This is a genomic window from Megasphaera micronuciformis F0359, from assembly GCF_000165735.1.
GTDB classification, from domain to species: domain Bacteria; phylum Bacillota; class Negativicutes; order Veillonellales; family Megasphaeraceae; genus Megasphaera; species Megasphaera micronuciformis.
Map to the genome: position 1 here is coordinate 1 of NZ_GL538184.1, position 115,343 is coordinate 115,343.

The window sequence follows — 115,343 nt, forward strand, 5'->3', positions numbered from 1 at the left end:
TTTCTTTGTCACATATGTCCTGTTCTCTTACACTGATATGAATTTGTCAAGTATTATTTTTCAACTTTCGCAAGCGTATATTTCTTTTTACCCTTGCGAACAATAATATACGAACCTTCCGAATTTTTGTGAGGTCGAACGATTTCTTCCAAATCGGTTACCTTGATGCCGTTAATCGTAATGGCACCGTTTTGAACGTCTTCTCGAGCTTGGCGCTTGGACGGGCAAATTTTCGTGTCGACCAGCCAATCGACGACGGCCTTTTCTTCAGGTCCTACCGTTACGGTAGGCATCTTGCCGAAAGCTTGTTCCAATTCACGTTTCGTCAAGTCGGCAATACTGCCTCGATACAAGGCTTCCGTAATATTTTCCGCTTCCTTCAAAGCTTCTGTTCCATGTACGAATATCGTTACCTCTTCAGCCAGACGACGCTGTGCCAGTCTCTTTTCGGGTGCTTCTTGTACGGTTTTTTCCAGTTCTTCAATTTCTTCTTCTCCTAAGAAGGTGAAGTATTTCAAATACCGCACGACGTCCGCATCATCCTGGTTGAGCCAGAATTGGTAGAACTCGAAGGGTGACGTTTTTTCCGGATCGAGCCAAATAGCTCCCCCTGCCGTCTTACCGAATTTCGTGCCGTCCGACTTCAACATAAGCGGAATGGTCAACCCGTATGCTTCCTGTTCCGACCCTTCCAGTTTATGAATCATGTCGATACCGGCCGTAATATTTCCCCACTGATCGGCACCGCCGATTTGTATCTGCACATCCCGTTCTTTTAAGAGATGATGGAAGTCTACAGACTGTAAAATCTGGTAAGAAAATTCCGTAAAGGAAATCCCCGCTTCCAAGCGACTGGCCACCACATCCTTAGCCAACATAACATTGACGCTGAACAATTTGCCGTAATCGCGCAAGAAGCCGAGAAGATCCAGCTTAGAGAGCCAATCATAGTTGTTGACAATGGTAATATTGGAGTCTTCTCCGAAAAGATGCACGAACTGTGTTTTTAATTTCTTCGCATTTTCACCGATTTGTTCAACCGTTTGTAACTGTCTTTCCGTTTTTCGTCCGCTGGGATCACCGATAACACCCGTACCGCCGCCGATAAGGATATACGGATGATGGCCAGCCAGTTGAAATCGTTTTAACATCATAAAAGGAATCAAATGTCCGATATGCATGCTGTCACCCGTCGGGTCAACGCCGCAATACAAGGAGACGCTCTTTTCTTGCGTCAACTTGCGTAATCCCGCTTCGTCGGTCATTTGATTAACCGCGCCGCGCCAAGATAATTCATCAATAATATTCATGGCTCTCGCTCCTTTATATAATATGGATTTATTATAGCAGTAACCCTTGCGATTCTCAACGTATTTTACTTGGCTTCTTCGTTGCAAAAAAGAAAGCGACTCCTACGAGTCGCTTCTCATTTATGAAAATCGTGTTAAATCAGCAATAGCCGACTTGGCCGATAACCAGGTATGCGGCGGATTGAAGCCGGCTTTTTCAAGTTCCAATTGGCAGGCGAATACGGCAGGAACAGCACTCTTACATACATCTTGCTCATACATGTACTTTAACCCCGTTTTTAATTCCCCGTCACATAAGACCTTGCCCTTTTCCATCAAGACCAGGCGTGTCGCATAGGGAACGACAGCTTCAAGCGAATGCTCGATAACAATAATCGTATGACCGTGGGCACGGTTCAATTCATGAACTAGTTCATAGAATTCATGGGTGCCTTCCGGGTCAAGGGCCGATGTCGGCTCATCGAAGACCAAAATTTCCGGATTGGTTGCCAAGACACCGGCAATGACCAAGCGCTGCCGCTGCCCGCCCGAAAGGTCCGACAAACGACGTTCACGAAATTCCGCGAGGCCTACTTTTTCCAATGCTTCATCAACAGCCACGGCAATCTCTTCAGCACCCATCCCCATATTTTCCAGAGAAAAGGCGATTTCTTCTTCAACCGTCATAGCAACAAGCTGGCTGTCGTAATCATCCAACATAGTACCCACATGCTTGGACAAGTCGGCAATAGTCGACTGCGTTACAGCTTTTCCTTTAACGTAGACCATCCCCTTCATGACACCGCCGAAGTAGTGCGGAATCGCACCGCTCATAGCCATGCACAAAGAACTTTTGCCGCTGCCGCTTTCCCCCGTAACAACCAGAAAATCACCTTTATGTACCTGTAAGTTTACATCATCCAAAACGGGATTTTTCTTTCCGTTGTACGTATAAGAAAGATGTTCCATGGAGATCAGTGCGTCCGAAGAGGGAATCAATTCATAGTCCGAATGGTCGGAAATATGCTCTTCCTCATCTTGCGAATCAATGAAACCTCGCGACGACAACAGGCGGTGAGCCGGAAAATACATAAGCGGTGTAATCACACCGTTAAGCAAACCGATGATGGCGACTAAGGGAAGCATCCCTTTGAGATATACTTCTAAGGGCAAGTTCATGACGAACTTTAAAATCGTTACAAACGCTCCACCGCTCATGCACGTAGCCAAAAAACCGCTGAGCAAAGGCAAGAGAGAATATCGGCCGAAACGTAAGGATGCAAAATTTTTGACCATAAAAGCACAAGTCAAGGCCCCCAACGGTTCACTGACCAGGTTCCCGTAAGGAAATCCCGATTTTGAGGTCAAAACATTGATCAGTGCCGCCACCAAGCCGATACCCAAAGCCTGTCGATATGACGGTTTGGTAAGGCAGATAGCCACACAGTAGGTAGCGATAGTCCAGTTGGGAGTAACTCCCGCCACGCTGGGAGATACGAGGTGAAGAATAGTCCCTATGGCCAATAACAAAGTAGATACGGTTATCCAGCGGAATTGTCCGCCTTGGCGATGGTGAAATTCCAATTCGCCTATATTTTCGATTGTTTTCACGACAATTCCTCCTTTATCCGACTACGTTCATCAATAAGGTGTAATCGGTCATGCGACCGTATACAACTAAAATACTTACCATAAGCATTAAAACAACTATTATATAGTCTGCCGTTCGAAGCGTTACGTTGGCAATAAAACTGTGTTCATTACTGCCGAAAGCTCTCAATTCAAGACTCAAAGCCATTGTTTCGGAACGACCCAAAGATTTAAGAATAAGCGGTTGAACGACGGTCATATAGTTTTTAAGCCGTTTTACAATATTCCCCGAAACGGAAAGACCGCGACAAGATTGAGCCTCGCGTACAGACTTACTTTCAGCAATGAAGTCGGGCACAAACCGCAAGGCGGCAGTGAACATAAAGGCATATTCATAAGGTATATGCACCTGTTTTACTAAGGCAGCCGTTAAGTCCTGAAGACGGGTCGTTGTTAATAAAATGATGAAAACCGTCGTCATGGACAACATGCGAAATCCCGTTACATACGCCGATTCAAGCGAACCGCCGCCAAGGAGTTGAACCAATCCTAAAAAGACGGCAAACACACACAGGCTCAGTAACCCCTTCAAATTTCTCTTAAACTCTCCGCACGTTGCCAGCAGAACGACTTCTACAATCACCAGTCCTATAAGAGGAGCCGGTGTATTAAATACGAGAGCCCAAAAGGAAAAGGCGACCGTTCCTATAAGTTTTGTCAAAGGTACTAATCGATTTAACATGTCCGTGCTCCTTTCACGCGTGCCAACAAGGCTTCTCTGAAAGCCTCCATGGTCGGGCAGTAAGGCAATCCCGGTACGGCCATCGCCATTTCCACCGAATCGGGACGACTAAGCCCCAACTCATACAAGTCATCTCTTCGAGTAAAGAGTTCTTCCGGCGTACCGTCAAAGGCTTTCGTACGGTTACCGATAATAATGACACGTTTGCAATATTCAGCCAAAAGTTCCATATCATGAGTGATTAATAAAACGGTAATTCCCTGACGGTTCAAGTCCGACAGAAGCTCCATGAGTCGGCGCTTTTCTTTGTTATCCTGACCGCTTGTAGGCTCATCCAAAATAATATACTGCGTGTTCATGGCCAAGGCTGATGCAATGGCCACTCTCTGTTTTTCACTGCGGTTCAGGTTAGGCGGATATTCCGCTGCTTTTTCCGTAAGACCCGTTTCGGCTAAAGCCTTTACGACAGCCGCTTCCACTTCATCTTTGCTACGCCCCGCCTGTTCCGGTCCGTAAGCCACTTCTTCCGCTACGGTAGGCCGAAACATTTGTCGCTCAGGCCTTTGAAATACATACCCGATATAGCGGCTTCTTTCTGACGGTTCCGTTGCGGTTACGTCACGGTCATCTATCAAGATCTGCCCTTTAGAAGGCTTTTCCAAGCCCATCATCAAACGCGTTACCGTCGTTTTACCGCAACCGTTCCGACCGCCTAAGCCGATGAACTCCCCTTCGCGTATTATTAAATTCATATTCTCCAACACGGGAACACCGTTTCCGTATGCAAATCCCACATCTTTCAATTCCAGCATCTTTTTCCCTCCAAACAACAAAAAACCTTCCATCCCTTATAAAGGGACGAAAGGTTACATATTCTTCCGCGGTACCACCCAAATTGGCATTGCGCCCGACTCATCATGTACAGCTTATGCGATACACGTTTCTTTATTAACGGTGGAAATACACCGGCACTCCCTACTGGTTTCCGTTCAGGGCGCATCTCCCGAATCCATTCCGTTTGTCGACACGTACCGGGCTCTCACCGCCGCCGGCTCTCTGAAACTGTCAGCTCAAACGTACTCGTTTCGTTCATAGACTCTTTAATATATGATAAGTAATATACAGGCTTTTTTCTCAAAAGTCAACTATTTTAATGGCCCGTATTTCCCAATAAATTTAAAACAAGCACTCCTGCAAGGATCAATATAATACCTATAATATTATATACATTCATCGTCTCCCCGAAAACGTTGACGGCAATAATGGCCGTTGCTACCAAACCAACACCCGACCAAGTCGCATAGGTTACATTTAACGGCAACGTATTCATAATAGTTGCCAAAACATAAAAAGCAATACCGTAGCAAATAAAGACGCCTACTGTAGGAAAAAGTCGTGAATATCCGTCGGACATCTTCATGAAAGAGGTACCCAAAAGTTCAAAGACAATAGAAATACCGAGCAGAAGATAACTTTGCATACCGCTTATCCTTTCGCATTCAATGCCGCTTCATTCAATTTCAACCCGCACGCTTTTTCCAAAGCCCGTAAATTATCCGTCGAAACGCCCTGACGTTTTCCACCCATGGCGGCAACGGTACAACAAATTTGTGCCGATTTTTCCAAAACTTCCATGAGGCCGAAGGTATCGTCGAAATCGTCACCGCACGTAAAGGTACCGTGCTGAGCCCAGACGACGGCCCGATAGTTTTTCATCTTTTCCAAGGTCGCTTCTGCGGCTTCCCGGCTGCCGGGCAATACCCAGGGAACAATACCGATTCCTTCCGGAAAAACGATAGGATTTTCTATATCCGCTTCCCATAAATGGCGCGTAAACACGGCATCATCCAAGGGGATCGTAAAGGTACTGGCAATTAAATAAGGCGGATGGGCATGATAAATGACCCTATTCTTTTCTTCATCCGCCGTCTTTTTCAAGGCGCTTACAGCCAAATGAGTGGGCAACTCGCTCGTCGGTCTCCCCTGTCCTTCCAACCCCCAGACAATACGATAGGCAGCCCCGTCTGTCGATATTTCAATAATCCCTGCACAGCGACGCGGCTCTTTTACAACGTGTCGCATCCACTTGCCGCTTCCCGTGACGAGGTAATATTCGCCACCCACATGCGGTTCCGCTTTCACCAAGGCTTGCCAAGGCTCCGTTTTATGAAATAAGGCCTCACAGGCTTTCACTTCTTTCGTCGTCAACCGGTACGTAAGGTTACCGCCGTTACGCTCGTGCCAACCGCGTCGATCCGCCGCTTCGGCAAGATCTGAAAAATCTCTGAAAAAGGGCATTTCTTCTATATACATCCGTCTGTCCTCCTGTTCTATCCGTAGGATACCATAACCCGGAAAGTTTCGTCCATAATCCCTCTTGACAAGAAGTATACCTTTCCGATAGACTATGGAACAAGATAATTTTATATGTGCTTATCCAGAGTGGCGGAGGGACTGGCCCGATGAAACCCGGCAACCGTTAACACGGTGCTAATTCCTGCGGATATTTTCCGAGAGATAAGGGACGACAATTTCCCCCTTTCCTCACGGAAAGGGGATTTTTACAGGTAAGCACCCATTTATGAAGGAGGATATGTTATGTATTCATTAAAAAAACTTTCCGTTCTTGCCGCAGTAACCTTAGTAGCGGCGGCAGCCTTCGTGTCCGGTTGTGGCAGTAATGCACCTGCAGGCGGCACGGAGACAACTAAAAACACGGTGGTTACCGTAGCGGCTACACCCGTTCCTCACAGTGAGATTCTCAACGAAATCAAGCCCTTATTAGCCAAAGAAGGTATTGATTTAAAAATCATCGAATTTACGGACTATGTAAAGCCGAACCTGGCCTTGGCCGATAAGGAAGTAGACGCAACCTTCCATCAGCATCTGCCCTTCTTGGAAAAATTCAATGCCGAACACAATACAAACCTCGTTTCCGCCGGCAATGTACACATTGAACCTATGGGCGTGTATTCACATAAAATAAAAGCTTTAAGCGATCTCCCCCTTAAGGCTAAGGTGGCTATTCCCAACGATCCCTCTAACGGCGGACGCGCTCTTTTAATTTTACAGGCTGCCGGACTCATTAAATTGAAAGACGGAGGCACCGTTTCCAGTACGGTTCAGGATATTACGGACAACCCGAAACAATTACAGTTCAGTGAGCTGGATGCGGCTCAGGTACCTCGTGCCATCGACGATGTAGATATTGCTGTAATCAACACGAACTTCGCCCTCGAAGCGGGGCTCAATCCTTTGAAGGATTCTCTTTTCCTGGAAGCTAAGGATTCCCCGTATGCCAACATCCTTGCCATCCGTGCAGGCGACGAATCTCGTCCGGAAATTCAAAAGCTTTTGAAGGCCCTCCAATCACCTGAAGTAAAGAAATTCATTGAAGACAAATACAAGGGTGCTATTTTACCCAGTTTCTAACAGGCACACAAAAAACGGTGCAACTCGACAATGAGTTGCACCGTTTTTATATTACTGATTGGCTTGTTCCAGGTCTTTCTTTACAGCTTCTACGAACTGATCGTAGTTAATGGTAGCTCCTGAAATGGCGTCAACCTGACCAAGTTTTTGCTTCTGCAGCAATTGATCCGCATACTTTCGTTGCGATTCATAAGCAACCTTCGCTTTCTTCGCATTTGTAGGATCCTTATCATTACCGTAGTTTTCGTCCTTCACAGTCGTACCGTCCTTATCAATACCCTTGTATTCGACGGCCGTAATCTTATGGTCCTTAATAGTAAGAGTAATGACCGCCTTACCGTGTACCTTATCGACGGAACTTTCCGCTGTATACGTACCGTCTTTGGTCTTTGACAAATCGCAGCATGATGCGTTTTGCGACTTGTTATTTTCCGCCGGCTGTTGAGCCTCTTCACTACCGCAACCTGTCAGAAGCTGCGTTGCCGCATAGGCGGCACAAAGAAAGATGGCATATTTTTTTACACTCATTGACTTCTCCTTATTCTTTCGTAACCATATGGCCGTGTTCAATAACAACACAGCGTTGAGCCTGAGCGCCTACATCTGCCGAGTGGGTTACCGTAATAATCGTATGGCCTTCGTCATGCAATTCACGGAAAATCTTCATGACCAAATTCTGATTGGCTTCATCCAAGTTCCCTGTCGGTTCATCGGCCAAAAGGATGACAGGATAATTAATCAAAGCGCGGGCAATGCATACACGTTGCTGTTCACCGCCGGATAACTGGCTGGGTAGATGGTTGGCCCGATCCTGCAGACCCACGCGTTCCATCATGGCCATAGCTTCATCCCGGTCCGGCATGGAATGGTAATACTGTGCGACCATAACATTTTCTACAGCTGTTAAATAAGGTATTAAGTGGAATTGCTGGAATACCATACCGATTTTGCTACGTCGCATTTCCGTAAGCTGTGCATCGGAAATATTGTGCAAATCGATTCCGTCAAGGATAACGGAACCGCTTGTCGCATGGTCCATGCAACCGATGATATTCATCAACGTTGTTTTACCGGATCCGGACGGCCCCATAATGGCGACCCATTCGCCCTTTTCAACGGACATATTAATATGTTGTAATGCCATGACCTTACCGTTGTAGGCCATGGACACATCTTTTAATTCCAATAAACTCATGAGGTTCCTCCCTTATTCGCCGCGAAGGACAATGGCCGGATCGACGCTTGTCGCAATTCGGACGGGCACCAGGCTGGCCGCACCGGTAACCAAGATAGATAAGATAATGGATATAAGTGCCACGGACGGCGAGAAGTCGATAGCCCGATTAAAGACATTCATACTGACCCCTTGGGCAAATACATACCCGAAGCCGCTTCCCAGGACACCGCCTATACCGCCGAGAAAACACCCTTCACCGAAGAACTCGATGACTATGTTCTTATTACTTGCTCCCAACGCCTTTTTCAGGCCGATTTCTTTACGGCGTTCCGTAACAACGGCCATCATCGTTGTCGTTACACAAATCATAGTCAGCATGAGAACGACAATCGTAACGAGAAGGACGAGGACCTGAAGTTTACCCAATACATTTCCTTCAGAGCGGGTAATCTGCTGTACAGGTTGAGCCTGAATGTTGGCATCCCCCTTATCGAGATCTGCAACAATTCCGTTCAGCTTATCTCCGTCAGCTACAATACTGACCTGTGCCAAACTTACTTGATTCGGCTTTTCGGAAAGGTCTTGCATTTCTTTCAAATCAATGAAAGCAAACTGTTCTTCCTTACTGCCCGTTGCTACGATACCGGCTACCTTAAAGTTTCTCATAGCCTTGCCCTCACCGGCACTGACCGTCACATTTTGACCGATAAGCTTATCCGGGTCGCGAGAAATCTTCTTGGCCAATTCCGCGCCGAGGAGGATTTCCCGCTCTCCCTTTTGAGGCCACTGCCCACGGACCTGCCAATAGGTATTGACCTTCTTAGCCGCCTCGAAATCGGTACCGCTCGTCGTTACAGGTTGCTTATTCACTTCAATCGTATCATACAAAAAGGGGGTTACCCCTACGACTTCATTGCCTGAAAGCAATTGATTTACTGTGGACAGTTCCCCTTCATTAAAGGTACCCTTATCGCCGTTGGGAAGAATCAAAAGGTTGGCCCCGTATGCACGGAATTCACGCCCCATCTGCTGAGGCACTTCTTCATACACCGTAATCATGCCCGAAATAATTGTCGCACCGACGGCAACAGCCAAGAGAGCTACGAGCATACGCGTGTGTCTGCGCAGCAGGGCATGTATAACCATTGTAAAAAACATTTTATATTTTTTTATCATACAAATCACCTGCCATGAAGTACACTTGCGGGTTGCAAGGAAAGTAAGGTACGAATCGCCGGCACGCTGCCCAATAAGATAACGGCAACCATTAGGGCTCCGACAATAGGTACTACAATAATATTATTGGCAATAGCCGAACCGAATACGGTATAACCGATTACCTGTGCAAATCCCATGCCGATAAAATACCCTACGATACCGCCCAAAATCCCGGCTATTAAAGTTTCCGTCAAAATCATAAGAATGACTTCGTAATTTTTAGCTCCCAAAGCCTTCATTAACCCGATTTCCCGGCTCCGTTCCATAACATTGGCGCTGACCAGATTGGAAACACCTAAAGCGGCGCTGATCAGGCTGAGAACCGTAATAAGGAGCATAAGAAGCTGAGTTTTATCGAGAATTTTACCTTCCGACTCGGCAATCTGCCGAACAGGTCGAGCGCTTGAATTGTTGACTACTTCCTCAATCTGAAAAGCAATGGAACTTACATAGGCCGTACAATACCAGATTTCCCGTTCTGCCTGAGACAAACGTTCCGGGTTGGCAGCCGCTTTTCGAGCCAAATCGTTTTCAGGTGTCGTAATGGCACTGACTTCGATTTCACTGACCTTTCCTTTCAGATTCAAGGCCTGCTGCACAACGGGAAGACTTGCCAGAATAGCATTGTCTTCGTTGCCGCCGCCTGAAACGATCCCGGCAATAACAAACTGCCCTTGTGTCCCGTCGGCACGACGATACGAAAGGGTATCCCCGGTCTTAACTTGTAGCGACTCAGCCAGCTTCTGGCCGACGAGAACCTGGTCCGTATTATCCTTCGGCCAATCTCCGTCAATTTGCCACCACGATTTCATTTCTTCTACGCCCGTATCGAAAGCGTCGCCGGTCGGCAAAGTCATGTGATAATTAAACCACGTACCTGTCAGGTTCACATTTTGTCCGTTCACACTTACCGTACCGTTCAGCATGGGTGTGAAGGCGACAATATTATTGGTCCAGAAAATCGTTTTGATTTTCCCCAAATCTTCTTCATTCAAATACTCTTTATGCCCGCTGTCGCTGCCAACGCCGTATACATCGTTAAGAAGCGAAGCGTTTTTCGGAGCAACCGTAATGTTGGCACCGAAGGCCTTTAATTCCTGATTGACCTTGTCGCCTACGTCAAACATAACATTGAGCATAGCCGCCGCCAAAGATACACCGAGAGCGACGGTCAAAGCAATCAGGAAAAACCGTCCTCGTTGTCTTATAAGGGCTCCTTTTACCATGGTCCAGAACATACCTTCACCCCCTTCTTAACGGAATACCTTGCGGTTCGCTTCCAACTCGTTGGCATCGATAACAAGCTTACCGCCTTCAATCGTATATTTAACGGGTATGGGATTGCAACCGCCCTTAACTCCTATAGTCGCCTTATTCATGACAACGTCGCAGAGCTTGCACACTACTTGCCCGTCTTTTTCATAATACCCTGTAGGTCCGCAGACTTCGCAGGCATCCAAGCCTACTCCGTACGCCGATCCGCCCTTTAATATAACGATAAACCGTACGCCTTCACCACCGGACCCTCTGTAGGTATAGCGATGTAAATGGCCGTCGGCAAATTCGTTCAAATCAATGGCAATCCTACCGTTTTGTGCCTGTACCTGCACAGCCGGAACAATTTGTTCCTTATGGTTAGCATAAGACCAACCGAAAGACGACAGGCAGGTCATGATTATTAAAAGTACGACCGTCCCTACACCCCATCGGCGCTTTGATTTGGCATTGGCAACAATCCGCCTGTATTCCGCCGGATTACTCCCTTCGGGGCGTTGCGGTTTAGGTTGCGAAAACAGCGTAAGGGGCACAAAGAGAACGGCCGCATAAATAACAAATACCAACACGTCCTGATTGTTAATAATAGGTGCCATTACCTTTATCAGCGATCCGCTGGGTAAAAATTGTCTTGCCATGGCAACGCGAATAGCATATAAAATCTGTTCAATAAATAAAGCTATAATCTGTACAAAAAAGACGAAAAGAAGTCGCTTATAATTCAAGGCCGCTGCTGCTTCATACGTAACGGCGGCGCTTAAAAGTCCAAAGAGAATACCCGTTAAAAAGCCCAGGTTTTCAATAAGGAAATTGAGCGTCATGTATTTCCCTGTCGCACCGATAAAGATTTGATACGGCATGAGCCAAAGTTCCATTCCGTGAAAAAGAATAAACATAATGGCCAATACGAAAGCACTCATAGTCACGACTTTATTGACCTTTTTCGATAAGTCCCGTTTAAAGAACAGCATGACAAGTAAAACGACTTCGGCAACAATGGCTATTACAATAGTAAGTGCTTCAAAGCCTTCTCTCGTAATAGCATCCCGCGTACCGACTTTGACGACCACAAAGAAAAGAGACAGCCAAAACCCCCAATAGAGGGCTCTTTTCAGTGTATTCTTGTATTCCGGAAGATCCAGCCGTAAAAAAACGGCTAAAAGAATCCCTAAAGGGATTGCCAAAGTAACGCCCTGTACCATGGCCGGAATAAATTGCAAGAGAAATGCCTGTAACATGTTGTACTCCTTTACATAAGAAGAACGTCCTACCGTCCGGTCGCAATAAGGCTATTACGGTCCGGCCGGCAGGACGCTGCTTCTTCAGGTTATGCGTTCAAATATACTTACCAGTTACGAGGAACGTAGTTGAACGTCCAGTGGAGAACAACCGGTTCGTTCCAGAAACGACCTTCAACACCGGTTTCCTTATCTACGTGCAAACCGTAGTTCATACGATACGGGCTGTCGATTGTAAATTCGCAATCATAGGTGCCGGCACCGAGCATCTTCAAATTAGCACCATAGTGAGGACCGTCGTCAGCATTCATAGGCATAAATACGCCTTCCATCGTTTCGCCCGTTTCCTGCTTCGTAAACTTGTAGTGAACTGTCAGGTAGGGAATCCATTCGCCTACGCCGAAGCCCGTATTATTACCTTCCGTTGCATGAATATCCGTTTCCATATGGAGATCTGCTTTATCAGGGCTGAGCATAACACCTGCCGGTTCCATCTGTACCGGTTGGAAGTATACTAACGCCACGTTAAAGTGTTGGTCTTTTACTTCTTGTTCTTCGCCGATGGGGTACTCTTCAAAAGCATACGTGGACTGACCGCCGAATGCTGCGAAAGAACCGGCCATTGCGGCAACTGCCAATGCAACTTTCAATTTTTTGAACTTGGAATTAAACATGAGAATACACTCCTTTTATGAATTTTGAGCAGCTTCATCGTGATTGCGATTTTTTCTGCTTCTATAATAAACCATACCGATAGCCAAGAGGATCATAAAACCTTGGGCTCCCAGCGTTTCCGCAGTGGGGTAAATGCCGAGATAGTCGATGGTGGGAATCACGGATGATTCCAAAACCGTCTGGCTGACGACACCGGCCTCCTGCAGTTCCGCAATACCGCCACCGGCAAAGCTTACTGCCAAGATATACATTAAGGCACTGGTAAAGATGAAGAAAGGGCGCAAGGGAATACGTAAAATCCCGTGCTGCATAAGGAAGAACAAAATGGCAAGGACCACACATCCTGCACCGAACCCGGCCCAAATAAGATGCGTATCGCTGGACGAATTATTAAACAAGGCCTGATAGAACAGGATAACTTCCGCGCCTTCGCGATATACTGCCAAGAAAGCCGCCATGCCGAGAGCTCGTGCCCGCCCGGTCGTCATGGTCGTATTAATCATATTTTCAATATATTCTTTCCATGCGTTCTTATCCGATTTCGCTCCGAGCCATGCACTGGTAAAGAACAAAACGACAACGGCAACCAGGGCCGTAACGCCTTCAATCATTTCGCGGCTTGCACCGACTCCCGCTTCTTGAGAAATCAAGGTGCTGAAAAGGTAAGCCGTAATAAAGCTGGCAACGATAGCTGCCAATGAATAGTTATAAACCGTCTTCAAGTACTTGTCATTTCCCGATTTGCGTAAATAAGCAATGATAGCCAGCAGCACCAACATCGCTTCAATACCTTCACGAAGCAAAATCAGGAAAGCCGGACCGAAGGTTGCCCAACCGCCGCCGGAAGCACCCTTCCCTTCCAATTTGGAAACGTCATCCATAACCATCTTATTCAATTTATCCGCTTCTTCTCGGACCTGAGCACTGTTGTTCGGCTGGCTCATAACCTTTTTCAGTTTGCTGAATTGGTATTCCGTTAATGCTGCGTCTTTTGCCGCTACGCTGGCTCTGATAGCCGGTTCCAAGCCGTCTTTTTCATAAATGCCGTAATAAGCATCATTCACAGCCGCCTTAGCGCCTTCCGCATTTCCCGAGTCATAGGTTTTTACAGCATTGTCAATAGACTGAGTTACATGTTGACCGACTTGCTCCCACTTGGGTGCCGCCTGTGAATCGGGAGAGCTTCCGAAAAACAGAAGAACCGCTGCCGCCGCAACCAGCCATTTGCGTATATTCATCAATTTGTCACTCCTTTAGCGTATTCATATTTTCATATTTCGTAACCAACCTGCTTATTCTTTTTCCAACTTGGGAGGTGAATTGAAGGGAATGGAAATGTTCTTGTATGAAGCAATGGGATTTCCGTTTTCGTCCGTTGCCGGCTTGAATAGCCATTTTTTAGCATATTCCACAGCCAGGGAGTTAATGCGATTCATTTCAGGATTATTACGATCTCTGACGGGTGTCATCAGCTTACCTCGGGGCACTTTCCCGTCCGTATTGATATAGGCTTGAACGGTAATATAGCCTTTAAACTTGACAATACCGCGAGGAGGGTATTCCGTATGTTCCGTAATAGGAGGGTTGCCTCGTTTCTGGCCGCCCCCGCCACCGTTGCCTTTTTTGCCCCCGCCGGTCGATTTCGTTACACTCGGCTGTCCGTTTTGTGCCGACTTGGTGACTAAAGCATTGTACGGATCCGTAGCCGTCACGGGACTGGTAACCGTCTCCGGAACGGGCGTCACCGGTTCTTGTGTCGGCTGCGGGGTCTCCTCTTTTTGTTCATCTTTTGGTTCGTCTTTTTGTTCATCCTGCTGTGCATCCTGATTTGAACCGTCTCCGCCGTCACCATCCGTACCGTCTCCCGCCGAATATTCGACAGTAGGCTCCGACGGCTGTGCATCGGCACTGCCTTCAATCCAAGGAACTAAAAATCCGAAAACACCGATTATAACGACATGTATTGCAAAGGCTATTAAGACCGCCGGTTTCCATTTAGATTTAAATCTCATTGTCTCGCCTTCCCGTTATTTATCAACTGATATAGATATATGTTGTACACCTGCCGCTTTCAATGAATCAAGGGCATACGCAATATTTTCATACGGAGCTTTGCGGTCGCCGCGTACGACAAAAACCGCATCGGGATCCTCAACCACTTTCTTTTTAATCTTTTCGTCAAAATCCGACGACGGTTTTGTCTCCTGTTCATATAGAATATCGCCGCTTGACGTAATAGTAATCATCACAGTATGCGGTTTTACATCATTTTCCGCAGCCTGTCCTGCAGGCAAGTTGACGCGAATAGCATTGGCTTGAATCATAGAAATGCTGCTGATCATAAAAAACACAAGAAGAAACAGCATAATATCAATCATAGGAATGATAATAACCGCCGGCTGAGTCAGGATTCTTCGATCACGTCTCATACCTTTTCTCCGTTCTTACCGCATTCGGCTAAAATAACCGACGTAACTTTATCCAAGGCCGTCAGTATTTCATCGAGCTTCTGAGCCAGCACGGTATGGATAACCAAAGCCATAATGGCCACACACAAACCCGTGGCCGTAGCAATTAATGCCTCGCCGATACCGCCTGTAATAGCAGTCGGTTCACCGGCTTGCATGCTGAACACGTTAAACGATGAAATCATGCCCGAAATAGTTCCCAACAATCCGAGCAACGGTGACAGGGTAACAATCATACCCAAATAGTTTAAATGAGCCCGTAAATGGCCGGATATATCATTGTATGCCGTGTCAAGTGCCAAAGTTACGTCGCCGCCGCGCATAGCTTCTTTTATGCCCTGCGTAGCTACATAAGCTACGGCCGAGTCATCGTGTTCACAATCTTCCAATACGTACTGCACGCCGTTATTTCGTAGGGCCAAGGGTAGCCAGGCTAAGAAATGCTCCGTTCCCTTATTTAACCGTCTGTAAAACGCTATTCGTTCCGCCGCAATCGTTACGACTCCGAGTGAACAAAGGACGAGAATATACATAACCGCGCCGCCCTTTTCAAACAGTTCCAAGCCGTTCAACTTTCATCCCTCCGGTATATTACAAACTGGACAGCCACATATCATAACTACATAGCTAAATTTCATTCCTTATGATATAGGTTATCATTATCCTTAAATTCGTGTTAAGTATATCAAAACGATATATACCTGTCAAATTCATTAAGAATTGTGGCAGATAAATTTATGCCTTGTATTAGCCATTGTACCAAAATTTTTAAACTGAAAATATTTATTTTAATTTTTTTCAATCTCACTCCCACGAGGTTGAATGACAAAAACTCACAGTAATTTTGATATTGTTAACCAAATGTAATGTTGTTTTTTCTTATTATGCCGTTTGACAGTCTATTCACCCTACTTTTATAATAATATTGCATATTGCAAGGTCGACTATATCATTACTATGAGGGATGAATATGATAAAAAAAGAAAAAGTCGCCTTTAAAGACGACCATCGCAGGATTTACACCCTATTTCTCATCCTCTTAGCGGGAACACTCTGTTTCGCCTGTTCCGCTTTCTATGTAAATCTCCCCAAAATCCCCGTGCTTAAAATCATTGATGCCTTTACGGGTCCGACGGGGGTGAGACGATGAGATCATGCGGGCGAGTTGTAGCTACACTCTTACTGATACTCTTCATATTGCATAGTATCTTGGGTGCCACTTCACTCACGGGCTTAAGTAACATCGGGTTATATCCTCTCTTGTTAACCTTTCAAATCATCCTGGCCGTACACATTGTAATCGGGGCGATTTATACTTACCGTTCTTTACACGGCGGTCAAATTAATTATTGGCATCTGAACAAAAACCTATGGATTCGCAGGTTGAGCGGCCTTCTCGTACTTATTGCCGCCTTGTGCCACGCTTATCTTTTCGATCACTTGGCCTTTTTGGGCATGCAAACACGAACGGCATTATATACTGCAACCAACTTAATCTTGTTGGTGTCCCTCTTTGTTCACATTAAATATAATGCCGCCGCTTACATCATTGCCCACGGGGCCCGCCATTATAATAGGCGCGTCGTCGATTTTCTCGTATTCTTATGTGTCTTCTTTTTTTACTTCGCTTTTGCAAATATTTATTTTTACCTTAACTAATTTAAGACAGGACGTTGAATACTATTGCAAAACCTTATTATCGGTGCCGGCATCGCCGGCATGAGTGCCGCCTTACACTTGGCACGTAAACAAATACCTGTAATTCTTCTTTCTCCCGTACCGTCCGTACAAAGTCAATCGGTAATGGCTGAAGGCGGTATCAATGCAGCCTTGGGAAAAGATGACAGCAGCGAGTTGCATTTCCGCGATACTTGGGAAAGCGGCGGTCGTTTAGCAAATAAGGAAGCCGTGCGTCATATGACGCGGCGTGCCCCGGAAGTTATTGCCGACTTGCAATCACTGGCAACCGCTTTTACGCTGGACGAATCCGGCAAACCGGCGTTGCGCCCTTTCGGAGGGCAAAGTGTAAACCGCACGGTCCACGCCGATGCAACGACGGGTAAACAAATCGTAACAGCTCTGATTTACGAACTTCGCAAATATGAAGAATCCGGTCTGGTCAAAAGACTGCCGGACCTTTATTTTTTCGACTTGGCAGTTAAAGACGGAGCTGTTTATGGAGCCTATGCCTATAGTCGGCATCGAAAAAAAGCTTTCTTTATTCCTGCCGAACGCATTGTCATAGCTGCCGGCGGGCTGAACGGTTTATTTGGCAATACAACCGGTTCCGTCGTCAATACGGGTGACGTGACGGCACGCCTTTTTACACACGGTGTCACACTGGCCAACGGCGAGTTGGTCCAGTATCACCCCACCACCTTCCGACGGCCCGGAAAAAACATGCTTATTTCCGAGGCTTTACGCGGATCGGGTGGAAGGTTGTTCACGGAAAAAGACGGACAGAGACGCTACTTTATGGAAGAAAAATTCGGGCCTAAGGGAAACCTCATGCCCCGCGACGTTGTATCTCGCGAAGAATATCATGTCATCCGTAAATGGGGAACCCCGATTTACCTGGATACGACGGTTATCCCTAAAGAGTTGTTCCGAACTTCCTTAACCGGGTTTGTAGACGACTGCCGTGAATACTTCCACGTTGATCCCGAAACAACCCCTATTCCCGTACTTTACGGCATCCACTACTTTATGGGCGGCGTTTATGTAGATCCCCATCACCGCACAAACCTTCGAGGCCTGTACAGCGCCGGTGAAAATGCTTGCCAATACCACGGAGCTAACCGCCTTGGCGGCAATTCTCTCTTAGGAGCCTTCTTCGGCGGTCTGGTCGTAGCCGAGTCGATTATAGCCGACAGCGGCGCAGAAACCTCAGAAAATTTTCAAGTCGAAGACATTGATATAACGCCTTTCTTAGCACCCTATGCGGAAAAAGAATCTCAACCGGGAGCTCACGCCGAAACGGTAACGGAATTTCAAAAAATTATGCAACAAACGCTGGCCATTTCCCGTGATGAAGAAACGCTGACAGCAGGTCTTGCCGAACTTGAAGCTTTGGAAAAGCGCTGGCACAAAGTCTACGATCCCTTTGCGGCTTTTGATGAAAATATTTTATTGGAACACCGATTCGTTTTAGCCAAAGCGATGATCTTAGCTGCAAGGGAACGAAAAGAAAGCCGCGGTGCACATAATCGTAGCGACTACCCGGAACGTAACGAAGCTTACGAAAAAACACATTTATACGAATTTACGGACGGACAAATCCGTCTATCTTGGAAGAAGGAGAACGAATGATAACCGTACATATTACTCGTGGTGAGGCGGTGCATGGCGCTTCACACATAGATGTCTTTACCTATGACGGCGATATGACGATTACCGTTGCCGATTATTTAACGCTCCTCAACCGTGATAAAGCCTTGCGCACCGACGTAAACGGCAAGCTCCGGCCTCCCGTAATCTGGGACTGTGGTTGTCTCGAGGGTAAGTGCGGAGCTTGTGCCATGGTCATTAACGGCGTCCCCCGTTTGGCTTGCCGTTCATTCCTGGATAAGGTAGGTCGACGCGGTTCCATCACTATAAGGCCGCTCAGCAAATTCCCTTTAATCTGCGATTTGTCCGTAAGTAAAGATAAGATGTTCGAAACCTTAAAAAAGCGACAAATTTGGACAGAGAAAGCTGTTATCAGTGAAGACACGGAAACTCGCAATCTTATTTATAAATCCGGACAATGCCTGGAATGCGGTTGTTGCCTAGAAGTGTGTCCCAATTTCAAAGGCATCTTTGACGGGCGCGGCGATAATGCTTTTCCCGGTCCGATTTACGCAGTCGAAACCTATCGTGCCGACAGAACAAGCGATGATGACTATCACCGTCATAAGTTACACATTCTCTATAACGACTTATTCTACGAAAACTGCGACAATTCCATGGGTTGTAAAGCCGTCTGCCCTGCTAAAATTCCTCACGACGAACTACAAGCTCGTCTTAACAGTAAAAAACGGGTATAAACAAAAAAGCCGGAAGACTATATACAGTCTTCCGGCTTTTTTGTTTAGGATTGTATCTTCATGCTTGTAAAGCGGTGTTCTAGTGATAATCTTGCAAAGCCGCTACGTGATGGTAGCCGTCACCTTTGCCTTTGTTGGCAAAGACGCGCAACACTTCGCGAGCCGTATCGAGAGACGTCAAGCAAGGCACGGCCAGTTCGACAGCCATACGCCGCAAATTAAATCCGTCTCGTTCCGGCCGTTTGCCGAAGGTCAACGTATTAACGACCAGGTCGATTTTTCCGTTGCGTATCATAGTCGCAATATTTTGCCCGTCTTCATGAATTTTTTTAACGATATCTACATTCATACCGTGGTCCGTAAAGTATTTCCCGGTACCTTCAGTCGCTATAATGTGATATCCCAAGCTACGGAAGCCTTCAGCCAAATGCATGGCTTCTTCCTTATCCCTGTCGGCTACGGTCAACAAGATTGTACCGCCTGCGGGAATTCTCATCTTAGCACCGTTAACAGCCTTGTACAAAGCTTCCGAATAGGTCTTTCCGATACCCATAACTTCGCCTGTCGACTTCATTTCCGGCCCCAAAGCGATTTCCGCCAGCCCGATCTTACTGAACGAGAATACAGGAGCCTTTGCCGCTACATAGTCTTTAACCGGCAAGAGACCGCTACCGTATCCCAAGTCCTTCAAAGTAGCTCCCAAGGCGACACGCGTAGCAATTTCAACCATAGGTACGCGAGTTACCTTGCTAAGGAAGGGTACCGTCCGGCTCGAACGCGGATTGACTTCAATAATATACAATTTACCGCGAGCCAACACGAACTGGATATTGACGCTTCCTTTTACTTGAAGTTCCAACGTAATCCTTGTCGTATAATCAACAATCTGATCAATCATATCCCGATCCAATTGTTGCGGCGGATAAACGGCAATGGAATCACCTGAATGAACTCCGGCCCGTTCTACCTGTTCCATAATGCCGGGAATGAATACATCCGTTCCGTCCGAAACGGCATCTACTTCCAATTCACGACCTACCATGTATTCGTCAATGAGAATCGGGTGGTCGGGTGAGGCAATAACGGCTTCACGCAAATACCGCTCCAATTCACTTTCCGTATACACAATTTCCATAGCACGACCACCTAAGACATAGGACGGGCGTACTATTAAGGGAAATTCCAATTCGGAGGCAACCTTCATAGCTTCCGTGTCGCTCGTTGCGATACGTCCTGCCGGACGAGGTATATCCAGCTTCGTCAAAAGATCGTCGAATTTTTCACGGTCTTCGGCTCTATCCATTCCGGCCACGGATGTACCCAATACATTAACTCCGCGAGCCGCCAAGGGGGCTGCCAAGTTAATGGCCGTCTGTCCGCCGAACTGGCAAATAACACCGACAGGCTTTTCCTTATCAATGACAGCCATGACATCTTCTACCGTCAACGGTTCAAAATACAGACTGTCCGAAGTATCAAAGTCCGTACTTACCGTTTCAGGATTGTTATTAATAATAATGCTGTTCATACCGGCCTTGCGTAAAGCCCATGCCGAGTGAACGGAGCAATAGTCAAATTCCACCCCTTGCCCGATCCGAATAGGGCCGGAGCCGATGACGATAACACTCTTATCTCCTAAGGGTTTTACTTCGTCTTCTACGGCATAAGACGAATAATAGTACGGCGTTTCCGCTTCAAATTCGGCTGAGCACGTATCAACCATCTTAAAAGTCGGCAAGATGCCCGAGGCCGTACGATAAGCACGTACTTCATCTTCCGTCTTCCCTACGAGACCGGCAATGACACCGTCGGGGATACTGTATTTCTTAGCAAGGCGGACATTTTCATCCGTCAGTCCTTCACGGCCGAGTCTATTTTCCAAGTCGACAATATTCTTCAACTTGCGTAAGAACCACAAATCGTATCCTGTAATAAAGTGAATCTTTTCTTCGCTGATACCCATGCGTAAAGCCTGGGTAACTACGAAAATACGTTCATCATCCTGTCGCTGTAACAGTTCAACAATATCGATGAGCGACTTTGTTTCCAGGGACTTCAGTCGCAGGTAATCAACACCGATTTCCAAAGACCGTACCGCCTTCAATATAGCGCCTTCAAAGGTTCGATCAATAGCCATGACTTCGCCGGTTGCCTTCATTTGTGTCCCCAGGGTACGGTCGGCAAGAGCAAATTTTTCAAAAGGCCAGCGCGGGAACTTAATAACACAATAATCCAATGTCGGTTCAAAGCAGGCCATGGTTTTACCCGTAACGGCATTGGGAATTTCATCCAACGTAAGCCCCGTAGCCACCTTAGCCGCTACTTTCGCAATGGGATATCCGGTAGCTTTGGAAGCCAGTGCGGATGAACGGCTGACACGCGGGTTTACTTCAATTACATAATACCGATTGCTGTTCGGGTCGAGGGCATACTGTACATTACAACCGCCTTCGATTTTCAAACGGCGAATAATATCGACCGATGCGGTACGCAAGAGTTGATACTGCAAGTCATTCAATGTCTGACTGGGCGCTACAACAATAGAATCCCCTGTATGCACGCCCACGGGGTCGATATTTTCCATGTTACAAATAATGACGCAGTTATCCGCCTTGTCGCGCATAACTTCGTACTCAACTTCTTTCCAGCCGGCTACAGAGCGCTCAACGAGAATTTGATGAATAGGGCTGAGTTTGATGCCGCGCGTAGCAATCATGAACAATTCATCTTCATCGTGAGCAATACCGCCGCCCGTACCGCCCAGGGTATAGGCCGGTCGCACGATAACGGGATACCCGATGGAGTTGGCAAAATCGACGGATTCCTGAACATTTTCAAAAATATCGCTTTCCGGAACAGGTTGATTGATATCCTTCATTGCCTTTTTGAATAATTCGCGATCTTCCGCTTCTTCAATGGCACTAAGCTTTGTCCCCAACAGTTTGACACCGTATTTTTCAAGCACACCGTTTTCAGCCAGTTCAATAGCCATATTAAGGCCTACCTGCCCGCCTAGGGTTGCTAAAAGACCGTCGGGACGTTCTTTTTCAATAACCTCCGCCACGTAGTCAAGCGTAATCGGTTCAATATACACTCTGTCGGCAATATCTTCATCCGTCATAATCGTCGCCGGATTACTGTTAATCAAGACAACTTCCAAGCCTTCTTCTTTCAAAGCTCGGCAGGCCTGAGTTCCTGCATAGTCGAATTCAGCCGCCTGCCCGATGATAATCGGCCCCGAGCCGATTACGAGAACCTTCTTTAATGCTTCAGCCATCTTATTTGCCCTCCATCATCTTGACGAATTGTTTAAACAAGTACAGGTTATCCGTCGGTCCCGGTGAGGCTTCGGGATGATATTGTACACAAAACATCTGTTTTTCCGGAATCGCGAATCCTTCCAGCGTATTATCGTGCAAGTTACGGTGCGTAATAATTGCTTCAGGAGGTAATGTTTTTTCATCAATAATATAGCCGTGGTTCTGCGATGTAATGTAGACCCTACCGCTTTGCTGGTCTTTCACCGGGTGATTGGAGCCTCTGTGACCGAAAGCCAGTTTTTTAGCCTTACCGCCTAAAGCCAATCCCAGCAGCTGAAGTCCCATGCAAATACCGAAAATAGGCTTTTTACCGATGAGTTTCTTTACTTCCACCACCATTTCCGGCACATCTTCCGGATCTCCCGGCCCGTTGGAAAGGAAGATCCCGTCAGGATTCAGAGCCAGTATTTCTTCCGCCGACGTATGGCACGGCAACACGGTAATAGAGCAATCATTTTTGATGAGTTCCCGTAAAATATTTTCCTTCGCGCCGTAGTCCATAACGGCCACGTGGTATTTTCCTTTACCGCGCTTCTTTACTTTACGCGTCGACACTTGCTCAATAACATCTTTATCGAGTTCCGTCGACATCAGTTCTTTAATTTCTTCTTCGCTCATCGTTTCCGGTACGATAACGCCCTTCATAACACCATGGTTACGAATAACACGAGTAACGGCTCGCGTATCTACATCATAAATGCAGGGGATGTGATGAGTCATAATAAAGGTAGCTAACGGGCCTTCATTCTGCCAATTACTCGGAGAGTCGCATAATTCGCTGAGTACAAAGCCCTTTGCATAAGGGCGATCGGCCTGTTCTATTTCATGGAAAAGTCCGTAATTACCGATAAGCGGATATGTCATAGTAATAATCTGTCCGGCATAAGACGGATCCGTAAATGTTTCCTGATACCCCGTCATACCCGTATTAAATACAACTTCACCTACGGCCGGTTCTGCCGTAAGCATCTTACCGTAAAACCGTTCACCGCTTTCTAATATGAGGATTCCTTTCATCACTCTTATACCTCCCCGTCTTTCATGACTATCTTGCCGTCAACAATCGTTGCAACGGCCTTTCCCTTGAGAATCATGTCTTCAAAAGGCGTAGATTTACCTTTTGAATAAAACTTATCGGAGTCGACGGTCCATTCTTTATTTAAGTCCATAATAGTCAAGTCCGCCGTTTTTCCGACCGTCACATTACCGGCATCTACGCCGAGTAAGGCGGCAGGGCTCGAAGTCATAGTTCGGATCAGAGTCATTAAGTCGACAGTCCCCGTATGATACAAGTAGGTAAGTACTGTACCGAGTGAAGTTTCCAACCCGACAAAACCGCTCGGAGCCAAGGAAAATTCACAGTCTTTTTCTTCAATTGTGTGCGGAGCATGATCTGTCACAATGGCATCAATAGTTCCGTCCACGAGTCCTTCAACCACGGCCTTCCTATGTTCTTCCGACCGCAAGGGCGGATTCACTTTAAACCGCGGATCATAAGATCTCAAGGCTTCATCCGTCAAAATCATATGTTGAGGTGTCGCCTCGGCCGTAACCTTCAGACCCTTTGCCTTGGCTTGTCGTACCATTTGGACAGCATTTTTCGTGCTGATATGAGCAATATGAACAGCCGTACCCGTTGCTTCCGCTAAAAGAATATCTCTGGCTACGGCAATGTCTTCAGCCACGGCCGGACGGCCCTTAAGTCCCAATTCATGAGAAACAACCCCTTCATGCATATGCCCGCCTTCGATGAGATCCGCATCTTCGCAATGATCGATGACAATTTTACCGAACATGCCTGCGTATTCCATAGCTTTTCGCATAAAATCGCAATTTTGTACATAACGGCCGTCATCGGAAAAAGCGACAACACCCGCCTTAGCCATACCGCCCATAGATGATAATTCCTTGCCTTCCAATCCTTTGGATAAAGACCCGATAATATCGACTTTGACGACCCCTTCAGCAGCAATTTTATACTTCAAACCGTCGACGATAATAGCACTGTCAATGACGGGCTTTGTATTCGGCATAGTAGCGACACGTGTAAAACCGCCGGCCGCAGCCGCCTTAGTGCCGCTTTCAATCGTTTCTTTCGCCGACTGTCCGGGCTGCCGCAAATGCACATGCATATCAATCAAGCCGGGTGTAACCACCAATCCCGTCGCATCCAAAATGTCTGCATCCTGAATGTCCACATCCGGACCTATGGCCGTTATCTTCGTACCGTCTATGCGAATGTCGCAAATTTTATCTTCTCCCGTTGCCGGATTGATTAACCGACCGTTCTTAACGACTAATGCCACTTTCATCGCCTCCTATAATGGTCAGGTACAAGACCGCCATACGTACGCACACACCGTTTTTAACCTGTTCTTGAATAGACGACTGTTCCCAGTAGCATACGTCGGGTTCGATTTCCAGCCCCCGATTCATCGGTCCGGGATGAAGAACCAACACGTCTTTTTTCGCCTGCTCCAAACGCTTCCGATTAATGCCGTAAAGGGATGTATATTCACCCGTACCGGGGAAGAAGCCCACGCCTTGGCGTTCCTTTTGAATACGCAATACGTTAACTACATCCGCCCCTTCTAAAGCCTCGTCCAAATTATAATGGATGCTTATACCCATGCTGGCCAATTCGGGTTGCAGTAAGGTGCGCGGACCGACAAGGTGAACATCAGCTCCCAAAGTTTTTAAACCGTAAATCCCCGAGCGTGCTACACGACTATGATCTATATCACCGACAATGACTACTTTAAGGCCCTTAATACCGCCCTTTACCTCATTAATCGTGTACATATCAAGAAGGGCCTGAGTCGGGTGTTCATGGGCTCCGTCACCGGCATTGACAATAACCGGATCAACGTAAGAGTCGGCCAATCGCGGCGACCCTTCCATCTTATGACGCATAACAATGGCATCTACGCCCATAGCCGTTACGGTCAACAAGGTATCACGGAAACTTTCACCCTTTACAATGGAGCTGCCGCTGGGTGTGAAGTTGATAACATCGGCGTCCAAATACTTCGCCGCCATTTCAAAGGATCCGCGCGTACGCGTACTCGGTTCCCAGAACATGTTCACTACCGATTTGCCGTGCAGCAGAGGCAACTTCTTATCTCCGCTGTTTACAATAGCCTTCATCTTACGGGCAGAGCGCAAAATCAGTTCAATATTTTCCTTCGTTACTCCCTGTAATCCGAGTAAACTCTTTCCTTTCAAGTCGGCCACGAGCTCCTCCTTTGTGTAAAAAAAAGACCCTTGCCGGAGGCAAAGGTCATATTATGCGCACAACAAAAACACATCCCTTTTTAGCCTCTCCGGACTATATTAAAGGTGCTAATCTATTTTCAGCGAATACGTCGGCCTCACGGGACCGCCTCATATCCTCTATTATTTTATATATGTAAGCGATCAAAGTCAAGAAAAACATATGACACAAAAGAGTGGAAAGTGCCGTTCTCCGACTGTGCCGAACAGCCTAACACTCTCTTATACACTTCTTTGTCCTATTCAACAGATATGGTCATCCCGTTACCTTCTTTTGCGCAACAATTAAAAACACAGTTGCAATAATTAATACCAGACCTACGATTTCGGCAAAGGTAAAGACCGTTCCCAAAAGAAGGGCCGAACAAAGAGCCGAGGACACGGGTTCAACCGTAGCGATTAACGTCGTATTGAGCGGCCCGATATCCCGCACACCTTGTAAGAACAGCACGTACGTTAAGACAGTGCCGAACAAAACGATTCCGAAAAAAGCCAGCCAGCCGGCAAGATCCAAATGAGGCATAGCTTCCCAAGGACGGTAAAGTAAAGACAAGAAAATTCCGCCTGTCAACATACCTATGGCATTAACGACTACACTCCCCCACTTGCGCACGGGTTTAATAGATAAAAGGGTGTAGACGACGCAACTGACCGCATCGAGAAGACCCCAAATTAAGGCTCGCGGAGACAAAACAAGTTCCGTTATACGTCCGTGTGTAGCTATAAGAACCACACCGATAAAAGCTAAGATGACGGAGAGAACCTCCCGACTGTACGGCAAGCGGCGCCTTTGCAGGCAGACCAATACGGCCATCATGACGACACATAAGGTCTGCAATACCGTAGCTGTTCCCGCATTGGAATAGGAGATACTGAAAAAATACGATAACTGATTCAGCATGAGTCCGAAAATTCCGTATACGAAAATAGTTATTAACTCTTTAGGGTGTCGAACAACTATACCCAAAGAACGAGTTTGCCTTAAAGAAAGTATGAGAAATACAATTCCCGCACAAGTCATGCGCACACCGGTCAGCCAAAAAGGCGAGGCATCATATACAGACAGCAGAAACTGCCCCGCTACGCCTGAAAGTCCCCAAATGACTCCTCCCAGAGCTGCACACCAATAACCGCGAGTAGTATTAGTCAAGGTCTTCACTGTATCCCCCCCCTTCTTAAAAAAATGCAGTAACCGCATTGCGATTACTGCATTGCTATAATAAAGCCTCGGCTCTCCGATCAAAACAAAGATGTCGCCTTATCGGCTATTTCAGGTAGCCCTGTCGGCACCGGCTGAATGAGCCAGAAAATCAAGATAACCAAGACCGTCATACCCAAGGCCAAGTAAGAAAACTTACCGCTCTTACCGTAGTCATAAACACCCAAGAAACGAATGGTCAGTGCCGCTCCGATAGTAAGAAACAAAGACCCGGCCGAAAAATACGAGTATACACCGTAGCCCGCAAGCAGTGTTATGACGGCGGCACTGTACATGACAATAGGATAAACCTGCGATAATGCCGATTCTTTTTGCCGCTTCATGGCTCCGAACCAATCATCGGCAATAATACCTGTCAACCCGGAAATAAACGCGGAACCGTACATGAGATAATCCCATATTCCCGTATAGGCTCTGCGATTGGATGATGCGGCCATAATAATGACAAAAACCAAGGACACCGCTCCTGCCAGGATATAGTAATATTTTTCCGGAAACCATTGTACAAGCAAGAGACCTATAATCATGAGTGCCGACGCCCCGAATGTCATAAACACGATATGTCGTGCAGACGGGCGTTTCTTAACATCCATCGCTTTATAAACCTTTGCAAACGATTCGGCCAAAAACAAAGCGATAAAAATAATGATACCTACAAAGGGATTGAAGGTCGCTAACGCCAGCGTAACAATAACGGGAATGAGCATCTTGGCACCCGGAAAAAAGGTCAGGTCTTTAATCCCCAAAATATGCTGCTGCGTATACACCGTAAAGTACGTGAACGGGTTGAATACGAGCATGGACATGACCGCTTCCACCGGCGTAGCTCCGATATAAAGCAAGGCAAAAAGGACGGTCATGCTAAGGTTCATACCTGTAAACCGTGCCACGACAGCGGCCACAATGCCGGCATCAAAATACGGTAATAAGGTCCAAATATTATCCAACATCAACTGGTCTTCCCTTCTATTTTAAGTGATGGCTGCCCCGTTCCGTCATCGGAACTCCTTCTTTACATAAAGGACACGTTTCCGGTTCATACGTAGGAACTTCCAAGTTTAACAAAGCCTGCACATCTTCTTTGGGCACACCGAATTCGGCCTTACCGCCGCTACGATCCACCAAAAGACCCACACCGACAATCTCTCCTCCTGCCGCCTTGACTACATCGACAACTTCCTGAACAGAGCCGCCGGTAGTCACAATATCCTCGACAATCAGGACGCGTTCGCCCGGTTTGATGCAAAAACCGCGACGTAGGGTCATCTTTCCCTTTTCCCGCTCCGTAAAAATAGCTCGAGTCCCCAGAGCTTTCCCCACTTCATGTGCTAACAAAATACCGCCCGTCATAGGCCCCATAACAGTCTGAACACCTTTGTTTTTAAAACGTTCAGCCAATTCTTTACACAGTTTTTCCGTATATTCGGGATGCTGCAAAACGTTAAACTTTTCTACATATAAAGGGCTGTGTAATCCCGAAGTAAGTAAAAAATGCCCTTCCAACACGGCCTTGGTTTCCACTAAAAGTTGTCTTACCTGTTCTTGAGTTAACATCTTATACCTCCCTGATTTCTTCCGCTATGGCACGAGCCGCTTCTTGCGGATCGGCAGCCTTGGTAATAGGACGTCCTACGACTAGATGAGTAGCCCCGTTTTGGACGGCTTCTTTCGGAGTCGTTATACGCTTTTGATCATCCGATTGTGCAAACGAAGGCCGAATGCCCGGTGTTACAATCAAAAAATCCGATCCGTTAAGACGGCGAATCTCAGCCGCTTCATGCGGTGAGGAAACGGTACCGTCCATACCGGCTGCCTTTGCCGCCCCCGCCATGGTCAATACCGATTGACTAATACTGTTAGTATGTCCCAACTTCTTCCATTCATCGGCGTCAATGCTCGTAAGTACCGTAACTGCCAACAGCTTCGGACGTATTACGGACAACCGCCGGGCTTCATCCGCCGCCGCTACCGCCGCCGCCTTCAACATGGCACTGCCACCGCTGCCGTGCAGAGTCATCAAATCGGCTCCCAACCCGGTCAAAGCCCGAACGGCTTGTGCCGCCGTATTGGGAATATCATGAATTTTTAAATCCAAAAAGACTTGCTTTCCTTCAGCTTTAAGCCAACGCACCGTATCGGGCCCGGCACTGTAAAAAAGCTCCATTCCCACCTTATAAAATGAAACGCTGTCTCCCAATTTGTACACCAGTCGTTTCATATCATCGAGCGTATGAACATCCAGGGCTGCAATAATGCGATTATCCGCCATCCGAACCATCCCTTCACACAAAAAGACATATCATACATAATCTTATAAATTATGGCACGGTGTCAAACGTCTGTCAAACATATACCGCTTAAACATGCACCTTGCAGGACCACTCTGTCACTTGCAATTTAATAACCCCGACACTCTTTAAGGCCTCTTCGGGTATTGACCAGCCTGCTTTTCCCGTCACTTGTTGCATGAGAAGTCCCAAGGCATCGTACTTCTCTCGAGTGTCCCCTACGACAGACACATTTCCCTTCCCCATAAGTGAGGCAAAGGCATATGAGTGTCCGCATGCTTTTTCGGCAGGCAACAGTTTATGTCGTGTGTCCATTTCAAAGGATGCTCGTAAAGAACGATTCACAAGGTCTATTTTCTTCCCCTGTGCCGCACCGTGAAAATAAAAGACACCGAAATCGCCTTCTTCTACGAAAGCAAAATTAAGCGGTACCGAATAAGCCAATCCGTCATCATCTATAAGTCCCAAACGACAACAATCGGCTGCGGCAATAATATTTATAATTTCTTCTCTTCTCGTTTCTTCCCTGTCCCTGCGCCTCATAAAATCCCCCTGAAGTATTGCCCATTCCTATATTTTTACTATAGCACAGGTTATGTGAAATATAAAACGCCCTGTCTGCATACATTTGCAAACAGGGCCTTATTGCCGACTTACTTAATGTGAATTATGTTTTTCTTTTCTTCCGGTTCATCTTTTTCTTTAGGCAAAGATACTTTCAGGACACCGTCTTCAAAAGATGCTTCCGTAGACTTTCTATCAATATGCGGGATCAACAACCGCCGCGAGAAGGTCTGTGCGGTCCGTTCTCTATATACATATTTTTTAGCTTCATCCGACTGTTGTTCATCTTTATGAGATGCCGTGACTACAAGAATCGGGTCATCATAGGTCAATTCAATGTCATCTTTAGTCATACCCGGCAAATCAACCGTCAATTCATATCTGTCACCCTTATCTTCCAAGTCTATCTTCGGCATACTGAGCGGTGATGCTGTACGTGTTACATCTGTAAAGAAAGTATTCCATACATCTTCAGGAAATAAAAAATTATCATTATTTACAATAGGAAATAAACTTCTCATAGCAATCCCTTCTTTGTTCTTTTGACTTTTTATTGTGTAGTAAATCTTTTTCTTCCTACAATCACACTATACCCTTTATTAGCACTCATGTCAATAGAGTGCTAATAGTTTTTTTCATTTATTCCTATTATATTTTTTATGCTATAATAAAAAACATTATGAAACGGCAAGAAAGGACCTGTACATGGCGGCAATTAAAATACAAAACTTAGAAAAAACTTTCGGCATACGCACTATCTTCAAAAACGTATCCTTCGAGTTAAAGCGCGGTGAACGACTGGCTCTTATCGGGGCAAACGGAGCTGGGAAAACGACGCTCATAAAATGTCTCATTGGCGAAGAAGATTACACGGACGGAGCCGTTATCGTTCCCTACGGTGAAACTATCGGTTATTTAAAACAAGATGTGACCTCTACAGATGAGGCAACCTTAGGAGAAACGATAGACATGGCTTGGTCCGACTTACATGATACGGAAACGAGCCTGCGAGAAACGGAAAAAGCTATGCAGATGAGTCCGAATGATGAAGAGCTGCAAATGCGTTATGCCCGTTTGCAAGAACGTTTCGAAATGCTCGGCGGTTTTTCATACGAAGCGACAACCAGAAAAATCATAGCCGGGCTGGGCTTTGGGCAAGATGACTTGAATCGCCCTTTTCAAAGTTTTTCAGGGGGACAAAAAACGCGTATCAACTTAGCCAAAGCCTTGGTACGTCATCCTTCGTATCTCATTTTGGACGAACCGACCAATCACTTGGACACTGACATGTTGGAATGGCTCGAGACTTATCTACTTTCTTATGACGGTGCTATTCTCATCGTTTCTCATGATCGATATTTCCTGGATAGAGTGGCAACAAGCGTATTAGAACTTGAAAACGGAACGACCACGCTATACAAAGGAAATTATTCCCGTTACATGTCTCAACGCAATGAAAGACGCAAATCTTTACAACGTGCCTATGACAGACAACAGGAGAAAATCAAAGAAACGGAAGCCTACATCCGTAAGTACAAAGCAGGCATTAAATCGAAGCAGGCACGCGGTCGGCAATCACAACTCAACCGTTTAGAACGAATCGACAAGCTATACGAAGGCGATACGTTGCACTTTGATTTTGCCCCTGCTGAAGAGTGCGGCCAAAAAGTTCTCGTCGTCGATGATATATGCGGCGGCTTTACGGACAAGGAATTATTCAGTCATCTTTCCTTTCTAATACGTCGCGGTGAATCGGCAGCTCTTATCGGCCCCAACGGGACAGGTAAAACCACCCTGTTAAAAATGATCATAGGAGAAAAGGAGCCGGCCCAAGGTCATATTACCTTAGGAAGTCGTGTGCATATCGGTTATTTCGCTCAAGAACATACGGAGCTCCACAGTCACTTGACAGTATTGGAAGAGCTGATGGCGGACTATACGATGAACGAAGAACAGGCACGCTCTCTTTTGGGACGTTTTCTCTTCCGCGGCGATGATGTTTTTACATCCGTAGACTCTCTGAGTGGCGGGGAACAGGCTCGTCTGGCTTTGTTAAAACTCTTACTCTCGGGACCGAACTTTCTCATTCTCGATGAACCGACCAATCACCTCGATATTCCGACTCGCGAGATTTTGGAAGATGCCTTACTCGACTTCGGCGGCACGTATCTCATCGTTTCTCACGATCGATACTTCTTAGATAAAATTACAACTCGAACGCTGTCACTGGAAAACAAACAAGTTAAGGATTTTGCAGGAAATTACTCATACTACAAGGAGAAAGAAGCCGAGCTGCTGGCACTTCAGGCAGAAAAACAATATTTCAAAAACTCCGTTCGGGAAGATAAAAAAGCATCTACGACCGTTACGGTTACCGTTCCCGCTACTGACCGGGCACGCAAAACACAACCGATCAATCTTAAGCAGTTGGAAGAAATTGAAATGAAAATCGCCGAATTGGAAGCGACACTGAAAATGTATGAAGTGCAAATGAATACGGCTTCCCCCGAGGCACTGACGGACTTAAACAAGGCTTATTCCGAAACAGAAAAAGCCTTGCAAACGGCCTACGAAAAGTGGGAAAAGTTAGTTCAATAGCCCTTGCCATATCATACGTTTCATGATATAGTGTACATGTTGTGAAACACATGGGGGTGTAGCTCAGCTGGGAGAGCACCTGCCTTGCAAGCAGGGGGTCAGGAGTTCGATTCTCCTCATCTCCACCATATAAAAAAAGAGTTCGACAATCAGTCGAACTCTTTTTTTATTATCTGCTCTTGTTTACAACTTCTATGACCTTGTTTCGCCTTCTTTTTAGCTTGTTCCAAGGCCCGCACGTCGCCGGCATACTTAGACAGAACAACAAACGTACAAATTGCAATAAACCATACTGCATAGGTATCAAAAAAATGAACAAAAGCTGCGGCGATCAAGGCTCCGGCAACAAAGCTGCTGACCATGATGCTGTAGTTTACGGCTTGCCGCTTCATCTTGTCATGCTTATAATCATGTCGCCAATGATGATACCAGGATATCAGCATGCGTTGATAGTTCCCTGATGTCATAAATAAAGAATACGGTTCCGACTCAATCTGAATGCCTCTGAAGGATATCATAACAATACCTGCCGTATACGCCAACAAGGCTACCCAAACAATGGCATGACATGATATGACGGGAAGAATTAAAGTGACAACCAAAAAAGGACAAATATTCCAAGCTCGCCAGTAAGGTGTCTTTTCCCAGCGTTCCACAATCATACCGGTCCAAAAGCCGAGGGTAAAAAAGAGAACCGACAGACAACGAATGGCCACTCCTTCCATATTTCCATATTGAATATCCGAAATAAGAAAGATTATATTACCCGTTTGTAAAGCCACAAGAGTCCCGAACTTAAGCTGGCAATATACGTCAAGAGCCCCGCCGATAATTCCGAATAAGACGGCTATAATCCTCCTGTGATGAGGCAAAAAAATAACGTTATTCATAGAAAGTCCCTTCCGAGTTTATTGGGTGCAGTCCGTACTTTCGGACAGTCTATAAATCCCATACTTCAATGCCTGTTTGCGGATCCTGCTTTCTTCCAATAACAAAGCCTTCCGTCACGTCCATGACGATTTCGCCGGTGTAACAAATACGGGCCCATTCCAAATGACCGCCGAAATTCTTTACTTCACCGTCATCGTCCAGATAGGCAAACATGGCATGTGCATGCGTATGTAGGCTACCGTCCTTCATGGTTGTTACATTCCCGATAAGAGAGGTCATTTCAAACATGCTCTCTTTTTTATGGTCAAGAAAATCATGTTTTTCTTCAATATACGTGCCTACCGTAATCTTATCACAGGCACCGATCCCGTTAAACACGGCTGATTGGATGCCTTCTTTCATGCAAACGGACGTAAGCGAAGCAATTACTTCGTCATCCTTATCCAGCCTTATATAAATACGCTGTCCCGCTTTTTTGTAATCCATGGTTCTACTTCCTATCTGATAAAATTCGTATATATTTTCTGCGGCGTTTGCGGCACTTCAACACCGGCTTTCTTACCTGCTTCCACACAGCGGAGCGCCCACACCATATTGGTTCCCAGGACCTGCATGATTTGAAGACCTTCCGCATCCTGTCTTACTTCATCAGGCGTATTTCCGTGCACCATATTCCAATAGTTGGAGGAAACGATAAGACTTTCATGATAAGCTAAATACTTGTACAAAACATCGAGAGTAGCACTGGTGCCGGCTCTACGTGCCGACGCTATGGCTGATGCCGGCTTGTGACGCAAATAGTTACCGCCTACAGCCGACAACATGTCCATGAAAGTCACCATTTCTCCCGAAGGCGATGCCCAGTAAACCGGTGACCCTATAATAACTCCGTCCGCTTCTTTCAGTTTTTCCGCCGCTTCCGCTACGACAGCCTTATCCGGCACGGCATGCACAATTTCCGTTTCAATTCCTTCTTTATTCAACACGCCCGCCACTTCTTGCAAAGCCGTATAGGTACATCCGTTTTTACGACGACTGCCGTTTAATAATAACACTCTCATATATATATCCTCCCCTGCATATAATTTATACAATTATGTTTGATTATAGCCCTGCCAAGCCTTATTGGCAATGAAAAAGCGGAAGAGTTCAACTCTTCCGCTTTTATGTCTATTGCTCCAAGGCCTTTACAAAATCCCGGCCAAATTGTACACACAGCTTTCGTGATTCTTAGTCAGGGATCCACATGACCTTATTCATAATCCTTTGGGCCATAGAGTTCCCTCCTTACAAAAACATACCGCCTTGTTACACCGTCATTATATTCTTTTCTACAGATCTTGCTTTTATACCAAGAGCCTTGTCGACGTATCGCTTATCGACAAGGCTCTTTCTTACCACTCTTTATATGTATGTTCAAAAATATATCCTTGACGATAGGCTGCCAAGAGGCATTTCAAATCTTCTATCATTTGCAGGATTTTCTTACCCGTATCCGTGTCCCCGATCATAACTCGTTTCGGTTCCAATTCTACTTGAACCGATTCGGATAAAATATCCGAATTGGACGACAGTACCGATTCTACATCTCGGAAAGGATAGTGGGCCTTTAGTCGCAACCCGTGGGAATTAAAAATCAGTGTATAGCCGGCAATACCTGTAGACCCCTGATACGCCTTACAAAAACCGCCGTCTATACAAATCCCCTTACCGCCGGCGCGTACAGGGTTTTCCCCTTTTTTCACCTTAACCGGCGTATGACCGTTGATAATATGTCCTTGCGGCGAGTCGATGCCGAACTCATGTAAAATACGAACACAATCCGTTTCAATACGATTTAACGTATAGTAAGGGTTTTGCGGTTCCTTCCACGTCGACTCATCGGAAATGTAACTTCGTTCCAACGTCTTTACAATACGTCCCGACATAGGAGAATCGTAACCGCACCATAAATACCACATAAAGTCCAAACTATCCCGGTCGCGCTTTTCAAAAGCTCTCCGCGCCATTAAGTCGGCTTTATCCATAAATTCTCGACCCTTATACCCCTTGCCGTCTACAAATACTTCCGTAAAACTGCCGTCTTCATTCATCGGAATGCCTCCATGAAAGAGGAGGTTCCCGTTATATGTACGGTAAACAGACCCGTGGCTGTAGAAAAAACGCATGTGTCGCTGCAATCGCTCACTGTTCAGAAATTCTCGCTTAATTTCATTCAAAAGACGCTCTTCACCTTCACTGAGCCGATACGGGTCCTTGCGATCGACAGTGGGAAAATCCGTCGTCGTTAATTCATATGTGCCTGAGGGTAAGGTTACCTTACCGCCGTCAAAGTCGAAATCTTTAAAAATGAGGCGGTCGTTCATACCATACTCGGGATGGCGCATAATCGTCTGCCCTTCCAACTTGCACAGCATGACATTAATAGCTTTTACCATCGGGTCCAATCCGTCTTCGGCCGTATAGTTTTCCAAGGCAAAAAGAGCCAAAGAACGCAAACTGATTCCGTAACCGTTTTCCAAAATTTCCAAGTTATGATAGCGTACGTTATTTCTTAATACGTTGATAATGCACGCTTCATCACCGGCAGCGGCCCCCATCCACAAGATATCGTGATTCCCCCATTGAATATCGAGAGAATGGTGCCCCATCAGCTCATCCATAATTCTGTCGGCATGAGGCCCGCGGTCATAAATATCCCCTATAATATGCAGGTGATCCACAGCCAGACGTTTTATTAAATCCGTTAAAGCATAGACAAAATCTCGTGAGCTTCCGGTCTCTAATATGGAATCAATAATTTTAGAATGATAGACGTGACGATTCTTATCTTCATCCGGTTGAGCATGCAAGAGCTCGTCAATAACAAAGCGGAAACTTTCGGGCATGGCCTTACGCACCTTGGAACGCGTGTATTTAGATGACAATAACTTCGCCAACCGCAACAAATGATGCAAGGTCGTACGCGCCCATTTGTCATTCACAAGGCCGGCTTCCGTCATGGCATCCAACTTTTCTTTCGGATAGTAAATAAGGGTCAATAAATCGTCCTGCTCTTCTTTGGGCAAAGAATTCTTAAAAATCATCTCTACCTTTTCTCGAATAACGCCGGAACAATTGTTAAGAATATGCAAAAACGCTTCATACTCACCGTGCAGATCACTCATGAAGTGCTCCGTCCCCTTAGGCAGGTTGACGATGGCCTGCAGGTTAATAATTTCCGTAAACGTAGCCGCCTGGTTCGGATAGTCTTTCGATAAAAGTTCCAAATACCGTAAATATTCAGGTGAATAACTGCCCTCTCGCTTCATAGACAACACACCTTCCCTGTATTTCGCACATTAACATTTATAATGCCTGACAATATGAATTATACCTTGTTATTATACCATAGATTACCTGTTTTCCCCCATGAAAAAGGAGCCTTCCGCCCATATCGTGCAGGAGACTCCTAAAGGAATAACCCTATTTTATTTTCCCATATGCTTCATGACTTCCTGCATTTCTTCAGGACTCATAGATTGCATGGCTTCCGTCATCATCTTCATGGCTTCAGGTGTCGGCCCGGCTCCCGATGACTTGGCTTTTTTCATGGCGGCAATAATCTTTTCTACCTTTTCACTGACAGCTTTCGTTTCCGCACCGTCTTGTGCCGCCACTCCTTGAAGTGACATGCTTTCAACTCCTTTAACCAAATACTGAATGCATTCGACTGTTGTCTGGGCCAAATTCACTTGCCAAAACTCTCCGGCTGTCGTCAGCTTATAAATCACTCCGTTATTTTCTACAAGTCCCTGCTTTTCCCATAAATCATAGAGCCACTTTAAGTCGGATAAGCGAGGATCTTCTCCGACCAGCAGGTCTACATTAAAGTAGCCTTGTTCAATTTGTGCTAATGTTTTATTTACCAAAGGCTGAATATCCGATTCTTTTACTAAAGCCATAAAGGGTTTCTTTTTTTCCTCTACAGCCGTTGCATACGTGTCGAGAGTTCTATAGAGCATGGTCGAATAACCGTCCACACGACCGCCGGCCCCGCTACCGAAAGGAAACATGGTAACTCCCGTCTTAGCCAATGTATTATACAAACTCCGTTCCCTGTTGGTCTTAGCCCAATGGGCGGCACTGAGCCGACGACAATTGTGTTTCATCAAATATTCTCGCCCAAACTCGAACATGCGAGCCTGTTCTTTCGTCGTAGCCGCCGGGTCCAAAGCGCCTGCCTGAATACGCTTAGCCAAATCGCTGTTATCGTATACATTGAGCTGATATAAGTCAGCCCCGTCAGCAGCTGACGTCATAAGACATTCCAAGTCATCACGCCATACGTCCATGGACTGAGACGGCAACCCGTAAATCAAGTCGATAATGACAACGCACTGATTGTAAGCCTGAAGTTCTTCCAGTCGTCGCAAAACAGTGTCTTTATCATCCAGACGTCCCACTTGACGTCGAACTTTCGTATTAAAAGACTGGACGCCTAAGGACATGCGATTCACACCTTCAGCCATCCACACATCCATCTTTTCAGGAACCAAATCATGAATTCGACCTTCTAACGTTAATTCATAATCATTGGCTAAAGGCAAGCAGGTACGAATAGCCCGTAAAAGACGTTCTGCATTTTGTGTCGACAGTGAAGTCGGTGTCCCGCCGCCGATAAAAACGGAATGAATTAACCCGTTTTTTAATCGCGGCTCATGGCATTCTCTTTCCAAATCCTTTATCAAAGAGTCCACGTATGCATCTTCAACAGCCTGATCCGTTCCATTTTGGAAAAAAGCACAATACAGGCACTTGGTCTTGCAAAAAGGTATATGAATATATGCCGTCTGTGTCGGTTTACCCGTAGGCTTTTTACTCATTAATCCCTGCCAAATTTTCTGAGCCTCGCGAGGATTTACGGGCGTTCCGTCAATACCGGCATGGACAACCCGCTTGCGCGGAAATCCCTCTGTTAAAGGATCCGCTCCGATTCTTCCGAATTGAAATTCCCGCTGTTCTGAAGGCAGACTCTCATACAGTTCTTTCAGCCCCATACTATGCCTCACTCACTTTTTTCGTTACGCGTACTGCAAAAGCACGTGCCGCCGCCAAGTCCGCTTCATCCGGATGCTTAGCCGCTTCAGCATGGCGAGCTTCGCTTTCAGGATTTTTTCCGTGCGGCGAGTCTGCCGGAAACCGCTTGTACATCATTTCAATTAACTTCGGATCCACGGCTCCTTGACAAATAAAGGAGTCGACTACTTCCGTATGTGCCGGCACAAGTTCCGTAGCGGAAACCAAGCACTTATGGGCATGTTCCGATGCCGGATTGGCTCCGAGAGTTGCAAAAACAGCCACCTTCTTTGCCGTTAAAGTTTCCAAAACCTTCTTTGCTTCTTCGTCAGCCGTTCCCTTATCAACCCAAAAGCCTGCAAAAACACAGTCATAGGAACTTAAGTCTGTAGGTGCTTCAGCCGCTGCAACGCACGGCGTGCCTTCCGGCAAGGCGGAAACAATCGCTTCGGCAACCTTTTTTGTATTACCTGTCCGAGACGAGTATACTACCATGTATTTCATACATTCATCCTCCTGAAAAATCACCTTGTAAAAACGTCAAAACAACATAAAACCCGGATTCATCATACCAAAAGCACTCCGACTCTTCTACTCCGTTCAGTCCGTCAATAATCCGTTCGGACATTAACTTTTATCTACTCGGAAAACTACATTTTCCTATGGTGAAAACGGCAAGGATGGAAGTCCTTGCCGTTAAAAATTCTAATAACTTCTGCGAAATTCGCCGGGAAGCTGTCCCGTTATTTTATGAAAGGCTACGGCAAACTTACTGCTGTTTTCGTAGCCCACACAGTTGGCAATTTCCATAATACTGTCATCCGTTTGCAGTAACATCTGCTTGGCCTTTACCATACGGTACTCTTTAATATATTGCGACACGGTACAACCGTATACGCCTTTAAAACATTTTTTCAGCGTTGTCGGTGCAATTCCGTGTTCCTTAGCCAGTTGCTCTATGGTAAACTTTTTCATCATATTTTCCGTAATTTTCTTACGAATAGCTTTCACAAGGTTTACCTGTTGCAACGTAAAGGATTCTCTTTTTTCTGCAGGCACCTTTTTTATAGTGCTTAAAAGAAGCAATATTTCCAAAACTTTAATGCGAAAATACTGGTCTTTAATAGACTCGGGAACATGATAAAGTTCATAAAATAAATGCTTCAGGCTCGCATCTTCTCTCATAATCATGCCGAAATCGCGCCGGTCACAAAGACGCTGGCTCATGGCTTCCAAGTCGATAACCCCTACACCCAACTGGCGATCCATCGTTTCCTGAGCCTTAGGTAAATTAAGCAACAACGTGACTCCGTGATAATGAGCCAAAGGAAACACCGACGTATGACAATAAGCACTGCAGCGCCTCCAACCGACGGACATATCCCCTTCTCCCATGTACAAGTATTCTCCGTTTTTGAAGTTACATTCAATACGTCCCGTCTCGCAATGATTAATAGCAAATACATCGGGCATAGGCTTGGCTTCACACGAAAGTTCCGGCCGGTGAATATCCATGTACATAATCATAATGCCGGGATATACACTGTACCCGGTCATCATGGCCTGCCCTTTACTATCTTTAATTTCGTACACACTCCCGTTCTGTACCGTTCCCGAGGCGTACATTTCATGAGCGTTTTTCATATGTATGTCCTTTCCGCATACAGCTAACTTATTTCTGTTAAATTGCGTTTCTTTCATATCTCAATGTTACGATATTTTGATAATACATGTCAATATCGCCTATGTCTTGTTAAATTGCGACATGTATAAGTCATAATACTCGCCACGGACTTTCATCAATTCTTCGTGCGAGCCGCTCTCACAAATACGACCGCCGGACAAGACAATAATTCGATCCGCATGACGAACTGTCGCCAACCTGTGAGCAATGGTTAACGTCGTCCGCTTTCGAGACAGCTCAGCCAGAGACTGCAAGACTTGTTTTTCCGTTTCATTGTCCATGGCTGCCGTCGCTTCATCTAAAATAAGGACAGGGGGATTTTTCAAAAATACGCGAGATAAGGATAAGCGTTGTTTTTGACCTCCTGAAAGCATGACTCCCCGTTCACCGATATAGCTGTCATAGCCGCGAGGCAACCTACTGATAAACTCATGGGCTCTGGCATCCTTCGCAGCCGCCTCAATATCGGCTTGCGTACTGTCCGTACGACCGAGACGAATATTTTCACTTACAGAGTCGGAAAAAAGATACATATCCTGTTGCACAATACCTATGCATTCATGCAAAGACTCCAATGTATATTCGCGAATATCTCGCCCGTCTAAGGTAATCTTGCCGCCCGTTACATCGTAAAACCGTAAAAGCAGGGATGCTACGCTGCTTTTTCCCGCTCCTGTAGGTCCTACGAGAGCCACTTGTTCGCCGGCTTTAACGGTCAGATTGAAATCTTTCAATACATGAGTCCCGTCAGGGTACGCAAAATCAACATGTTCAAAGACTACGTCCCCTTTAATGCGTCTTGAATCGGCTACAACGGATCCGCCCCGAACCTTAGGCTCAACCCGTATCAATTCCTGATAACGGCGAAATCCCGCCATACTGCGCTGATACTGTTCGGTCAAGGATGTAAGCTGCATAATGGGACGAAGAAACAGCATGAGATACATCAAAAAGGCGACCAAATCACTCATAGTCATGAGATCATTCATCATAAGGACGGCACCGACGACAATAATAGTCAAATTTATGGCATTGGAAAAAAAGGTGACGGTTCCCGCCATATACGCTTGATAGCGAAAAGTCCGCATTTGCGAATTCGCCAAGTCGGCCGTTACATCCGAAAACCGTTGATACGCACGATTTTCCCCGTTAAAAGCTTTGACAGCCCGTACTGCGGCAAGTATTTCCGTGGCCACACTGCCGACGACGCCCATGTGTTGACGCGTCTCGGCAAAAGCGGACTTCATTTTCCTGTTAAGGAAAATGGTATCTCCCGTTTTTAAAGCTACAAGCAGTAACACGAAAACGGCCAGTAAAGGATTAATATAAAAGAGGAAAAAGGCACTGCCCCCCATAGTGATTAAGCAGACTACTGCAAGATGCGGCATTTCGAAAATAATATTCCCTACTTCACCGATATCTCCCGTCACTCGGGATACAAGATGACCCGTTTTCTCCTTATCGAAAAAGGCAAAGTCCAAGTTTTCCAAATGTCGGAACAAGGAGTTGCGCAAATCCCGTTCCACACGTACCCCCATTGTACGGCCCACGCAATATACGCAATACGTAATCCCCAAACACAAAAGGTAGAGGCCCAAGAGCCCGGCACCCTCGTATAGGAGACTCTGCATATCACGGGCCGGCAAGACAACACCCAATATATGTCGAACAATCATGGGAAAGGTTACTTCCATTCCGGCCGTCAACAAAGCCCCTGCAATGACAAAGGCCAACGATTTTTTATAGGGCTTATAAAATTGAAATAAATCCATTTCATAGTCTCCGTAAAGAAGCGGCAAACATTCCCGCAAGAGAAGGTTTGCCGCTCAGACTGTGTCTTACCACTTCCATTCGGCACCGACACGCCACATACGTCCGTCAATATAAATAGCATCGATTTTCTTATTGAAAATATTGTCGACGCCGCCATATACGGAAAAGGCTTCGTTCAACTTTTTATTGAACGAGAAGTTCACCGTATTATAGGTGTACATCTTGCCGTCGTAGTGATAGTCGGATGCGAATTGATCCCATAAAACGGCACTGAATCCGTGAATCTTATCCTTATCGTCATAAATGAGTTGGAAAGTCGTCGTATTCTTAGCCCGATTATCTAACTGCGTGTGTTTCTTCTTATCAATGGCATCTAACCAGTTATGCGTAATCTTAGTAATCCAACGCTTGCCGATACGACGGCCCACTTCAGCTTCTATACCGTTAATCTGCGCATCATCGACGTTCACATAACGATAGTCTCTCGGTCCTGTAGGGCCTGTAAATCGTTCCGTCGTAATCAAATTGGTTACTTTATTGTTAAAGTAAGTCACCTTGCCGAACCAAGCACCCTTGTCCGCTTCTACGGAGAAGTCGAAGCTCTTCGACTTTTCCGGATCCAATTCGGGATTGCCGTAAATATTAACCGTCATAGGTCCCATGGCACGGTGCATGCGCATGTATAACTCCGTAATAGTCGGAGCCTTATAGCCTAAGCCGTAATTAGCTTTAAAGCGCCAGAAGTTATTAAAGTTATAGGTAAGGCCCACCTTCGGTGTCACTTCCGAACCGAATTGACTGCTGTGTTCAAAACGTAAGGACGGAATAATATAGAGCTTATCGTTAACCTGCCACTGGTCTTGTACATAGGCAGCATAAGAATCGACCTTATGTGACTTCATAATCTTGTTCATACCCGACAGCGAGTCACCTAACCGGGTGCCGGCATACTTCACTCGACGGAATTCACCGCCATAAGTCAGATTATGCGAGTCGCCGATATAGGTCGTATTCTGTGCCTCTGTTACCCACGTGCTGTATTTAGCTCTATCCATATCTTCTTTCGGATATTGTAAGTCGTAGTTAGCCGGTGTGCCGGCAGGGGTCATAATCGGGCCGCTGGGTAAAATGCGTTCATTCAATAAATGGGAATACTTTTCCAAATCATTATAATAAGTTCTAAACTTATAGTCGTTTTTCTTCGTCTTTCCCGAATATTCTACGCTAAAACCTCGCGATTCATTGTCATACCATTCTTTTTTGTTTTTATTCGTCAAGCGCCAAGCAACGGGAGGCATAGAACCCGTAAAAATCCGCGATTTCGTATCGGGAAAATCGGAACGGAAGTTTTCCTTACCGTAATCTATATCAAAACGAAGCTTGTTTTTATTAGCATTTTCAAAATCATATTGAGATGCCAAGTGAATAAGCTTTCTCATGCCGTACATAGACCGCGTGTATCCGTCCGTAATGGAGCTGACAGCATGCGTCATCGGGTTGATCGCTTCCGAGTGTCCGAAGCGGTTGAAGGGGCGGCGACGTTCCAAGCGGGCATCAATACTCGTTGACCACCGGCCGTGTTTACCGAAGTCGAAATTACCGTATTCCGACGTGCTGAGAGTTCCCGTCGATACGCCGAAGGTACCTCCCGCCTTTTTAGGCACGCGCGTAATAACATTAATAACGCCGCCCATGGCATCAGACCCGTACAGAGAGCTGGACGGCCCGCGAACAATTTCAATACGGTCAATATCACTGACATTGAGTCTTTGCAATGCATAGACGTTCGTCGTATTGGATGCGTCTTCACCGGCAATACGCTTGCCGTCAACAAGAATCAGGGTGTGATTTGTACTCATACCGCGGAGCTGCACAGAGTTTCCCGTCATACCCGCTTTCGATAAATTCAAGTTATCGGCCAAAGCCAGTGCGGACAATACATCATCAGCACCCATGCGCTGAATATCTTTAGCCGTAATGACTTCCGCCGACTGAGGTTCCGTTTTTAAAAGTTCTTGCGTTCGCGATGCCGTAACGAGGATTTCCCCGCTATATACTCCGTGTCCCTTTGTATCTTCCGTTGTCGCACCGGTCGTGTCGGCGGCAATTGCCGTACCGGCAACCGTAGCTGCCAAAGCTGCTAAAACAAGTAATCGAATCGGTTGTTTCATCGTAATCCTCCTGTTATGATTTAGTTTTATCTTTACGCAAATAGGGGAAACACATGGGATAATACCGCCCGTTTTCTTCTACTTCCGTAATGGTCACGTTTACATCGTATAGGGTTTCTAAAATCTCCTTACAAAATACATCTCTCACCGGTCCGTCAGCTACAATCTCTCCATCTTTCACGGCAATGAGACGATGACTGAAGCGGGCCGCATGATTTAAATCATGCATAACCATAATAACCGTAATATCCGTCTTCTCATGAAGTTGTACGACAAGATCCATTAACTCAAGCTGATAATGGACATCCAAAAAAGTTGTCGGTTCATCAAGGAGCAGAATTTTCGGTTCCTGAGCCAAGGCCATGGCCAACCAGGCTCTCTGCCTCTCACCGCCCGACAAGGCACCGGTTCTCTTATATTGCATGCTCGTAAGGCCCGTAACCTTTAATGCATGCTCAACGGCCGCCTCGTCATCCTGTGATAATTGGGAAAAAGCCGATTGGTAAGGGATACGACCGCATGCCGCTAATTCCCGCACGGTCATATCTCCCGGGGCTTGTGCCGACTGCGGCAGGACGGAAATATGTTTTGCCACGGCTTCCGACTTTAACTCTTTCAAGTCTTTACCGTTTAAATACACAGCCCCACCCGTCGGCTTCAGCAACCGACCCAAGGCTTTCAACAAGGTCGACTTACCGGAACCGTTCGGTCCGATAATAGAAACGATTTCGGGTTTTAAAAAGGCGGCACTCATATTCGAAGCAATGACGGTTTTGCCGTATTGTAAATGTCCGTTGCGAATTTCCAATGTATCACTCACGAGCGCATCCTCCTTTTCAATAAATATAAGAAGAAGGGTGCTCCCAAAAAGGACAAGAAAATACCCACAGGCACTTCAACAGGACTGAATACAGTTCTCGCCGCCATATCGGCCAAAACCACCAGCACGGCACCGAAAACAGCCGACGCCGGCAAGAGGTATTCAAAGTCCGAGCCGACAATAAGACGCATAATATGAGGAATAATAAGGCCCACAAAGCCCAACAGTCCGGCTACGCTGACCGCCGAAGCGGCCAACAAGGCCGACAGTGCCAAGAGGAAAAAACGCACGCGTTCTACATTGAGTCCCAATGAAGCAGCCACATCGTCACCTAACTGCAAGGCATTTAATTTCCGATAACTGCACATGGTCGCTACAATACCGACAGCACTGTACGGCAAAATCATGACAACATGTCGCCAACTGTTGCCGGCAAAGCCGCCTGCCATCCAGTTGACAGTTCCCTGAATGCGATCAGAGAAAAACACGGACAGAGCTGCCGAACCGCCGCCGAAAAAGGCGGCAATTGCCACACCCGCCAAAATAAGTCTTAAAGGATGAATGCCGTGTTCCCAGGCCAGCAAAAAGACTACTATAGAGGCCACAACGGCACCGCCGAAGGCGGCAAAAGGAACGAAGTACGTAAGTTCCGGTGAAATAAGCATGAGTGCCATGGCAGCCAGCCCGGCCCCGGCCGTAACTCCGATAATTCCCGGGTCGGCCAAAGGGTTGCGTAAAATGCCTTGTAATATACACCCTGCCAAGGCCAGATTCGTTCCCGTAAGAGCCGCACAAATAACACGAGGCATACGAATGTAATAAATAATCCGATAGTTTTCCGATTGTGTTACTCCCTGTATAACCTCAAATACTTCCCGTAGCGTAATAGGAACGGCACCGGCAGCTATACCGATAAACAAAGATCCAATCAAAGCTACCGTGCCGGCAAGCAGAGTTAAATAACGCCGCTTTTCTTTACTGCCGTCTATGGTTGCGGTATTTCGGCTCATTGCGTGCCTCCGTTTTCATACAGGTCCGTATACAAAACGGAAAGCGCCTTGGCAATACGGGTCCCCGGGTTAACGGAGAACAAGTCTCCCGACAAATAATATACGTGCCCCGTCTTAACAGCCGTCACGCCTTGCCAGAGAGAGTTTTCCGCTAAATCTTTTTTAAAGCTTTCAACCAGAGTCGGGTCGGGCATCATGCTTATAAAAAGAATATCCTGAGGATCTTGTTTCACAATGTATTCCATACTTAAAGGCACAAAACTGTCTTCTACCGGAGAGGTTCCGTCGGCAATATTCACGGCACCCAGCTGAGTCAACAAATCACCGCTGAAAGATTTGCTCGTAGCCATGCTGAAACTTCCGGGAGTGCCGAATACAATAAGTGTCCGAGGCGGCGTCTTTCCCTTAGTTTTGTCCACCACAGCCTTGTATTCTCCTTCTATTTTTTCTTTTTCAGCTGCCGCCGTATCTTCATGCCCGGTCAATTCGCCGAAAAAGGTCAACGTGTTCAATACATCTTCGTATGAATTTAAGTTATTAATGTATAAAGGTATTCCCGCTTTTTGCAATGTATCTCGAATACCTGTTTGAAAAGGAACGTTGACTCCAATTACTAAATCGGGCTTTAAGGAGAGAATCTTTTCTATATTCGGGTTGTGAATCATTCCCACTTCAGGAATGTCGGCAATCTTCTCCTTTAAATCGGGGGCAAAGGACGACGACGACGGTTTCCCCACAGCCGTACCGCCGGCTGCATAATACATATCTAAATTAGATGCATTTAAAAAGACTACCCGTTTCGGATGAACGGGAATGGATACTTCAGTACCCGTGCCGTCCGTGACAGTCCGCACTGTCTGGGTTTCCGTTCCGCTTTGCCGCATTCCCATCCATCCGACAAGGCCGACAAGACAAATAGCCAATATAGCCAGTATGATCTTAACCGTTCTGCCCATAAAACCACCTCTTATATTTTCTTTTAATTTACGTATAACTTTCCTACATAATCTTACAAAAATTGATACCGTATGTCAATTAGTTATACAAAAACTATTGAGTTGTCATGCCAATAAAAAATACCGATTATCTTAGAAAGACAATCGGTATTTTTACCGGATCCGGAAGGTTCTGCCTTTTCGGGCCCATTTCTTTATTCATCTTTTTCTATTATTATTCTTCTCTTTCGTGACGATCAATTTCCGTCTTTACTTTTTCAAGCAACGCTTCAGGTTCGAAGCCGCCTCTTTGAGCCACCATATCCAGGGTAGCAATCCGCCCCATGGCGGCAAAGACAACAGGATTTTTCAGTTTAGAGTAAGTGGGAGACAAGGCGATGAACCATTCTTTTAAATACGGATACTTATCAAAGAGACCCGCCATAGTTATAGACGTCGTCAATTCGGCACCCTTGTCGGGAGCACTTGCAGCAACTTCTTTCCCGGCCTGAGAGTTTTGTATAATCTCATTTCTCCGTTCTTCCGCCGCTACGCTTTCTCCGTCTTTCGTGAAAGGAGTCACATCTTGCATAGTTTCCAAAACACCCCGGAACTTTCCTTTTTCGTCATGAACGCCGATATACTCAATGTGAACGATTCGGTCCTTCTTTTTTAAGGTAAATTGTACCTTATCTTTTTCACCGCTTCGTAAGGATTCGACGACACGATTAACAATAGGTCGCACTTCACGCGGATGGCAGTTCTGTAGCACTCGTCCAATAATCCCTGCAGACCGATCGAAAATGCGTTCTTTCGTATCCGTATAGAATTTAACAATATCATTTTCATCTGTAAAGGTTAAATCCATAGGCATATGCCGGTAAATTAAATTAATTTGTTCCAATGTCAATTTGCCGTTAGCTACCTCTAAAATATCTTCCGCCGACGATTTAACGCCGTATTTTTGTAAGAGATCATTAAGTTCACCCACAAAACCCGCATTAGTCGGTAACGCTGCTTCTTTTTCAGGCAGAAATCCGGACGGAGCTTCAATATTGGCAAAGCCGACTTCTTCCTCACCCAATCGCATTTGCCTGAATTCATCTTCCGTCAAAAGCTTTAAGGCCGTAGGGTAAAGGATGGACTTTTCTTTTAACATAATATCTTCAATTTTATCAATTACTTCAGGCTGAAGTTCCAAGAACAGTTTATCCTGATCCGTATCGAGGAGTCGTTTTCCTCTCGTCACGGCATTACGAACCGCATCGTCAAAACTCCACATAATAGCTGTCGGTCTGTCAAACCCCTTGGCTTCCAATGCGGGAAAGAGCTGATTGTGTTTACGGGCAAAATGGCGTTGATACAATAATAATCCGTCATAGACTTCCAACCACTCATTTTTAATAAACTTATCTTTTTTCAATAAGGCCTTCATACGCGAAACCAGCCCTTCCATAGCCTTATTTTCCTCTAGAAAAGTTCTGATAGGATGGCCTTCGGGCAACTCTTCGCATTCTCTGCCTTTTAAAATTCCGTCAAAGAGTTTCAGCAGTTCATCCATGCGATCCTGCATTTCCCCGTCTTCAATTCCGTCTTCCTTTAATTGCTGCTCACCGTAAGCAAATTCTTCGGGCGTTACGGAATCAAACCTGGAAGTCAATTCCTTGCGGGCCTCGTCAAACGACATGTGCCCCGTTATATAGGCCCGTTTAATACGCACCAGTTCTTTACATTTTTCAATATCTACTTTAAATACATCTGCCTGTACCATATTCAATTCTCCTTGTATATAAATATTTTATACTGAAACAATTTATCATTCTCACAGTCCAAGTATATGAATATTCACAAGGTCCGTCCATTGTAATTACAACATTATATTCGGGACTCTTGTATACGGGCAAACTCGTCAGCTACAGCACGGCGACTCTTTTCATCAGTTGCCAGCTTCAAAATAATACGGCCCATAATTTCGGCACCGCAAGAAAGAACCGGTTCTATTTTTTTATCCTGAACCATGGCTGCAATTTCCCGGGAGTGACCCGGATAATAAGTATCGCCCGCCGCTAAATATAATTGCAGAGCGGGACATTGATGACTCACATTGCCTACATCGGAGCTGCCGTTAGATCCGTCAGGCATCATATACTCAATTCCCATATCTGTTAAAACAGATGCCGAGACCTCCGTTGCCGCCTTATTCCATACCATATCATCAAAATCCAAGCCCACGGGAGTCACTTCATATGTCGTTTCCGTTGCCAGGGCCGCCCCTTTAATACAATTCATAAATTTTTCCACGACTTCATTTAGATAAGGGCGTGACGTATAGCGTAGAGTGCATTCCAACTCCGCTCGGTCCGGGACAACGTTTGAAGCCGTCCCGCCGTCCACAATGTACGTGCCTATACGCGTCTCAGGCCGTACATGCTGGCGCAACATATCTACGGCATGAAGAGCCAACATAGCCCCGTTCAGTGCATTCCTTCCCTTCCAAGGGTCGTGTGCTCCGTGCGCCGTTTGGCCGTGAAAAACGACACGATAGCAACTTAAGGCCAATACTTCCGAATTCGGTTCCGTCCGGTCGGACGATATATGAATCATAAGGGCTAAATCATAATCCTTAAATACGCCTTCTTTAACCATAACAGCCTTGCCGCCGCGCAACTCTTCGTCCGGCGTCCCGATTAAATCGATTTGTACGGGCAGGTCTTTGACTTTGGACAAGGCTGCCGCTGCTAAGAAACTCATTGCCCCGTTAGCCGAATGCCCGCAGCCGTGACCTATATCCGGCAAGGCATCATATTCTGCCAGAAGAGCCACTTTCAACACCGCTTTTTCAGGTCTTGTTACAACAGCTCGAAAAGCCGTCTTCTGTTTTGTGAAGTTCTCTTCTACAGGCCAACCCATTTGCCGGCACAGTTCTACATAACGGGCACAAGCCCTGTATTCACAGCCGGAGAGTTCCGGGTCGGCTGCTACGGCGTAGTTAAGGTCATAGGCAAGTTTCGCATTTTCTTCAATATATTTTTTTAACTCATCGTACCGATTCATTATTTCATCCCTCGCCTTATTTTTTCATATATATCATCCCTGCGATCCGTCTGTACGGGTATGCGTTTACGCACGTCCCCGGATAAATTCGTATCTACGCAAGCCGATAAGATTTGTCGCTTTGAGCCGGCTTCCGTCTCTATATATCCCAAAGGGTTAACAACTAAGGAATGTCCGCCGCCGATTTTACCCTGTACGTCATCGGTCGCATTTACACCGACTACCCAGCATTGGCACTGAACGGCTGCAGCACAACATAAAAGCCGCCATTGATCTACTCGAGGTAAAGGCCAGGAAGCAGGTACAAAAAGGATATCTGCCCCTTGAGCTGTCAACGTTACCCAGTCAATAAAGCGCAAGTCATAGCAAATAACCGCCCCGGCCTGTATACCGTCCAGCGCAAACTTACAAAGTTCTGATCCGGCCTCAAACCGTTCATCTTCTTTAGCCGGAGAAAACAGATGCACCTTATCGTAGGCAACCAACTCCTCGCCCTTACGATTAAATGCATATAGGCGATTATACAGGCCTGCGCCTTCTCGTACGGCTACGGAGCCTCCTACTATATTTACCTCGTATTGAGAAGAAAGTTTTGCCAGTAATGCTTTCGTTTGCTTACCGTCCTCATCAGCACCGGTTTCCAATGATTCCGGATAAAATCCGGTATTCCACATTTCGGGAAAAACAAGGACATCCGTATGACCGCTACTTACAGCCTCACTTGTCGCCTCTTCAATTCTTTTATAATTTGTTTCACAGTCACATTTGGCAGCCGTACACTGCACAATTTTGATGTTCATAAATACTCCTTCTTTTTCGAGTGAATATACTCGTATTATAAGATAGGATTTTTGGGCATGCAACGGTAGCAAGGATAAGTAGGCTGTGCTATAGTAAAATTGAATATTAAAGGAGAAAAATCCATGAGTAAAACTAAAAAGACCAATGCCATGCGCATATTGGATAAGAATCACATTCTTTACGACATAAAAACTTACGAATACACGGAAGAAGACTTATCGGGAATCCATGCAGCCGCCGAGGTAGGGATGCCGCCGGATAAAGTTTTTAAAACTCTCGTCGGCCGGGGAAATGTAACGGGCCCCGTCGTCTTTTGTATTCCTGTCCACAAGGAACTTGACTTAAAAAAAGCCGCTCATGTAAGCGGCAATAAAAACGTTCATCTCATTCACGTGAAGGAGCTTTCGGATCTTACAGGCTATATTCGCGGCGGCTGTTCACCTATAGGTATGAAAAAACTTTTCCCTACGTATATTGATGAAACCGCTCTTTCTATTGATATTTTCAGTATCAGTGCCGGCCAAAGAGGACTTCAGATTCTTGCGACTCCTAAAGATATTATAAAGCTCATCGACGCACGTACAGCCGATTTAACGATGTCCGATATCATTCTAACTGACGGGAGAGTGCGGTCATGACGAGTAAAGAACGCCTGGCGGCTCTTACGGACTGTACGGCCTGCCACCTCTGCCGTGAAGGCAATCGCGGCCCCACGCAATGGTCCGGCCCTGAAGATTCTCCACTCATGTTTGTCGGCGAAGGCCCCGGCGGTGTGGAAGACGAGTACGGCGTGCCGCTCGTAGGCCCGTCGGGAAAGTTATTGGATAAAGCACTCTGGAGTGTCGGCCTTACAAGAGACCGTATTTACGTAACCAACATCGTAAAATGTCGTCCTCACAACAACCGTACCCCGACCCTAGATGAAGGTCGTTTTTGCGCGGATCTTCATTTACGTGCGGAAATTGAAGCCGTCAAGCCGGCCGTCATCGTCTGCCTCGGCAAGGTTGCCTTTCAGTACTTTTACGGTAGTGCAGGCAGTATTATGAGGAATCGCGGCAAATGGCTTGATTATGAGAAAATTCCCGTCATGCCCACCTATCATCCTGCTTTTTTACTGCGCCAAACAGGTAAAGAGCTGGTCGAATCGAAGTGGCAGGTTTATTACGACTTAAAATCCGCTGTCGAAAAGGCACAGAAAGTACGACCGGGATATGTATTGAAAAGTGAGTTCATCCCCGATTTATTACAAACTTATAATTATTTGAAAAAAGAACGACATATGTAATAGAGGCTCGACACGATATCGTGTCGAGCCTCTTTGTTTTGGAGCGGATGAAGGGGATCGAACCCTCGTACCGAGCTTGGGAAGCTCGTATTCTACCACTGAATTACATCCGCACGAAACATGTTCAGTATAGCAATAAACCGGTCATTTGTAAAGAACGAAGGATTTTCATCACTGTTACAAAAGAAAAATTCGGTCGGAGCCGCTAAAAAACTCCGACCGAATTCCAAACCTAAAGCATACCGTACTTTTTATCCCTTATAATCGGCAGCGTATCTTGCCATAGCACCGCCCAGGTCACCGATGAAGTAACCGAAATGCTGCTGGCACGCCCAGTTAACAGCAACACTGTCGGCCATTTGTTCCGTCGACGGCGTAGAATGCATAGTGAGTTCATTCCACTGTTTCGTCGATTTATCGTAAATATACGCTTTGCTCTTATTCGTATCGACGCGGTACTTCACTTTTTGGCCTTCGCCCGTTAAGATATCCGATTCCATGATGGTTTCGTGTTTCCGTGCCGTAAAAGTCCAAACGCCGTCTTTATCCGTATCTGTGGATATAGACTTCATATCCAAATAAGTTTCATAATCGCCTTGTGCGTAAATCGGTCTATATTGTTCGTTGTAGACCAAAGAGCTGTTGAAATACGTCGTACGACGATTTTCCGCCCCTTCTTTATAGCCGAACCACTGAGCTTTATTATCCCAGAAAAGCTTATACCAGTGGTACTGATCACTCAGATTATTAAAATGATATACGCCCAAGTCACCGTAATGCAAGGTAATCCCTTCATGTACGGCTTCACCGGCTACGGGCGAATAATAGTTCCGAGCATCCGTATATGTCTGCCAAGATTTTGTGCGTTCGTCATAGCCCATAAGGTAGGCAAATTCCGAATCCTTCGACTGAACGATATAGAAGTTACGACCGTCATCGTTATTTACAATTTGATGTATTTCCATTGTATAGTAACGACCGAGAGACGGTACTTCTTTCGTATAAATAACCTTACTATGTTGTTTAACAATAATCTGAGCTACGCCGTTTTCGCGAGCGTAAGAAATATGAAATTTGTTGCCGTGATCTTTAAACGAATCATCATAGTTGTTTCGTTCCGGCCCGAAGACAACGGAATGAACCGGCGAAAACGAAGCTAACGCCGAAAAAGATGTACACAAGGTGACGGCGAGAGCACTGACAAGTAAGCGAACAGATTTTTTTGCATTCATAAACGACACTCCTTTATTCTGGTTGAGTTCTCGAAAAATTGATAACTCTTTTACATAAAAATTATCACATTTTGTTAAACCGGTCAATTGAAGATGATTTTTGTGTTTTCTTTGTTAATAAAGTGTTACTTTTCCTTAAAGTAATTCGCAGTATTCACTGCAATCCACGCTCTCATCATCCCTAAAAAGACGGTCGTCTCCGCAATACTGCGAAGACGACCGTCTTTTTACATCAATCGGAACTAGAATTTATACGTAGCCTGTACACGAGTATAGTTTCCCAACGTAAAGGTTTCCGACCCGTACAAAGTATCTCTTCGATTTATCCCCTTAGCATCAAAAGTGTAAAAAGCTTCCAACAGGAAGTTCTTAGTCGGTACGTAAGCCGTCCCGAGCGTAAAGCTGCGAATGCCGTCCAAGTATCTGTCCGGCACACCGGTTGCTCCCGTTCCTCCGAAGAAGGAACCGTGTTCAAAATACTTATAATCCGCAAAGGCGCTCCAACTTCCGGGTACCTTCATATCCGCTTTGCCCACGTCAAACCGAAGTGTCCAGAAATGAGGTGTACCGCCGTCGTGACGACCCGTAATTTCAAAGTCGGACGTTCCCGCCGTATGCTCATAAGCCGTATGCCCGTTCAAGTATCTCCCCAAGTCGGACCGGTTCTGACCGTAGTCAACAGATACGGCAGCCTTCTTACCCAGACGATAAGTGGCACCTAAGCCTATAATATTAGCCGGATTAGTAAAAGTCCGTTCCTTAGTCGCACGCCCTTCGGCATAATGAGCCTTATACGAATTTCCGCCGACAGACCGCAAGTACCAAGCCGTCAGTCCAAGTTTGTCGCCTACTACCTGCTTAGCCTGTACAAATACGGCTCGATCAATAGGCGGTACATAATCTCGCTGTAACACAATGCCTTGAGAAGGAATAATGGTTCCCGTGTACTTGCCCAGTTCTTCACGCGGCAAAGTGCTGTAACCGTCCGTCTGTCTCAGTACATTCGCAATTTCATTAAAACAATCGGCTAACAAGCTGGGGTAGTAATCACTACCTTTAACCGAAACGGTGCCTCTTGTACCCGATTCAGGCAATTCCACGCTGTTCAGCTTATAGATTTTTTCTTTTAGTCCGTCCAACTGAGTCGTATCGACAGTTACTGTATACGGCTGATTTGTAAAAGTAAGATCTCCCAAGTCTTTGGCACGTTTTTCATAGGCTTCCTTGATTTGATCCGCATGTGCATCATACCACTTATCAATATAAACCTTGCCGTTTTCATCAAAGAGCGACGGATCGGCCAAAGAAATTTCAAAAAGCGGGTCCTTTGTATTCAGTCCTGTTACACCGGGTGCAATATTTTGGTTAAATGAGTTATCTTCGTCATACCACTGACCGTCATCTTCATCATACGTTCTTGTATGATATGAATAAGTCGCCTGTATTTCAGGCATACGCAAGGAGACAGTCTTTTTTGCTATGGCGGATCCGTACGCTTTTATAGCAATATCCCGCATTCTGCGTACAACTTCAAACTGCCGTTCTCTAAGCGGCGCCGTCTGCACCTCATACTGAGCCTGAGCAGCTGTAACTGCCGCTTGCAACTGTGCCAACTGTTGCCGTAAGGGGGCAAGAACACTTTCCGGTTCACCGTCCAGGTACTGCTTCGACCAAATATCGCTTTCCAAATTCTCCGCCGCCGTTTTTGCGTCATCTACAGCCCGTGCCAGGGCAGCTTCCTGATCTCTTAGTGCTTTTAATTGCTGATAGAAGTTGACCGTATTCGGAGCATTATCTACTACCAATTCCTTGCGCCCGCCATCCGAGTCAAGCGTCGTTCCTACAAATTCATCTACCGTAGGAGGTCTTAAGAAACCCGTATAAACAGCATGGGTATAAGCTGAATCACTAACACCCGTAGAATGACTGAAATCACCGAAGCCGACTTTAACTTGAGACTTCGCTCCCGTCCATACAGCCCGGCCTCCGTCAAACTCTTTGCCGAACCAATAAGAGGTGACCCCGAAACTTTCATGTAATCGACCTAAGCTGAAGTCCCATTTGCCGCGACGGTTTGTCAAATCGGCTTCTTCAAGACGCTGATGAGAAAACCCTTGTGAGCCTTCCGTAACATGCCCCGTATCTACTCCGACTTGTCCCGAAGCACTGCCCACGAGGCGTATATTCGTGTTCTTGTCTACACGAACATTAACACCCAAACGTACTCTGTTTTCAAATCCATGCTCCTTTTCATCTCTTAAATTGCGCGCCGCATCGATATCAATGGAGCTGGTCGCCGTCACACGAGCTGTCGGTCTCTGAGAGCCCAAATGACTGTCCCAACGGGCTCTGTAATCACCGAAAACTTCCACTCCTTTTTCAGCCGCGTCATCAAAAGGCCGTGACAGGAAATCTTCCCAACTCAAAGGTTCTACGATTGTATCATTCGGTATAGCTCCGTTCTTGGATTCCGCATCCGATCCGATTTTGAAGTTCGCTCCGAAGCGATAGACACGTGCCGAAAAAGCTCGATCATCGTCACGATGATTGAAAAGGTTGTTAATCCCGAAGTACACAACTGAATCTTTGTTGATTTTCTTCTGAATCATTAAGTTCCACATGCCGAAAGTTTTACGCTGATACATATCGGCCGTGCGTGTAGTGTTAAAGTTATAATGAATGACGGACTTGTCCGGATTCGTCGGATCGATATAGGATACCATGTAGTTACCGCCACCCTTAAGGGAGTTACTGTCCAACATGTTAATATAATAATCTCCCCATAGGCTGCCGCTCCAACCGCTCTTTTCATCATTGTAATCTATACCTATATCGATCTTATGTTGCGGTTTATCCAAAAGCTGACGCGGCATATCCTTATCGCTCTTATTTACGGCATGCAGGTACGTATAGCCGAAACGAGCCTTCCAATGTTTGGACAAGGTTTGTTTTAATTCCCATTCAAGGCCTGTAATTTCCGCTTTCCCGATATTTCGGAAGCTGTAAATCAGGTCGGGAGCATGCGAAAACTTTGAAGCTCCATAAGGGGTACTTTCATCATATTGAGGGTAAAAATCCATTAAATACCCCGTATTGTAAATGGACATATAGTCTTTTATACGGTTGTGGAATAAGGTCACCTTCGAATAGGTGTTCTTACTTTCCCCTTCCAACGAAAGATCGAAGTTTACCGCTTTTTCAGGCTGTAAACGCGGATTTCCCACCCAATACCATCCGAGACGAGCTTCACCGCCTCCAATGGTGGCATTGACAATATTAGGTCCGTACATTTCCCAGTTATAATACAGCTCTCCCATGCCCGGTTCGGTATAGCTCGTCCCTATATTGGCCTTAAACCGACGATGCGTATTACCCTTTACGTTATGGGTCATACCCAGATTAAAGGTCATATTGGACCCGAACAGTTCACTGTGATCCAATCTCAAGGCCGGCATAAGGATTGTATCTTTATTAAGTTGCCACATATCCTGCAAATAAAAATGTTGCTTTTTAATTTTTGCCTGACCCATGGTCACCTGATTGATACGTTTATTATATTCTTCCTTAAAATAAGCTCCGTTAAGTTTTAACTTTGTCGAGTCAAAGGACGGAACGGCCCCGTAATAAAAACTGGGCAAGTAAGCATCATACAGCGCCGGATAATAGTTGCCGTGCTCATCTCGTCGACCTTCTTTATTGTTGTGATAGTCTTCAATAAACTCCCTATTATTTTCTAATAAGGTTCTGGCAAATTGCTTATACCGTTCGTAGGCCTCCGGATTTCGTTTTTGTAAAGTTTTTTCCGTCACCGGGCCGTCGACGAGCCCCATGACCGCCGCCGGATCCTGTCCCGAATCGGGATCTAAATACTGCAGATATTCTTCATACGTAAACTGCGGCAAGGTAGCCGGATCGTTTTTATCTCCGTTATACCATTCCTTTTCCTTATCCCACTGCTCAACTCCGGCACTGTTTTTAGCAAAGGAGTGCCGATACACGGTAGATGACGGGATACCTCGTTTAACAGCCAAGCTCTTATCGTAGTCCCATGGATCTATGTTACGCACATACGTATGCGGAGCATTTTTCAGTCGACTGCCTTCCCCTTCTTCATTGGCATAACCGGCGCCGTACGACAAAAGATGCTTATCATTTATCTGTGTATCTGCCGACACGTCGAAACTCCATTGCCGATGATCCACATTGTCCACATAGTTCAGAGTATTTTTGCCTTCATACGTACTGTTGCCGTAGTCACTCGTCAGGGTAATGTCATTTTCTTTGACGCGGGCATATGTAAGTTCCGCCTGCCAATTGCTCTTACCCGACTTAGCTTTGTACGTCAGGTTCATATTGTTTCGATCCAAGTCGCGTTTGTAATGAACTTGCGGCTCTACGTAAGAGTTGCTTCTCTTAACATACCGCTCCAGATTTTCCTTATACCGGTCTGCGCGAACGGATACGGATCGATTCTTATCAATGTCATAGATGCCGAAAACACCGACATTGGAATTAGTCCCGTAAAAGCGCAACGAATTTTTCAAAAAACCGTGGTCTTCATCAGATGCCAAAAAGCTGTTCTTTCTGGCACGGCTGGCATAGACGGGCATAATGTCCTGTTTACTGCCGTATACGTCAAATCGGAACTTACCCACCTGTCCCGAATCGGCCCGTAAAAAATAGTTGGAATACGGTGAAATATCACCGTCTCCTTTTTCTCGCCTTCCTTCCAAATTAAAACGAAGCCCCGACTTTTTACTCGGTTTATTCGTAATGACATTAATGACACCGCCGATAGCATCAGCCCCATACTTGGCACTGGCTGCACCTTGAACGATTTCGATATGGTCCACGTTTTCCGTTCCCAGTCGTTGTAATTCGTCCCCGGCACCGGAGTACTTGGCCAAGTCCCCCATAACGGGTTTCCCGTCTACAAGAATCAGTGTATGTCGAGGCTCGGCCCCGCGAATAGAGACGCCCACACGCCCCATAGAGTCGACCGTACGGGTGACCCCCGTCTCATTAAAGACAATATCTTCAACGGATTTTGCCTGTTTCTTCTCAATTTCCGCCTTTGTAATTATAGTCTTTTGTTGAGACTCAAACTTAGCTTCTTCTTCAGCTCGCGTAGCTTGAACAATAATATCTCTCGTAGTAACTCGTTCTGCGGCACTCACCTCATACCCGGGCACCGCCAGCCATGAAACCAAGGCACACAGCAGTAACGTATACCGTCTCGTGTACCTTAAAGGATACCTCATAATTACCTCCCCGGTCGGACATGATGTCCTTCCATGCTCTTTGGTATTTTGAATATCGTTATCTTTATGATACTAGGGTATGGATACGCCTTCTACTCCGTTCAGTTCATAAATAATCCGTTTCGACAAAAATTTTTACATCGTACCGTTCATTCCGGCCAAGCTCTCTTTCTAAGATTCCCATAATATTCTCACAAAAAAAGCCGGCACCGAAGTGCCGACTTTTCAAAAACACTAGAATTTATACGTTGCCTGTATACGAGTGTAATTGCCGAGTCGGAAGTTTTCCGGCCCGTACAATGTATCTCGTTTGCCCGTTCCTTTGGCATCAAAGGTGTAGAAAGCTTCAATAAGTAAATCTTTACGAGGCACATATCCGGCACCGAAAGTAAAGCTGCGAATACCGTCCATGTAACGATCCGGTACTCCTTCCGTTCCGTTACCGCCGAAGAAGGAGCCGTGTTCAAAATACTTGTAATCCGCGAAGGCATTCCAACTTCCGGGCACCTTGGTATCGGCCTTGCCCATATCGAAACGAACAGTCCAGAAATGAGGGGTTCCGCCTGCCTGATATCCGGTGATATTGAATACCGGCGAAGCATAAGCATGTTCGTATGTCGTATGACCGTTCAGGAATCGCCCGAACTTGGTTCGATTCTGCCCGTAATCGAAGGAAAGAGATACGTCTTTGCCGATTTGCCAAGCTGCGCCTATGCCGAAAACATTGGCCAATGTCGAAAATTCATGCTTTTCATTGACCGTTCCCGTCGCCCTGTCAGTCTTATACGAATCGCCGAAGGAGCGTAAGTACCAAGCTGATACACCGACAGTCGGCGTAATTTCATGTTTATACTGTATGAAAGCCGCTCGCTTCAACGCCGGGACATCATCTTTTACGAGTACGCCCGTAAAGGCGGGGATGATTTCGCCGATTGTATTCTTAAAGGCTTCACGCGGCAACTGACTGCCGCCGTCCGTTTCTTGAATTCGTTTCGCTACGGCGCTGAAATATTCATTAATGACATAGGGCATGCCCTGACTTGCAAAGAGGCTATCCGTCGACGACGGTGATACGAAATCGTTTCTGTAAATTTGTTCCTTCAATGCATCCATATCGACGGTTACATCTTCCGCCTCAATACCGTCTTCAAACGAAAGAGCCGCAAACCCTTCTTCTACGTAGTTACTTTCAATTTCACTCTTATGAGCATCCCACCAGCTGTCGAAGAAGGATCGTCCTTGTAAGGGACTGCCGTCATTATAAGGAATGTAAAATTTCTTAGCACCCGAATAATACATAGACGGCGCATAAGTTAAGGTCTTCGTATGTTCGTCACCGTTATCGTCCGTATACGTAACCGTCACGCCGTCGGGCTGACGAATTTCAAACTTTGCTTCCGACAATACGGCTTCATCTAAATAATTACCGTACGTCGCCTTAGCAATATCGTACATATGGCGCATAATGCCCAACAATTCTTCCGTCGACGCTCCGGACGCCTTGGCACGTTCCAATTGTTGATAGAAATTAATCGTATCGGGAGCATTTGCAACCTGTTTTTCACCGTTAAAACTGATACCCACGTCATTAGAAATAAGGCCGATGAATTCATCAATCGTCGGTACCCGCATATAGTTTTCTCTTACGACATGAGTATACGGGGAATCACTGATGCCCGTACTGTTCTTAAAACTGCCGAAGCCTAATCGCAACTGAGATTTTCCATCCGTTCTGACAGCGCGAGCTCCGTCGTATTCCTTGCCGAACCAGTACCCGGTTACACCCATCCGTTCATTCAGACGACCCAGTGAATAGTCCCATTTTGCGGCATGTCGGGTGACATCAAAGGTATCGAGGCGAGCATGATTGAAGCCTTTGCTTTCAGACATATCGTACGACGTATCCACACCCGTCATACCGGATGCGCTGGCAACGGCTTTGACGTTGGTCTTATCATCGATTCTCGCATCCACTCCGACACGAATACGTTGTTCAAAACCGTGTTCATCGTTATCACGCAAATTCTTTTCGGCACTGCCGACACGAGAGTCAAAAGTTGTTCTGGCTGCCGGCCGTTCCGATCCGTCATGGGCATTCCACCGAGCTCTGTAATCACCTATGAAATCGACACCCTTTTCACGCGTCGTATCAAAGGGAGCCTGTATAAAGTTCGATAACTTCACAGATTCACTTGTGACCGCTTTCTTTCCGTCAGTTTCTACAGCTGTTGCACTGTTTCCAGCCGCATGATCCGCCTTGCCCGTATCCGTCCCGGCCCGGTCTTCACCGTCGGCCTTGTAGTGCTGACCGAATTTCAAATTTACTCCGAAACGATACACACGGTCCTGTAAAGCTCTGTCATCATCGCGATGAGCAAAAATATTATCAATGCCGAAGTACATCATGGCATCATTTCTGAACTTCTTTTGAACCATTAAATTCCAAATGCCGTAAGTCTTCTTTTGATACGTCTGTTTTCCCCGTTCGGCAAAGTGGTAGTTAATAACCGAGTGCTGACTGTCGGGAGCAATATAAGACTCCATGTAGTTGCCGTTATTGGCAATAGAGTTGCTGTCCAGCATATTGATATAGTAGTCGGCCCAAAGACTTCCGCTCCAACCGCTTTTTTCATTTTCATAATTGATGCCGACATCGATTTTGTGAACAGGTTTATCCAAGAGCTGCCGCGGCATGTTGGGGTCTGTCTTATTGATTGCATGGAGCCACGTATATCCCAATTTAGCATTCCAGTGCTTATTAAATCGCTGCTTTACTTCAAATTCCAACCCCGTTATTTCAGCCTTGCCGATATTCTTAAAGCTGTAAATCATATCGGGAGCATAGAGGAATTTGGAAGCCCCCCATAAGGATTCAGTTGTAAGTTCCGGGTGGAAATCCATTAAGGCGCCTGTAAAGTAAATGGACATATAGTCCTTTATACGGTTATGAAAGAGATTGAAACGCGTATTCGTCTTGGCATTTTCCGTTTCATATCCGATGTCGAAGTTAAGAGACTTTTCCGGCTTTAAATCAGGGTTGCCGATAAAGTACCAACCCAACCGAGCCGTATCGGAGCCCACCGGACTGCTGCTGTACATTTCCCAATTATAGTACAGTTCACCCATGCCCGGTTCCGTGTAACCCGTACCGATATTGGCCTTAAAACGACGGTGTACATTGCCGCCTACATTTTTTGTAAGCCCCAGGTTAGCCGTTAAGTGGGCCCCGAAGAGGTCGCTCTTATCAAGACGCAAAGACGGAGTAACAATGGTATCTTTGTCCACCTGCCACATATCCTGTAAGACCAGGTACTGTTTATTAATGGATGCCTTACCTACATAGACCATGTTGTTGCGATCCTTAAAGGCTTCTTTAAACCGCTTGCCGTTAAATGTAACGCCCTGGATATTGGCTTGAGAATTGTAATAGCTTTCAATAGCCAACATATTATGGTAAAAGGGAGGATAAGGGGCAAACTTAGATGCATTTTCCGCCAGAATTTTGGCGGCAAAAGCATCGGCCTTTGCCTTGACGGCCGCCGGTAAGTTATCATAAGAAACCAGTGAAGCACCGTTAGGGAAGTATTGTTTATAGTCCGTATACGTAAAATCGGCTTTTTGACTTGTCGGGTCATTGCGATCATAGTTATACCATTCTGCCGCATTGTTCCAGTAGGGAATACCGTTTTCGTCACGCAATATTTCATAAGCATGGACGTTAGAAGCTACTTCCCCGCTTTGCCCCGAAACGAGAGGACTTTCTTTGGAGATGACGAAGAGGCTCTTATCATAATCCCACGGATCAATCCGCTTCAAGGTTACATGTGGAGCGCTCTTCAAGCGACTTCCCGATCCGTCTTCTTTCGAAAAGCCGAAGCCGTAGGAAAGAAGATGCTTATCGTTGACCTGTGTCGACGCATTGGCCGATATGCTCAATTGTCGATGATCCACGTCATCTACATACTCAAGCTGGTTCTTCCCTTCATAGGACGACTTGCCGTAATAGCTGCTGACCGTAACGTCATCTTCTCTCGTGCGCGAGTAATTGGCGTCAACGGACCAATTGGTTTTGCCACCGTTATTTCCCGTCCATGTAAAACCGTACGTATCTCTATCCATATTCCGCTTAAAATGTTGCTGCGGTTCCATCATGCTGTCACTGTGTTTCATATAACGGTCGAGGTTTTCATTGTATCTGTCGGCACGAAAATCGAGAGAGTTTTTGTCATCGAATTTATACGTCCCCGTAAAACCTGTATCGGAAGCCGTTCCGTAAAAGCGGAGGGAATTCTTCTCGAAGTTGGTAACCTTGGTCTGCATAGCCGAGCTGGATCGTCCTCGTGCAGCATAAACCGGCATAATATCTCGTTTACTTCCGTAAAGGCCGAGTCGTAATTTACCCATTTCTCCCGAGTCGGCACGGAAGAAGACATTTTGGTACGGGAATATGTCACCCTCTCCGCGAACTCGCCGACCTTCGGCATTAATCTGAATCGTCGGCTTCTTTTTCGCCTTTTTGGTCACTACATTGATGACCCCGCCGATGGCATCGGCACCGTATTTAGCACTGGCAGCCCCTTGAATGACTTCAATGTGGTCTACATTTTCAGTCCCCAGCCGTGTCACTTCATCACTGGCCCCGTAATACTTGGCCAAGTCACCCATAACCCGTTGCCCGTCTACCAGGATGAGCGTATGTCGAGGTTCGGCACCGCGAATGGAAACACCCACACGCCCCATAGCGTCAACCGTTCGCGAAACTCCCGTTTCTTGGAAGATGACATCTTCAACAGACTTTGCCTGCTTTTTTTCAATTTCTTTGCTTGTTATAATCGACGTCTGCTGGCTTTCATACTTAGCTTCTTCTTCCGCTCTTGTAGCCTGTACGATAATATCTCGAGTAACAACACGACCGTTTCCGTCTGCATATACGGGCATAGCCAACCATGCTGCAATCGCCAAAGATAACATCATATATGATTGTATGCGGCGGGTGCGCCCGGTTACCTTTTTCATATACTGCAATCCTCTTTTCTTTATATTTATGTCATGATAATTTTTCTTAATTTTATCATCTAAACTCTTGACGATTCTACTCCGTTCGTACCAAAAATAATCCGAACAGACATCGATTATATTAATATTTCTGTAACATTATCGTATTATCTATGCTAGACCCTAATGATACAGTACGTTTACGGCCTTCAAACAAAAAGTCCTTGCCGATTTATTGTCGGCAAGGGCTTTTTGTCCTTGTGGACAGGCTGCGGAAGGTGTAGTATCACGCAGTCGTCTATAAGTATATGCCGATTGGGGACTCGGCTTGCACCTTTAGATTACAGAATAATGATTTTCATTTCAACTCCATTTGGACAAATTAAGCTCCGTTAAGGTATTTATTTCAATATTTTTTTCATATCGCCGACATATATTTGTTTTACGGGAAGACCTTCCTTTATGAAAGGTCCCCACAGGAAGGTCAATTGTTCGGGGCGGAGTTCTATGAGATGTAAGACAACGGGCATCTTTTCAATTGTCTGTGCCGAAATGCCCTTAAGGTCACATACTTTCTCGTAAACTTCCTGTCCCGGCAACAAAATCCCGACTCGTCCGGTGGCCTGTACACCGGCTAAGGTAGGCAATCCCTTAAAAGGATCATTGACGGCAAATGATGCCCTCTTATTTTTCCACATATATGAAAATTTGTGCCCGCCTTCACTGAAACAATAAAAGGCACCGTCATATATGACATATTCAATAGGTGTCGCACGCATCTTATTCTCTTCTCCCGTAGCCAAGACTCCCGTATCATGAGTCCGCAAAAATTGGCCGACGACTTCGCAAAACCGTTCTTCGCGAGGCGGCATTTTAGTCGCATCTGCCTCATCAGCCAAGCGCTCCCCTACGGCTACAGCATCATCTGTAAGCGACTCTTTTTTTAACAGCATAACTCGTTCATCCGCACGGATTTCAACGTTTGTTCCCTCATCTGCTTCCGTTTGCACCGGACATAAGACAATATTTTTTCCTGCAAATCGATTCCTGATTTTGGCCGTTTCCTTAAAATTGTCTTTATCCGCTACCACAATAAGTCGTCCGTATGCCTTATCATTTATTTCGTCCTTCAATCCGGCGTAGGCACTCATTGATACTATAGAGCCGATTATTACTGCCGGACCGTGATTCTTTTCTCTATCATATACTATCAGCGTATTCATAATATCCTCCTTATCAAAAAGGGATGTAACCTCATGTTACATCCCTTTTTATTATTCTCCGTCCGTAATTTCAAATCGCACGGTCGTCTGTGTTTCTACCGTTTCTCCTGTCGGGTTGGGGTAATGACCGACGGCTCTTGCTGCCGCTGCCGCCGCCGAGCCAAACTGACCGTCGCTCGCACCGAGAACCACTACATCCGTTACGGTACCGTCCGGTAAAATAGTGGCACCGATAGTCGCCGTTCCTTCAATATTCCGTTTCATAAGCATAGGCGGATAGGATTTGTTCGCTTCTACAGCCGCCCTAAATCCCTCGTAGTCGAAAGGTGCTCGCGGAGCTTCTCCCGTTCCGCTTCCGCTACCCGTACCTTCACCGTATCCGTTGCCGTTACCGTTTCCCGAGCCGGTGCCGCCGCCATTACCGCCGCCGCTGCCGCCGCCCGTTCCGGGCCCGTTACCGCTGACGCCGCCACCGGTCGTACTGGAACTCATATCGCGATCGCCTTCTGACGACGCAGCGGGGACGTTAACACTGTCTTCTCCCGCATTTTCAACCGGCTGGGCAAACACGGACTGCGACTGAACGACCTGGTTAACACGTTTCGCCATATCCGCTTCACTCAACTTGTCGGGAAAAAGATTTCCGCCTCCACCGCCGCCGGAATGACCGCCTTCACTGTCAGGTGACCAGTCGGACTGTAGGTCGACTACATAAAACTGCTCTTCCTCCCGATCCATAATGATTTTAGGTACGATAAAGAGCGCTACGACGAGAACAAGGAGGAGATTGACGACAATTGACAAGGCAAAGGATTTTGCTCTTATATAGTCTCTCATATACCTCTATCCCTTCTGTTCCGCCGCTACCGCCAACCGTCGTACACCTGCCGTTTTCAACATGTCCATGACGGCTACAACTTGTCCGTGAGCGGTACGTTTGTCTGCCTGTAAAATTACGGCTGCATTCGAGTTTTCCGCCATTCTTTGGGTCATGATCTGCGATGCTTCATCAATAGTCACAGGCTTATTATCCATCGTAATATGCCCTTCTTCATCAAGCGTAATAATAACCGGCATTTGCGTCGGAGTCTGTGCATTCGATGCCTGCGGCAGTTGAACGGCCAAAGCCTTCTGTGCCACCGTCTGCATGCTGTTCATCATAAAGAATACCAGCAAAAAGAAGATAATATCAATCATCGGGATAATCATGAACTGCGGAGTTCTTTTGGACTTGTAGTTCTTAAACATCAGTTACGCCCCCAACTTTTCTTTTTCCCCATGACGACTGTAATGCATAAGCGTTCCGTATCGGAAACAATCGTATCCAATTGATGTGTAAAGAAAGTATAGACAGCAAAGGCAATAATAGCTACACAAAGGCCCGTTGCCGTTGCCACGAGAGCTTCGCCGACACCGCCGGTAATAGCGGAAGCACCCATACCTCCGTCAAGTACACTGAAAGTCGTAATCATACCGGTTACCGTCCCCAACAAACCCAGAAGCGGTGCTACTGTAACAATGGCGCTGAGGTAATCGAGATACCGTTGAAACGCTGCCGATTCCAGAGCCATTTGTTCCGAAAAAGCGGATTTCATGGATTCTTCTGTCGAGGCGTCTTGAAGGCCTGCCGCAATAATTCGAGAAATAGCGGTCTGAGAGTGTTCGCAAACTTCTTCAGCCACCTTCCAGTCACCGCTTTTGGCAGCCCCTTCAATATGTGAGAAGAAAGATTGAGACTTTTTCCGATTTCGCTTGTAATAAATACCGCGTTCAATAGCAATGGCTATTGTAATGACCGACAATATAAAAAGCGGAATCATTACGGGTCCGCCGCTTTCCAATAACTGTATTGCCGCATAAATCTTATCCATCTTTTACTACACTCCTTGTCCGTCCTGTATCTATACGGGACTTTGAATAATTTTGATAGTCAACATCAATGATATGTGATTATCTTATCAAAGAAAGTCTTCCTTTTCTACTCCGTTCGGACAGTAAATAATCCGTTCAGTCAGCAAATTGCGAATGACTCGTATTATATTCTAACACACTTTGCATATTCAAATACTCTCTAAAAGAGATTGAGAAATTCCTGTAACAAAAAGAAAGAGGCGTCCGTACTTCCTATGCCTCTTTCTTTCAACTATTTCTATTTTTAAAGGCTACTCAAAAACAGCCCGTCTATCTATACGGATACACATATACAACCGTCTTGGCGGCCTGTCTGATTTCTTCTACCTTTAGTACAGGCCTCTTCATGCCGTGATAATCGCCTACTTCAAGTTTCCCTTTAACGGCAATCCACCGATATTCACCGTATTCTTGCCCGTCCGAAAGTATACAGGGCAGTCCGAAGGGAGACATGTCATTGACACAGCAAATCATTAAATATCTAGATATGGTAAAATCCGGTCGCTTTAAACTGTCGTCATAAAAAGATACAAATCCCGTAATATACACTTCATAGCCTGCATACTTGTCAACGTACTTTGTCAGTTTAAATATTGTGGTATACCAATTATTCGAACCGATAACCACTTGGCGTTTATTATCGTCAATACCGTCGCCTTGTATATGTTCAAAATCAATGCCGAAAGGCGTGACTTCACCGCCTTCATTTTGTTCCAGTCGATCGGCAGGAGATTCAGGCAAGATACCGAATACAGCCGGTCCGGCGAGCAAGACGGCAATCATGCCGAGTGTAGCCGCTGCCGCATAGGAACGAGTACGCGTAAAGGTCGCTCTCAAAATACGACTGAAGCCCCAAAACAAGAACACGGTAGCCGTCGCCACTACAAAAGGGACCAGTACGGGATTCATGTATGATTCGCTGCGTTTGGTCACTATTAAGGATATCAACAAAGCCGCTACAACCATCAATGCCGTTCCTTCACTGCAAGCGGCACGACGAGAAAACAAAGTCTTCATCATTATACCCCCTTAGTCACAAGAACATACATGGCTGCTGTAAATGCCGTGACAATAAAAATCGTCGTTATGAGGCGATACACAAAGGAGGATGAAAAATAAGCTCGCATCAGTAAGTAATTTTTTAAATCCGCCATAGGCCCGAAAATAAGGAACCCTATAATCCCCGCCGTCGGCACAAAGGCGGAAAAGTTTCTGGCAATAACCGCATCAGCAGTCGAGCAAACAGACATGAAAAAAGCCGCCGCCATCATGCAAGGAATGACGAGGAGTCCCAAATCACCGACAGTCGCTGAAAAGGTCCCGCCATATACCTGAAAAACGGCTGAAATGAAAGCCCCGGCACATACGTAAGGAATCACTCTGAAAAAGTCGCCTCTACCGTGATCCGTATAGCGCAAGAAACGCTTTTCCTTTTCTCTTTCACCGAAGCGCCGACATGCCGCCGTCGGCACGGTTCCGACAGGCATCGTTTCTTCAGGCTTATAAGCAAAAAAGGTAACGCTTATAACAAAGACCGTCGCCATCCCCCCCAAGGTTCGCCACCAAAAAACAGCTTCGTTACCGGCGAAGGCGACATATGTTGAAACGAGAACAACCGGGTTAATTAAAGGACCGGCCAACATGAAGGTGAGTGCCGTTGATACCGGAACCTTGCGAACCATGAGGCCTCGAAAAACAGGGACGGCCCCGCAATCGCAAAGAGGAAAGCAAAAGGCGGCTACTAAAGCCGTAAGAACCCCTGTAAAGTGACTACGGCAAAGCAGCTTTTCAATCCACCTGGCAGGCACAAAGAGTTGCAATGCCGAAGAAAGGAGAACTCCGGCCGTTAAAAAAGGCAAGGCTTGCAACAAGGTGGCTGTCCAAAAAGTAAGCACTTTACGTGCTGAATTATAATACGGGTCCGTATTAAGCAATAAGTACGCATAGATTGAAGCAAAGGCTATTAATGTCGCAACAGTCAGAATTCCGCCGTACCCTCCCCGACTCTTTAAAATACGTTGTCGTGTTTCGTCTTTATTAAGTGTATCCCCGGAATAAACACGGCAGCCGGAGTGAATCTTTTTCAAAAATGCTGCCGTTTTTTCATATTCCGCTGTTGACGAAGCATATATAACAACTTTTTCGGCTTCGGACATCTGTCCGTACACGGCCGTTTCCGGCGACGTCAAAAGATAGCGACAATTCTGCGGTGTCGTCGTAAAAATAATACACTCTTGTCGAAACAAGCTTTTCAAACGCTTATCTTGGAGTAATCGAACGAGCTGTTCAATAGGAACGGTTCCGTTCCATTCAAGCCAAACCGCCTCGGGTCTTACACGTTCACAAAACGCGGCTATTTCATAGGCCATCCCTTTCAGAGTAGTTCCTTTATGCGGATAAATATATAAGGTATCATCGGCACAAGACGCGGTCCTTCCCTTCTCCGCCGATATATGTGCGACTTTACCCTTATATCCCTTCATCAATTCATGAATGCACCGCGTCTTCCCCGTTCCCAGAAAACCGCAGACAATATACAACTTAACCGGTCTCATTAATAGCTCCACAAAGGACGAAGGTCCTCTTCAGACAAAGAAGTCCCAATAAAAGTCATAACCGTATCCGCTTCAACCGTCCCGCTAATATCGATATGCTGCCCCGAATATTGAACCGTTGCATATCCGGAAGGAACTTTGACGATGCCCTTCACGCGCAATATATTCGGCTCCGCTTCCAATGACCGCTTGAGTGTTTCTTCCCATTCCGCCTCAGTGCGACAAGTATCTACTCTTACGGTCAGAGTTTGAAACGGGGCTTCTTCATGTTCATGCCCGTGGCAATGCTCTTCATGTTCGTGACAATGGTGATCATGTCCATCAGGCCCGCATCCGCAAGTACATAAGTGTCCATGCGTCTTTATTCCCGAAGCTAAGGACGCAAAAGACGCAAAATCAAAGTTTTCGGGAATTTCAAAAAGGATTTGTGCTTTTTCGTTTTCCTGTTGCAATAACTGTCGAAGCTCTCTTTCATCCTCTTTATCATCCGTACGGTTGACCACAATGACCTGTCCTTCACGCAATTGATCGACAAAAAACTCTCCGAAGTTTTCAGCATACATGACGGCCATGGACCCGTCAACGACGGTAACTGTTACTAGCGGTCCGATATTTCCGGCAAATTCCGCCGACTCGCACAAGGCTTTTATGTCCGACAGTTTTGCGACTCCGGACGGTTCGATAACGATTAATTCCGCACTGCCGTCCTTTAATACGGTTCGCAATGATTCTTTGAAGTTTCCCACTAAGGTGCAACAAATACAACCTGACGGTAATTCCTCAAGGCGTACGCCTTGTCTCTTTAAAACAGCCGCATCAAAGCTGACCTCACCGAAATCATTTTCAATAACCGCTACTTTGCTTACATCCGTACGATTCAACAGACTTTGAATAAGCGTTGTCTTGCCGCTTCCCAAAAATCCCGAAATAATATACACAGGTATCACATTACCGCCTCCAACGATATATTCTCACATGCCTATTTTATCACTGAACACCTCTAATCCCAAACAAGATACGATATGCATAATTGTTCATTTTTTCCTGTAATGTGCGCCTTGAATATAGGCGCGAATACTCTCATTTTTCATAACAAGTTTCCGGAGAGAAATGCCGATGAATGCAACAAATAAACCGCTCCTATCACCATATAGGCGACCGCTAGAATAAGTAGAGTCGATGAAACATGCAGCCGGATACTCATACAGATACCGGTTACAGCTGCCGGAATCAGAAAAGCAGGCAAAAGATTTCTGTACTCGAATATGCCCCGAACCGCTGCGGCCGTTACCGTCGCGACCGGACGTCAACCGACAAGCGGTAAAATAACCGACTTAATAAGGATAATAACCTCTGTTTCTTTTTTCGAGCGATAGCGACTGCGAAACAGTTTTCCGATAAGCGGTAAATCGCCCAATATCGGAACTTTACGGAGGTTCTCCGTTTCCTCTTTGCCTATGAGCCCGCCGATTACAATGCGCTCTCCCGCCTTGATATGTACCTGCGTATCCACTTGTCGTGTAGCCACCCGATAAGCCCTTAAATCTCGAACATACACGGGCATGCCTACCTCTCCGTGAATATTAGCCGTAACCGTACCGTCAGTATGTATATAAGGCGTATATTGTAATAAAATACCCGCTTCTTTATATTCTGTCGTCGCATAGCGTTCGCCGCCCGTTACACGTTCCGTCACAACAGGGATTCGATCGCCGATGAAAATCCTGGCCTCTGTTCCGTTTGTCGCCATTATATGAGGTTTAGCCAAAATAGAAGCTTTTCCGTCGGAAACAAAGGCATGAAGACGTGCCTCTATATAGGGCAATCGCGGTTTCCCCACACCGCCTCCGCCTTCCGACCAGGACCAATCAATCCCCAACTCTTTGACGGCTTCTTTATTAAGAGACAAAATTTCCGCTTCCACGTCCACCTGTTGAGGTGCGCGGTCCACTGCCTGTACAAGCTGCTTAGCTGCCGTCACATCGCTATGCCTGCCGGTCATAACTATCGCATTGGAGCCGCCGACGGCCATCACACTGCCTTGATGTAAGGCGACACCGGCAACTTCCGCCGCATCGGCTGCTTTCATATAAGACAGAGGAAAGGCCTCGGAAACGGTTTTCTGCCCTTCCCCCTCCCCTTCAATTAAAATTATCCCGTTTTTTTCTTCAAGGCACAAGCCCGCTTCGTGAATGACCGACTGTAGAGCTTCTTGAGCTGATACATTATGCAGATATACGGTAATATTCCCTTTTACGGATTCGTCAATCAAAATGTTCATTCCCGCACTTCGCCCCAAGCCTTCAAGAATCGTACGAAGGGGTACATCATGAGCATTTATTTGAATATTACCGGCACAGTATCCCTTGCCGGATCCGAAAATAAGGCAAGAAAGAGCCACGGCAATCAGTACCTTTTTCCTCATTATCCCACTCCTATCCGTTAATTTTCCATTGCCTTCCCTCTTTTTCCAAGATGACGGATATAGCAGATATATAAACAATACGAAATCCGTCAAACTCCTCATCTACAGCACAAACACGAGTATCTGCCGTTGATGACAGAATAACCAAATAAGCGCCTTCATTGACAAAACGCCCTTTGACAAGCGGTAAGACGGGTTGCTTTTTCAGCTCTTCTTTCGCCTTCCCGGTCATACCGGCCGGCTCCTTTTTCTGCTCACTCTCATGAGCCGTCCCTGTAACAAAAAGGTCCGGCAAAGGCTTGCGGCGTGCGGTTCCGGCTGTGCTGAATACCAGTGTTCCTTCCGTTTGCTTTCCTTCTTCTTTCTTCGGTGCGGAACACAAAGGAGGAGAAGATGCTTCTTCAAGCTTCTCCTCCTCCTTTATAGGCACGGACGACCTGTCATCATAAAAAATACCGATGCCGCCGACAACGAGAAGAATAATCCCGTACGGAAGAAACTTGTTTTTTACGTGAATCGACAGATTCCGAACTTTATCCATTATTGGTTTGTCTATATGAACCATAACCCGGAAATCACCTCTTTTTGAGATTTTTCAAGGTATTTCGCAAATGGCGCTTGTAAATTTCCACACCCGGCTGGTCAAATGCATCCACATCGGCCAACTCTCCTTCATAAGCAACGGACAAGCACAACATATACATCAATTCTCCTAAATGAAAGGCTGAAAGTTCAGGTAACTCAAAAACCGCATGAGGCCTATCATCCTCGCCTAAAGCCGTCGCGTTAGCAGCACAAGCGGCTGTCATAATATCACTCAATGCTAACCCGCCCAGATCTTCAAGTCCCGCCGTTTCAGCATACCTTTCAGGGATGACCGCATCTTTTTGCCATTTTTTCAAGACTACAAACTGTACAATCTTGTCATGCGGTCCGTCTTGATGTTCCTGCGTTTGAGCATGCATATCCGTCGTCCCTACCGAAGCGACAGGCGTACGACCGTAAAAAACATTCTGTCCGTGACGGTTTCTGCGTTTTCCCAATGATTCGGCAGACAACTGTACATACCATTCCGACAAGGATTTCAATGCATCTGCATAAGGCATGAATACTTCAATCGTCCTACCGTGATGAACCGCTGCCAGATACTTTAATACGGCATTCAGTAACGCCGGATTTTTCATAATGTCAGATGTACGACACGCTTCATCCATAGCCGCCGCTCCGGCCAAAAATTCACGAATAGGAAAGCCTATGATAGCACCTGCTAATAAGGCCGTTTCGGAAAAAACGCTAAAGCGTCCCCCGATACCGTCAGGCACATAAAACATAGGCCACTTCATTTGCCGAGCCGTTTTATGCAAAAGTGTTTCCCCATCTCCTTCAGTCGGCGATGTAATCACTGCCGTCTCGGTACAAATACCGAGTTTTCGCAGAGCTCCTTCCATTGTCACATAGCCTGCCATGGGTTCTATCGTCGTTCCCGATTTGGAAATGACAATGTGTACTACTGTGTAATCGGACTTTCGTTTCTTTTCACGCATAAAGAAAGCTTTGAGGTCGCAAAGGGACCGTCCGTCCGCATTATTGCCGGCAAAGAATATCTTCGGGTAACCGCTACGTTCCTCGGATGTTAACAAATTCCACACAGCACCGCAATGAACATCAAACAATACCTTACCGCCCAAATACGATCCGCCCACGCCGTAGAATATAACAGCATCCACTCGCTGCCGCAAAGATTGTGCATAGGCTTCAATAAACCGAATTCGTTCAGGCGTATTAATCTTGTCTTCACCTATGAAGGGTAGCTGAAAAAAGCGGACACGTTCCTGTCCGCCGTCTTTGGATAAATGCCCTGCAGCCTTTCCCGTACGACGCATTTCGCAAACGGCTTCATGGCCCTTTTCCCATTCAGGCTTGAACGCCTCTACTTCTTCACTTGTAACATAATTCTCTCCGTACAGTCCCGAAAAATCGAAAACAAATCCGGTCGGTAAGGTAATCTTTGCCATGTAAGAACTCCTCTCCTCAGTATTCTTATTGTATGCCAAAGTTAAGTTTTTTTGCAATACAAAGCCTATTCTTTTTCATTGGGTATAACTTTGCAAAGCCCTTATTTACGCGAAAAAAGCGATGTCTTACTTTTTTAAGACATCGCTTTTTTCATGATTTTTTAATTCGGATGCATCTTTATGATTACAGTTCTTCCGATTCCTTAATAAGTCCTGCCTTTTTCTTACGCAAATACATTACATAAAACGGCAAGATTACAATACATCCGCCAAGTCCCCAAGTCAATTGGGCCGCTGTTGCCTGGAGCAGCATCCACAAAGAAACGACAACAGCAATAAGGGGAATGGTTATACCGAAGGGTATTTTATAGGGCCGTTCTTTATGGGCCCATTTTTTCCTGAATACGATGACAGCAATACAAGTCGGTAAATATTGTGTAAACCGTGATACGGCACTGATAGCTGCCAGCATAGTAAAGCTGCCGCTCCAAGCCAAGAGTAAACTGAGCACGGCTGTCGTAATAGCCGCCACATAAGGAATATTCTTCTTATCCCTTTTTGACAATACGGCCGGCAACATACCGTCTTCAGATAAGGCCGTAGCAATACGCGGCGCCATGAAAGCCTGTGCAAAATTAATACCGCCCATAGACAAAAGAGTGCCGGCCAGAACGAAGTACATACCTACAGGACCGATAGCTTTATAAAAAGCATCCTGCACCGGAGCTTGCGACGAAGCCAGTTCAGGCCCCATAACGCCGATACATACACCTAAAATCAATAGATACAGCACGGTAACACTGACCATGACCGTAATAATAGCCCTAGGCAAGTTTTTTTTCGGGTTGTCCATGTCTTCAGCCGCTACGGCAATGGCTTCAAATCCCGTATAAGCGAAGAAGAGTAGCACGGCTGCCTGAGCAAAAGAGCCGGGCGTGTATTCATCATTTAAAAAGACAGGCGTAAAATTGCTGCCGTTTACAAAGAAAATGCCGACACAAATAAAGGCAAAAAGAGGCACCAATTTGGAAACCGTAATCAAATCATTTAAGCGTTTTGACGTATCGACGCCTAACAAATTCAAAACGGTTAAGAGAATGATAATAACGGAAGCTATAATATTTTTATTCATATCACCGCCCAACATCGGAAAAGCGGCACCCAAAGCCGTTGCGAAACCGACGGACATGGTAGCCCAGGCAATAATGATAACAACCCATTTCAACACGCCTACTTCAAAACCCCAGAAGTCTCCCAGAGCATGCTTCGCATATAAGTAAGGACCTCCGTTACGAGTAAAAAAGCCCGCCGCTTCGGCAAAACAGAGAGCAATGCAACCCGCTAAGAGTGCATCGAAAAAGAGAACTCCCAGACTGGCCGAACCGATAACGGCGTAGGCCTTGTTGGGTAAAAGGAAAATCCCGGTTCCTACAATAGCGTTAATGCCCAGAAGTACAATGCTCCAAAAGCCGAATTTATTCTTTGCTTCTTTCATAACTTATCCTTTCTTCGCTGCAGCAACAAATGAATCAAATAATGCCTGCGCACGCTTATCTTTGAAAGCCATCATTTCAGGATGGTATTGACAGGCAATAAACCACGACCGCGACGGATCTTCAAGAGCTTCAATTGTCCCATCCTTAGCACGAGCCGTAATCCGTAAATTCTTACCTTCCCGGTGCACTGTCTGATGATGGTGAGAATTGACGACACAAGTCGTCACACCTAAGATCTCTGCTAAACGAGAGTCCGCCTCTATCTCAATAGTATGAGTCGCCAATCCGGGCGTCTGCCCTTGAGAGTGCTTCATCTGCACCTTTGCATACTTTAAGTCTTGATATAGGCTGCCACCGCGATAAACATTGAGAACCTGCATGCCGCGGCAAATGGCAAAGACGGGAAGATTTCGTCTTTCCGCTTCCTTTAACAGCATCATATCGAAGTGATCTCGCTCCGGCCAAATATCACCGAGGCCTTGTAAGGGTTCTTCTCCGTAAGCAAGGGGTGATACATCATGACCGCCCGACAAAATAAGTCCGTCAACATGCTCCATAAGCTCGCAAACCACCTCATCATTTTCCGTAAAAGGAAGAATAACGGGAATGCCGCCGGACCGCTCAACAGATTTCAAATAGTTATCATTTACATAGGCCCGCCGTAAATCGACATAGGCTCCGCCGTTATCACGGATAATACTTCCGGACACGCCGATTAAAGGTCTACTCATTACTTTTATCCCCCCATTTCGAATATCCTTTATTATACTACAATCATTACAACTGTAACGTTTTTATTCATAGACATTTATCATACACTTTATGCGCAATCACTCTATGGGCTTTAACATATAGATACAAAAACCCCGCCATTGCCTAAGCAATGGCGGGGCCTCTAAATGGCAGAATTATTTCAATTCTACAGAAGCGCCTGCTTCTTCCAATTTAGCTTTCATTTCTTCAGCAGCAGCTTTAGCTACGCCTTCTTTTACAGTTGCGGGAGCGCCGTCAACCATAGCTTTTGCTTCTTTCAAGCCGAGACCCGTAAGTTCACGAACAACTTTGATAACGTTGATCTTCTTGTCGCCGGCAGATGCCAATACAACGTCGAAATCGGATTTTTCTTCGCCGCCAGCTGCTGCGCCTGCTGCGGGAGCTGCTGCTACAGCTACGGGAGCTGCTGCGGATACGCCGAATTTTTCTTCCATGTCTTTAACGAGTTCGGAAAGTTCCAATACTGTCATGCCTTCAATGGCTTGTAAGATTTCTTCTTTAGTCATTTTAAGTTCCTCCGTAATTTACGTAATAGTTTAATCTTTCAAAGTTAAAATTAAGCTGTTTCCTGTTCCGCTTTTTTAGCACGAACTGCTTCAAGAGCATAAACGACGTTGCGAATATTGCCTTGAAGAACGTTGACCAAACCGGATACGGGAGCTTGCATACTGCCAAGCAACTTGGCAATAAGTTCTTCGCGACTCGGCAAATCGGCCAATGCATTAACTGCAGCGGCATCGATAACCTGACCGTCGACCAAACCTGCTTTAACCGTCAAAGCTTCCGTTTTAGTTTCCTTAATGAAAGCTTTCAGGATTTTTGCAGGAGCTACAGCATCTTCTGCAGAATATGCGAGAGCCGTAGGTCCTTCCAAGTGGGAATCCAATCCGTCATAACCGAGTTCATCGGCTGCGATGCGAGTCAAAGTGTTTTTGATAACCTTATATTCAACACCGCCTTCACGGAATTTACGACGAAGTTTCGTTACATCGGCAACAGTAAGGCCTGTAAAGCCGACGAGAACGGCACCTTGTGCAGATTCCAACTTTTCCTTCATTTCAGCGACAACAGCGGCTTTCGCCGGAGATACGCCGTGTGTAGGCATAGACATTCGATACACCTCCTCTTGTTGGATTTATATCGTCTTAGCAATAAAATCGGCCTCCATGCATGTGCATGTGAGGCCGAACCAGTATCTATCAGATATATCTACCAGTTTCATAGCCTCAGATGGCGGACCTTAGTCCATTATACATACCTTCAGTCTACAGCTAAGAGAGATATTATTTTTCTTCCGCTTTTACAGCACCTTTAATGCTGAATTGGTTAATGTGAATCCCCGGGCTCATTGTCGAGCTGACCGTAATCGATTTGATATACTGGCCTTTTGCTCCGGACGGCTTCACTTTAATCAGCGTATCGACGAGAGTCGTCAAGTTTTCTACCAACTTGGCTGCGTCGAACGATTTTTTACCGATGGGAGAGTGAATATTTCCGGCCTTATCCGTACGATATTCAATCTTACCGGCTTTACTTTCATTAACGGCTCTGGCTACGTCCATCGTTACCGTGCCGACTTTCGGGTTAGGCATCAGGCCCTTAGGGCCGAGGACCTTACCGAGACGACCGACTTTACCCATCATATCGGGAGTAGCGATAGCGACATCAAATTCAAACCAGCCGCCTTTAATTTTTTCTACCAAGTCGTCGCCGCCGACATAATCGGCACCGGCTTCTTGAGCTTCCTTTTCTTTTTCGCCCTGTGCAAAAACGAGGACGCGTTTCGTTTTACCGATACCGTGGGGCAGTACCAAAGCACCGCGAACCTGCTGATCGGCATATTTCGGGTCAACGTTGAGGTTGACAGCCAATTCGACGGTTTCATCAAATTTGGCGGTATCCATTTTTTTCAGGATATCAATTGCTTCAGCCGCATCATACAATGCCTGTGCATCGAACGATTTGAGGGCGTCGGCATATTTCTTACCTACTTTTGCCATCTGTGTTTTCCTCCTGTTGTGGTCATGCGGAGACAAGTCTCCTTCCACGGGATAACAACGTCTTAGTCGACGATGTCGATACCCATGCTGCGAGCCGTACCTTCAACCATTTTCATAGCTGCTTCGACATCGTTTGCATTGAGGTCGGGCATCTTGGTTTCGGCGATTTCGCGAACTTTATCGCGACCGAGCTTAGCAACTTTCTTCTTGTTCGGTTCACCCGAAGCTTTGTCCAAACCTGCCGCTTTTTTCAGCAATACTGCTGCAGGCGGAGTTTTGGTAATGAATGTAAAGGATCTGTCGTCGTATACGGTAATTTCAACAGGAATAATATAACCTGCCTGCTTTGCCGTACGTTCGTTAAATTCCTTGACAAAGGCCATAATGTTGACGCCGGCCTGACCCAATGCAGGACCGATAGGAGGCGCCGGAGTTGCCTTACCTGCTTCACACTGAAGCTTTACCATTCTTGCTACTTTTTTTGCCATGGTGATTTACACCTCCTTACATTACAAGATGTGGTTAAACGGGTCGACGACCCTCCCACTCGCGACGAAAACGTCGCATTAGAAGTTTATTCCAGACTCTTCTCGATTTGAGAATAGTCGACTTCTACCGAAGTTTCACGGCCGAACATATCAATCAGGCCTTTAAGCGTACCCTTCTCATTGTTAATTTCCGTAATAGTCGCATAAAAATTATCGAAGGGGCCCGAAATAATACGGACCTGTTCGCCGATTTCAACGGAAATCTGCGGGCGCACTTCTTTTTCTATACCTTGAGACTTGAGGATGCGTCTTACTTCCTGCGGTTCCAAGGGAACAGGTTTCGTTGCCGAACCTACAAAACCGGTAACTCCCGGCGTATTACGGACAACGTACCAGGAGCGATCGTTGACTTCCATTTCAACAAAGACATAGCCCGGATAGATCTTACGTCTTACCGTACGTTTCCGACCGTCTTTGACATCAATTTCGTCTTCTTCAGGAACAAGAATCCGTTCAATAACGTTTTCCAGCCCCATGGATCTGACCTTACGTTCCAAGTTGTCTTTGACTTTTTTCTCATACCCGGAATACGTATGAATGACATACCAATTCTTTTCAGATTCCATTCGGATCCGCCTCCTAACCGATCACTACGCGAAGCAGTTGAAAAAGTTCTGCGAATACGGCATCCGATACGGCGATAATGGCCATGACGACCAGTGTCGCCACAATAACCATAACGGTATAGTTGATCAGTTCTTTCCGTGTCGGCCAGATGACCTTCTTCATTTCCGTTTTTACGCCTTGTAGGAATCGGCCTGACTCTTTTTTCTTTTTATTCTTTTGTGCTGCTTTTTGTGCTGCTGAAAGTGACATATAACCTCTCACATTCAAAAAATAATTTTAAGATTCAGGCAATTACTTTGTTTCTTTATGTAACGTTTCTTTCTTGCAGAACGGGCAATATTTCTTCAATTCCAAACGATCGGGATTGTTTTTCTTATTCTTATTCGTCCGATAGTTACGGTTTTTACACTCTGTGCATGCCATCGTAATAGCTGTACGCATTCCTAACACCTCACTTCATTAGATAGTCAAAAACCTACTTTTTGCGCAAGACTGCTTATATAACTTACCACAAAGAGCGGTCTGACGTCAAGAAAAGCGGCAACTTAAAAAAGCTAGGCGGAATCTGCGCACCTAACTTCCTTTACTCTACACTAATCTACGAAGCCTGTCAACGTACCGTTGCCCTCATATCCTCATATATATGAATTTTATTATTTCGTTACCTGTGTATTTTTGTAATTGACAACTCAAAACAATGCATTTACAATATATTCATCTTAAAAATACATTTGTCCTTTGTAAAAGGACTGAAGGAGTTGTTCTTATGCATTTCAATTTCGGCTTACTGGCAAAACTGCTTGCCGGTATTGTCGGCGGCATCATCCTCGGCTCACTGGGCTCGTGGTTCGGCTTCCAGGACGCAGTCGCCTATGAAGGGTTTATTCGTCTGCTTTCAACATTTACATCCTTATTCAGCACTTTTTTATCATTCCTCATTCCTTTACTTATCGTTTCTTTCGTAGCTGTCGGCATGGCCGATTTAGGTAAACAGGCTAATAAGTTGCTGGGACTTACGGTTTTTCTCGCCTATGCATCCACTATTTTAGCCGGGTACATCGCTTATTTCTTCGGAGTTTCCATATTACCGAACTTTATTCATCCCTTCTCGGGCTCCGTGGCCGATGTCAACCCGTATGATCCCTTCCTGACCATTAAGGTTACGCCTGTATTCGATGTTATGACAGGCCTCATGCTTGCTTTTATTTTAGGTATCGGCATGGCTAACCTGAAAATCGGTACGGCCGGAAAGCTCTTAAGTGTATTGCGTGAGGTCCGCGACATTATCACCAAGGCTCTGACTAAAATTATCATTCCTTTAATTCCTATATATGTCGGTTCTTTATTTTGCAAGTTGGCTGCACAGGGAAAAATTGTAGCAACAGCTAAAATTTTTATCGGCCTGTATGTGTGCATACTTCTCTTACAGGTTCTATACCTCCTCTTGCAATTCGGTATTTCGGGACTCATTTGCAAACGGAATAACTTTAAATACATTCCCCGGATTTTGCCGGCTTACTTTACGGCTGTAGGTACGCAGTCTTCGGCTTCCACAATTCCTATCAACTTGAAGTGTGCCCATAATTGCGATATGTCCGAAGGGGTTGCCAACTTCTGTATCCCTTTGTGTGCCACCATTCACCTGGCAGGTGATACGATTTGTCTGGTTCTGGGCACAATGGGCATTATGATGGCCATGGGCATGGATGTCGGCTTAACCTTATTCACGCCTTATATCTTCATGCTCGGCGTCACCATGGTCGCCGCACCGGGCGTTCCCGGCGGCGGTGTTATGGCTGCCTTGGGAATTATTACTTCCATGCTCGGCTTTACGGAACCGATGCAACAACTCATCATTTCTCTCCACTTCTCGCAAGATTCCTTCGGCACGGCTACAAACGTAGCCGGCGACCAGGCCCTGTCCATGATTGTCGACAAGGTTCGCGGTCACAACACCGATACTGTCGGAGAGAGCGGCGAAGCTTCCGCATAATCTTTTAAAATCATACCGAAATAAGGAAACCTCACAAGGTTTCCTTATTTTTATGTGTTATTTTACTTTCTAAAGACTACCATGCGTGCAATACGCGGGCACCGGGATTGTCTCATGCAAGACGGCTGCCGCTTTGACTCGGCGACTTGTTATTAAAAAGACGATACCTTTATACGAAGTACTTTAACTTTCTCTTATTTTTCTTTTCTTACTTTCACAAAAGTAATATACTATACATATTATTTTTTATTATTTAATAACAGGTCAGGGGTGACTTTCTTGACAAACTGTTCATCGGTCATACGCGGAACCGCCTTCCACAGTACAGGCCCGAACTCATTTGATATTCTTGAGGACCACCTGTTTCTTGTCGACGAGGCCGGAGTCCTCGATGATGTCATTTCTCCGAAGGATGACAGGTACGATAATATTCTTCGCCGATCGGAGGACGCCGGTTCTCTACAGCGACTGAAATCCCAACAATACTTGTTGCCCGGATTCATTGATACCCATGTTCATGCACCTCAATGGGCCCAAGTCGGCAAGGCACTGGATGCGGATCTTCCTGTTTGGCTTAATGACTATACCTTTCCGCTGGAAGCCGCTTATAAGAACACGGATTTTGCCGAGACGATTTATAAAGACCTGGTTCAAACTCTTTTGGCAAACGGCACGACGACGGCTCAATATTTCGGGTCCGTCCATAACGAACCCAATAAGGTTTTAGCCGAAATTTGTGCTTCTGAAGGTCAACATGCTTATATCGGTAAAGTAGTTATGGACTTGCCGTCTCAGTGCCCCGATTATTATCGCGATTCGTCTCCGCAGGCGGCACTGAATGCTACGGAAGACTTTCTCACTTATTGCCGCAACCTGAACAGCCGGACACGGCAAGACATAGTCGGTGTCGTTACACCGCGATTCATTCCTACGTGCAGTGACGAAGTCCTTTACGGTCTGGGCGACTTGGCCCGCCACTATGATGCTCCCGTTCAATCCCACTGTTCCGAAGGAGACTGGGAACACGCCCATGTACTGGAACGAACGGGCCTAAGCGATACACAAGCTCACTTAAAATACGGGCTATTGACGAATAAAACGACTCTGGCTCACTCCGTCTACTTAAGCGACTCCGACGCAGAGTTGTACAAAGAACACGGTGCTGCCATTGCCCACAGTCCCTTATCCAACATCTTGTTTGCCGGAGCCGTCTGCCCGGTCAAACGCCGTTTGGAACAAGGCCTCAGCATATCATTGGCTACGGATATTTCCGCCGGCTATACGCCGTCTATGTTTGATTCCATGCGTCAGGCTATTTTATCGTCGCGCCTCCTTTCTACGGGAACCGATTTTTCAAAATCTCCGATAGAGCGAGGCGGCATCCCCGCTAGCGTCATCGATTTCAGACAAGCCTTTTACATGGCTACTGTCGGCGGGGCTACCGCCCTGCACGTCAATGCCGGCCAATTTCGCAAGGGCTGTCGCTTCGATGCCTTTGTTTTCGACTGTCTGGCTTCGCAAAGTCAGACTCGGCAATATGATACCGACTCATTGGCAGATATGTTGCAAAAAATAATTTTTACAGGCCAACGGCAAAACATTACCGCCCTCTGGGTCTCCGGAAGGCCCGTTTCATTGCATTAGGAGGATTTATGTCTACAGAAGAAGCAAAAACTCAACACTACGAAGGTTCTTTACTCGTTCAGCCCGACGAGGCTTTACCGCCCGTACAATCCCTTTTACTCGGCTTGCAACATTTGCTGGCCATGGATATTTACGTCGTTCCCTTTATCGTTGCCGGTATTTTATCCTTATCCGTTCAGGAGTCGGCCTTCCTCATTCAGGCAACCTTTATTGCCAGCGGTTTAGGCACGCTTATACAATCTCGTTTTCTCATGAAACTTCCCGTCGCTCAAGGACCGTCCTATGTTCCTATCGGTGCCATTGCCGGCATCGCCTTGGCCCACGGCACGGGTATTGACAGCTTGGCCGCCGTATTCGGAGCCATTCTCGTCGGCAGCCTCATTGTTTGTGTTCTCGGCATGACGGGTATTGTCCGCAAGGCCATTAATTACTTCGTACCGCCTCTCGTCGGCGGTACGATTATCTTCGTTGTCGGTCTGTCCCTCATTCCCATAGGCTTAAAAGACAATATATTTACGGTTCACGGTGCCGGTACAATTACGGAAAATATCATTCTGGCTCTCGTTTCCGGAGGCGTCCTTACCGTTTGCGTTATGCTCGGCTTGCACATGGGTAAAAAGGGCAATTGGTTGCGTATCGGCTCTGTTATTATAGCCCTCGTTGCCGGTTGCCTCGCAGCCGCATCTATGGGACGCTTTTCTTTGGATGCCGTAGTGGCGGCTCCTTTATTTTCGGTTCCCCACCTGGCTTTCGCATCATTCCCCGTCAGATTTGACATTCCCGCTATCATTACTATGATTCTCATCTACATTGTTCTTTTGGCCGAAACGACGGGAACCTGGTTCGCCGTCAGTTCCGTCATTGAGCGTCCCTTGACGAATGAACAATTAGACAAGGGGATTTTAGGCGAAGGCCTGAGCTGCTTTATCGGCGGCCTCTTCGGCGGTACACCGGCTACGGGCTATTCTACAAATGCCGGCCTTATCTCAATTACAGGTGTTGCCAGTCGTCACGCTTTTTACGGTTGTGCCTTTTGGATGATCGCCTTCGGTCTGTCCAATAAACTGGCCATGCTTATCGCATCTATTCCTGCTCCGGTTATCGGCGGTATTTTTGTCATCGTTTCATCTATTATTGCTTTAAGCGGTTTCCGTGTTATTCGCCGTCTCGAACTTGATGAACGCAACATGTTTATCATCGGCTTACCCATCATTACGACCTTGGCTCTTTATTTATTGCCTCAAGACTATGTGGCGTCTTTGCCGCAGTTGTTGCGTTATCTCTTAAGCTCCTCCATAGCTACGGCAGCAATGGTTGCCATTGTTCTCAACAAGGCATTACCGCAAAAACTCAATTTGTATAACGATAAAGACTAATCAGCTCTATTGAAAAGGATGTGACATTTTTGCCCGATTCATCTTACAAGCATTATCGCCTCGGCTTTTTTGCAGCTTGCAGCAGTTTTATCATTTGGGGCACCTTACCGCTTTATTGGTATTTCCTTTCCCACGTAGAAGCCGGAGAAATTCTCTCACATCGCATTGCCTGGTCTTTTGTCTTTATGCTCTTCGTCCTCATCTTCGCAGGACGCAAACAATTGAAAGAGGACCTTGCCTTCCTCCGTGAAAAAACGAGTCGTATTTTCCTGCTCCTGACAGCTGCCGTTCTGGTAACCGCCAATTGGCTGACCTACATTTGGGCAGTTACGCACGGTCATGTTATCGACACAAGCATCGGCTACTATTTGAATCCGCTTCTATCCGTACTTTTAGGCGTTGTCATGTTTTCCGAAAAGCTGAGCACGCCGAAACGAATCAGTATCGTTCTTGCCGCCATCGGGCTGGCACTCATGACTTGGCAAGGAGGGCACTTCCCTTGGCTGGCTTTACTCTTGGCCGGGACCTTCGCTCTCTACGGAGCCGTCAAAAAAATGCTCCATCTACAGCCGATTTCGAGCATCACGCTGGAAACACTTATCGTCTTGGCCCCGTCAATCATATATATTTACAACCTACACTCGAATTCATCCGGACATTTTTTAACGAGTGACGTAACAACCACCTTCTTATTATTGGGGGCCGGTATCGTTACGGCCGTTCCCTTATTGCTCTTTTCTTACGGTGCCAACGAATTACCTTTAAATGTACTCGGATTTATCCAGTATATCAGCCCTACACTGGCTTTCGTCTGGGGAATCTTCTTTTTTCATGAACCCTTCGGTACGGATAAACTTATTGCTCTCTCTTTTATTTGGATATCCTTAGTTATCTTTACTATCGGTGAGCGCCTGCAAATAAGCCGGTCAACATATAAACAAAAAAAACGGTCATAGCCGTCACGCAATGACCGTAAAAAAACCGTTTGCCCAAAGGCAAACGGTTTTTTATTACCAGCGAGTAGCCAATGCACCTGCCGCTACCCAAATACAAGGAGCGACAATGGAGCATACTACGGATACAAAGAAAGCTACAATAATCATAGTGTCCGTCGGACTGGCCGGCTTACCGATACGTGCCGCTTCTTCCGACGTAAGTCCCACATAATTTGTCTTACGCCCGTAACGATTCATAATAGCCTGGCCTTCAGAACAAATGAGATATAGGAAATAAAACTCTCCGAAAGGTACGAAATTCACAAGGATCCACGCGCCGGAGCGCCCCACATCGTGTAATCGTCTTACGTTTAAGCAAAAAGACGGAATAACCAAAACGAGGCCGAATACAAAGCACACAATACTGAGTGCCACATACAGACTCATGGATATATTGGCCGATATGGCGGCAACAACCCATATTAGGGGGAAAATGACGGCACTGACGCTGTAAAATTTAAAATACTCACCGCGTGAAGCTCGCCCTTCTATGGTGGCAAATTTTTTCGTTATTACGTACTTAAAGTTTTCCCAAAAACCTTTGCCGCGAATAATCGCCAAATCTTCATCGCCCACTGTATCAGGATTTACGTGGTACGGATTATCGTATTCACCCGTCATATTTAAGTCTACAGGAGCTCCGCACTGAGTACAGAATTTCTGATTCCCTTCAATAGGTGCTCCACAATGAGTACAAAACATAAATTAGAACCTCCTGAATTTTCTTTTCAGTATATCATTAACTCTGAAATGTTAGCAAACAGAACCGTAGAAAAGGCCGGACCGCATAGGTCCGACCTTTTTATTCCAATAACAGATGACCGTATTCACTGATTGCAAGTGCCGCCTTGCAAGCATCGCAATCGCAATACCGAGCCCCTTCAGTCTTAAGTTTCCTGCCGTGAACCTCTAATTTTTTAGCTGCCTCTTGGCCGAATACTTCAGTTCCTACAGGAGATCCGGCAAAGGCAATTAATTCATCTACCGTAGTGACATCGGCCTTAGCTTCTTCAATAAGCACTTCTGCCGCTACCTGTTCACGTTCCGTACCGACAGCCTCTAAATAGACCTGACCCGCCGTCTTTAACCCTTTATAAGTCGAAGGCGTACTGATAGCGCCTTGAATAACTGCTATAAGTGATTTTTTATCCATAACGATCCCTCCTTACAGGGCAATGCTTACTTTGCCAGTATAGTATAACACCGAAGGGATTCAATTAAAAGCCTGCTCATATCAGTGTTGTCATAAAGATATAGGTCTAAAATTGCCGGTCGTAAAGATGACTCTTCGTCAGGAAATCTTCAACCGTATTAAACCCCAACTCCTTCAGAATTCCGATGACATACGGATTTTCCATAGGCGTCTCAAAGGCCGAAGAGTCCGCATAGGTTTGCACGCATTTTTTCCCTTCTTCCTTCGGAATAATAGCTCGCGGTCCGCCTACACAACCACCGATACATCCCATGCCTTCGAAGAAGTTCCCCTCCCTACGCCCTTCAAGAATATCGTTAATCATAGCCTTACAACCGGGAACGCCGTCCGCTTTCCTGGTTTGCAGCTTAATTTTCCGATGAGGATTCAGTTTTTCCAGCGTCCGTTCCACAGCCGCCGCTACACCGCCGGCATAGGCGTATGTAATCCCTGTCGTCGAAGCATGAAGTTGTGCATCTTCAGGCATATCGGCCGGTTTTAAATCCGTAACACTTAAGAGATCGCGAAGTTCTTGATACGTCAGTACGTAATCGATGGCTCCCGCTATATCAGGCTCGTTTTTCTCCGCTTTCTTCGCTAAACACGGCCCGATAAACACGGTCTTCGCTTTAGGGTGAAGCGCCTTCACGGTCCGTCCCCCGGCAATCATGGGCGAGACGGAACCCGGTACATTGGGTAGAAGCTGATGATACAACTTTTTAATCATAGCTATCCACATGGGGCAGCAACAACTGGTAAGCTGAAAATCTCCTTCAGAATTAATATTCTTATCAAATTCCAGTGCCTCTTTCAGTGTTAAAATATCGGCAAAAGCCGCCACTTCCAACATCCCCGTAAACCCGAGTGCCTTTAAGGTCGACCGCATTTTTCCCATCGTTACGTCCGCTCCGAATTGTCCGGCAATTGCAGGAGCTACCAGGGCATATACGGGACCGTCATATTGATGAAGTTCCTGTACTACGGGAATGATGTCCTTTTTGGCCTTCAAACTATCCAGTTCGCAAGCATCGATACAGGCCTGACAGCCTACACACTTTTCCGTATCGACGGCAATCCCCACTTCGTTGCCGGGTTTTAAAGCATCCCACTCACAAGCTTCGGCACAGTGTCTTTCGTCGGGTGGACACAAACACGGCTTTACTCGAACTACCGTCCCGTCATCAGGTAGGGTCAGACAGTCAATCAACCGGGGATCCATTCCTTCCGGAGCCAACTCCAACTCACCGTCTACAGCCTTTTTGAGCATCTTAAAGTACAGTTCATCTAACGTATCCATAGCCAGTTCCTCCGTAAGAAAGCAATACCCTATATAGGTTCCATTATAGGCTTCCACCCTAAAGATAACAACGCCCGCTATTTTTGTATCCTCTACTTAAAGTTGTTGCTCCTTAAAACTCTATAAAGTGTCTCCTATACGTTATCTATCCTCGAAAATAAACCGGCCCGTTAATGCCTTGTACTCACGGATACGTTTTTTATCGCTTAACGTGCCGATTTCAGTATAACCACACTATTATTTTTTCTTCGTCGGTATGATTACCTCATCTATAAGCCGACCGTCCCTTTTATAAGCGGACACATAAAAACCGTCTTTTCGCAACCGTAACTCCACATATACAGGAAGGTCCATGCAATCGTCATAGGCAACATCAAAAGGACGTCGTACAGCTTCTGCCCAAGTTTCGGATCCGGAACGTCCCGTCGTAATATAGACAGTCCCCTTTGCTTCCGGTCTTCCTTCTCTCAACGGATAGGAACGAGCATAACAATGCTCATGCGCTGTAAATACCAAGGGAACTTCATACTTATCTATGAGCGGCAAAAAGGCGGTTCCGTTCACATCTTTTGCCCCTGAATACGGAGTACTCCACGGCGAACGATGCATTAACAAAATCACTCTTTTATGTTCCGTCTCCGATTGTTTAAGTATCTTCTCCAACCAACCCGCTTCAAGCGTCAGCATGTTCGGCCTCGTGGCTCCCAACTCTTCCTCGTTTGTATTTAAGCTGATAAAGCGGACATCCCCGTAATCGAAGAAGTAGGCCAAGCCCGTTTGCCCCTCGGGACCGTTTTGCGGCACGGGAAACAAGGATCTGTACGTTTCCGGTTCTGCAAATGTCCAGGTCATGCTATACGCCTCGTGGTTTCCCAACACGGGTGCCAGCGGAATATTTTCGGCAGATCGGCCTTCATCCAACCACGCCTTCCATTGAAACCAAGCTTGACCGTTATCCGTCAAATCTCCCATAGATATTCTCAAATCCGCCTGTGGCATGTGCCGAAGTGCAGCATTTACAGTCTTTCCCCACTCGCCGTAGTCTACGGATTGAGAGTCTCCCATAACGGATATCTTATATTCGAGCGGCGATTTCTCCGGCATTGTAAAGGCCCCGTCTACCCGATCAGTCTCGGTAGCTACAGTATATACATATTCCGTGCCCGCCTCCAGTCCAGTCAATCTGACTGCATAGGATTGCCACGCTCTTTCCGTACCTTCAGCATAAAGGGGCGGGCGCTCTCCCCATATGACAAAAGCCGTTTTTTCATATGTATCACCCTTCTTTTTATATGAAAAAACAGGATAAGTCCCTGCGCGATCATCGAGCCAGGCTACGGTTCGCGATGTCAGTCCGTCTTCTCCGACAATCTGCATGACATGTTGTACCTGTGCCGCTACCGGCCATACTAATCCAAACGCACTGATAACACCGAAACACGCAGCATGTAAAACCCTTTTTTTCATGATTACACCTACCTTTTTCTTAGTATAACGAAAAAAGCAGGTTCTTCAAAAGAAGAACCTGCTTTTATATCAGCTTAAATCATGGCAATAAACGGGGATACAACGAGAAGTACTCCGGAGAATACAATAAGATTGAGTACCATCCCCTTGTACTTACGCAAAGAACCGACCTTATATACCAAGTATGCGGGAATAAGGCACCCGATACATCCCAAGATGGGTCCTAAGAAGGATAGCAGTTTAAGAATCGGTGCATTGAGTACAATGGCACCCCAGGACACGGAAACCGCAAAAACCAAAATACCTTTAGAAACGAGTTCTTTATTAATTTTTTCTGCCGGTAAGAGACGCGATAAGATATTTAAAGCAATACCCGTGCACGCTTCCTTAAAGCCCAAGAAAACACTGAAGTATGCCGTTACGACGGCAAAGATATTGAGGATAAGACTGAAGATTTTAACTGCATCCGCATCGGCACCGCGCGCCACCATGGCCAGAGCCGAGATATTATTCGTATATGCTTCAACAGCCTGTTCGTGGCCCATAGCCAAGTTAAAGGACATAGCGTACGAGAATACGGTAATAAAGAGAACAAAGAAGGCTATTTTCATAGCTCTCATTGCCTTATACCGCGCTACATGAATGGATGTATGATGAGACCGATAAGAAATGACCATAGGGCTCAAACAGGGAATGAAAATAATAGAGGTCAGTGTATAAGGGAGCATGATGATCGTCTGCTTCAAAATATACGACCAGTCGGGGAAAGCTCCGAGGTTCGCCAAATCCCATGACTGTACCATCAATAAGCCCAAGCAGGCGACAACGCACAGTTTGGTCAAAACCATTAACGTCGATACCTTAAAAAGAAGTTGTTCACCGCGAGAGGCAACGACAACCATAAAACAAATAACGGCTAAGCCGTATAAAGGATTATCGGACAACAACCCTTTCGTAACGCCGAAAGACTGCAAAAATGAGGCACTGTCATTAGTCAGAGCCGTAGAATACATGAAGACACAAATAAGGCTCATCATAAAGTACAAAATGCCGAGGAAAAATCCCCAGTTTTTTCCTAAATAACCGCCGATAATACTGGGATAATCATTACAGTCCGGCGAGTCCGCCAAGGTATTGATGAATAACCGTTGTAACAAATAAATAGAAGGATAAGCAATAAGTGCGGACAATAAAAATACCCAGACACCTACAAGCCCGACCTGTACGGGGAGAAATACAATCCCTGCCCCGATGGCCATGCCTATACTCATAATTATCCAACCTCTGTCGGTACTGTCGAATTTAATCGCTTCTTTCCATTGGGCCTCGCTCATACCGGCCTGTTTTGCCAAGTCTGCCGTGGACATATAAAAAACCTCCTGAATGTAAGATTTAATATTCCTGTCGTTTTCCCGTTAGACGACAGGTTACTGCTGAATTTCGCTTAAAACCTAGAAAAACACGTTCCCTTGCAACACATGTACGGAAAAGGCAAGAATAAAAAACATTCCGATTTCATGCATGCGAACAACTCCTTTCACCATTCTTCCCCCGATAATATCCCCCTGTTCCTCTAGAGAATATTTAATATGCTTAAAGCATATCACTAAATATTAGTTTCACTCAACAATACTTGTTTCTCATGACACGAAACTTTTCATTCCTTTTGTTTCTTTTAAATAGAAAAGCTCCCCTTTTTTCTATATAATTAGAAGCAAATATTCGGATTATATACGCTTAATTAAAAATTTAATATTTGTAAGAAACATTTTGAGGTGAACCATGGAAAATTTGCAACGAGAAATCGGCAAGAAAATCAAGATTTACCGCAAGAAAAAACTGCTTACCGTAGCAGATCTGTCAGAGGCCATCTGTAAAAGCAAGGCCACAGTCAGCAAGTATGAAAACGGGCAGATCTCGATGGACATCCTGACCTTATACGACATCGCGCGAGTGCTCGGAGTTCATGTGGAGCAGCTTCTACATCCTGTTGAAGACAAGACGCTGAATCTTACGGAAACTCGTCTCCCAGCCTTCTTTCGTAATACCAAGCAGCTCTACCTTTATTATTACGACGGTCGTTGTAATGAAATCAGCATCGGTATTATGGACATTCTGTCCAAAACGGGACCCAACACGTATAAAATCATGCTATACGTCAATATTAACGCCTATGACATCTATCAGGACTGTGAAAACACGTATTGGGGAACATTAACCCATTATGATGCCCTATCCACTTTAACGCTCATGAATCAGAATACGCCGACGGAGCAACTGATTATTACCATCTTATCCCCTTTTCTTGATGTTCCTCACAAGTGGGGCTTACTGAGCGGTATTTCCACGCGCCCGCTTATGCCCGTAGCCACAAAGGTCTTTATATCTAAAACGAAGCATGCCGATACGGAGGAATTTCGTAAAGATTTGAAGATTTCAAAAGAAGATATTCGACTTATGAAGCTGTACAACATGCTGTCCATTACTTAGTGTGCGACCTGCTGGGGAAATACAAAGTATAACTTTACCCATAATAAAGGTACTTGACAATCCACCCACTCTCCCCGTATAATACATGTTGTACTTGCCACTTTAGCTCAGCCGGTAGAGCATCTCATTCGTAATGAGAGGGTCGTTGGTTCAAATCCGATAAGTGGCTCCAAGTAAAGAGGCTTCCGTAAACGGAAGCCTCTTTTAATTATCTTTATCAGTCTGCTGACTATCGAAAGAGGCCTGTACGGATATATCCCATACATGGATTTGGAAAGGATTTTCATATTAAGAGTAATTAAAAATATTGAAATATAAGTGATTTTAGGGAAGTACTTTTAGGTATTTCCAATGTCATGATTTAAAAATGGGGCAAAAACGAATGACTCTCATTTGGTTTGAAAACCTATAATATCTAATGATTATGCTATACTAGAAATATAGTGTTGTTATCAATAAATATCAGTGCGAGACTAATCGGAGGATAAAATGGAAAAATAAATTAATGAAAAAATTATCGAAATCGTGCATCAAGCCAACGATAAAAATCACCAAAAAGTAATCACGAGACATGTATGGAAAGATGATCTTGAATGTTGTGAAGAGATTCGACACCAAAGAGGGATGAAGGAGCTTTATCAGAAGCGTAAAGAAACCATTGAACGACTCTTTGGGACAGCTAAGGAGTACCATAATTTGAGATACACTAGAGAGAAAGGAAATTCCAAAATGGAGGATAAGGTTGGGCTTGCTTTGGCGTGTTTAAATATCAAAAAATTAGTGAAATGGATAGGGAATATCCCTTTTTATTTTGCTTTAAATCAGATTTTTGGATGGAATAGTAGATGATAAGACAAACTATCTTTGAACATACAAAAAGACAAACGCCAAAAATGACGTTTGTCTACGTTTTGAGGTAGCCTTTAGGCTCCCTTTTTTCTTAGAAAATACCGATGAGTAATTGCATGCCAAGACTAGTCAGGATGATAGCAATCCAGCAAAGGGCTCCAAGAAGAATGGATTTTCCACTGGATTTGATCATAGCAATGAGGTTGGTTTTGAGACCAATAGCACTCATAGCCATGATGATGAGGAATTTAGAGAGTTGTTTGAGAGGTGAAAAGAAGCTATTGCTGACACCGAAAGATGTGAGAAGAGTAGTTAACAGAGAAGCTAGAATAAAGTAGAGAATGAAAACGGGGAAGATTTTTTTAAGCTTCACTCCTTGGTTGTTGCCTTGTTGACGGCTTTGCCAATAGGAGAGGAAGAGAGTGATAGGGATAATAGCTAGAGTACGTGTCAGTTTGACAATAGTTGCAGACTCAAGAGTGTTTGTATTGTAAAGACTATCCCAGACACTAGCAGTAGCTGTCACAGAGGAAGTATCGTTGACCGCAGTACCCGCAAAGAGAGCAAAACCTTCGTTGGAAAGATGGAGCCAAGAACCTAGAGTTGGAAAGATAAGAGCTGCCAAGACATTGAAGAAAAAGATAACAGAAATGGCTTGGGCTACTTCTTTTTCCTTGGCGTGAATAACAGGAGCAGTCGCTGCAATGGCAGAACCGCCACAGATAGAAGACCCAACTCCAATCAAGGTAGCTAACTTTGTATCAAGGTTAAAAAAGCGTTGGAAAAAGAAAGCTATAATCAAAGCAATTGAAATAGTTGAAAGGATAACAGGAAGGGAAGATTTTCCAACTGCGAAAACTTGTGAGATATTGAGTCCAAACCCAAGCAAAATAACAGCATACTGAAGCAGTTTTTTGGAGCTATAAGTCAAACCGGCATCCAGTTGTGTATAGGAAGTGAGAAAGGGATGGAGAATCATTCCGATAAAAATGGCGAAAACAGGTGCTCCCACAACAGGCAGAAATCCTCCTAAAACCCAAGAGATGATAGAAATGATCAGACAGACTAACAGTCCTGCCCAATTTTTTGATAGAAATGACATAAAAACCTCCGAAAATAAATACTCTTTATTATATATAATATCTATTTGTCAGAAAAGTAAAATAGAAAGCAGGAATAAGGTTGTAAATTAACGGAATTTTGCGGTCAGAGAGCTTTTTCAGAGAGCTTTTGTAGTATAATAGATATATGTTCTTTGATCAATAAGGATGCTCAAGAATAGGTATAAAATGATTTTTCAGCATTATGGATATATTCACTTGGTACCAGACATTGCAAGTGTCAATAAAGCTTTGAGTGTTCTTTTAAATGAATTAGATATTTATCCAATTATCACGACAAAAGGAGCACGTCATACCTATGGGAGCTACCTCTGGCACAAAGGATTTGACCTTGGAGTTATTGCAAAAATTCTAGGGCATAGAGATATTTCAATGTTAGTAGAAGTATATGGACACACTTTAGAGGAGAAAATTTTTGAGGAATTTAATCAAATCAGAGATGTCTGGAAAGATTGCTCATAAAAAAATGTGGGGCAAATGATGGGGCAAATCAGTTATAGACAAGCAAAAAAGCCTTGTAAATCAAGGCTTTTTCCTGTTGATTTAGATGCCCCCTACAGGCCTCTTTCGCATAAAAACCGGTCGAAGCATCTCTTCGACCGGTTCCGACAGATAATTCAACTTATTCCGTGCCGCCTTCATTATCGGCACCGCCGCTGGCCCAAACCTTTTGAGCGTAAACGGCGTTGAACAGAAGGGCTGCCTGAAGCGCTACTTGCGACAAGTTGGCCCCTAAAGTCCCAACCGTATTATCGCCCATAACCATTTGAACGGACAAAATACTCCAATAGAGGAAGTTTGCAATATTAACAAAAATCCAGAGCGACCAGTTTTCATTATACTTTAAAATATAGAGAATCTGAGCAATGAAGCTGACTACAAAGTTAATGGAGTCGAAATAGGGGAGCTGACCGCCTACATACGCCAAAATAGCCCAACCGATAAGCCATGCGACAACAGCTCCCGTAAAAACCTTCTTGCGCGTTCCTTTTTTAAAGGAGCGTGTTGCTTCCTGCTGTCCCCATAAATACCACCCGATAGGTTGAGAAATTACATAAACAATATCCATGGCAAAGGACCCGTACGCATGACTGATCCAGGCAATATAAGTCATGGATACGCATTGTATAAACCCGAAGACGAAGGATATCTTACGTCCCTTCATACCGTAAACCAGGCATAAAACTCCGCCTATACCGGAAATCATCCCGATGGGACTATCCGGTGAAATAGCGTAGACAACGACTTGCAACAAAATAAGTAGTGATACATATTTTACTTCGAACTGTTTCCAGTTCGCAAACAACTGACTGTAAAGCCAGCCGTGTTTTGCTGTTTCCATCTTATTCCTCCGTGTCATGGGCCAAAATGTTAAGGGCCAATTTAATCGATTCGTCCTGGCCCTTGGCAACAAGGTCGGCACTGTTTACGAGCGAATTGATACTGTCAGCCAAGTCTCCGTTGCAAAGGACGACATTGTTTAAAATCGACAAGGTTTCCATGCCTCGCAATCGTCCGACGACGGCCAAAGCTCCCGATTCCATATCACAACCCAAGACACCTTTTTTGGCCCAAAAATCTTCCACTTCTTCATTGTCATCCATATAAAAACCGTCATGAGAGCGAATGATTCCGAAATGAGCCTGCGGTGCATATTTTTTAGCCAAGGCTAAGAGTTTAAAAGACGGAACGGCCGGATAGATTTCCGGGGCATACTTTTTCGTAAGTCCGTCATCACGCACAATACCTTCTCCGACAATTAAGTCTCCCAAGCCAATTTCCGGCTGTAGGGCTCCGCATGAACCCACTCGTATAACCGTCTTCACTCCGATGTTGTGAAGCTCTTCGATACCTATGGCAGCCGAAGGGGCACCTATACCGGTTGACATAACCAGAATTTTCCGCCCCTTATATGTCCCCGTAACAGTGCGATATTCTCGATTCTCCATAATTTTTTCAGGCTCATCCAAAAATTTCTCCACAACGTCTACACGGGCCGGATCGCCGACAATAACGGCACAATCCGTATCGACGGCATCGGTTAACTGAATATGCGGTTGCGGTTCTTTTATTTGTACCATATTTATACCTTCTTTTACTTCACAATAGTAATCCGCCCCTGCGGTTGTGCATATGTATTGCCGACAGTACCGCCCAATACGGTCTGAATATAGTTTTTCATACTGTCTACGTCAAGATACCCGGTTGTTTCCGTTTCCACCTTCGCCGGATCTGTAAGTGCATAGTATGTATCGCCGCCGTAAGTAAGGTAATCGGGCATGGCGATGCAATATGTCGCTTCGGGATCGAAGGCTTTACCGCCGACGGCTGTAATAGTAACTCGCGAGCCGGGCTTTGCCGGTGCATAGTAAGTCGAATGGGGATACTGTGAACCTTCCGCATAAGGCTTCATTGTATCGACTGTATAAGTAATGCCCGCCACTTGCGGGAAGGCGCCTATAGCCTGCGGCGTCGTGCAGGTTGCCGCTTCCAACACTTCCAGCAAGACAGCTCCTTTTAAAGTCACATACTGTAAATAGTTATGGTACGGCATGACACGCAAAACATCATTTTCCGTAATCTTGCCTGCATCAATGGAGCTGCGGATAGTACCGCCATTTTGGATAGCTCCGTCAACGGTGATCCCTTTCAAGGCTACGGCCTGTTGAGCCTGCCATAAGAAAGCGTCGGCAATGAGATCGCCCAGGTTTGTTTCTTCCGTACGCACGCCCGGGTCACGAGCTCCGTTAAGTTCTACCGTCGTATTCCCGACTACGGTAGACAGTTTCTTATCAATAGCCGTCTGTGCCTTGTCGACAATTTTCTTTACCGCCGGATCCTCTTTTATAAAGCGACCGTAGGGATACAGATCTTCCTGCCACTTACCGTCTTTATATAAAATAACACCGATATTTTCAAGATGAGCTCCCGTTTCCGCCAAAAGAGCTCCGTTTACATAACGATTCTTTACCGTGTGATCATGACCGTCAATAAAAATGTCGATACCCTTTACGTGTTCCAACACATCGTCCGAACGATCGCCGGCCACATCGGGTTTGCTGCCCAAATGACCTACGGCTACAACCAAGTCGACACCGTCTTTTTTCAAGGCATCCACTTCTCTTTGCGCCGCCTTATACAAGTCTTCTTGCGAAAGGAAGGTCAGTCCGCGTACACTCAAAGGGTTCGATGTCGTAACCGTCGACGGTGTCGTCAATCCGAATACGCCGATTTTAATATCACCGCGTTTTAAGATTGTCCGGGTCTTGGGAGCAAAAGGCTTGCCTGTTGCATCCACATAAATATTGGCAGACATGACAGGAAATTTCGCTTCTTTAATGCGTTTTTGCGTTACATCGGCACCATAATCAAATTCATGATTCCCCAGAGCCATGGCGTCGTATTTTGCGGCATTCATAAACTGAATGGCCGTCTTGCCTTCACTAAGATTGACCAGGTTATTATCCTGAATAGCATCGCCTGCATCAAGAAGAATGACATCCTTACCTTGTTGTTGGAAATCCTTCTTCAATGCCGAGACGGTTGCCATGCCGTTAATGCCTTCGGCTCTACGGTCGTACCCATGCGAATCATTCGTATGCACGATTACGAGATTGGAAAAATCGGCTGCAAAAGCCGTGCTGCAAAGGCAAGCCACGGCCAGTCCCAAAAGGGCGGTCATTTTTTTCATCATATCACTCCTGAACCTTCTAATCACCTTACACATTATAAGCATAAACAAAATCGTCGAAACCACATATATTATACATGAGATGTCACAAATTGGGTAGTATTGTCACTTTTACGCAACCTCCCCGGTTTCGCTAATCAAAAAAATAAAATTACTTTCGTTGTAAATCTCACATTTTTTTCGACTCCTTCATTGTATTATAATAAACGAAACCGGATTTACTGCCCACGAATTTAAAGGGGGTTTTTGTATGTGGCAAGTTATACCTGATTACTATAAAGACGAAACGCGTTGCGTCAGCTGCGGCTGTTGCGTCGCACTCTGTCCCGTCGGTGCACTGGAAATGAAGACGGATAAAGAGACGGGGCGAGTTTTACCCGCCTTCGATCGCTTTAAATGCATTCGTTGCAACCGCTGTGTCGACGCTTGTCGCATTTACGAAAGCTACGCGCCTCACGCCGTCAAAAGCGGCTACAGTCCTCTGGAAGAAATTATGCGATAGCCTGAGTAAGTCATAGTATAAAGAAAAAACGAAGGCCCCGAGCCTTCGTTTTTCTTTATATGAATTTATTATAAATAAGCCGCCATTCCCGTCTGTTTTGCAATATGCGTATACAAGGATACCAGTAGGCCTCCATCATGTTCCAAAAGATAAGATGCCTCATCATGTCCCGCGTCGTCTGTAGCACTGACGAGATTAAGGTAGCGTTGTCCCTGTTGATCCGTATAGGTTTTGAATTTTACCGTTATAGGACGTGACTCTTCCACTTGTCCCGGTGCGTATACAAACAAAATAGCTCCCAAGTACGCATACTCTCCGTCCGTTACAGCATAAGCACTAGTTGCATCCCAATAGGCATTTATAACTGAAGAAGCACCTATTTGGGGATACAGGCCGTACAAGATACCGCCGGTTTGGGCTTCAATTTTAAAGTCGACGGCTAAGGCTGTGCTGCCCAGGCTTATGCACACACATACGGCTCCCAAGATCGATGTTACTTTTTTTCGCCAATTCTGAAATTTCATCATATCCACTCCTGTCCTCTCAGTTGATATGCAAAGTATAACAATTAATATACACTTAAACAATGCCGTAGCTCGGTTATCCCTATTCGGAGCGTCGAGTCAGCACATACAAAGGTTATAACCAAGGAGGTCTCCGCTATGTCTGAAACAGTAGAACTTCGCCCTTTTCCGCCCTTTTTACCGCCCCAAGCAAGGGTAATCATGATGGGCAGCTTCCCTCCGGCTCAAGAAAAGAGAGCCATGGACTTTCACTATCCGAACTTTAATAACGATATGTGGCGTGTATACGGCCTTATCTTCTTTAATGATAAAGACTATTTTCGCAAAGAAGGGGAGAAGGCCTTTGACGCTGATAAAATAAAATCTTTTTTATCAGCCAAGGGTATCGCCTCATGCCCTTCCGTTGTCAGGGCCATTCGTGAAAAGGGCAATGCATCCGATAAATTCTTGAAAGTCGTTGAAACAGTGGACCTGGAAGAACTTCTGTCCCAAATTCCCCTTTGTCACCATATTATTACGACAGGAGGAAAGGCTACAGAAATTCTTTTGTCACTCATTAAAGATGCTCCGCCCGTACCGAAAACCGGCGAGACGGTCACCTTTTACTGTTCGGGTCGCGAAGTAACCTTAACCCGTCTTCCTTCTACTTCTCGCGCCTATCCGTTAAGTTTGGAAAAAAAGGCAGACGCCTATGAAGCATTCTTCCGTTCCGTCGGTATGATAGGATAGTCCTTATCTTGCCACTGACAGTAAAGAAGCGTATCATAAAGCCATGCAGCCCTAGGCTGTATAGATATCTATATCGGAGGTTTTCCACTATGATTCCTATTAAAGAGCTCGCTCATAAGGAACGGGATTTAATCGTTTCTTTACGGCGCCATTTTCATGAATATCCCGAACTTTCACATAATGAATTCGCCACGATGGACTATATTGAAGCCCGGTTGCACGAGTGGAATATTCCTACCGTTCGCGTTCCTCAAGGCGGCATTATTGCTACTGTAGACAGCGGCAAGCCCGGTTGGACGGCTCTTGTTCGCGCCGATATCGACGCTTTAGCCATTCAGGAAAAAGAAAATAATTTATCTTCCAAAAAGGTGGTTTTATCCAAAACCGACGGTGTCATGCACGCCTGCGGCCACGACGGCCACATGGCTATGGCTCTGACGGAAGCTAAAATTTTATCGGATCACAAAGATGCTTGGACCGGAAAAGTTCTCTTTGTCTTTGAACAGGCTGAAGAAATCGGGGAACGCGGGGTTTCTCAAATTCTTCGCTATCTTCATGATCATAATATTCACGTCGATATGGGCTATACCACACATGTTATGTGGCGACTTCCTGCCGGCAAAGTCGGCATTGTTTACGATACGGCTATGGCCGGTGCCTTCTTCTTCAACGTTACCTTACACGGCTACGGTGGACACGGCTCTCGCCCCGACATGGCCAACAGTCCGATAGAAGCTTTCATTTCTATTCAAAACGAATTGCGTGCCTATCGTATGCGCGCCGTCGCCCCCGAACAGAGCCTGACTTATTCTGTCGGCTGTGTTAATGCCGGCTCTAAAGCAAATATTATTCCTTCTGAATTATCTTTTGCCGGTACTATGCGTTGTACGGATAATGAAAACGGCAAAGCTTTTCGCAGCTTTTTCTTGCGTACCTGTACCCGTATAGCGGAAGAATACGGTTGCACGGCAGAGTTCACGGAAGATCAATACATTCCCGTTACTTTTAATAACAAAGAATTGGTTGACATGGCTCGACGTGCCGTGGTTACACAATTGGGCGAAGACGCCCTCGATGCGGACTGCCCTATGTGGATGGCTTCCGAAACTTTTGCAGCCCTACAAAACATCTATCCTTCCGTCCTCTTTTTCACGGGCATTCAAAGCGACAAAGTCGGTAGCGGGGCTCCCCATCATACACCGGAATTCGACTTGGATGAAGACGGGTTGGAAGCCGGCGTCGGCGCCGCTCTTGCCTACATCTTAACAGGCCTTGAAGAAAAACCGGCTACGCCTTCTTTTAAAGCCGAAAACTTGGATACTGTCTTAGCCTTACTCGATGCAAAGCATCTGGGTGAATAATATTTTCTTACAACTACAACCCGAAACAGCGAGTTCTCATATAGAGTACTCGCTGTTTTTGTTGTAATTCCTACATACACCATTCATCTTTCCGGATATACTGATAATGAAAGATAAATAAATTTTAATTTTCTTCCAAAGGAAGTGTTATATATGGAAAACAAAGGCATTACCATCACAAACGACACGACGCTGGGAACACTGGTCACCTTCTTCCCTGATATTACGCGGCGTCTCAATGATTTACATATCGACTATTGCTGTCACGGTAACATTACTATCGGCGAAGCCGTTAAGGAACACCGCTTATCCGTCGACTTTTTAAAAGAATTACAGGATGCTTACGAGGCCTATCGGAATCGTCCGGATAAAACTGAAAGTGTCGCCGACATGAGTACGGAGGACCTTATTCGCCTGATCATCGATACGCACCATATTCCCGAACGTCAGCTTTGGGAAGAAATTACGCCTATGCTCAATAAAATTATGACGGTTCACTATGAACACGGCAAAGATCTGCTCCTACAGCTGCACCGGCAGTTCTCCTTATTACGGGCAGAGCTGGAAGAACATTTCGCCGAAGAAGAATGCGAAGTTTTCCCCCTCATGTTGCAAGCCGAAACAAAATCGCCGAAAGAAAGGAAGCATCTTTCAAAACGGGTTCATGAATTGGTTTCCGAACACGAAGGTGCCGGCGAAATCATCCATTCCATTATGGCCTTAACCGATGACTTCACGCCGCCTGAATACGCTTGTCCTACCTTTAAGGCTACATATGCTAAAATGCACGAACTGATTGACGACATTTTCTTACATATTGCCAAAGAAAACAGTGTCCTCTTCCCGCGTTTTGAAGAATAGTCACTACACATCATAATGACTGTTTTTATTATATCTTTTGCCGTGTCTTTCCGATAATATGAAATACATTGGCAATTTCATTGCTTTTTTCTATATTAATGAACTCTTACCGTGTTTTTCCATTTTCCCTTTAACGCCGAATAAGTCCGTAAAATTTATGTACACATGGGAAAACAGAATTTTAAACCGGTCTTTTATAATTATTTTTTATGTATATCGACTATTTATTACAATTCCTTATCGATTTATTATTTTCTTAATTATAACATGACGGTATGTATTTATATATACCTTTTTCCGCAATACTGTATTTTCCCATATTAAAAAGAGCCGCCTCTCTTCGAGGCGACTCTTTCTATTTTATATTTATAGAGTTTCCAAGGCGCCAATCAAGCGTTTTTTCCCTTCAGGAATATCCTTAATGCCATCATAGTTTTCCATATAATCGGCCAGTTTACGAACCCCTTTTTCCTTATCGGTAATGCCTAATTCGGCAAAGGTTACGGGCAACTTCGATTTTTTCAGAAGACTCATAACAGCACTGCGTAATTCATCATTTTTATCAAAAGCCGTTTGAACCAAAAGGCCTGTACCGACCAATTCACCGTGCTTATACCCGTGCGTTTCGTCAAAGAAGCAGGTCTTTAGTCCGTTATAAAATGAATGACCCAAGGCTGCCTGTCCGCGACCTCTCGTCATACTGCTGATAATTCCCGTCAAAGCGATATTACAGAAAACGACGGTATGAACGGCCTCTGTCAACTTGCCTTCAGCCACATCGGCACAAGCCTGTTCCGTAAACAAATTCAACAGTTCATACGTTGTAGCCGCACTGTGATAAGCCGCATATACATCAACGGGGACACTCGTAGGTGTAAACGCCCCCCGATTATGATGCACTTCCACAAACTTGGCAATGGCATCTAACGAGCCGGCTGCCAGATAACGTGCCGGCTGATGAGCCATGATCGTTTCATCGACAACAATAGCATCCACTTCTTTTTCAAACCACCAATATTCCGGATCACGGCCTTCATCCGTATAAATTACGCTGAGCGGTGCATATGCGGCACATGTAGCCGCAATCGTCGGCACATTGATGACAGGACATGCGCAAGCGTCTGCCGATGCCTTTGCCAAGTCCATCATACGTCCGCCGCCGACACCGATGATCAGATCACAACCTTCGGACTTAAATTGGGTCGCATTTTCATCAATTTGACGTTTACTGGGATACCCTCCGTAAATATGCAATACATGGTTAACTCCGGCGTCCTTCATGCCGCGAACAATCTTTTCTTCGCTAACCTTCCATGCCGTCGGCCCTGCAAGAATCAGCGCTTTCTTACCGAACCGCTTTGCTTCTTCTCCGACGCGCAACAAAGCACCCGCTTCCTGTATGTAGCGGCCGCACCCGAACTTATATGCTTCTTCCATTTTATTTCCCCCCATAATGCTTACAGCTCTGCATTATTTTCTCAGAGCTTCATTTACAATACGTGATTATTATAACAATGTTTTACTGAAATTTCTACTCTGCACGATTCTTTAAATCCTGCTCTACCGCTAGTGCGGCCGCTCCGATAGCCCCTGCATAGCGGGCCTTGGCATCGGAATGAACGGTTCTGCCGAAAGATTCGCTCAAAAGTTCCAGAAAATATACGTCTTCACACAAGCCCCCGGTTAAAAAGATAGGTCCTTCTTGTTCCGACAGCTTGGCATATTCCTGACGGACCTTTTTTACGACGGACTGCAACACTCCCCAGGCGATATTCGCCTTTGACGTTCCTTGACCGATTAAAGAAACGATCTCCGACTCGGCAAAAACCGTGCACATGGCACTGATTTGAAGCTTTTCCGTACGTTCCCTGGCAATTTGATCAAGTTCCGCCAAAGATACACCCAAGCGATTGGCCATGATTTCCAAAAATTTGCCGGTTCCGGCCGAGCACTTATCATTCATATAAAACTCCGTTACCTTACCGTTCCTGACACTGATAACCTTTGTATCCTGCCCGCCTATATCGACGACATTAAAGACTTTCTCGGGAAATAACAGGCTGGCACCTTTGGCATGACAGGTAATTTCCGTCACCTGCTTTTTTGCACCCTCTACGGCTTTGCGCCCGTAACCGGTGGAAATACAGATTGCTTCATTCGGATTTACACCGCGAGACGACAAAGTCTCATTAATTCTTTCAACGGCTTCCAGACTGCTCCATCCGGTGGGAATGACAAAGGTATCCTTAATCTCCTTATTCTCATTCATTACAGCCGTTTTTGCACACGTTGAACCTATATCGATTCCTACATATATCATAAAAATATCTCCTTCATTTAGTATACTACAGTCTTTCCGCCTCTATATTATATATTGGCTTTTTTTATAGAATCTATGATATTATATATAAATAAAAAAGGCAAAAAATTATCCACAATAGTTATACTTGCATAGGACAAAGGACTTTCTATATGGAACTAAAGCAACTCGAATCGTTTGTGGCTGTCATTAAATACGGCAGCTTTACCAAGGCGGCACAGGTTCTTTACATGTCGCAACCGTCTATCAGCACGCATATTCGTGCCTTGGAGAAACATCTTGATACTCCTCTGATTATACGTACAACCAAACAGATCCGCATTACCCCTCGCGGTCGTGAACTCTACAACACGGCTACGGCCATGTTGAAAATGCGCGACGACTTACTGACAAAATGGCATCACGAAGATTCTAATGAAATTATCATCAGTTCTTCAACCATCCCCTCTATCTACTTACTTCCCCAAGTGCTGAAAGGATTTCGTAAGCTCTTCCCCGATATTCCTTTTACTATTAACCAGGATGTCAGCTCAAAGGTTCTTAATTCGCTTTTAAAGGGTCATATTCAAGTAGGTTTCACAGGCATGAAAGTCGATGACGACTCCCTGGAATTCGTCCCTGTCGCCATTGACAAAATGGTCGTCATTACGCCTAATACCCCGACTTTTCGTCAATTAGTCGGGACCAAAAATGCGGCCCTTCACATTTTGATGAAGTATCCTCTCATTCTGCGCGATAAGGGTAGCGGCAGTAAGGCCCATGTGGACAGAATCTTCGAAAAATTACACTTAACCCCGGATAAACTCCACGTAACAGCACATTTAAACGAACCGGAAGGTCTGAAAAACCTGGTAATTAACCAAGTCGGAGTTTCCGTTATCTCCGAACCGGCTGTAGTGCAAGCTGTTGCCGACGGAACCCTACTCAAATTCGAGTTGCCGAAGGACACGGCATTACGCCAATTGTATATGGTGTATCATAAGCACGATACTCAGTCGAGCCATGTTAAACAATTCATTAACTACGTCAAGTCTTTCAGTTGGCAGCAAAAAGACGATTAGTCTACTTTATACTGAAAAGTAAACGAGCGAATAGAGGAATCTATTCGCTCGTTTTTTACTTCTTTTATACTATTTCGGCAGACTGTCTTCTTCTTTTTATTTAGCCCTTATGCATCCCGTATTCGGGTGTGGAAAGTCACTGTATTGTAGACTCTTTCTCAACGGCTTCGACTACTTCTTCAATGGCTTCCGTGCGGATGAAGTATTCCTGCGCGGCAAATTTTTCCTTGTATCGGAGTTTACAATATACTCCGAAAATAAGGCCTAACAAAGTCCATCCCAATACCATAGCCCATTCTTGCGGATACAAGGCCGAGCCCGACGAAGGAACTACGTACATGACAAGCATAAATCCCGACATGAGTACCGCCATAATTCCCACAAAACGATAAGGGCCTACCTTGTACGGTCTTTCCATATCCGGTTCCTTGACACGCAAAACCAGAAATGACACGGATACCATAAAATAGGCGAGGACACAACCGAAGTTGCCCGCATCGACTACCCACAAGAGCATTTTTTTGCCGAAAAATACGGCAATGGTCGTTATAATGCCTAATAAAATCAAAGCGTTTACAGGAGTCTTGTATTTAGGATGCAGTTTAGCGAAACAAGGCGGAATCATGTGAGCGCAAGCCATGGAATACAAGGCTCGGCTACCGCCGATAAGAAAGGAATTCCAGCTCGTAATAATGCCGCACAAACCGCCGATAATCAAAACCTTGGCCATGGCATCGCTATTGAAAGCAATGGCCATAGCATCGGCTGTTACCAAGCCTCCGACTTGATTCATCGCATCTCCGATCATGGCATTATTCATTAAAAAGCCGACAGCCCCGATAACGAGAGAATAAAAGGCCACGGCCAATACAATGGATAACACAAGAATACGGCCAATGTGCTTAAGCGGTGCCGAAATTTCTTCAGCCGCCTGGGGAATAACATTAAACCCGATAAAGAAAAAAGGTGTCATAACGGCTACAGCCAAAGTGTTTTTTATCATCTCTTGTGTCGAAGCACCCATGAACAGCTGTCCCTGCAGGTTCGCTTCACTACCCGTAAAGCCCGACGCGGCAATGAGAACAATGCCGACCCCGCCGATGACCAAGGTTAAGACAGTCTGCAAGATCGCGGCCGTCTTCGCTCCGATAATATTAATATATGTAATAAAGACGACAAGGAAAAAGGCCAAGGCTAACCAGGTTGCATATATATCAAAACCGCCGACAGTATATAAATAGTACTGTAAAAATCCGGGATACAAATAGGCGAAAATTGTCGGCAATGCACAGGCTTCGAAACAGACAACGCCCGTATACCCGAAAATGATAGCCCACGTACAGATAAAGGAGCCCATTTTACCGAGGGCTCGATAACTGAATACATGCTCACCTCCGTTTTGCGGCATGGCCGTCGTCAATTCCGCATAAGCCAGACCGACAAAGAAAATCATGACCCCACCGAGAACGAAGCCCAACATGGCTCCTGCAACCCCGCCTTGCATAATCCAATCTCCCGTAGAAACAACCCAGGCCCAACCAATCATAGCGCCGAACGCAAGAACCAGGATATCCCATATATTGAGTACCTTGTTAAACTCTGTTTTCTTTTCAGACATACACGTACGCTCCTATCCATTTTCTCAGTTCGTGCCTTTGTGAACTTATAAGGACACGTCTTACATATAAGTTAAGTTTTCTTATATTTTACCTTTTTGCCCTGCATTTGTATACATTTTTATCATAATAGAATTATGTATAATGCCTTTTGGTTATTCATTCTTTTTTATAAGTCCTTCGGTTGCAGCAGGCGTTCCCCTATGATAGGGTATAGGTACTTCTATAGCAAAGAGCATGCAAAAAATTTTTATCCATGTTGTTTTTACAACCGCACTTCTCTTTTCATTTCGTTATACTGAGGTCAATCAAACCGGTCCCGATAGTGGCCACACACGTTAAGGAGGATTTACTCATGTTAAAGAAAATTTTGAAAAAATTTGAAGATATGAACAGCAACACAGTGACTCAGGATATGCTCGTCGGCGACATTGTTCGCCTCCACCCCGAAGTGGTAGACACCTTATTGTCTCACGGCATGCATTGCCTCGGTTGCCCTTCGTCTCAACAGGAAAGTTTAGCCAATGCCTGCATGGTACACGGACTTGATCCGGAAAAAATCGTAACGGCCGTAAACCTGGCTATTCAGACTGAAAAACAATAGGAGGCCATATTATGAGTGCATTTTTAGGTCCTATTCATTTTTGGTTATACAATAAAATCCGCTTCCAGGAAGATCTCATCGATGCGCTTTGTGCTCGTGCCGTATCGGAAGGCTGGATTACTGAAGAAGATACACAAAAATTCATATCTACAGATCGCCGTGAACTTCAAGACGCTATTGATGAATCAAACATTCACGGTTGGTTACAAGGCCGTATTCATGACGGCGAAGGTCGCTATGCCGCTTTGGTTACAACACTTTTAGACGGTAACGAAAATCGTCTGCAGATATTAAAGGATGTAGCCTTTCAGACAGGCAAAGCGAAACGGACGGAAGTTCCTACTAACGCTCCTGAAGCTTTTCATCAATTAGATAATACCTTGTTAAACGGTATGCCCTGTGATCAGGTCATGAAGGTAACGGAAAGCAATCCCGATAAAGTCGTCTGGGAAGAAACGCAGGATTTACACAGCTCGTTCTGGAACGGACAAGGTGCTTATTACTATGACCTTCGGGCCGAATTGATTAAAGGCATTCTCGCCGATTCGGGCCTTACCTTCAAACAGACGGATACGAACCGCTACGAAATCATAAAATAAAGATTAGAAAGGAGTACCCCGATGTACGCCACCGATATAATGGTCGAAGAACATGCCAATATTTCCCGCATGCTTCGCGTTATTAAGAATATGTGCTGTTCCATCTTGGACGGAGCCGCCGTTGATACGAAAGATTTCACGGATATTATCGACTTTGTCCGTAATTATGCCGACGTTCATCACCACCAAAAGGAAGAACATACGCTTTTCCCCGAAATGGTCGAACACATGGGTCCCTTGGCCGACACGATTGTCACTCACGGCATGCTTGTGGAACATGATTTGTTGCGCAGCCACATCCGCAGCCTCGACGAAGCCTTGAAGCTTTACGGCGAAACGGGCCGTACGGAATATAAACTCGATATACTTACAGAAGCAATGGCCTATGCCAATCGTCTGCAAGTACATATTGAAAAAGAAAATAACGTCGTCTATCCTTTCTCCGATCGTGAATTGTCCGATGAAATAAAGGAAAAAATAAACGCCGAAGTAAGACGTTTATTTGACGAAAACGAAAAGAACGGAATAAACGAAAAATACCTAACCATGCTTACCAGATTGGAAGCAAAATACAATCCCCTCAGCTATGTTTCAGCACCTGCCGAGTAACTATATACAAATGACCGTACCGATAATTATCGGTACGGTCATTTTATTATTCTCAATCATACTGTACAATCTTTTATATACATGTGCTGTTTATTGCAAAATCACTATCACTTATGCCTCTTCTAAAAGGAGATTCTTTTATGGCCCCTTCATATAAAACACTCTGCCTCTGCCTTTCCCTTTTCTTTCTTTTATTTTCTGCTCCCGACGCAACTGCCTCTCCCGGTTATACGGCCGGTATTTCCCTGTCTCCGGGAAATACAATTGCACTTATAGCCCCGGCTTCCCCGTCACCGGAAAGCATAGCTCCTACGGTGAAAAAGCTGGAATCTTTGGGTTTTCATACTAAAATCGCCTCATCGGCATACAAGCGTTTCGGCTACCTGTCCGGAAGTGATGCGGAACGAGCCGCCGATTTAAATGCCCTCTTTGCCGACCCGTCCGTCAATGCAATTCTTTGCCTTGACGGCGGGTACGGTTCCGGTCGCCTTTTGGACAAACTCGACTATCCGATGATAGCTACCCATGCCAAACCACTCATCGGCTTTAGCGACATTACGGCACTTCAAATCGCCCTATACGAAAAGAGTCACTTGGCTTCCGTACACGGTCCTTTAGGTGTTACTCTGGCATCCAAGCCCGTGTCTTCCTATTCATGGCAATCCTTACTTCGCCTTCTCCGGGAAAAGAAGCTCTCTCCCCACCCCGATTTTCCCCCTCACACCCGTCTTATACCTCTCATCTCCGGTACAGCCGAGGGCCGTCTCATAGGGGGAAACCTGTCCATCATTGCCTCTTTAGTCGGAACTCCCTATGCCTTACAGGGAAAGGATGCAATCCTCTTCTTGGAAGATATCAATGAGCCGTCTTATAAAATCGATCGCATGTTGAATCAGCTCTGGCAGAGTGGCTTATTAAGAGATGTGAATGGCATCATTTTCGGATACTTCACAAATTGCTCCTACGACGAAGGTGACTTTACAACGCAGGAAATCTTACAACATTATGCCGACCTCGCAAAAAAACCGACAGCTTGCGGCTTACCGGTCGGGCATGATATGAATAATATGAGTCTGCCCGTCGGCACTTCTGTGTGCCTACAGGTTACGAATACCGCTACATCCCTAAGTTTTACCTCCCCGCTTTTTCAGTCCCGCGAAACTAAAAAGATCTAGTCGGTATCTCCCTTTTCCTTATCAACAGCACGGAAAAAAGCGAACCGTTCTTTCGAACGGTCCGCTTTTTTCATATCAGCTTATTTTTTATATTTTTGTACAAACCGACCCATACGTACTAAGCATTCCTTAATGGTTTCCATACTTGACGCATAGGAAATACGGATAAAGCCTTCACCGCTGTCACCGAAAGCCGAGCCGGGAACAACGGCAACCTTTTCCTCTTGGACCAGTTTTTCGCAAAATTCGGCTGAAGTCATACCGGTGCAACGAATATCCGGGAAGATATAAAAGGCACCCTTCGGCTCAAACACAGGCAAGCCGATATCTTTCAAGCCATTGTAAATAACTTTACGACGTTCATCATAAGAAGCCTTCATTTCCTGAACTTCTTCATCGCATTCTTTCAATGCCGTAATACCGCCTCGTTGAGCCTGCGTATTGGCACTCATAATTGCATACTGGTGCAACTTGAGAATCGGGTCGATAGCGCCTTTAGGTGCGCAAACATAACCGAGACGCATGCCCGTCATAGCCCACGCTTTAGAGAAGCCGTTAAAAACAATGGTCCGTTCTCTCATATCGGGTAACTTGGCAAAGGTCGTAAATTTCGTATCACCGTATACGAGTTCACAATAAATTTCATCGGCTAAAACGACCAAGTCGTGCTTTTTAGCAAATTCGGCAATGGGCATCAATTCTTCCGCCGTCATAACAGTACCCGTCGGGTTGTTCGGATAGCCGATAACCATAGCCTTCGTCTTCGGCGTTACTACCTTTTCCAAGGCTTCTACAGACAGTTTGAAATCATGTTCCGGATAGGTCGGAACCATAACGGGAATACCGCCGGCTAATTGTACAGCGGCCGGATAGGCTACATATGCCGGATCGGGAATGAGCACTTCATCTCCATGGTCGACAATAGCCTGCAAGGCCATGGCCAAGCCTTCCGATACGCCGACGGTAACGATGATTTCACCGGCAGGATCGTATTTAACCCCATAATGTTTGTCAAAATAATCGGAAATGGCTTCACGTAATTCGGGAAGGCCCGAGTTACCCGTGTATCCCGTTTCTTTATTGTTAAGGCTGTCAATCATGGCCTGCCGAACCTTATCGGGAGCTGCAAAATCAGGTTCGCCGATACTCAAGGACAAAACCCCCTGAATCTGATTGGCAATATCAAAGAATTTGCGAATACCCGACGGTTTAATGGCTCGTACATTAGCAGATACATAGTTATCCCAATTCATTATGACCACCTCATTTAATCTAATAAGTATATTTAACAGCAACTGCGATTTTCACAGTTTCCTCTGCGAATCTTATTTACCGTCACCTTCATACCGTTCGAATTCAATTTTTTCTTCTTGTTTGTTAAAGCCTACAATATAGTACATAGCAACCAGGATTACGAGCCAAATAACCGTAGAAATAATACCGATGCGCGTATTCGGCTGGAAGAGTGCCGAAATCAGGACAATGGCGAAAAATGCCAATGTAAAGTAGTTAGAGTACGGTGCAAACGGCATTTTATAACGGACTGTCTTATAGCCTTCAGGGCCGAGTTTTTTGCGAAAACTCAGCTGGCAGCAAATGATCATAATCCACGTAACCATGCAGGCAAAGGCACTGACGGACGTGATAATTTCAAATACCGTCGCCGGCAGGAAGTAATTGAGAACTACTCCGATAAGCATAAATACGACGGATACTCCCAAGGCCTTATAAGGTACCTTGTTCGAGCTGACTGCTGAGAACATTTTCGGAGCCTTTCCTTGTAACGACAGGTTATATAACATACGCCCCGTACTGTAAATACCGGAATTGCATGACGACAAGGCCGCCGTAATAACAACAAAGTTAATAACATGCCCTGCTGCGGTAATACCCAGCTTTTCAAAAACCATAACGAAGGGACTGCCTTGATGTCCCAACTGATCCCACGGATAGATGGACATAATAATCAATAAAGCCAGTACATAGAACAAAAGAATTCGATAAAGAACCTTGTCGATAGCCGCCGACAAATTCTTCTCAGGGTCTGCCGCTTCGCCGGCTGTAACTCCGATAATTTCAATACCCACATAGGCAAAAAGAACCATCAGCATCGTGTCGAATACGCCGCCGATACCGTGGGGTAAGAAACCTCCATGTTCAGTAAGGTTCGAAATACCTACAGGAATACCGTCGTTACCGAGACCGAAAACAATCATACCCACGCCTGTAAAGATGAGGAAAATAATAGTGACAACCTTGATTAAGGCAAACCAGAATTCGAATTCACCGTAAGCCTTAACGGAAAACAGATTAGCACACGTCATTAGTCCTAAGGCAACCAGACACGAAATCCATTGCGGCAAATCGGGTAACCAAAGATGAACATAAACACCGACAGCCGTAATTTCGGCCATGCAGGTAACGACCCATACATACCAATAATTCCAGCCTGAAACGTATCCCGCCAAAGGGCTTAAAACCTGATACGCATGGGCACTGAAAGATCCCGATACGGGATATTCTACCGTTAATTCACCCAAGGCTCTCATAACAAAGAAAATGGCAATGCCGGCAATAATATATGCCAGGACGACACCGGGGCCGGCTTTCTCAATAGCCGATGCGGATCCGAGAAACAGCCCTACCCCGATAGCCCCGCCCAGTGCAATAAGCTGAATGTGGCGTTCCTGGAGACTGCGATTCAAATCCTCGTGAATGACTTGCGTTTTCTCTTCACTCATCTTGCTTCAACTCCTTTTCACATTTTGATTAAATGCTACCGGTAACAGGCGGGTCGTTATAAAATGAATACATTTAGACTATTACCGTTTTATATATTAATTATACTGAAAATAAATAAATCAGTCCAATTTACTGTATTATGAATTCATTATATTTTTATGCAAATAATAGGTTTTACGTTATATGTTTATACGACCTTTAGTGAAAATACAGGTATTACCTTTTACTTTTAATAAGTGTACATTTTCACTATTATTCTTTTTCTCGCATTTTTATGTATAATATCACTCGTTTTATAAATTATGTTAATAAAAAACGCATGAGTCCGTATTTTTTCTTGCATTTTTTATATCATATACTTTCATTTTATTTTGTATTTTCGTACAAAAAAAGGCTGTTGAATTATTCTTCAACAGCCTTTTTGTCTATTCATTTTTTGGGACTACCTATTTAAAAGTAACTTAACAATAACGAGCAACCGTCTTTCTGAAAGCTCCCAGTTTGGCATACATATTCTTACCCGGGCAAAGAGTATCATTTAAATCTTTATGTCCCAAAATAGTCTCCGGTCCCGGCTTAATTCCGTATGTTTTACAAATATAAGCCATCAGAAGAACTCCCGACGATAAGGCTGCCCCGGTGGGCACAGCCCGCTCATAATCACCGACAAAGCAAATACCTACCGTATTATGGTTATGGTCATAGCAATGAGCTCCCACAGAGTTCATGGGACGCCCCCTTTCAACCGTACCGTCTTTGTGAATTACATAATGATAGCCTATTCCGGCCCATTTATTGGCCAAGTGCCACTCATGAATTTTCGATGCCGGAATTTCCTGATCCGTTCCGCCTACATGGTGAATCACAATGGCATCCGTTCGCGAACGGCGTACGAGCGGTTCGGAAAATTTAAAATGTGTCTCTTTAACAGTCAGCTTCGCAGATTTTCCCTCCCCTTGAACGGAAAGCGGTATGCCCGTAACGGCAACAGCCAATGCTGAAAACACGGAGCGACGCAAAAACTCTCTTCTATTCATATTGTATATATTAACCCTTCTCGTATCGGTAACTTTATAACCAAGTTTCAAATATAACCTTCACCGGGGTTATTATACACTCTTTTTTTTTAATACTGCAAGCTAAAAAATCCCATTGTTAAGCCATTTGGAAGATGTTGTATATAACTTTTTTCCACCTACAGGATAACGGATAATGATTTTCCTTAATGTATTCTCTTATCATATAATCATATATTTCGTATCTTTTACCCGTTTACGGCAAAAAGAAAAGAGCAGATGCGCCGATTTCGGCATCTCCGCTCTTTCAGGCAGTTGTTTGCTAACTCCGTGCCGTATTTTTTAAACGATATACCAAATGCGAGTCCAGACTTCCTGTTAGAGGAAAGAGGTACATCAAGTCCGCTTCTCTTATGTATAAAACATCGCTGCGAACAACCCCTTGAGCCTGTCCCCGTTCTGTCGATAAAGTACCGGTCTTACCGTTCCATACAAGAGGTGAATCAACGACGTCGGCCAAGACCTGTGCCGGTAAATAAATGACTCCGCCCTTACCCAAGGCTCGTCGTGATAGCTTTTTTCCGTCCAAAACCAAGTCATAGGCCTTGGCTACATACGTAGGACTCCCGTCGGAGGCGGCAATTTTTGCCTGGATATGCTCTATATCTTCAAAGGTATCAACACCGTACCCGGCCAGCGCTTTCTTTACATCTCCGACCGTCAGGTATTGTCTTGAATATCCGTCGGGATAAATGTAATAAGATACGGTATGATCCGGATCCGCATTAATGACAATACGGTCATACATAATGTCTACTGCCGTCCCCACATGAATCCGGCTGTACAAATCCTCTACGTCTTGCTCACGCATACGGACGCAACCGTTTGATACGTACCCGCCTACGGACTCGGGGCTATTGGTTCCGTGAATACCGTATGTTCCCGAAAACCCTATCCAACGATACCCCAAGGGATTTCCCGGTCCGGAAGCAATGCGATTTTCCGTATCTTCCGGATCAATCCATTCAGGATTCACTTCCTTTGTTTCCACTCTATAATATCCCGACGGAGTAGGCGTGCTCGCCTTCCCGACTCCCACCGGATACATGGCAGCCTTTTCCTTACCGCGATATAAGGTCAAGATACGGCTGGCCGTATTGACCAAAATTCGGTCCGTCATATCCTTCTTTTCAGACGGTTCGTATACGGCCTTACTATCACTATGATCTCCCACTGCTTCCGTGCCCTTCTCAACGCTTATCATACCTGTTTTTTGTATCGTAACCACAGGCTTATCGTTATTTTTTATGACTTCATCCCGAGCTGCAACGACACCGGTAAACATTGACAGAGTCACCAATACGACGGCTGCTTTTTTGACTGTCTCCATATCTTTACTCCCATATCTACATATAGATTATCTACTTTCTTTATATACTATATAGTATACTCAAAAAAGGTTGCGAAACCAATAGGTTGATGATGACCTTCATTAAATCTTCTTTCTCCTCAAATAAAGCAACTTGCTCTAAAATATTTTCTTTTCGTTGTAAATGTAACGGACGATTCTCAATATTGCCGATATACTGATATCCGTAACAGGAAAGAAGTGCCCTATTCGGCAAGCTATTACAACAAGAAGGTGTTTATTATGCCGTATATCAAAAATATCCCTCATGAAGAAGTCGTATCTTTGGCAGAATCGGTCCAAACAATACCCGGACAGGTTGTCAGCCGCACGTTAGCACAAAACGATGCCGTCAGTCTGACAGTTTTCGCTTTTTCCAAAGGCGAAGAAATCGGCACTCATGATTCGACGGGTGATGCCTTGGTTACAGTTATTGACGGGGTCGGTCGCTTTATCGTCGACGGCAAGAGCTACACCCTAAAGCAAGGGCAATCCCTCGTTATGCCGGCTAAAAAGCCCCATTCCGTTCATGCCGAAGAAGACTTCAAAATGGTTTTAACTGTGGTCTTCCCGCAGTAGTATTTTTTATTTAGGTCAGGAGGATACAACTTATGGATCAGAAAATGTTTTGCTTTCAATGTGAACAAACTGCAGGCGGCAAAGGCTGTACAGGCGGTGCCGGTGTTTGCGGCAAGTCTTCGGCCGTTGCCAATTTACAAGATGAATTAACAGGCGCCTTAATCGGCTTGGCCCGTGCCTGTCAGACGGCTGCTCCGACAGCTTATACGCATCGTGTCGTTTTGGAAGGTCTCTTCACAACCATTACGAACGTTAACTTCAACGAAGAAACCATGCACACTATGATTGACAAGATCAATGCTGAAAAAGCAGCCTTACTCAGCAATGAAGAAGGCGCTTTAGACAAGCTTCGCAAGCTTTTCGGCTCGTCCAGCGACGCAGACCGTGCCGCAGCCAACTTCGAAATGAAAAAAGTTTGGGACGCTGATGAAGATATTCGTTCCTTGAAATCTCTCATTCTCTTCGGCATGCGCGGTATGGCAGCTTATGCTTATCATGCACTCATGCTCGGCCAGCATGACGATTCCGTCGATGCATTCTTCCTCAAAGGCCTTCGTTCCTTAGGCGAAGACTTGAAAATGGAAGAACTCCTCCCCATCGTTTTGGAAACAGGCACGGTGAACTTGACGTGTATGGAAATGCTCGAT

105 protein-coding genes, 3 tRNA genes, 1 pseudogene, 1 riboswitch and 1 other annotated feature (1 of these 111 running past the window's edge) are annotated in these 115,343 nt (G+C 45.6%); of the genes and pseudogenes, 28 read left to right on the forward strand and 81 right to left on the reverse strand.

Annotated features, from left to right (window positions below; translation table 11 throughout):
- Positions 1 to 53: 53 nt before the first annotated feature.
- The 6 genes from tyrS to rhaD form a co-directional block, all read right to left on the reverse strand.
- Positions 54 to 1,310, reverse strand: coding sequence for a tyrosine--tRNA ligase (gene tyrS / locus HMPREF9429_RS01175; RefSeq protein WP_006941000.1), 1,257 nt, complete (start codon positions 1,308 to 1,310; stop codon positions 54 to 56).
- 120 nt (positions 1,311 to 1,430) lie between these two features.
- Entirely contained in the window at positions 1,431 to 2,900 is a 1,470-nt protein-coding gene (locus HMPREF9429_RS01180; RefSeq protein ID WP_006941001.1) for a tryptophan transporter, read from the reverse strand.
- Between the two features lie 13 nt (positions 2,901 to 2,913).
- The gene (locus HMPREF9429_RS01185) at positions 2,914 to 3,621 is read right to left on the reverse strand and encodes an energy-coupling factor transporter transmembrane component T (protein WP_006941002.1); all 708 of its coding nucleotides are present in this window, start codon (positions 3,619 to 3,621) and stop codon (positions 2,914 to 2,916) included.
- Positions 3,615 to 4,433, reverse strand: coding sequence for an energy-coupling factor ABC transporter ATP-binding protein (locus HMPREF9429_RS01190; RefSeq protein ID WP_040773210.1), 819 nt, complete (start codon positions 4,431 to 4,433; stop codon positions 3,615 to 3,617). The genes HMPREF9429_RS01185 and HMPREF9429_RS01190 overlap by 7 nt, the downstream gene beginning before the upstream one ends.
- 39 nt (positions 4,434 to 4,472) lie before the next feature.
- Positions 4,473 to 4,723 (reverse strand) — a binding site (T-box leader).
- A 48-nt stretch (positions 4,724 to 4,771) separates the two neighbouring features.
- On the reverse strand, positions 4,772 to 5,101 hold the full coding sequence (locus HMPREF9429_RS01195; protein WP_006941006.1) for a DMT family transporter: 330 nt from the start codon (positions 5,099 to 5,101) through the stop codon (positions 4,772 to 4,774).
- Between the two features lie 5 nt (positions 5,102 to 5,106).
- The gene (rhaD, locus tag HMPREF9429_RS01200; RefSeq protein ID WP_006941007.1) at positions 5,107 to 5,934 is read right to left on the reverse strand and encodes a rhamnulose-1-phosphate aldolase; all 828 of its coding nucleotides are present in this window, start codon (positions 5,932 to 5,934) and stop codon (positions 5,107 to 5,109) included.
- A 117-nt stretch (positions 5,935 to 6,051) separates the two neighbouring features.
- A riboswitch (SAM riboswitch) is annotated at positions 6,052 to 6,145 on the forward strand.
- Between the two features lie 74 nt (positions 6,146 to 6,219).
- On the opposite strand from rhaD, the gene HMPREF9429_RS01205 reads away from it, so the two are divergent.
- Positions 6,220 to 7,053: a MetQ/NlpA family ABC transporter substrate-binding protein gene (locus tag HMPREF9429_RS01205; protein WP_006941008.1), complete on the forward strand. Its 834-nt coding sequence runs from the start codon at positions 6,220 to 6,222 to the stop codon at positions 7,051 to 7,053.
- A 51-nt stretch (positions 7,054 to 7,104) separates the two neighbouring features.
- Here the strand turns inward: HMPREF9429_RS01205 and HMPREF9429_RS01210 are convergent, their stop codons facing one another.
- The 10 genes from HMPREF9429_RS01210 to HMPREF9429_RS01255 all read right to left on the reverse strand — a co-directional run bounded on the left by HMPREF9429_RS01210 (position 7,105) and on the right by HMPREF9429_RS01255 (position 15,676).
- Positions 7,105 to 7,581, reverse strand: coding sequence for an FMN-binding protein (locus tag HMPREF9429_RS01210; protein ID WP_006941009.1), 477 nt, complete (start codon positions 7,579 to 7,581; stop codon positions 7,105 to 7,107).
- A 10-nt stretch (positions 7,582 to 7,591) separates the two neighbouring features.
- On the reverse strand, positions 7,592 to 8,248 hold the full coding sequence (locus tag HMPREF9429_RS01215; protein WP_006941012.1) for an ABC transporter ATP-binding protein: 657 nt from the start codon (positions 8,246 to 8,248) through the stop codon (positions 7,592 to 7,594).
- A gap of 12 nt (positions 8,249 to 8,260) precedes the next feature.
- Complete coding sequence (locus HMPREF9429_RS01220) at positions 8,261 to 9,406, reverse strand: ABC transporter permease (RefSeq protein ID WP_006941013.1); 1,146 nt, start codon at positions 9,404 to 9,406, stop codon at positions 8,261 to 8,263.
- A gap of 5 nt (positions 9,407 to 9,411) precedes the next feature.
- Complete coding sequence (locus tag HMPREF9429_RS01225; RefSeq protein ID WP_006941014.1) at positions 9,412 to 10,686, reverse strand: ABC transporter permease; 1,275 nt, start codon at positions 10,684 to 10,686, stop codon at positions 9,412 to 9,414.
- Between the two features lie 15 nt (positions 10,687 to 10,701).
- Positions 10,702 to 11,961, reverse strand: coding sequence for a DUF2318 domain-containing protein (locus HMPREF9429_RS01230; protein WP_006941027.1), 1,260 nt, complete (start codon positions 11,959 to 11,961; stop codon positions 10,702 to 10,704).
- Between the two features lie 107 nt (positions 11,962 to 12,068).
- Positions 12,069 to 12,635, reverse strand: a complete 567-nt coding sequence (locus HMPREF9429_RS01235; RefSeq protein ID WP_006941028.1) for an iron transporter — start codon at positions 12,633 to 12,635, stop codon at positions 12,069 to 12,071.
- 15 nt (positions 12,636 to 12,650) lie between these two features.
- The gene (locus HMPREF9429_RS01240) at positions 12,651 to 13,874 is read right to left on the reverse strand and encodes an FTR1 family iron permease (protein ID WP_006941033.1); all 1,224 of its coding nucleotides are present in this window, start codon (positions 13,872 to 13,874) and stop codon (positions 12,651 to 12,653) included.
- 54 nt (positions 13,875 to 13,928) lie between these two features.
- On the reverse strand, positions 13,929 to 14,648 hold the full coding sequence (locus HMPREF9429_RS08815) for a hypothetical protein (RefSeq protein ID WP_006941034.1): 720 nt from the start codon (positions 14,646 to 14,648) through the stop codon (positions 13,929 to 13,931).
- Between the two features lie 15 nt (positions 14,649 to 14,663).
- Positions 14,664 to 15,065, reverse strand: coding sequence for an ExbD/TolR family protein (locus HMPREF9429_RS01250; RefSeq protein WP_006941035.1), 402 nt, complete (start codon positions 15,063 to 15,065; stop codon positions 14,664 to 14,666).
- Positions 15,062 to 15,676, reverse strand: a complete 615-nt coding sequence (locus HMPREF9429_RS01255; RefSeq protein WP_006941036.1) for a MotA/TolQ/ExbB proton channel family protein — start codon at positions 15,674 to 15,676, stop codon at positions 15,062 to 15,064. The genes HMPREF9429_RS01250 and HMPREF9429_RS01255 overlap by 4 nt, the downstream gene beginning before the upstream one ends.
- A 398-nt stretch (positions 15,677 to 16,074) precedes the next feature.
- Between HMPREF9429_RS01255 and HMPREF9429_RS01260 the strand changes: the two genes are divergently transcribed.
- Genes HMPREF9429_RS01260 through HMPREF9429_RS01275 form a run of 4 tightly spaced genes read left to right on the forward strand, consistent with a single transcriptional unit; the run spans position 16,075 to position 19,129 of the window.
- Positions 16,075 to 16,254 carry a hypothetical protein gene (locus HMPREF9429_RS01260; RefSeq protein ID WP_040773214.1) on the forward strand — a complete coding sequence of 60 codons (180 nt, stop codon included), beginning with the start codon at positions 16,075 to 16,077 and terminating at the stop codon, positions 16,252 to 16,254.
- A complete protein-coding gene (locus HMPREF9429_RS01265; protein WP_006941038.1) occupies positions 16,251 to 16,763 on the forward strand; it encodes a hypothetical protein in 513 nt (170 codons plus the stop codon). The genes HMPREF9429_RS01260 and HMPREF9429_RS01265 overlap by 4 nt, the downstream gene beginning before the upstream one ends.
- A gap of 24 nt (positions 16,764 to 16,787) precedes the next feature.
- The gene (locus HMPREF9429_RS01270; RefSeq protein ID WP_006941039.1) at positions 16,788 to 18,413 is read left to right on the forward strand and encodes an L-aspartate oxidase; all 1,626 of its coding nucleotides are present in this window, start codon (positions 16,788 to 16,790) and stop codon (positions 18,411 to 18,413) included.
- Entirely contained in the window at positions 18,410 to 19,129 is a 720-nt protein-coding gene (locus HMPREF9429_RS01275; RefSeq protein WP_006941040.1) for a 2Fe-2S iron-sulfur cluster-binding protein, read from the forward strand. Before HMPREF9429_RS01270 ends, HMPREF9429_RS01275 begins: the two co-directional genes overlap by 4 nt.
- 79 nt (positions 19,130 to 19,208) lie before the next feature.
- Here the strand turns inward: HMPREF9429_RS01275 and carB are convergent, their stop codons facing one another.
- The 10 genes from carB to HMPREF9429_RS01325 all read right to left on the reverse strand — a co-directional run bounded on the left by carB (position 19,209) and on the right by HMPREF9429_RS01325 (position 30,314).
- Positions 19,209 to 22,406 carry a carbamoyl-phosphate synthase large subunit gene (gene carB / locus HMPREF9429_RS01280; protein WP_006941041.1) on the reverse strand — a complete coding sequence of 1,066 codons (3,198 nt, stop codon included), beginning with the start codon at positions 22,404 to 22,406 and terminating at the stop codon, positions 19,209 to 19,211.
- Position 22,407: 1 nt separating this feature from the next.
- Complete coding sequence (carA, locus tag HMPREF9429_RS01285; protein ID WP_006941042.1) at positions 22,408 to 23,466, reverse strand: glutamine-hydrolyzing carbamoyl-phosphate synthase small subunit; 1,059 nt, start codon at positions 23,464 to 23,466, stop codon at positions 22,408 to 22,410.
- Between the two features lie 5 nt (positions 23,467 to 23,471).
- Positions 23,472 to 24,755 (reverse strand): dihydroorotase, encoded by a 1,284-nt coding sequence (locus HMPREF9429_RS01290; RefSeq protein ID WP_040773221.1) that lies wholly within the window; start codon positions 24,753 to 24,755, stop codon positions 23,472 to 23,474.
- Positions 24,739 to 25,683: an aspartate carbamoyltransferase catalytic subunit gene (locus HMPREF9429_RS01295; protein WP_006941044.1), complete on the reverse strand. Its 945-nt coding sequence runs from the start codon at positions 25,681 to 25,683 to the stop codon at positions 24,739 to 24,741. Before HMPREF9429_RS01295 ends, HMPREF9429_RS01290 begins: the two co-directional genes overlap by 17 nt.
- A gap of 295 nt (positions 25,684 to 25,978) precedes the next feature.
- Positions 25,979 to 26,881, reverse strand: a complete 903-nt coding sequence (locus HMPREF9429_RS01300; protein WP_232216629.1) for a DMT family transporter — start codon at positions 26,879 to 26,881, stop codon at positions 25,979 to 25,981.
- Positions 26,882 to 26,961: 80 nt separating this feature from the next.
- Positions 26,962 to 27,891 carry a hypothetical protein gene (locus tag HMPREF9429_RS01305; RefSeq protein ID WP_006941046.1) on the reverse strand — a complete coding sequence of 310 codons (930 nt, stop codon included), beginning with the start codon at positions 27,889 to 27,891 and terminating at the stop codon, positions 26,962 to 26,964.
- 16 nt (positions 27,892 to 27,907) lie between these two features.
- On the reverse strand, positions 27,908 to 28,495 hold the full coding sequence (pyrE, locus tag HMPREF9429_RS01310; RefSeq protein ID WP_006941047.1) for an orotate phosphoribosyltransferase: 588 nt from the start codon (positions 28,493 to 28,495) through the stop codon (positions 27,908 to 27,910).
- A gap of 1 nt (position 28,496) precedes the next feature.
- A complete protein-coding gene (gene pyrF / locus HMPREF9429_RS01315) occupies positions 28,497 to 29,210 on the reverse strand; it encodes an orotidine-5'-phosphate decarboxylase (protein ID WP_040773227.1) in 714 nt (237 codons plus the stop codon).
- An 88-nt stretch (positions 29,211 to 29,298) separates the two neighbouring features.
- Positions 29,299 to 29,772, reverse strand: a complete 474-nt coding sequence (locus HMPREF9429_RS01320; protein WP_006941049.1) for a pyridoxamine 5'-phosphate oxidase family protein — start codon at positions 29,770 to 29,772, stop codon at positions 29,299 to 29,301.
- A gap of 110 nt (positions 29,773 to 29,882) precedes the next feature.
- A complete protein-coding gene (locus HMPREF9429_RS01325) occupies positions 29,883 to 30,314 on the reverse strand; it encodes an Hsp20/alpha crystallin family protein (protein ID WP_006941050.1) in 432 nt (143 codons plus the stop codon).
- Between the two features lie 184 nt (positions 30,315 to 30,498).
- Between HMPREF9429_RS01325 and HMPREF9429_RS01330 the strand changes: the two genes are divergently transcribed.
- Together HMPREF9429_RS01330 and HMPREF9429_RS01335 are read left to right on the forward strand one after the other, a co-directional pair.
- A complete protein-coding gene (locus HMPREF9429_RS01330; protein WP_006941051.1) occupies positions 30,499 to 32,391 on the forward strand; it encodes an ABC-F family ATP-binding cassette domain-containing protein in 1,893 nt (630 codons plus the stop codon).
- Positions 32,392 to 32,443: 52 nt separating this feature from the next.
- A tRNA-Ala gene (locus tag HMPREF9429_RS01335) sits at positions 32,444 to 32,519 on the forward strand.
- Between the two features lie 21 nt (positions 32,520 to 32,540).
- Here HMPREF9429_RS01335 and HMPREF9429_RS01340 read toward each other — a convergent pair.
- From HMPREF9429_RS01340 to HMPREF9429_RS01410, 15 genes are all read right to left on the reverse strand, one after another.
- Positions 32,541 to 33,281 carry a YoaK family protein gene (locus HMPREF9429_RS01340; protein ID WP_006941052.1) on the reverse strand — a complete coding sequence of 247 codons (741 nt, stop codon included), beginning with the start codon at positions 33,279 to 33,281 and terminating at the stop codon, positions 32,541 to 32,543.
- Between the two features lie 49 nt (positions 33,282 to 33,330).
- Positions 33,331 to 33,768: a PPC domain-containing DNA-binding protein gene (locus HMPREF9429_RS01345; protein WP_006941053.1), complete on the reverse strand. Its 438-nt coding sequence runs from the start codon at positions 33,766 to 33,768 to the stop codon at positions 33,331 to 33,333.
- A gap of 11 nt (positions 33,769 to 33,779) precedes the next feature.
- Positions 33,780 to 34,343, reverse strand: a complete 564-nt coding sequence (locus tag HMPREF9429_RS01350) for a flavodoxin family protein (RefSeq protein WP_006941054.1) — start codon at positions 34,341 to 34,343, stop codon at positions 33,780 to 33,782.
- A gap of 333 nt (positions 34,344 to 34,676) precedes the next feature.
- A complete protein-coding gene (locus HMPREF9429_RS01355; protein WP_006941055.1) occupies positions 34,677 to 36,593 on the reverse strand; it encodes a fructose-bisphosphatase class III in 1,917 nt (638 codons plus the stop codon).
- A 159-nt stretch (positions 36,594 to 36,752) separates the two neighbouring features.
- The gene (gene hutW, locus HMPREF9429_RS01360) at positions 36,753 to 38,321 is read right to left on the reverse strand and encodes a heme anaerobic degradation radical SAM methyltransferase ChuW/HutW (RefSeq protein ID WP_006941056.1); all 1,569 of its coding nucleotides are present in this window, start codon (positions 38,319 to 38,321) and stop codon (positions 36,753 to 36,755) included.
- Position 38,322: 1 nt separating this feature from the next.
- Positions 38,323 to 38,844 (reverse strand): flavodoxin family protein, encoded by a 522-nt coding sequence (locus HMPREF9429_RS01365; RefSeq protein ID WP_040773230.1) that lies wholly within the window; start codon positions 38,842 to 38,844, stop codon positions 38,323 to 38,325.
- A 201-nt stretch (positions 38,845 to 39,045) separates the two neighbouring features.
- The gene (locus tag HMPREF9429_RS01370) at positions 39,046 to 39,984 is read right to left on the reverse strand and encodes a helix-turn-helix domain-containing protein (RefSeq protein ID WP_156780687.1); all 939 of its coding nucleotides are present in this window, start codon (positions 39,982 to 39,984) and stop codon (positions 39,046 to 39,048) included.
- Positions 39,985 to 40,083: 99 nt separating this feature from the next.
- Entirely contained in the window at positions 40,084 to 41,796 is a 1,713-nt protein-coding gene (locus HMPREF9429_RS01375) for an ABC transporter ATP-binding protein (protein ID WP_006941067.1), read from the reverse strand.
- 66 nt (positions 41,797 to 41,862) lie between these two features.
- Entirely contained in the window at positions 41,863 to 43,968 is a 2,106-nt protein-coding gene (locus tag HMPREF9429_RS01380; RefSeq protein ID WP_006941068.1) for a TonB-dependent receptor plug domain-containing protein, read from the reverse strand.
- Between the two features lie 13 nt (positions 43,969 to 43,981).
- The gene (locus tag HMPREF9429_RS01385) at positions 43,982 to 44,788 is read right to left on the reverse strand and encodes an ABC transporter ATP-binding protein (RefSeq protein ID WP_006941069.1); all 807 of its coding nucleotides are present in this window, start codon (positions 44,786 to 44,788) and stop codon (positions 43,982 to 43,984) included.
- Positions 44,785 to 45,798 carry a FecCD family ABC transporter permease gene (locus HMPREF9429_RS01390; RefSeq protein ID WP_006941070.1) on the reverse strand — a complete coding sequence of 338 codons (1,014 nt, stop codon included), beginning with the start codon at positions 45,796 to 45,798 and terminating at the stop codon, positions 44,785 to 44,787. The genes HMPREF9429_RS01385 and HMPREF9429_RS01390 overlap by 4 nt, the downstream gene beginning before the upstream one ends.
- Entirely contained in the window at positions 45,795 to 46,754 is a 960-nt protein-coding gene (locus HMPREF9429_RS01395; protein ID WP_006941071.1) for an ABC transporter substrate-binding protein, read from the reverse strand. The genes HMPREF9429_RS01390 and HMPREF9429_RS01395 overlap by 4 nt, the downstream gene beginning before the upstream one ends.
- Positions 46,755 to 46,968: 214 nt before the next feature.
- Positions 46,969 to 48,504: a PAS domain-containing protein gene (locus HMPREF9429_RS01400; protein WP_006941072.1), complete on the reverse strand. Its 1,536-nt coding sequence runs from the start codon at positions 48,502 to 48,504 to the stop codon at positions 46,969 to 46,971.
- Positions 48,505 to 48,608: 104 nt separating this feature from the next.
- Complete coding sequence (locus tag HMPREF9429_RS01405) at positions 48,609 to 49,787, reverse strand: amidohydrolase (protein ID WP_006941073.1); 1,179 nt, start codon at positions 49,785 to 49,787, stop codon at positions 48,609 to 48,611.
- Positions 49,787 to 50,587: a nitrilase-related carbon-nitrogen hydrolase gene (locus HMPREF9429_RS01410; protein WP_006941074.1), complete on the reverse strand. Its 801-nt coding sequence runs from the start codon at positions 50,585 to 50,587 to the stop codon at positions 49,787 to 49,789. Before HMPREF9429_RS01410 ends, HMPREF9429_RS01405 begins: the two co-directional genes overlap by 1 nt.
- Positions 50,588 to 50,710: 123 nt before the next feature.
- On the opposite strand from HMPREF9429_RS01410, the gene ybaK reads away from it, so the two are divergent.
- Both ybaK and HMPREF9429_RS01420 read left to right on the forward strand, forming a co-directional pair.
- On the forward strand, positions 50,711 to 51,226 hold the full coding sequence (gene ybaK / locus HMPREF9429_RS01415; RefSeq protein WP_006941075.1) for a Cys-tRNA(Pro) deacylase: 516 nt from the start codon (positions 50,711 to 50,713) through the stop codon (positions 51,224 to 51,226).
- The gene (locus HMPREF9429_RS01420; RefSeq protein ID WP_006941077.1) at positions 51,223 to 51,873 is read left to right on the forward strand and encodes a uracil-DNA glycosylase; all 651 of its coding nucleotides are present in this window, start codon (positions 51,223 to 51,225) and stop codon (positions 51,871 to 51,873) included. Before ybaK ends, HMPREF9429_RS01420 begins: the two co-directional genes overlap by 4 nt.
- A gap of 39 nt (positions 51,874 to 51,912) precedes the next feature.
- Here the strand turns inward: HMPREF9429_RS01420 and HMPREF9429_RS01425 are convergent.
- The 23 genes from HMPREF9429_RS01425 to rpmG all read right to left on the reverse strand — a co-directional run bounded on the left by HMPREF9429_RS01425 (position 51,913) and on the right by rpmG (position 79,316).
- Positions 51,913 to 51,986: transfer RNA gene (locus HMPREF9429_RS01425), tRNA-Gly, on the reverse strand.
- Positions 51,987 to 52,124: 138 nt separating this feature from the next.
- Positions 52,125 to 53,105, reverse strand: coding sequence for a hypothetical protein (locus HMPREF9429_RS01430; RefSeq protein WP_006941085.1), 981 nt, complete (start codon positions 53,103 to 53,105; stop codon positions 52,125 to 52,127).
- 242 nt (positions 53,106 to 53,347) lie between these two features.
- The gene (locus tag HMPREF9429_RS01435) at positions 53,348 to 58,366 is read right to left on the reverse strand and encodes a TonB-dependent receptor plug domain-containing protein (protein ID WP_083801167.1); all 5,019 of its coding nucleotides are present in this window, start codon (positions 58,364 to 58,366) and stop codon (positions 53,348 to 53,350) included.
- A 234-nt stretch (positions 58,367 to 58,600) separates the two neighbouring features.
- Positions 58,601 to 63,382 (reverse strand): TonB-dependent receptor domain-containing protein, encoded by a 4,782-nt coding sequence (locus tag HMPREF9429_RS01440; RefSeq protein ID WP_040773237.1) that lies wholly within the window; start codon positions 63,380 to 63,382, stop codon positions 58,601 to 58,603.
- 380 nt (positions 63,383 to 63,762) lie between these two features.
- Positions 63,763 to 64,584 (reverse strand): pyridoxamine 5'-phosphate oxidase family protein, encoded by an 822-nt coding sequence (locus HMPREF9429_RS08820; RefSeq protein ID WP_006941092.1) that lies wholly within the window; start codon positions 64,582 to 64,584, stop codon positions 63,763 to 63,765.
- Between the two features lie 51 nt (positions 64,585 to 64,635).
- Entirely contained in the window at positions 64,636 to 65,421 is a 786-nt protein-coding gene (locus HMPREF9429_RS01450; RefSeq protein WP_006941098.1) for a TonB family protein, read from the reverse strand.
- 6 nt (positions 65,422 to 65,427) lie between these two features.
- Entirely contained in the window at positions 65,428 to 65,832 is a 405-nt protein-coding gene (locus HMPREF9429_RS01455; RefSeq protein ID WP_006941099.1) for an ExbD/TolR family protein, read from the reverse strand.
- Entirely contained in the window at positions 65,832 to 66,455 is a 624-nt protein-coding gene (locus HMPREF9429_RS01460; protein WP_006941100.1) for a MotA/TolQ/ExbB proton channel family protein, read from the reverse strand. Before HMPREF9429_RS01460 ends, HMPREF9429_RS01455 begins: the two co-directional genes overlap by 1 nt.
- A gap of 310 nt (positions 66,456 to 66,765) precedes the next feature.
- Positions 66,766 to 67,515 carry a TIGR03943 family putative permease subunit gene (locus HMPREF9429_RS01465; protein ID WP_006941101.1) on the reverse strand — a complete coding sequence of 250 codons (750 nt, stop codon included), beginning with the start codon at positions 67,513 to 67,515 and terminating at the stop codon, positions 66,766 to 66,768.
- Positions 67,515 to 69,050, reverse strand: coding sequence for a permease (locus HMPREF9429_RS01470; protein WP_006941102.1), 1,536 nt, complete (start codon positions 69,048 to 69,050; stop codon positions 67,515 to 67,517). Before HMPREF9429_RS01470 ends, HMPREF9429_RS01465 begins: the two co-directional genes overlap by 1 nt.
- The gene (locus HMPREF9429_RS01475) at positions 69,050 to 69,997 is read right to left on the reverse strand and encodes a CobW family GTP-binding protein (RefSeq protein WP_006941103.1); all 948 of its coding nucleotides are present in this window, start codon (positions 69,995 to 69,997) and stop codon (positions 69,050 to 69,052) included. Before HMPREF9429_RS01475 ends, HMPREF9429_RS01470 begins: the two co-directional genes overlap by 1 nt.
- 359 nt (positions 69,998 to 70,356) lie before the next feature.
- Positions 70,357 to 71,475, reverse strand: a complete 1,119-nt coding sequence (locus HMPREF9429_RS01480; protein WP_006941104.1) for a type II secretion system protein GspD — start codon at positions 71,473 to 71,475, stop codon at positions 70,357 to 70,359.
- 10 nt (positions 71,476 to 71,485) lie between these two features.
- Entirely contained in the window at positions 71,486 to 72,040 is a 555-nt protein-coding gene (locus HMPREF9429_RS01485; RefSeq protein WP_006941105.1) for a hypothetical protein, read from the reverse strand.
- Between the two features lie 10 nt (positions 72,041 to 72,050).
- Positions 72,051 to 73,490: a glucose-6-phosphate isomerase gene (locus HMPREF9429_RS01490; protein ID WP_006941106.1), complete on the reverse strand. Its 1,440-nt coding sequence runs from the start codon at positions 73,488 to 73,490 to the stop codon at positions 72,051 to 72,053.
- A gap of 184 nt (positions 73,491 to 73,674) precedes the next feature.
- Complete coding sequence (locus tag HMPREF9429_RS01495; protein ID WP_006941107.1) at positions 73,675 to 74,985, reverse strand: APC family permease; 1,311 nt, start codon at positions 74,983 to 74,985, stop codon at positions 73,675 to 73,677.
- 3 nt (positions 74,986 to 74,988) lie between these two features.
- The gene (locus tag HMPREF9429_RS01500; protein ID WP_006941108.1) at positions 74,989 to 75,717 is read right to left on the reverse strand and encodes a gamma-glutamyl-gamma-aminobutyrate hydrolase family protein; all 729 of its coding nucleotides are present in this window, start codon (positions 75,715 to 75,717) and stop codon (positions 74,989 to 74,991) included.
- Between the two features lie 177 nt (positions 75,718 to 75,894).
- Positions 75,895 to 76,266, reverse strand: a complete 372-nt coding sequence (gene rplL, locus HMPREF9429_RS01505; protein ID WP_006941110.1) for a 50S ribosomal protein L7/L12 — start codon at positions 76,264 to 76,266, stop codon at positions 75,895 to 75,897.
- A gap of 50 nt (positions 76,267 to 76,316) precedes the next feature.
- Positions 76,317 to 76,865, reverse strand: coding sequence for a 50S ribosomal protein L10 (gene rplJ / locus HMPREF9429_RS01510; RefSeq protein WP_006941111.1), 549 nt, complete (start codon positions 76,863 to 76,865; stop codon positions 76,317 to 76,319).
- A 178-nt stretch (positions 76,866 to 77,043) separates the two neighbouring features.
- A complete protein-coding gene (gene rplA / locus HMPREF9429_RS01515; protein WP_006941112.1) occupies positions 77,044 to 77,760 on the reverse strand; it encodes a 50S ribosomal protein L1 in 717 nt (238 codons plus the stop codon).
- Positions 77,761 to 77,822: 62 nt separating this feature from the next.
- A complete protein-coding gene (rplK, locus tag HMPREF9429_RS01520; protein ID WP_006941113.1) occupies positions 77,823 to 78,248 on the reverse strand; it encodes a 50S ribosomal protein L11 in 426 nt (141 codons plus the stop codon).
- Between the two features lie 86 nt (positions 78,249 to 78,334).
- Entirely contained in the window at positions 78,335 to 78,874 is a 540-nt protein-coding gene (nusG, locus tag HMPREF9429_RS01525; RefSeq protein ID WP_006941114.1) for a transcription termination/antitermination protein NusG, read from the reverse strand.
- Positions 78,875 to 78,887: 13 nt separating this feature from the next.
- Entirely contained in the window at positions 78,888 to 79,124 is a 237-nt protein-coding gene (secE, locus tag HMPREF9429_RS01530; RefSeq protein ID WP_006941115.1) for a preprotein translocase subunit SecE, read from the reverse strand.
- 42 nt (positions 79,125 to 79,166) lie between these two features.
- Positions 79,167 to 79,316: a 50S ribosomal protein L33 gene (gene rpmG / locus HMPREF9429_RS01535; RefSeq protein ID WP_006941118.1), complete on the reverse strand. Its 150-nt coding sequence runs from the start codon at positions 79,314 to 79,316 to the stop codon at positions 79,167 to 79,169.
- A gap of 325 nt (positions 79,317 to 79,641) precedes the next feature.
- Here rpmG and HMPREF9429_RS01540 point away from each other — a divergent pair, with 325 nt between their 5' ends.
- The 4 genes from HMPREF9429_RS01540 (at position 79,642) to rarD (ending at position 84,844) form a co-directional block, all read left to right on the forward strand.
- Positions 79,642 to 80,868 carry a cation:dicarboxylate symporter family transporter gene (locus HMPREF9429_RS01540; RefSeq protein WP_040773253.1) on the forward strand — a complete coding sequence of 409 codons (1,227 nt, stop codon included), beginning with the start codon at positions 79,642 to 79,644 and terminating at the stop codon, positions 80,866 to 80,868.
- A 270-nt stretch (positions 80,869 to 81,138) separates the two neighbouring features.
- A complete protein-coding gene (gene guaD / locus HMPREF9429_RS01545) occupies positions 81,139 to 82,512 on the forward strand; it encodes a guanine deaminase (protein ID WP_006941122.1) in 1,374 nt (457 codons plus the stop codon).
- Positions 82,513 to 82,520: 8 nt separating this feature from the next.
- Positions 82,521 to 83,888: a uracil-xanthine permease family protein gene (locus HMPREF9429_RS01550; protein WP_006941124.1), complete on the forward strand. Its 1,368-nt coding sequence runs from the start codon at positions 82,521 to 82,523 to the stop codon at positions 83,886 to 83,888.
- A gap of 29 nt (positions 83,889 to 83,917) precedes the next feature.
- Entirely contained in the window at positions 83,918 to 84,844 is a 927-nt protein-coding gene (gene rarD, locus HMPREF9429_RS01555; protein WP_040773259.1) for an EamA family transporter RarD, read from the forward strand.
- A gap of 54 nt (positions 84,845 to 84,898) precedes the next feature.
- On the opposite strand, the gene HMPREF9429_RS01560 is transcribed toward rarD, so the two are convergent.
- From HMPREF9429_RS01560 to HMPREF9429_RS01580, 5 genes are all read right to left on the reverse strand, one after another.
- A complete protein-coding gene (locus HMPREF9429_RS01560) occupies positions 84,899 to 85,585 on the reverse strand; it encodes a DUF805 domain-containing protein (protein ID WP_006941128.1) in 687 nt (228 codons plus the stop codon).
- A 100-nt stretch (positions 85,586 to 85,685) separates the two neighbouring features.
- Positions 85,686 to 86,036, reverse strand: a complete 351-nt coding sequence (locus HMPREF9429_RS01565) for a hypothetical protein (protein ID WP_006941130.1) — start codon at positions 86,034 to 86,036, stop codon at positions 85,686 to 85,688.
- Between the two features lie 106 nt (positions 86,037 to 86,142).
- A complete protein-coding gene (locus HMPREF9429_RS01570) occupies positions 86,143 to 87,372 on the reverse strand; it encodes a [Fe-Fe] hydrogenase large subunit C-terminal domain-containing protein (protein WP_040773262.1) in 1,230 nt (409 codons plus the stop codon).
- Positions 87,373 to 87,609: 237 nt separating this feature from the next.
- Positions 87,610 to 88,839, reverse strand: a complete 1,230-nt coding sequence (locus HMPREF9429_RS01575) for a purple acid phosphatase family protein (RefSeq protein ID WP_006941134.1) — start codon at positions 88,837 to 88,839, stop codon at positions 87,610 to 87,612.
- 74 nt (positions 88,840 to 88,913) lie between these two features.
- On the reverse strand, positions 88,914 to 90,206 hold the full coding sequence (locus HMPREF9429_RS01580; protein ID WP_006941136.1) for an SLC5/6 family protein: 1,293 nt from the start codon (positions 90,204 to 90,206) through the stop codon (positions 88,914 to 88,916).
- Between the two features lie 415 nt (positions 90,207 to 90,621).
- Here HMPREF9429_RS01580 and HMPREF9429_RS01585 point away from each other — a divergent pair, with 415 nt between their 5' ends.
- The 3 genes and pseudogenes from HMPREF9429_RS01585 to HMPREF9429_RS01595 form a co-directional block, all read left to right on the forward strand.
- Positions 90,622 to 91,329 (forward strand): helix-turn-helix domain-containing protein, encoded by a 708-nt coding sequence (locus HMPREF9429_RS01585; protein ID WP_006941140.1) that lies wholly within the window; start codon positions 90,622 to 90,624, stop codon positions 91,327 to 91,329.
- Between the two features lie 96 nt (positions 91,330 to 91,425).
- A tRNA-Thr gene (locus tag HMPREF9429_RS01590) sits at positions 91,426 to 91,501 on the forward strand.
- Between the two features lie 371 nt (positions 91,502 to 91,872).
- Positions 91,873 to 92,178 (forward strand): annotated as a pseudogene (locus tag HMPREF9429_RS01595) (transposase); the annotation flags it as partial.
- Positions 92,179 to 92,269: 91 nt separating this feature from the next.
- Here the strand turns inward: HMPREF9429_RS01595 and HMPREF9429_RS01600 are convergent.
- Positions 92,270 to 93,280 carry a YeiH family protein gene (locus HMPREF9429_RS01600; protein ID WP_006941152.1) on the reverse strand — a complete coding sequence of 337 codons (1,011 nt, stop codon included), beginning with the start codon at positions 93,278 to 93,280 and terminating at the stop codon, positions 92,270 to 92,272.
- Between the two features lie 187 nt (positions 93,281 to 93,467).
- On the opposite strand from HMPREF9429_RS01600, the gene HMPREF9429_RS01605 reads away from it, so the two are divergent.
- Positions 93,468 to 93,761, forward strand: a complete 294-nt coding sequence (locus HMPREF9429_RS01605; protein ID WP_040773265.1) for a tyrosine-type recombinase/integrase — start codon at positions 93,468 to 93,470, stop codon at positions 93,759 to 93,761.
- Positions 93,762 to 93,921: 160 nt separating this feature from the next.
- Here the strand turns inward: HMPREF9429_RS01605 and pnuC are convergent, their stop codons facing one another.
- Genes pnuC through HMPREF9429_RS01620 form a run of 3 tightly spaced genes read right to left on the reverse strand, consistent with a single transcriptional unit; the run spans position 93,922 to position 96,990 of the window.
- Positions 93,922 to 94,641 carry a nicotinamide riboside transporter PnuC gene (gene pnuC / locus HMPREF9429_RS01610; protein ID WP_040773268.1) on the reverse strand — a complete coding sequence of 240 codons (720 nt, stop codon included), beginning with the start codon at positions 94,639 to 94,641 and terminating at the stop codon, positions 93,922 to 93,924.
- A gap of 1 nt (position 94,642) precedes the next feature.
- Positions 94,643 to 95,380, reverse strand: coding sequence for a nucleoside phosphorylase (locus HMPREF9429_RS01615; RefSeq protein ID WP_006941156.1), 738 nt, complete (start codon positions 95,378 to 95,380; stop codon positions 94,643 to 94,645).
- A gap of 14 nt (positions 95,381 to 95,394) precedes the next feature.
- Positions 95,395 to 96,990: a bifunctional metallophosphatase/5'-nucleotidase gene (locus HMPREF9429_RS01620; protein WP_232216630.1), complete on the reverse strand. Its 1,596-nt coding sequence runs from the start codon at positions 96,988 to 96,990 to the stop codon at positions 95,395 to 95,397.
- 250 nt (positions 96,991 to 97,240) lie between these two features.
- Here HMPREF9429_RS01620 and HMPREF9429_RS01625 point away from each other — a divergent pair, with 250 nt between their 5' ends.
- Entirely contained in the window at positions 97,241 to 97,492 is a 252-nt protein-coding gene (locus HMPREF9429_RS01625) for an NADH-quinone oxidoreductase subunit I (protein ID WP_006941158.1), read from the forward strand.
- A 68-nt stretch (positions 97,493 to 97,560) separates the two neighbouring features.
- Here the strand turns inward: HMPREF9429_RS01625 and HMPREF9429_RS01630 are convergent, their stop codons facing one another.
- The gene (locus HMPREF9429_RS01630) at positions 97,561 to 98,019 is read right to left on the reverse strand and encodes a hypothetical protein (RefSeq protein WP_006941159.1); all 459 of its coding nucleotides are present in this window, start codon (positions 98,017 to 98,019) and stop codon (positions 97,561 to 97,563) included.
- Between the two features lie 135 nt (positions 98,020 to 98,154).
- Between HMPREF9429_RS01630 and HMPREF9429_RS01635 the strand changes: the two genes are divergently transcribed.
- The 3 genes from HMPREF9429_RS01635 to HMPREF9429_RS01645 all read left to right on the forward strand — a co-directional run bounded on the left by HMPREF9429_RS01635 (position 98,155) and on the right by HMPREF9429_RS01645 (position 100,967).
- A complete protein-coding gene (locus HMPREF9429_RS01635) occupies positions 98,155 to 98,745 on the forward strand; it encodes a hypothetical protein (protein ID WP_006941160.1) in 591 nt (196 codons plus the stop codon).
- A gap of 89 nt (positions 98,746 to 98,834) precedes the next feature.
- On the forward strand, positions 98,835 to 100,106 hold the full coding sequence (locus HMPREF9429_RS01640; protein WP_006941162.1) for a M20 metallopeptidase family protein: 1,272 nt from the start codon (positions 98,835 to 98,837) through the stop codon (positions 100,104 to 100,106).
- Between the two features lie 153 nt (positions 100,107 to 100,259).
- Positions 100,260 to 100,967 (forward strand): DUF542 domain-containing protein, encoded by a 708-nt coding sequence (locus HMPREF9429_RS01645; protein ID WP_006941163.1) that lies wholly within the window; start codon positions 100,260 to 100,262, stop codon positions 100,965 to 100,967.
- 366 nt (positions 100,968 to 101,333) lie between these two features.
- Here the strand turns inward: HMPREF9429_RS01645 and HMPREF9429_RS01650 are convergent, their stop codons facing one another.
- Entirely contained in the window at positions 101,334 to 102,404 is a 1,071-nt protein-coding gene (locus HMPREF9429_RS01650) for an iron-containing alcohol dehydrogenase family protein (protein WP_050777753.1), read from the reverse strand.
- Between the two features lie 94 nt (positions 102,405 to 102,498).
- Positions 102,499 to 103,287 (reverse strand): acyl-CoA dehydratase activase, encoded by a 789-nt coding sequence (locus HMPREF9429_RS01655; protein ID WP_006941166.1) that lies wholly within the window; start codon positions 103,285 to 103,287, stop codon positions 102,499 to 102,501.
- Between the two features lie 152 nt (positions 103,288 to 103,439).
- Between HMPREF9429_RS01655 and HMPREF9429_RS01660 the strand changes: the two genes are divergently transcribed.
- On the forward strand, positions 103,440 to 104,348 hold the full coding sequence (locus HMPREF9429_RS01660; RefSeq protein WP_006941167.1) for a selenium metabolism-associated LysR family transcriptional regulator: 909 nt from the start codon (positions 103,440 to 103,442) through the stop codon (positions 104,346 to 104,348).
- A 136-nt stretch (positions 104,349 to 104,484) separates the two neighbouring features.
- Here the strand turns inward: HMPREF9429_RS01660 and HMPREF9429_RS01665 are convergent, their stop codons facing one another.
- Entirely contained in the window at positions 104,485 to 105,966 is a 1,482-nt protein-coding gene (locus tag HMPREF9429_RS01665) for an APC family permease (RefSeq protein WP_006941168.1), read from the reverse strand.
- 353 nt (positions 105,967 to 106,319) lie between these two features.
- On the opposite strand from HMPREF9429_RS01665, the gene HMPREF9429_RS01670 reads away from it, so the two are divergent.
- The 4 genes from HMPREF9429_RS01670 (at position 106,320) to HMPREF9429_RS01685 (ending at position 108,951) form a co-directional block, all read left to right on the forward strand.
- The gene (locus tag HMPREF9429_RS01670; protein WP_050777754.1) at positions 106,320 to 106,568 is read left to right on the forward strand and encodes a DUF1858 domain-containing protein; all 249 of its coding nucleotides are present in this window, start codon (positions 106,320 to 106,322) and stop codon (positions 106,566 to 106,568) included.
- Between the two features lie 11 nt (positions 106,569 to 106,579).
- The gene (locus HMPREF9429_RS01675) at positions 106,580 to 107,167 is read left to right on the forward strand and encodes a hypothetical protein (RefSeq protein WP_006941170.1); all 588 of its coding nucleotides are present in this window, start codon (positions 106,580 to 106,582) and stop codon (positions 107,165 to 107,167) included.
- Between the two features lie 21 nt (positions 107,168 to 107,188).
- Positions 107,189 to 107,776: a hemerythrin domain-containing protein gene (locus HMPREF9429_RS01680; RefSeq protein WP_006941171.1), complete on the forward strand. Its 588-nt coding sequence runs from the start codon at positions 107,189 to 107,191 to the stop codon at positions 107,774 to 107,776.
- Between the two features lie 140 nt (positions 107,777 to 107,916).
- Positions 107,917 to 108,951 carry a S66 peptidase family protein gene (locus HMPREF9429_RS01685; protein ID WP_071585504.1) on the forward strand — a complete coding sequence of 345 codons (1,035 nt, stop codon included), beginning with the start codon at positions 107,917 to 107,919 and terminating at the stop codon, positions 108,949 to 108,951.
- 80 nt (positions 108,952 to 109,031) lie between these two features.
- Here HMPREF9429_RS01685 and HMPREF9429_RS01690 read toward each other — a convergent pair whose 3' ends face one another.
- The 4 genes from HMPREF9429_RS01690 to HMPREF9429_RS01705 all read right to left on the reverse strand — a co-directional run bounded on the left by HMPREF9429_RS01690 (position 109,032) and on the right by HMPREF9429_RS01705 (position 114,099).
- Positions 109,032 to 110,204: a pyridoxal phosphate-dependent aminotransferase gene (locus tag HMPREF9429_RS01690; RefSeq protein ID WP_006941173.1), complete on the reverse strand. Its 1,173-nt coding sequence runs from the start codon at positions 110,202 to 110,204 to the stop codon at positions 109,032 to 109,034.
- Between the two features lie 72 nt (positions 110,205 to 110,276).
- Complete coding sequence (locus tag HMPREF9429_RS01695; RefSeq protein WP_006941174.1) at positions 110,277 to 111,692, reverse strand: amino acid permease; 1,416 nt, start codon at positions 111,690 to 111,692, stop codon at positions 110,277 to 110,279.
- 462 nt (positions 111,693 to 112,154) lie between these two features.
- Positions 112,155 to 112,730 carry a peptidoglycan recognition protein family protein gene (locus HMPREF9429_RS01700; RefSeq protein ID WP_006941176.1) on the reverse strand — a complete coding sequence of 192 codons (576 nt, stop codon included), beginning with the start codon at positions 112,728 to 112,730 and terminating at the stop codon, positions 112,155 to 112,157.
- A 301-nt stretch (positions 112,731 to 113,031) separates the two neighbouring features.
- The gene (locus tag HMPREF9429_RS01705) at positions 113,032 to 114,099 is read right to left on the reverse strand and encodes a L,D-transpeptidase (protein ID WP_006941177.1); all 1,068 of its coding nucleotides are present in this window, start codon (positions 114,097 to 114,099) and stop codon (positions 113,032 to 113,034) included.
- Between the two features lie 261 nt (positions 114,100 to 114,360).
- Between HMPREF9429_RS01705 and HMPREF9429_RS01710 the strand changes: the two genes are divergently transcribed.
- The gene (locus HMPREF9429_RS01710) at positions 114,361 to 114,696 is read left to right on the forward strand and encodes a cupin domain-containing protein (RefSeq protein ID WP_006941178.1); all 336 of its coding nucleotides are present in this window, start codon (positions 114,361 to 114,363) and stop codon (positions 114,694 to 114,696) included.
- A gap of 32 nt (positions 114,697 to 114,728) precedes the next feature.
- Positions 114,729 to 115,343 carry the beginning of a hydroxylamine reductase gene (gene hcp / locus HMPREF9429_RS01715; RefSeq protein ID WP_006941179.1) on the forward strand. Its footprint extends 1,011 nt past the window's final position, so the window shows 615 of its 1,626 coding nt (coding positions 1-615); it begins with the start codon at positions 114,729 to 114,731; the stop codon falls past the right edge of the window.

Coding starts and splice junctions, on each gene's coding strand:
- tyrS (WP_006941000.1), bottom strand. CDS start 1,310: ATGAATATTATTGATGAATTATCTTGGCGCGGCGCGGTTAATCAAATG.
- HMPREF9429_RS01185 (WP_006941002.1), bottom strand. CDS start 3,621: ATGTTAAATCGATTAGTACCTTTGACAAAACTTATAGGAACGGTCGCC.
- HMPREF9429_RS01190 (WP_040773210.1), bottom strand. CDS start 4,433: ATGCTGGAATTGAAAGATGTGGGATTTGCATACGGAAACGGTGTTCCC.
- HMPREF9429_RS01195 (WP_006941006.1), bottom strand. CDS start 5,101: ATGCAAAGTTATCTTCTGCTCGGTATTTCTATTGTCTTTGAACTTTTG.
- rhaD (WP_006941007.1), bottom strand. CDS start 5,934: ATGTATATAGAAGAAATGCCCTTTTTCAGAGATTTTTCAGATCTTGCC.
- HMPREF9429_RS01205 (WP_006941008.1), top strand. CDS start 6,220: ATGTATTCATTAAAAAAACTTTCCGTTCTTGCCGCAGTAACCTTAGTA.
- HMPREF9429_RS01210 (WP_006941009.1), bottom strand. CDS start 7,581: ATGAGTGTAAAAAAATATGCCATCTTTCTTTGTGCCGCCTATGCGGCA.
- HMPREF9429_RS01215 (WP_006941012.1), bottom strand. CDS start 8,248: ATGAGTTTATTGGAATTAAAAGATGTGTCCATGGCCTACAACGGTAAG.
- HMPREF9429_RS01220 (WP_006941013.1), bottom strand. CDS start 9,406: ATGATAAAAAAATATAAAATGTTTTTTACAATGGTTATACATGCCCTG.
- HMPREF9429_RS01225 (WP_006941014.1), bottom strand. CDS start 10,686: ATGTTCTGGACCATGGTAAAAGGAGCCCTTATAAGACAACGAGGACGG.
- HMPREF9429_RS01230 (WP_006941027.1), bottom strand. CDS start 11,961: ATGTTACAGGCATTTCTCTTGCAATTTATTCCGGCCATGGTACAGGGC.
- HMPREF9429_RS01235 (WP_006941028.1), bottom strand. CDS start 12,635: ATGTTTAATTCCAAGTTCAAAAAATTGAAAGTTGCATTGGCAGTTGCC.
- HMPREF9429_RS01240 (WP_006941033.1), bottom strand. CDS start 13,874: ATGAATATACGCAAATGGCTGGTTGCGGCGGCAGCGGTTCTTCTGTTT.
- HMPREF9429_RS08815 (WP_006941034.1), bottom strand. CDS start 14,648: ATGAGATTTAAATCTAAATGGAAACCGGCGGTCTTAATAGCCTTTGCA.
- HMPREF9429_RS01250 (WP_006941035.1), bottom strand. CDS start 15,065: ATGAGACGTGATCGAAGAATCCTGACTCAGCCGGCGGTTATTATCATT.
- HMPREF9429_RS01260 (WP_040773214.1), top strand. CDS start 16,075: ATGATAAAAAAAGAAAAAGTCGCCTTTAAAGACGACCATCGCAGGATT.
- HMPREF9429_RS01265 (WP_006941038.1), top strand. CDS start 16,251: ATGAGATCATGCGGGCGAGTTGTAGCTACACTCTTACTGATACTCTTC.
- HMPREF9429_RS01275 (WP_006941040.1), top strand. CDS start 18,410: ATGATAACCGTACATATTACTCGTGGTGAGGCGGTGCATGGCGCTTCA.
- carB (WP_006941041.1), bottom strand. CDS start 22,406: ATGGCTGAAGCATTAAAGAAGGTTCTCGTAATCGGCTCGGGGCCGATT.
- carA (WP_006941042.1), bottom strand. CDS start 23,466: ATGAAAGGAATCCTCATATTAGAAAGCGGTGAACGGTTTTACGGTAAG.
- HMPREF9429_RS01305 (WP_006941046.1), bottom strand. CDS start 27,891: ATGTTGGATAATATTTGGACCTTATTACCGTATTTTGATGCCGGCATT.
- pyrE (WP_006941047.1), bottom strand. CDS start 28,495: ATGTTAACTCAAGAACAGGTAAGACAACTTTTAGTGGAAACCAAGGCC.
- pyrF (WP_040773227.1), bottom strand. CDS start 29,210: ATGGCGGATAATCGCATTATTGCAGCCCTGGATGTTCATACGCTCGAT.
- HMPREF9429_RS01320 (WP_006941049.1), bottom strand. CDS start 29,772: ATGAGGCGCAGGGACAGGGAAGAAACGAGAAGAGAAGAAATTATAAAT.
- HMPREF9429_RS01325 (WP_006941050.1), bottom strand. CDS start 30,314: ATGAGAAGTTTATTTCCTATTGTAAATAATGATAATTTTTTATTTCCT.
- HMPREF9429_RS01330 (WP_006941051.1), top strand. CDS start 30,499: ATGGCGGCAATTAAAATACAAAACTTAGAAAAAACTTTCGGCATACGC.
- HMPREF9429_RS01340 (WP_006941052.1), bottom strand. CDS start 33,281: ATGAATAACGTTATTTTTTTGCCTCATCACAGGAGGATTATAGCCGTC.
- HMPREF9429_RS01345 (WP_006941053.1), bottom strand. CDS start 33,768: ATGGATTACAAAAAAGCGGGACAGCGTATTTATATAAGGCTGGATAAG.
- HMPREF9429_RS01350 (WP_006941054.1), bottom strand. CDS start 34,343: ATGAGAGTGTTATTATTAAACGGCAGTCGTCGTAAAAACGGATGTACC.
- HMPREF9429_RS01355 (WP_006941055.1), bottom strand. CDS start 36,593: ATGAAGCGAGAGGGCAGTTATTCACCTGAATATTTACGGTATTTGGAA.
- hutW (WP_006941056.1), bottom strand. CDS start 38,321: ATGGGGCTGAAAGAACTGTATGAGAGTCTGCCTTCAGAACAGCGGGAA.
- HMPREF9429_RS01365 (WP_040773230.1), bottom strand. CDS start 38,844: ATGAAATACATGGTAGTATACTCGTCTCGGACAGGTAATACAAAAAAG.
- HMPREF9429_RS01370 (WP_156780687.1), bottom strand. CDS start 39,984: ATGAAAAACGCTCATGAAATGTACGCCTCGGGAACGGTACAGAACGGG.
- HMPREF9429_RS01375 (WP_006941067.1), bottom strand. CDS start 41,796: ATGGATTTATTTCAATTTTATAAGCCCTATAAAAAATCGTTGGCCTTT.
- HMPREF9429_RS01380 (WP_006941068.1), bottom strand. CDS start 43,968: ATGAAACAACCGATTCGATTACTTGTTTTAGCAGCTTTGGCAGCTACG.
- HMPREF9429_RS01390 (WP_006941070.1), bottom strand. CDS start 45,798: ATGAGCCGAAATACCGCAACCATAGACGGCAGTAAAGAAAAGCGGCGT.
- HMPREF9429_RS01395 (WP_006941071.1), bottom strand. CDS start 46,754: ATGGGCAGAACGGTTAAGATCATACTGGCTATATTGGCTATTTGTCTT.
- HMPREF9429_RS01400 (WP_006941072.1), bottom strand. CDS start 48,504: ATGGTACAGGCAGATGTATTTAAAGTAGATATTGAAAAATGTAAAGAA.
- HMPREF9429_RS01405 (WP_006941073.1), bottom strand. CDS start 49,787: ATGAATCGGTACGATGAGTTAAAAAAATATATTGAAGAAAATGCGAAA.
- HMPREF9429_RS01410 (WP_006941074.1), bottom strand. CDS start 50,587: ATGAACATCAAAATTGTGCAGTGTACGGCTGCCAAATGTGACTGTGAA.
- ybaK (WP_006941075.1), top strand. CDS start 50,711: ATGAGTAAAACTAAAAAGACCAATGCCATGCGCATATTGGATAAGAAT.
- HMPREF9429_RS01420 (WP_006941077.1), top strand. CDS start 51,223: ATGACGAGTAAAGAACGCCTGGCGGCTCTTACGGACTGTACGGCCTGC.
- HMPREF9429_RS01430 (WP_006941085.1), bottom strand. CDS start 53,105: ATGAATGCAAAAAAATCTGTTCGCTTACTTGTCAGTGCTCTCGCCGTC.
- HMPREF9429_RS01435 (WP_083801167.1), bottom strand. CDS start 58,366: ATGAGGTATCCTTTAAGGTACACGAGACGGTATACGTTACTGCTGTGT.
- HMPREF9429_RS01440 (WP_040773237.1), bottom strand. CDS start 63,382: ATGAAAAAGGTAACCGGGCGCACCCGCCGCATACAATCATATATGATG.
- HMPREF9429_RS08820 (WP_006941092.1), bottom strand. CDS start 64,584: ATGAATACGCTGATAGTATATGATAGAGAAAAGAATCACGGTCCGGCA.
- HMPREF9429_RS01450 (WP_006941098.1), bottom strand. CDS start 65,421: ATGAGAGACTATATAAGAGCAAAATCCTTTGCCTTGTCAATTGTCGTC.
- HMPREF9429_RS01455 (WP_006941099.1), bottom strand. CDS start 65,832: ATGTTTAAGAACTACAAGTCCAAAAGAACTCCGCAGTTCATGATTATC.
- HMPREF9429_RS01460 (WP_006941100.1), bottom strand. CDS start 66,455: ATGGATAAGATTTATGCGGCAATACAGTTATTGGAAAGCGGCGGACCC.
- HMPREF9429_RS01465 (WP_006941101.1), bottom strand. CDS start 67,515: ATGATGAAGACTTTGTTTTCTCGTCGTGCCGCTTGCAGTGAAGGAACG.
- HMPREF9429_RS01470 (WP_006941102.1), bottom strand. CDS start 69,050: ATGAGACCGGTTAAGTTGTATATTGTCTGCGGTTTTCTGGGAACGGGG.
- HMPREF9429_RS01480 (WP_006941104.1), bottom strand. CDS start 71,475: ATGAGGAAAAAGGTACTGATTGCCGTGGCTCTTTCTTGCCTTATTTTC.
- HMPREF9429_RS01485 (WP_006941105.1), bottom strand. CDS start 72,040: ATGGTTCATATAGACAAACCAATAATGGATAAAGTTCGGAATCTGTCG.
- HMPREF9429_RS01490 (WP_006941106.1), bottom strand. CDS start 73,490: ATGGCAAAGATTACCTTACCGACCGGATTTGTTTTCGATTTTTCGGGA.
- HMPREF9429_RS01495 (WP_006941107.1), bottom strand. CDS start 74,985: ATGAAAGAAGCAAAGAATAAATTCGGCTTTTGGAGCATTGTACTTCTG.
- HMPREF9429_RS01500 (WP_006941108.1), bottom strand. CDS start 75,717: ATGAGTAGACCTTTAATCGGCGTGTCCGGAAGTATTATCCGTGATAAC.
- rplL (WP_006941110.1), bottom strand. CDS start 76,266: ATGACTAAAGAAGAAATCTTACAAGCCATTGAAGGCATGACAGTATTG.
- rplJ (WP_006941111.1), bottom strand. CDS start 76,865: ATGCCTACACACGGCGTATCTCCGGCGAAAGCCGCTGTTGTCGCTGAA.
- rplA (WP_006941112.1), bottom strand. CDS start 77,760: ATGGCAAAAGTAGGTAAGAAATATGCCGACGCCCTCAAATCGTTCGAT.
- rplK (WP_006941113.1), bottom strand. CDS start 78,248: ATGGCAAAAAAAGTAGCAAGAATGGTAAAGCTTCAGTGTGAAGCAGGT.
- nusG (WP_006941114.1), bottom strand. CDS start 78,874: ATGGAATCTGAAAAGAATTGGTATGTCATTCATACGTATTCCGGGTAT.
- secE (WP_006941115.1), bottom strand. CDS start 79,124: ATGTCACTTTCAGCAGCACAAAAAGCAGCACAAAAGAATAAAAAGAAA.
- rpmG (WP_006941118.1), bottom strand. CDS start 79,316: ATGCGTACAGCTATTACGATGGCATGCACAGAGTGTAAAAACCGTAAC.
- HMPREF9429_RS01540 (WP_040773253.1), top strand. CDS start 79,642: ATGCATTTCAATTTCGGCTTACTGGCAAAACTGCTTGCCGGTATTGTC.
- HMPREF9429_RS01550 (WP_006941124.1), top strand. CDS start 82,521: ATGTCTACAGAAGAAGCAAAAACTCAACACTACGAAGGTTCTTTACTC.
- HMPREF9429_RS01560 (WP_006941128.1), bottom strand. CDS start 85,585: ATGTTTTGTACTCATTGTGGAGCACCTATTGAAGGGAATCAGAAATTC.
- HMPREF9429_RS01565 (WP_006941130.1), bottom strand. CDS start 86,036: ATGGATAAAAAATCACTTATAGCAGTTATTCAAGGCGCTATCAGTACG.
- HMPREF9429_RS01570 (WP_040773262.1), bottom strand. CDS start 87,372: ATGGATACGTTAGATGAACTGTACTTTAAGATGCTCAAAAAGGCTGTA.
- HMPREF9429_RS01575 (WP_006941134.1), bottom strand. CDS start 88,839: ATGAAAAAAAGGGTTTTACATGCTGCGTGTTTCGGTGTTATCAGTGCG.
- HMPREF9429_RS01580 (WP_006941136.1), bottom strand. CDS start 90,206: ATGTCCACGGCAGACTTGGCAAAACAGGCCGGTATGAGCGAGGCCCAA.
- HMPREF9429_RS01585 (WP_006941140.1), top strand. CDS start 90,622: ATGGAAAATTTGCAACGAGAAATCGGCAAGAAAATCAAGATTTACCGC.
- HMPREF9429_RS01600 (WP_006941152.1), bottom strand. CDS start 93,280: ATGTCATTTCTATCAAAAAATTGGGCAGGACTGTTAGTCTGTCTGATC.
- HMPREF9429_RS01605 (WP_040773265.1), top strand. CDS start 93,468: ATGATTTTTCAGCATTATGGATATATTCACTTGGTACCAGACATTGCA.
- pnuC (WP_040773268.1), bottom strand. CDS start 94,641: ATGGAAACAGCAAAACACGGCTGGCTTTACAGTCAGTTGTTTGCGAAC.
- HMPREF9429_RS01615 (WP_006941156.1), bottom strand. CDS start 95,380: ATGGTACAAATAAAAGAACCGCAACCGCATATTCAGTTAACCGATGCC.
- HMPREF9429_RS01620 (WP_232216630.1), bottom strand. CDS start 96,990: ATGAAAAAAATGACCGCCCTTTTGGGACTGGCCGTGGCTTGCCTTTGC.
- HMPREF9429_RS01625 (WP_006941158.1), top strand. CDS start 97,241: ATGTGGCAAGTTATACCTGATTACTATAAAGACGAAACGCGTTGCGTC.
- HMPREF9429_RS01630 (WP_006941159.1), bottom strand. CDS start 98,019: ATGATGAAATTTCAGAATTGGCGAAAAAAAGTAACATCGATCTTGGGA.
- HMPREF9429_RS01635 (WP_006941160.1), top strand. CDS start 98,155: ATGTCTGAAACAGTAGAACTTCGCCCTTTTCCGCCCTTTTTACCGCCC.
- HMPREF9429_RS01640 (WP_006941162.1), top strand. CDS start 98,835: ATGATTCCTATTAAAGAGCTCGCTCATAAGGAACGGGATTTAATCGTT.
- HMPREF9429_RS01645 (WP_006941163.1), top strand. CDS start 100,260: ATGGAAAACAAAGGCATTACCATCACAAACGACACGACGCTGGGAACA.
- HMPREF9429_RS01650 (WP_050777753.1), bottom strand. CDS start 102,404: ATGGAAGAAGCATATAAGTTCGGGTGCGGCCGCTACATACAGGAAGCG.
- HMPREF9429_RS01655 (WP_006941166.1), bottom strand. CDS start 103,287: ATGATATATGTAGGAATCGATATAGGTTCAACGTGTGCAAAAACGGCT.
- HMPREF9429_RS01660 (WP_006941167.1), top strand. CDS start 103,440: ATGGAACTAAAGCAACTCGAATCGTTTGTGGCTGTCATTAAATACGGC.
- HMPREF9429_RS01665 (WP_006941168.1), bottom strand. CDS start 105,966: ATGTCTGAAAAGAAAACAGAGTTTAACAAGGTACTCAATATATGGGAT.
- HMPREF9429_RS01670 (WP_050777754.1), top strand. CDS start 106,320: ATGTTAAAGAAAATTTTGAAAAAATTTGAAGATATGAACAGCAACACA.
- HMPREF9429_RS01675 (WP_006941170.1), top strand. CDS start 106,580: ATGAGTGCATTTTTAGGTCCTATTCATTTTTGGTTATACAATAAAATC.
- HMPREF9429_RS01680 (WP_006941171.1), top strand. CDS start 107,189: ATGTACGCCACCGATATAATGGTCGAAGAACATGCCAATATTTCCCGC.
- HMPREF9429_RS01685 (WP_071585504.1), top strand. CDS start 107,917: ATGGCCCCTTCATATAAAACACTCTGCCTCTGCCTTTCCCTTTTCTTT.
- HMPREF9429_RS01690 (WP_006941173.1), bottom strand. CDS start 110,204: ATGAATTGGGATAACTATGTATCTGCTAATGTACGAGCCATTAAACCG.
- HMPREF9429_RS01695 (WP_006941174.1), bottom strand. CDS start 111,692: ATGAGTGAAGAGAAAACGCAAGTCATTCACGAGGATTTGAATCGCAGT.
- HMPREF9429_RS01700 (WP_006941176.1), bottom strand. CDS start 112,730: ATGAATAGAAGAGAGTTTTTGCGTCGCTCCGTGTTTTCAGCATTGGCT.
- HMPREF9429_RS01705 (WP_006941177.1), bottom strand. CDS start 114,099: ATGGAGACAGTCAAAAAAGCAGCCGTCGTATTGGTGACTCTGTCAATG.
- HMPREF9429_RS01710 (WP_006941178.1), top strand. CDS start 114,361: ATGCCGTATATCAAAAATATCCCTCATGAAGAAGTCGTATCTTTGGCA.